98 protein-coding genes and 1 tRNA gene (1 of these 99 only partly in view) are annotated in these 103427 nt (G+C 57.2%); 62 read left to right on the forward strand and 37 right to left on the reverse strand.

The window, feature by feature from the left end; all coding sequences use genetic code 11:
- From thyA to ABL922_RS00265, 4 genes are all read left to right on the forward strand, one after another.
- Positions 1-705: the 3' portion of a thymidylate synthase gene (thyA, locus tag ABL922_RS00250; RefSeq protein WP_349022197.1), read on the forward strand. The gene continues 219 nt to the left of window position 1, outside the view; only the last 705 of its 924 coding nucleotides appear in the window; the start codon falls outside the window, past its left edge; the stop codon is at positions 703-705.
- A gap of 104 nt (positions 706-809) precedes the next feature.
- Complete coding sequence (locus tag ABL922_RS00255; protein ID WP_349022198.1) at positions 810-2093, forward strand: thiamine pyrophosphate-dependent enzyme; 1284 nt, start codon at positions 810-812, stop codon at positions 2091-2093.
- A complete protein-coding gene (locus ABL922_RS00260; RefSeq protein WP_349022289.1) occupies positions 2093-3115 on the forward strand; it encodes an alpha-ketoacid dehydrogenase subunit beta in 1023 nt (340 codons plus the stop codon). Before ABL922_RS00255 ends, ABL922_RS00260 begins: the two co-directional genes overlap by 1 nt.
- A gap of 4 nt (positions 3116-3119) precedes the next feature.
- Positions 3120-4376: a dihydrolipoamide acetyltransferase family protein gene (locus tag ABL922_RS00265; protein ID WP_349022199.1), complete on the forward strand. Its 1257-nt coding sequence runs from the start codon at positions 3120-3122 to the stop codon at positions 4374-4376.
- A gap of 3 nt (positions 4377-4379) precedes the next feature.
- Here the strand turns inward: ABL922_RS00265 and ABL922_RS00270 are convergent, their stop codons facing one another.
- The 4 genes from ABL922_RS00270 to ABL922_RS00285 form a co-directional block, all read right to left on the reverse strand.
- Positions 4380-9467 carry a hypothetical protein gene (locus ABL922_RS00270; protein WP_349022200.1) on the reverse strand — a complete coding sequence of 1696 codons (5088 nt, stop codon included), beginning with the start codon at positions 9465-9467 and terminating at the stop codon, positions 4380-4382.
- Positions 9468-9516: 49 nt separating this feature from the next.
- A complete protein-coding gene (locus ABL922_RS00275; RefSeq protein ID WP_349022201.1) occupies positions 9517-10566 on the reverse strand; it encodes a hypothetical protein in 1050 nt (349 codons plus the stop codon).
- Between the two features lie 68 nt (positions 10567-10634).
- Positions 10635-11093, reverse strand: a complete 459-nt coding sequence (locus ABL922_RS00280) for a hypothetical protein (protein ID WP_349022202.1) — start codon at positions 11091-11093, stop codon at positions 10635-10637.
- Between the two features lie 8 nt (positions 11094-11101).
- Positions 11102-12121: a hypothetical protein gene (locus tag ABL922_RS00285; RefSeq protein ID WP_349022203.1), complete on the reverse strand. Its 1020-nt coding sequence runs from the start codon at positions 12119-12121 to the stop codon at positions 11102-11104.
- Positions 12122-12386: 265 nt separating this feature from the next.
- Between ABL922_RS00285 and ABL922_RS00290 the strand changes: the two genes are divergently transcribed.
- Positions 12387-12463: transfer RNA gene (locus tag ABL922_RS00290), tRNA-Asp, on the forward strand.
- Here the strand turns inward: ABL922_RS00290 and ABL922_RS00295 are convergent.
- The 4 genes from ABL922_RS00295 to ABL922_RS00310 all read right to left on the reverse strand — a co-directional run bounded on the left by ABL922_RS00295 (position 12452) and on the right by ABL922_RS00310 (position 13980).
- Positions 12452-12682: a DUF2842 domain-containing protein gene (locus ABL922_RS00295; protein ID WP_349022204.1), complete on the reverse strand. Its 231-nt coding sequence runs from the start codon at positions 12680-12682 to the stop codon at positions 12452-12454. The two genes, ABL922_RS00290 and ABL922_RS00295, sit on opposite strands and share 12 nt — an antisense overlap.
- The gene (locus tag ABL922_RS00300) at positions 12679-13254 is read right to left on the reverse strand and encodes a 5-formyltetrahydrofolate cyclo-ligase (RefSeq protein ID WP_349022205.1); all 576 of its coding nucleotides are present in this window, start codon (positions 13252-13254) and stop codon (positions 12679-12681) included. Before ABL922_RS00300 ends, ABL922_RS00295 begins: the two co-directional genes overlap by 4 nt.
- 197 nt (positions 13255-13451) lie before the next feature.
- Positions 13452-13790, reverse strand: a complete 339-nt coding sequence (locus ABL922_RS00305) for a cell division protein ZapA (protein WP_349022206.1) — start codon at positions 13788-13790, stop codon at positions 13452-13454.
- Positions 13783-13980 (reverse strand): hypothetical protein, encoded by a 198-nt coding sequence (locus ABL922_RS00310; protein ID WP_349022207.1) that lies wholly within the window; start codon positions 13978-13980, stop codon positions 13783-13785. Before ABL922_RS00310 ends, ABL922_RS00305 begins: the two co-directional genes overlap by 8 nt.
- 204 nt (positions 13981-14184) lie before the next feature.
- Here ABL922_RS00310 and tkt point away from each other — a divergent pair, with 204 nt between their 5' ends.
- The 4 genes from tkt to ABL922_RS00330 all read left to right on the forward strand — a co-directional run bounded on the left by tkt (position 14185) and on the right by ABL922_RS00330 (position 19371).
- Positions 14185-16152, forward strand: coding sequence for a transketolase (gene tkt, locus ABL922_RS00315; RefSeq protein WP_349022208.1), 1968 nt, complete (start codon positions 14185-14187; stop codon positions 16150-16152).
- A 14-nt stretch (positions 16153-16166) separates the two neighbouring features.
- A complete protein-coding gene (gene gap / locus ABL922_RS00320; protein ID WP_349022209.1) occupies positions 16167-17174 on the forward strand; it encodes a type I glyceraldehyde-3-phosphate dehydrogenase in 1008 nt (335 codons plus the stop codon).
- A 13-nt stretch (positions 17175-17187) separates the two neighbouring features.
- Complete coding sequence (locus tag ABL922_RS00325; protein ID WP_349022210.1) at positions 17188-18387, forward strand: phosphoglycerate kinase; 1200 nt, start codon at positions 17188-17190, stop codon at positions 18385-18387.
- Between the two features lie 84 nt (positions 18388-18471).
- Positions 18472-19371, forward strand: coding sequence for a fructose bisphosphate aldolase (locus tag ABL922_RS00330; protein WP_349022211.1), 900 nt, complete (start codon positions 18472-18474; stop codon positions 19369-19371).
- 24 nt (positions 19372-19395) lie between these two features.
- Here the strand turns inward: ABL922_RS00330 and ABL922_RS00335 are convergent, their stop codons facing one another.
- On the reverse strand, positions 19396-19776 hold the full coding sequence (locus tag ABL922_RS00335; protein WP_349022212.1) for a hypothetical protein: 381 nt from the start codon (positions 19774-19776) through the stop codon (positions 19396-19398).
- A 41-nt stretch (positions 19777-19817) separates the two neighbouring features.
- On the opposite strand from ABL922_RS00335, the gene thiE reads away from it, so the two are divergent.
- The 25 genes from thiE to ABL922_RS00460 all read left to right on the forward strand — a co-directional run bounded on the left by thiE (position 19818) and on the right by ABL922_RS00460 (position 40898).
- Positions 19818-20441: a thiamine phosphate synthase gene (thiE, locus tag ABL922_RS00340; protein WP_349022213.1), complete on the forward strand. Its 624-nt coding sequence runs from the start codon at positions 19818-19820 to the stop codon at positions 20439-20441.
- A gap of 81 nt (positions 20442-20522) precedes the next feature.
- Positions 20523-21086, forward strand: a complete 564-nt coding sequence (efp, locus tag ABL922_RS00345; RefSeq protein ID WP_349022214.1) for an elongation factor P — start codon at positions 20523-20525, stop codon at positions 21084-21086.
- Positions 21086-21904, forward strand: coding sequence for an inositol monophosphatase family protein (locus ABL922_RS00350; RefSeq protein ID WP_115548512.1), 819 nt, complete (start codon positions 21086-21088; stop codon positions 21902-21904). Before efp ends, ABL922_RS00350 begins: the two co-directional genes overlap by 1 nt.
- A gap of 95 nt (positions 21905-21999) precedes the next feature.
- Positions 22000-22374: an NADH-quinone oxidoreductase subunit A gene (ndhC, locus tag ABL922_RS00355; protein WP_349022215.1), complete on the forward strand. Its 375-nt coding sequence runs from the start codon at positions 22000-22002 to the stop codon at positions 22372-22374.
- A complete protein-coding gene (locus ABL922_RS00360) occupies positions 22365-22901 on the forward strand; it encodes an NADH-quinone oxidoreductase subunit B family protein (protein WP_324336807.1) in 537 nt (178 codons plus the stop codon). Before ndhC ends, ABL922_RS00360 begins: the two co-directional genes overlap by 10 nt.
- Entirely contained in the window at positions 22898-23515 is a 618-nt protein-coding gene (locus tag ABL922_RS00365) for an NADH-quinone oxidoreductase subunit C (protein ID WP_349022216.1), read from the forward strand. The genes ABL922_RS00360 and ABL922_RS00365 overlap by 4 nt, the downstream gene beginning before the upstream one ends.
- Complete coding sequence (locus ABL922_RS00370) at positions 23512-24723, forward strand: NADH-quinone oxidoreductase subunit D (RefSeq protein WP_349022217.1); 1212 nt, start codon at positions 23512-23514, stop codon at positions 24721-24723. The genes ABL922_RS00365 and ABL922_RS00370 overlap by 4 nt, the downstream gene beginning before the upstream one ends.
- On the forward strand, positions 24720-24947 hold the full coding sequence (locus ABL922_RS00375) for a hypothetical protein (protein WP_349022218.1): 228 nt from the start codon (positions 24720-24722) through the stop codon (positions 24945-24947). Before ABL922_RS00370 ends, ABL922_RS00375 begins: the two co-directional genes overlap by 4 nt.
- A complete protein-coding gene (locus ABL922_RS00380; RefSeq protein WP_349022219.1) occupies positions 24940-25284 on the forward strand; it encodes a nuclear transport factor 2 family protein in 345 nt (114 codons plus the stop codon). Before ABL922_RS00375 ends, ABL922_RS00380 begins: the two co-directional genes overlap by 8 nt.
- Positions 25284-25949, forward strand: coding sequence for an NAD(P)H-dependent oxidoreductase subunit E (locus tag ABL922_RS00385; RefSeq protein WP_349022220.1), 666 nt, complete (start codon positions 25284-25286; stop codon positions 25947-25949). The genes ABL922_RS00380 and ABL922_RS00385 overlap by 1 nt, the downstream gene beginning before the upstream one ends.
- Complete coding sequence (locus tag ABL922_RS00390) at positions 25949-26119, forward strand: hypothetical protein (RefSeq protein WP_349022221.1); 171 nt, start codon at positions 25949-25951, stop codon at positions 26117-26119. Before ABL922_RS00385 ends, ABL922_RS00390 begins: the two co-directional genes overlap by 1 nt.
- Positions 26116-27408: an NADH-quinone oxidoreductase subunit NuoF gene (gene nuoF / locus ABL922_RS00395; RefSeq protein ID WP_349022222.1), complete on the forward strand. Its 1293-nt coding sequence runs from the start codon at positions 26116-26118 to the stop codon at positions 27406-27408. Before ABL922_RS00390 ends, nuoF begins: the two co-directional genes overlap by 4 nt.
- Positions 27405-27953, forward strand: coding sequence for a hypothetical protein (locus ABL922_RS00400; protein WP_349022223.1), 549 nt, complete (start codon positions 27405-27407; stop codon positions 27951-27953). Before nuoF ends, ABL922_RS00400 begins: the two co-directional genes overlap by 4 nt.
- Positions 27946-29946 carry an NADH-quinone oxidoreductase subunit NuoG gene (gene nuoG / locus ABL922_RS00405; protein WP_349022224.1) on the forward strand — a complete coding sequence of 667 codons (2001 nt, stop codon included), beginning with the start codon at positions 27946-27948 and terminating at the stop codon, positions 29944-29946. The genes ABL922_RS00400 and nuoG overlap by 8 nt, the downstream gene beginning before the upstream one ends.
- The gene (nuoH, locus tag ABL922_RS00410; RefSeq protein ID WP_349022225.1) at positions 29943-30989 is read left to right on the forward strand and encodes an NADH-quinone oxidoreductase subunit NuoH; all 1047 of its coding nucleotides are present in this window, start codon (positions 29943-29945) and stop codon (positions 30987-30989) included. The genes nuoG and nuoH overlap by 4 nt, the downstream gene beginning before the upstream one ends.
- Positions 30986-31474: an NADH-quinone oxidoreductase subunit NuoI gene (gene nuoI, locus ABL922_RS00415; RefSeq protein WP_349022226.1), complete on the forward strand. Its 489-nt coding sequence runs from the start codon at positions 30986-30988 to the stop codon at positions 31472-31474. Before nuoH ends, nuoI begins: the two co-directional genes overlap by 4 nt.
- Positions 31475-31486: 12 nt before the next feature.
- The gene (locus tag ABL922_RS00420) at positions 31487-32101 is read left to right on the forward strand and encodes an NADH-quinone oxidoreductase subunit J (protein WP_349022227.1); all 615 of its coding nucleotides are present in this window, start codon (positions 31487-31489) and stop codon (positions 32099-32101) included.
- On the forward strand, positions 32098-32403 hold the full coding sequence (nuoK, locus tag ABL922_RS00425; protein WP_115548499.1) for an NADH-quinone oxidoreductase subunit NuoK: 306 nt from the start codon (positions 32098-32100) through the stop codon (positions 32401-32403). The genes ABL922_RS00420 and nuoK overlap by 4 nt, the downstream gene beginning before the upstream one ends.
- Before the next feature lie 9 nt (positions 32404-32412).
- The gene (gene nuoL, locus ABL922_RS00430; protein ID WP_349022228.1) at positions 32413-34455 is read left to right on the forward strand and encodes an NADH-quinone oxidoreductase subunit L; all 2043 of its coding nucleotides are present in this window, start codon (positions 32413-32415) and stop codon (positions 34453-34455) included.
- Positions 34452-36020: an NADH-quinone oxidoreductase subunit M gene (locus ABL922_RS00435; RefSeq protein ID WP_349022229.1), complete on the forward strand. Its 1569-nt coding sequence runs from the start codon at positions 34452-34454 to the stop codon at positions 36018-36020. The genes nuoL and ABL922_RS00435 overlap by 4 nt, the downstream gene beginning before the upstream one ends.
- Positions 36020-37462 (forward strand): NADH-quinone oxidoreductase subunit NuoN, encoded by a 1443-nt coding sequence (nuoN, locus tag ABL922_RS00440; RefSeq protein WP_349022230.1) that lies wholly within the window; start codon positions 36020-36022, stop codon positions 37460-37462. The genes ABL922_RS00435 and nuoN overlap by 1 nt, the downstream gene beginning before the upstream one ends.
- A 5-nt stretch (positions 37463-37467) precedes the next feature.
- Positions 37468-38175 carry a biotin--[acetyl-CoA-carboxylase] ligase gene (locus ABL922_RS00445; protein WP_349022290.1) on the forward strand — a complete coding sequence of 236 codons (708 nt, stop codon included), beginning with the start codon at positions 37468-37470 and terminating at the stop codon, positions 38173-38175.
- A gap of 13 nt (positions 38176-38188) precedes the next feature.
- Positions 38189-38977: a type III pantothenate kinase gene (locus ABL922_RS00450; protein WP_349022231.1), complete on the forward strand. Its 789-nt coding sequence runs from the start codon at positions 38189-38191 to the stop codon at positions 38975-38977.
- Positions 38974-40617, forward strand: a complete 1644-nt coding sequence (locus ABL922_RS00455) for a ribonuclease J (protein WP_349022232.1) — start codon at positions 38974-38976, stop codon at positions 40615-40617. The genes ABL922_RS00450 and ABL922_RS00455 overlap by 4 nt, the downstream gene beginning before the upstream one ends.
- Positions 40614-40898, forward strand: coding sequence for a DUF1467 family protein (locus ABL922_RS00460; protein WP_349022233.1), 285 nt, complete (start codon positions 40614-40616; stop codon positions 40896-40898). Before ABL922_RS00455 ends, ABL922_RS00460 begins: the two co-directional genes overlap by 4 nt.
- Here ABL922_RS00460 and ABL922_RS00465 read toward each other — a convergent pair.
- Positions 40895-43189 carry a hypothetical protein gene (locus ABL922_RS00465; protein ID WP_349022234.1) on the reverse strand — a complete coding sequence of 765 codons (2295 nt, stop codon included), beginning with the start codon at positions 43187-43189 and terminating at the stop codon, positions 40895-40897. The two genes, ABL922_RS00460 and ABL922_RS00465, sit on opposite strands and share 4 nt — an antisense overlap.
- Before the next feature lie 70 nt (positions 43190-43259).
- Between ABL922_RS00465 and ABL922_RS00470 the strand changes: the two genes are divergently transcribed.
- From ABL922_RS00470 to ABL922_RS00485, 4 genes are all read left to right on the forward strand, one after another.
- Positions 43260-43565, forward strand: a complete 306-nt coding sequence (locus tag ABL922_RS00470; RefSeq protein ID WP_349022291.1) for an Hpt domain-containing protein — start codon at positions 43260-43262, stop codon at positions 43563-43565.
- A 79-nt stretch (positions 43566-43644) separates the two neighbouring features.
- Positions 43645-44853, forward strand: coding sequence for a hypothetical protein (locus ABL922_RS00475; protein ID WP_349022235.1), 1209 nt, complete (start codon positions 43645-43647; stop codon positions 44851-44853).
- Positions 44854-44967: 114 nt separating this feature from the next.
- Complete coding sequence (locus ABL922_RS00480; protein WP_349022236.1) at positions 44968-45864, forward strand: hypothetical protein; 897 nt, start codon at positions 44968-44970, stop codon at positions 45862-45864.
- A gap of 197 nt (positions 45865-46061) precedes the next feature.
- Positions 46062-47228, forward strand: a complete 1167-nt coding sequence (locus tag ABL922_RS00485; RefSeq protein WP_349022237.1) for a HAMP domain-containing sensor histidine kinase — start codon at positions 46062-46064, stop codon at positions 47226-47228.
- A 17-nt stretch (positions 47229-47245) separates the two neighbouring features.
- Here ABL922_RS00485 and ABL922_RS00490 read toward each other — a convergent pair whose 3' ends face one another.
- Positions 47246-48532, reverse strand: coding sequence for a citrate synthase (locus ABL922_RS00490; RefSeq protein WP_349022238.1), 1287 nt, complete (start codon positions 48530-48532; stop codon positions 47246-47248).
- A 279-nt stretch (positions 48533-48811) separates the two neighbouring features.
- On the opposite strand from ABL922_RS00490, the gene ABL922_RS00495 reads away from it, so the two are divergent.
- A complete protein-coding gene (locus ABL922_RS00495) occupies positions 48812-51028 on the forward strand; it encodes a ComEC/Rec2 family competence protein (protein WP_349022239.1) in 2217 nt (738 codons plus the stop codon).
- Here ABL922_RS00495 and lexA read toward each other — a convergent pair.
- The 6 genes from lexA to ABL922_RS00525 form a co-directional block, all read right to left on the reverse strand.
- On the reverse strand, positions 51022-51726 hold the full coding sequence (gene lexA, locus ABL922_RS00500) for a transcriptional repressor LexA (RefSeq protein ID WP_349022240.1): 705 nt from the start codon (positions 51724-51726) through the stop codon (positions 51022-51024). The two genes, ABL922_RS00495 and lexA, sit on opposite strands and share 7 nt — an antisense overlap.
- Before the next feature lie 89 nt (positions 51727-51815).
- Positions 51816-52994 carry a gephyrin-like molybdotransferase Glp gene (gene glp / locus ABL922_RS00505; RefSeq protein WP_349022241.1) on the reverse strand — a complete coding sequence of 393 codons (1179 nt, stop codon included), beginning with the start codon at positions 52992-52994 and terminating at the stop codon, positions 51816-51818.
- A complete protein-coding gene (gene moaC / locus ABL922_RS00510; protein WP_349022242.1) occupies positions 52991-53461 on the reverse strand; it encodes a cyclic pyranopterin monophosphate synthase MoaC in 471 nt (156 codons plus the stop codon). The genes glp and moaC overlap by 4 nt, the downstream gene beginning before the upstream one ends.
- 326 nt (positions 53462-53787) lie before the next feature.
- Complete coding sequence (locus ABL922_RS00515) at positions 53788-54483, reverse strand: hypothetical protein (RefSeq protein ID WP_349022243.1); 696 nt, start codon at positions 54481-54483, stop codon at positions 53788-53790.
- Between the two features lie 83 nt (positions 54484-54566).
- Positions 54567-55346 carry an indole-3-glycerol phosphate synthase TrpC gene (trpC, locus tag ABL922_RS00520; RefSeq protein WP_349022244.1) on the reverse strand — a complete coding sequence of 260 codons (780 nt, stop codon included), beginning with the start codon at positions 55344-55346 and terminating at the stop codon, positions 54567-54569.
- 47 nt (positions 55347-55393) lie between these two features.
- The gene (locus ABL922_RS00525) at positions 55394-55855 is read right to left on the reverse strand and encodes an Lrp/AsnC family transcriptional regulator (protein ID WP_349022245.1); all 462 of its coding nucleotides are present in this window, start codon (positions 55853-55855) and stop codon (positions 55394-55396) included.
- 143 nt (positions 55856-55998) lie between these two features.
- On the opposite strand from ABL922_RS00525, the gene ABL922_RS00530 reads away from it, so the two are divergent.
- Positions 55999-57435, forward strand: coding sequence for an amidohydrolase family protein (locus ABL922_RS00530; protein WP_349022246.1), 1437 nt, complete (start codon positions 55999-56001; stop codon positions 57433-57435).
- A 15-nt stretch (positions 57436-57450) separates the two neighbouring features.
- Here the strand turns inward: ABL922_RS00530 and trpD are convergent, their stop codons facing one another.
- The 5 genes from trpD to ABL922_RS00555 are packed head-to-tail and all read right to left on the reverse strand — an operon-like array spanning position 57451 to position 63007.
- On the reverse strand, positions 57451-58419 hold the full coding sequence (gene trpD, locus ABL922_RS00535) for an anthranilate phosphoribosyltransferase (RefSeq protein ID WP_349022247.1): 969 nt from the start codon (positions 58417-58419) through the stop codon (positions 57451-57453).
- A complete protein-coding gene (locus ABL922_RS00540) occupies positions 58416-58937 on the reverse strand; it encodes a YcxB family protein (protein ID WP_349022248.1) in 522 nt (173 codons plus the stop codon). The genes trpD and ABL922_RS00540 overlap by 4 nt, the downstream gene beginning before the upstream one ends.
- On the reverse strand, positions 58934-59530 hold the full coding sequence (locus ABL922_RS00545) for an aminodeoxychorismate/anthranilate synthase component II (RefSeq protein WP_349022249.1): 597 nt from the start codon (positions 59528-59530) through the stop codon (positions 58934-58936). The genes ABL922_RS00540 and ABL922_RS00545 overlap by 4 nt, the downstream gene beginning before the upstream one ends.
- Positions 59527-61047, reverse strand: a complete 1521-nt coding sequence (locus ABL922_RS00550; RefSeq protein ID WP_349022250.1) for a chorismate-binding protein — start codon at positions 61045-61047, stop codon at positions 59527-59529. The genes ABL922_RS00545 and ABL922_RS00550 overlap by 4 nt, the downstream gene beginning before the upstream one ends.
- Positions 61048-61063: 16 nt before the next feature.
- Entirely contained in the window at positions 61064-63007 is a 1944-nt protein-coding gene (locus ABL922_RS00555) for a SurA N-terminal domain-containing protein (RefSeq protein ID WP_349022251.1), read from the reverse strand.
- A 159-nt stretch (positions 63008-63166) separates the two neighbouring features.
- Here ABL922_RS00555 and tpiA point away from each other — a divergent pair, with 159 nt between their 5' ends.
- The 3 genes from tpiA to ABL922_RS00570 all read left to right on the forward strand — a co-directional run bounded on the left by tpiA (position 63167) and on the right by ABL922_RS00570 (position 66123).
- Entirely contained in the window at positions 63167-63907 is a 741-nt protein-coding gene (gene tpiA, locus ABL922_RS00560) for a triose-phosphate isomerase (RefSeq protein WP_349022252.1), read from the forward strand.
- An 84-nt stretch (positions 63908-63991) separates the two neighbouring features.
- Positions 63992-64372 (forward strand): preprotein translocase subunit SecG, encoded by a 381-nt coding sequence (secG, locus tag ABL922_RS00565; protein WP_349022253.1) that lies wholly within the window; start codon positions 63992-63994, stop codon positions 64370-64372.
- 116 nt (positions 64373-64488) lie between these two features.
- Complete coding sequence (locus ABL922_RS00570; RefSeq protein WP_349022254.1) at positions 64489-66123, forward strand: CTP synthase; 1635 nt, start codon at positions 64489-64491, stop codon at positions 66121-66123.
- Positions 66124-66161: 38 nt separating this feature from the next.
- On the opposite strand, the gene ABL922_RS00575 is transcribed toward ABL922_RS00570, so the two are convergent.
- Positions 66162-66641 carry an Hsp20 family protein gene (locus ABL922_RS00575; RefSeq protein WP_349022255.1) on the reverse strand — a complete coding sequence of 160 codons (480 nt, stop codon included), beginning with the start codon at positions 66639-66641 and terminating at the stop codon, positions 66162-66164.
- A gap of 428 nt (positions 66642-67069) precedes the next feature.
- Here ABL922_RS00575 and ABL922_RS00580 point away from each other — a divergent pair, with 428 nt between their 5' ends.
- The 7 genes from ABL922_RS00580 (at position 67070) to ABL922_RS00610 (ending at position 75778) form a co-directional block, all read left to right on the forward strand.
- Positions 67070-68320, forward strand: coding sequence for a lipoprotein-releasing ABC transporter permease subunit (locus tag ABL922_RS00580; protein WP_349022292.1), 1251 nt, complete (start codon positions 67070-67072; stop codon positions 68318-68320).
- Positions 68313-68987 (forward strand): ABC transporter ATP-binding protein, encoded by a 675-nt coding sequence (locus ABL922_RS00585; RefSeq protein ID WP_349022256.1) that lies wholly within the window; start codon positions 68313-68315, stop codon positions 68985-68987. The genes ABL922_RS00580 and ABL922_RS00585 overlap by 8 nt, the downstream gene beginning before the upstream one ends.
- Positions 68988-69081: 94 nt before the next feature.
- Positions 69082-69642: a hypothetical protein gene (locus tag ABL922_RS00590; protein WP_349022257.1), complete on the forward strand. Its 561-nt coding sequence runs from the start codon at positions 69082-69084 to the stop codon at positions 69640-69642.
- A gap of 15 nt (positions 69643-69657) precedes the next feature.
- On the forward strand, positions 69658-70137 hold the full coding sequence (locus ABL922_RS00595) for a glutathione peroxidase (protein WP_349022258.1): 480 nt from the start codon (positions 69658-69660) through the stop codon (positions 70135-70137).
- An 84-nt stretch (positions 70138-70221) separates the two neighbouring features.
- Entirely contained in the window at positions 70222-73707 is a 3486-nt protein-coding gene (dnaE, locus tag ABL922_RS00600; RefSeq protein ID WP_349022259.1) for a DNA polymerase III subunit alpha, read from the forward strand.
- Between the two features lie 26 nt (positions 73708-73733).
- Positions 73734-75338 carry a long-chain fatty acid--CoA ligase gene (locus ABL922_RS00605; RefSeq protein ID WP_349022260.1) on the forward strand — a complete coding sequence of 535 codons (1605 nt, stop codon included), beginning with the start codon at positions 73734-73736 and terminating at the stop codon, positions 75336-75338.
- Positions 75338-75778 (forward strand): DUF1330 domain-containing protein, encoded by a 441-nt coding sequence (locus ABL922_RS00610; protein ID WP_349022261.1) that lies wholly within the window; start codon positions 75338-75340, stop codon positions 75776-75778. The genes ABL922_RS00605 and ABL922_RS00610 overlap by 1 nt, the downstream gene beginning before the upstream one ends.
- Here ABL922_RS00610 and ABL922_RS00615 read toward each other — a convergent pair whose 3' ends face one another.
- The 4 genes from ABL922_RS00615 to ABL922_RS00630 form a co-directional block, all read right to left on the reverse strand.
- On the reverse strand, positions 75779-76867 hold the full coding sequence (locus ABL922_RS00615; protein ID WP_349022262.1) for a PA0069 family radical SAM protein: 1089 nt from the start codon (positions 76865-76867) through the stop codon (positions 75779-75781).
- Positions 76868-77157: 290 nt separating this feature from the next.
- On the reverse strand, positions 77158-77685 hold the full coding sequence (gene moaB, locus ABL922_RS00620; protein ID WP_349022263.1) for a molybdenum cofactor biosynthesis protein B: 528 nt from the start codon (positions 77683-77685) through the stop codon (positions 77158-77160).
- Entirely contained in the window at positions 77672-79453 is a 1782-nt protein-coding gene (locus tag ABL922_RS00625; protein ID WP_349022264.1) for a lytic transglycosylase domain-containing protein, read from the reverse strand. Before ABL922_RS00625 ends, moaB begins: the two co-directional genes overlap by 14 nt.
- Positions 79450-80211, reverse strand: a complete 762-nt coding sequence (locus ABL922_RS00630; protein WP_349022265.1) for a uracil-DNA glycosylase family protein — start codon at positions 80209-80211, stop codon at positions 79450-79452. Before ABL922_RS00630 ends, ABL922_RS00625 begins: the two co-directional genes overlap by 4 nt.
- A gap of 115 nt (positions 80212-80326) precedes the next feature.
- Between ABL922_RS00630 and ABL922_RS00635 the strand changes: the two genes are divergently transcribed.
- The 7 genes from ABL922_RS00635 (at position 80327) to ABL922_RS00665 (ending at position 88730) form a co-directional block, all read left to right on the forward strand.
- Entirely contained in the window at positions 80327-81973 is a 1647-nt protein-coding gene (locus ABL922_RS00635; RefSeq protein WP_349022266.1) for an electron transfer flavoprotein-ubiquinone oxidoreductase, read from the forward strand.
- Between the two features lie 28 nt (positions 81974-82001).
- Positions 82002-83564: a tetratricopeptide repeat protein gene (locus tag ABL922_RS00640; protein ID WP_349022267.1), complete on the forward strand. Its 1563-nt coding sequence runs from the start codon at positions 82002-82004 to the stop codon at positions 83562-83564.
- 4 nt (positions 83565-83568) lie between these two features.
- The gene (locus ABL922_RS00645) at positions 83569-84396 is read left to right on the forward strand and encodes a 4-(cytidine 5'-diphospho)-2-C-methyl-D-erythritol kinase (RefSeq protein WP_349022268.1); all 828 of its coding nucleotides are present in this window, start codon (positions 83569-83571) and stop codon (positions 84394-84396) included.
- Positions 84366-85121, forward strand: a complete 756-nt coding sequence (locus ABL922_RS00650; RefSeq protein ID WP_349022269.1) for an N-formylglutamate amidohydrolase — start codon at positions 84366-84368, stop codon at positions 85119-85121. Before ABL922_RS00645 ends, ABL922_RS00650 begins: the two co-directional genes overlap by 31 nt.
- 58 nt (positions 85122-85179) lie before the next feature.
- Positions 85180-87036 (forward strand): dihydroxy-acid dehydratase, encoded by a 1857-nt coding sequence (gene ilvD / locus ABL922_RS00655; protein ID WP_349022270.1) that lies wholly within the window; start codon positions 85180-85182, stop codon positions 87034-87036.
- 62 nt (positions 87037-87098) lie between these two features.
- Entirely contained in the window at positions 87099-87482 is a 384-nt protein-coding gene (locus tag ABL922_RS00660; RefSeq protein ID WP_349022271.1) for a hypothetical protein, read from the forward strand.
- A 45-nt stretch (positions 87483-87527) separates the two neighbouring features.
- Positions 87528-88730, forward strand: coding sequence for a class I SAM-dependent RNA methyltransferase (locus ABL922_RS00665; RefSeq protein ID WP_349022272.1), 1203 nt, complete (start codon positions 87528-87530; stop codon positions 88728-88730).
- Positions 88731-88738: 8 nt separating this feature from the next.
- Here ABL922_RS00665 and ABL922_RS00670 read toward each other — a convergent pair whose 3' ends face one another.
- The 6 genes from ABL922_RS00670 to ABL922_RS00695 form a co-directional block, all read right to left on the reverse strand.
- A complete protein-coding gene (locus ABL922_RS00670) occupies positions 88739-89176 on the reverse strand; it encodes an MAPEG family protein (protein WP_349022273.1) in 438 nt (145 codons plus the stop codon).
- A 22-nt stretch (positions 89177-89198) separates the two neighbouring features.
- Positions 89199-89621, reverse strand: a complete 423-nt coding sequence (locus tag ABL922_RS00675) for an MAPEG family protein (RefSeq protein WP_349022274.1) — start codon at positions 89619-89621, stop codon at positions 89199-89201.
- A gap of 68 nt (positions 89622-89689) precedes the next feature.
- Entirely contained in the window at positions 89690-90901 is a 1212-nt protein-coding gene (locus tag ABL922_RS00680; RefSeq protein ID WP_349022275.1) for a type III PLP-dependent enzyme, read from the reverse strand.
- Positions 90902-91187: 286 nt separating this feature from the next.
- Positions 91188-92342, reverse strand: a complete 1155-nt coding sequence (locus tag ABL922_RS00685; RefSeq protein ID WP_349022276.1) for a carboxynorspermidine decarboxylase — start codon at positions 92340-92342, stop codon at positions 91188-91190.
- 80 nt (positions 92343-92422) lie between these two features.
- The gene (locus tag ABL922_RS00690) at positions 92423-92779 is read right to left on the reverse strand and encodes a DUF559 domain-containing protein (protein ID WP_349022277.1); all 357 of its coding nucleotides are present in this window, start codon (positions 92777-92779) and stop codon (positions 92423-92425) included.
- A gap of 78 nt (positions 92780-92857) precedes the next feature.
- Positions 92858-94066 (reverse strand): saccharopine dehydrogenase family protein, encoded by a 1209-nt coding sequence (locus tag ABL922_RS00695; protein ID WP_349022278.1) that lies wholly within the window; start codon positions 94064-94066, stop codon positions 92858-92860.
- Between the two features lie 54 nt (positions 94067-94120).
- On the opposite strand from ABL922_RS00695, the gene ABL922_RS00700 reads away from it, so the two are divergent.
- Positions 94121-95107, forward strand: a complete 987-nt coding sequence (locus ABL922_RS00700) for a pyridoxal-phosphate dependent enzyme (protein WP_349022279.1) — start codon at positions 94121-94123, stop codon at positions 95105-95107.
- Positions 95104-95700: a GNAT family N-acetyltransferase gene (locus ABL922_RS00705; RefSeq protein ID WP_349022280.1), complete on the forward strand. Its 597-nt coding sequence runs from the start codon at positions 95104-95106 to the stop codon at positions 95698-95700. The genes ABL922_RS00700 and ABL922_RS00705 overlap by 4 nt, the downstream gene beginning before the upstream one ends.
- A gap of 3 nt (positions 95701-95703) precedes the next feature.
- Here ABL922_RS00705 and ABL922_RS00710 read toward each other — a convergent pair whose 3' ends face one another.
- The 3 genes from ABL922_RS00710 to murI form a co-directional block, all read right to left on the reverse strand.
- The gene (locus tag ABL922_RS00710) at positions 95704-96213 is read right to left on the reverse strand and encodes a DUF1993 domain-containing protein (RefSeq protein WP_349022281.1); all 510 of its coding nucleotides are present in this window, start codon (positions 96211-96213) and stop codon (positions 95704-95706) included.
- 54 nt (positions 96214-96267) lie between these two features.
- Complete coding sequence (gene hemA, locus ABL922_RS00715) at positions 96268-97488, reverse strand: 5-aminolevulinate synthase (RefSeq protein ID WP_349022282.1); 1221 nt, start codon at positions 97486-97488, stop codon at positions 96268-96270.
- A gap of 81 nt (positions 97489-97569) precedes the next feature.
- Positions 97570-98385 carry a glutamate racemase gene (murI, locus tag ABL922_RS00720; protein ID WP_349022283.1) on the reverse strand — a complete coding sequence of 272 codons (816 nt, stop codon included), beginning with the start codon at positions 98383-98385 and terminating at the stop codon, positions 97570-97572.
- A gap of 93 nt (positions 98386-98478) precedes the next feature.
- Here murI and plsY point away from each other — a divergent pair, with 93 nt between their 5' ends.
- From plsY to topA, 3 genes are all read left to right on the forward strand, one after another.
- A complete protein-coding gene (plsY, locus tag ABL922_RS00725; protein ID WP_349022284.1) occupies positions 98479-99072 on the forward strand; it encodes a glycerol-3-phosphate 1-O-acyltransferase PlsY in 594 nt (197 codons plus the stop codon).
- A 12-nt stretch (positions 99073-99084) separates the two neighbouring features.
- Positions 99085-100170, forward strand: a complete 1086-nt coding sequence (gene dprA, locus ABL922_RS00730; RefSeq protein WP_349022293.1) for a DNA-processing protein DprA — start codon at positions 99085-99087, stop codon at positions 100168-100170.
- Between the two features lie 79 nt (positions 100171-100249).
- Entirely contained in the window at positions 100250-102793 is a 2544-nt protein-coding gene (gene topA, locus ABL922_RS00735; protein WP_349022285.1) for a type I DNA topoisomerase, read from the forward strand.
- A 36-nt stretch (positions 102794-102829) separates the two neighbouring features.
- Here topA and era read toward each other — a convergent pair.
- On the reverse strand, positions 102830-103427 hold a 598-nt coding region (gene era, locus ABL922_RS00740), incomplete at its 5' end, for a GTPase Era (protein WP_349022286.1).

Here is a 103427-nt window from a genome sequence, read left to right on the forward strand (position 1 = left end):
ATCCGCAATCTATTGAAGCAAAAGGTGCGTATCTGGACCGATTGGCCGCTCGAACGTTATCGGCGTGAAACTGGAGATGCTATTTCCCAAGAGGATTTTGAGCAGCGGATCGTCGATGACATCAATTTTGCCGATTTATGGGGCGATCTTGGTCCGGTTTATGGCGCGCAATGGGTCAACTGGCCCAAATATGAGGATGCCGGGCAGGGGCTTTATCGTCGTGCTGAAAAGGGCATCAACCAGATCGAATTGCTGGTGCAGAGCCTGAAGAGTAATCCGGGATCGCGTCGGCACATTTTCGAAGGCTGGAATGTTGCCGAGCTTGACCGGATGGCGCTACCACCCTGCCACAAAACCTATCAGTTTCATGTCGCCGACGGCGTGTTGAGCGGATTGCTTTTCCAGCGGTCGTGCGATCTGGGGCTGGGTTTTGGTTTCAATGTTTTTGCGGCCTCCATGCTGATCCGCATGCTGGCGCAGCAATGCGGCTATGAGCCGGGCGAACTAATTTGGCAGGGTGGGGATGTGCATTTGTACCTGAACCATGCCGAGCTGGTCGAAGAGCAATTGTCGCGCCAGCCTGCAGGCGATCCCAAATTACACCTGCTGCGAAAACCCGACAGCATCTTCGGCTATGAGATCGAAGATTTCGAGGTGTTCGATTATCACCCGCAAGCCCATATTTCCGCGCCCGTGGCGGTATAGGTCAGCGATATTGACCTAAAAAGGAGTTTGAAATATTCTAACAAGAGCGGACAACAAACAAATGTGATTCGCGTGGAGCCCTGTGAAGGGTACGAGAGGAAGCGATGACAGGCAAAAAGTCCAATCTTGCGCCGTTGCGGCTGCATATTCCCGAGCCGAAGTTTCGTCCCGGTGACGAAGCTGATTTCAGTGATGTCGCTGTTCCGCCTGTTGATTCAATAACGCGTCCCGATGAAGCCTCTCTGCCCGCGGACATCCAGTCGCTTGCATTCGGGCTGGTGCGTGTTCTCGACGATGACCATCAGGCAAAAGGCAGTTGGAACCCAAACCTCGATGCCGATCAGTTGCGCCTGATGCTTCGAAACATGATGCTCACCCGCGCATTTGATGACCGCATGTTCCGCGCGCAGCGGCAGGGCAAGACCAGTTTTTACATGAAATCGACAGGTGAGGAAGCAACCTCGGTCGCGACTGCAATGGCGTTGGCCAGCGACGACATGTGCTTTCCTAGTTATCGTCAGCAGGGCATTTTGCTGACGCGCGGTTATCCGATCGTGCGGATGATGAACCAGATATATTCAAACAGTCAGGATCATCTGAAGGGTCGCCAACTGCCGATCATGTATTCGGCGCCTGAGTGCAGCTTTTTCACCATTTCGGGCAATCTGGCGACGCAATATCCGCAGGCCGTGGGCTGGGCGATGGCAAGCGCTTCGCGCGGAGATACTCGCATTTCCGCAGTCTGGTGCGGTGAGGGGTCGACGGCGGAAGGCGATTTCCATAGTGCCATGACCTTTGCGGCGGTCTATAACGCGCCAGTCATCCTGCAAGTGGTCAACAACCAATGGGCGATCTCTTCCTTCTCTGGCATCGCAGGTGGCGAACGCACGACCTTTGCGGCGCGCGGGTTGGGCTATGGCATTGCCTCGCTGCGGGTGGATGGCAATGATCCGTTGGCCGTCTATGCTGCGATGCGCTGGGCTGCGGACCGGGCGCGGACCAATAACGGCCCGACCTTCATCGAATATTTCACCTATCGCGCCGAAGGCCATTCAACCTCGGACGATCCGGGTGCCTATCGTGCTGCACAAGAGTTTGAAAAATGGCCGCTGGGCGATCCTGTCGAACGGCTGAAAAAACACCTCATCCTGCTTGGCGAATGGAGCGACGAGCAACATCAGGCGCAGCATGATGAACTCGCCGATCTAGTAAAGAAGACCCAGAAAGAGGCCGAGGCGAACGGCATATTGGGGCATGGTATGCACCAGCCGTTCGAGACGATGTTCGAGGATGTGTTTGAGGAAATGCCCTGGCACTTGAAAGAGCAGTGCGAACAGATGATTGCCGAGCAGCACCGCAAATTCGGCCCTGAATGGGAGCCGAAATGATGAGCGACACCAAAACCATGAACATGATCGAAGCGATCAATAGCGCGCTCGACATCATGCTTGATCGCGATCCTGATGTCGTCCTGATGGGGGAGGATATCGGCTATTTTGGCGGCGTTTTCCGCGCGACAGCGGGGCTTCAGGCCAAGCATGGCAAGACCCGCGTGTTCGATACCCCGATCAGCGAATGCGGCATTATTGGCGCTGGTGTCGGCATGGCGGCCTATGGCCTGCGTCCGGTGCCCGAAATACAGTTTGCTGACTATATCTACCCCGGCCTCGACCAGCTGGTCAGTGAAGCCGCGCGCCTGCGTTATCGGTCTGCCGGAGATTTCATCTGCCCGATGACGGTGCGATCGCCCTTTGGCGGCGGGATTTTTGGGGGGCAAACGCACAGCCAATCGCCCGAAAGCCTGTTCACCCATGTCTGTGGCATCAAAACGGTGGTTCCGTCCAACCCCTATGACGCCAAGGGCCTGTTGATTGCGGCAATCGAGGATAATGACCCGGTCATCTTCTTCGAGCCCAAGCGCATCTACAACGGGCCTTTCAGCGGCTATTACGACCGCCCGGTCGAGCCCTGGTCAAAACATGCCGCAAGCGCGGTTCCCGAAGGCTATTACCGCATCGAACTGGGCAAAGCCGGGGTTGCGCGCGAGGGTGAAGCACTGACTATCCTGACCTATGGTACGATGGTGCATGTGGTGCAGATGGTTGTGGCCGAAATGGGCATTGATGCCGACATCCTTGACTTAAGAACACTTCTGCCATTGGATGTGGAAGCAATTGAACAATCAGTAAAAAAGACCGGACGCTGCTTGGTAGTTCACGAGGCCACCCGTACCAGCGGTTTTGGTGCGGAATTGGCTGCACTCGTGCAGGAACGCTGCTTCTATCACCTCGAAGCGCCTGTTGAGCGCGTTACCGGCTTTGATACGCCCTATCCGCACAGCCTCGAATGGGCCTATTTCCCCGGCCCCGTTCGCATTGCCAGTGCCATTGAAAAGATCATGAAGGACTGACGTCATGGGTAAGTTCACATTCAAGCTGCCGGACATTGGAGAAGGCATTGCCGAGGCTGAAATCGTTGCCTGGCATGTGGCGGTAGGCGATCGGATCGAGGAAGATCAGCCGCTGGCGGACATGATGACCGACAAGGCGACCGTGGAAATGGAAAGTCCGGTAGCGGGTATCGTGACTGCGGTAGCAGGCGAGGCTGGTGACGTAATCGCCATTGGCTCGATGCTCGTAGAGATCGAAACTGAAGGTGCGGGCAATGAAGAAACCGCACCTAAACCTGTTGCTGAGGCGCCCAAAGTGGTGACAGAGCCAGTTTCGCCGCCGCCTCCAGCCGAACCAGTCAAAGCACCAGCTGAAGCCCCCAAGCCTGAGCTAGTCGCAGCACCTATTGCCATGAAGCATGAGAAAATCACGGCTTCTCCTGCGGTTAGGGCACGTGCGAAAGAGCTTGGTGTTGAGTTGAGTGACGTCAAGACGTCGGGCGGGCATGTGCGCCACGCCGATCTGGATGCTTTTCTTAGCTATGGATCGGGGCAGGGCTACCGAGCGCCAGGCGCATCGGCTAAGCGCGCCGATGAAGTGGTCAAAGTCATCGGCATGCGTCGCCGCATTGCCGAAAATATGGCAGCGTCAAAGCGCAACATCCCGCATTTCAGCTATGTCGAGGAATTTGACGTCACAGCATTGGAAGCGATGCGTGCGGATCTGAATGCCAATCGCGGCAACCGGCCCAAGCTGACCATGTTGCCCTTCTTGATCGTCGCGATCTGCAAGACATTGCCCGATTTTCCGATGATCAATGCCCGTTATGATGACGAAGCAGGCGTCGTTACGCGCTATGGCTCGGTGCATCTCGGTATGGCGACGCAAACCGACGCAGGCTTGATGGTACCGGTTATTCGTAACGCCCAAGACAAGAATGTCTGGCAGATATCAATTGAAATCAATAGACTAGCCAACGAAGCTCGCAATGGTTCTGCAAAGAGCGAAGAGCTATCCGGGTCAACTTTGACGGTTACGTCACTTGGACCGCTGGGTGGTATTGCGACCACGCCCGTCATCAACCGCCCCGAAGTGGCGATTATCGGCCCGAACAAGATCGTCGAACGCCCGGTTTTCGTAGGTGATGCGATAGAGGCACGCAAACTGATGAACCTGTCCATCAGCTGCGATCACCGTGTTGTCGATGGTTGGGATGCAGCCAGCTATGTTCAAGCGCTCAAAAAACTGGTCGAAACGCCCGTTCTGCTGTTTGCAGACTAGGGCTTACAGCCCCAGGCCCTGAAAGCTGGTCTGGTCGAACTTCAGCTTGAAGGTCAGGAAGGGGCCGCTGCGGGTGTAGCGCGCCTCTTCGAAATCACGATCTTCGAAGCCGACAAAGTTATAGCCGAGCGTTACATTGGCGTTTTTGAATGGCGTCACAGTCAGCGTCGGTCCACCCGACCAGGCGATATTCTGCCCACCGGAGCCGATACGCACCGTGCCAGAGGCACCGATATCAGCGACATCCGACAGGTCGAACTTCAGATCCGCGCCGACAACATTGCTCCAGCCCTTCACATCGTCCGCGCCAAAGCGGTCGGTGTTGTAGCGGGTGCCCCAGAAAAGCGCGTATTCGCCGCGTTCGATGAAGTTGCCATCGCGTTCGTCGATCGGGGTGTAGTTGACCGACAGGCTGTTGATGATGCGGGTCGACTTTACGTCTCCACTCACCAGCAACGGCGCGCCACCGACCGGGCCGGGAAGGCCTGCGGTTGCGTTCTTGACTGCGTCATAGCGATATTCGGTCTTGTTGAGGAACGACCACTGGCTGCCCGAGGGGCGGTTGGCCCAGCTGACTTCGGCCTGTGCCGTTGTCGTTGATGCGCCGCCGTTCTGCTTTGCCTTGAACCAGTTGAGCGCTCCACCGACAGCTTTGCCTTCGCCAATCTGGCGCAGAATAGCGGTCGTCAGGCCATAACGCTGGGTCGTGTCGCCATCACGCCATTCGGCACGACCGGTCCAGCTCCAACGTTCGCCATGATAGCTGGCACCACCGGTAACAGCGACAAAGTCTTCGGTCAGCGTGCCATCGCTGCCCAGGAATCCGCCGGAAGCAACTGGCTGCAGCGGGTTGATCACATCGCTGCGATCAAAACCGCCGATGGTCTGGTTGCCATCGAGCGTGAAGTCGACCGACCATTTGTCGTTGATCTTGAACGATTGTGCGAGGCCATAAGATGCGAAGCTGCGGGCTCCGAATTCACCAATATCCTGCTGGTTAGCGCTCGCAACGATGCGGCCGCCAGCCCAGGGGGCGATATCAAAGCCGATACGTGCCGTGCGAGCGTCGATATTCTCACCCTTGGCAATTTCATAGCTACCGACCAGCGCGATATCGTTGCGGATCGCGTACCGCGCACCGAGGCGATGGCGGGCAGGGAAGTCGATGCTTTCGTCTTCGCCGCCAAGTGCGAATTCGGTCTGTGCGTCGAGTTCGAGTTTGCTGGTAACCTTGTACGACCCGGCGATGCGCGCCAGAGTCGATTTGTTGGTTGTGCCGTCAGCCAGCGTGTCGTCGGCATGGGTGATACCGGCGCGCAGAGAAGCTTTGTCGTTCCGATATTCGAGCTCAGTAGAGCCCGCGATGCGACGAGCGCCAGTTTCGATATAATCTTCCTGATAGCCGATTGCCGAGATCGACAGTTTGTCAGTCAGACGATAGCGGCCATCGAGACCAAACTTCTCAGTTCCAACTTCGCTACGATTGGTTTGGCCGACGCCGAAGCGGGCCGACTGGCGACGATAGTAGGCCAGCAGATCGAATTTCGAACCATGATGTTCGGCTTCGAGCAGAACAGCCGAAGCGCCTCCAGCATCGGTGGTTGTGCTGCCTGCATTGGCTTTGCCATCGGTCGCGGCAAATTCGGCGCGCAGTTCGGTGTTGGTGGTCGGACGATAACGGACATCCGCGCCGACAAGATTGGTTTTGTCGGTATCGGTTTCGTCATGGATCGCGGTCGCCGCAATCTGCAGTTTCTGGTCCGGCGATTGCCATTTGACGCGGCCGCCCGCATTGTTGACACGCTTGCCAATGCCATCGACTTCATATTCGGCGATGATGAACTGCGGGTTGAGACCGCTCGAACGCGACAGGATGGGTTCACGGAAACGCAGCGTTCCGGCGAGATAGTCGATGTCATAGTCGATATGGCGCACAAGGTTTTTGCGGTCGATGATGATGTTCGACTGCAGGCGATCACGTGTTTCGATGGTGATGCGCTCGCTGTTCGCAAGGATATCGCGCGCGGCGAGGGCATAGGGGCCGGTCAGGCCGGTTCCCTGGATTTCTTCGCGGCGATAGCGATAGGGGGTGTCGGCGGCGAAGGCCTGTGCGTGCACCTCGTCGCTGCGATATTCGGCTTTGATGCCGTTGAAGCTGCGCTGATAGCGAGCCAGTTCGGGCTCATCGATGCCGGTCTGATAGTCGCCGAACAGGGCGTAGAATTGCGGACGTTCGAGCTTCAGGTACAGACGACGGATCGATGCGGCGTCGTAACGCTGCTCACTGCGGTCTGCATAAACGGTATAATAACGGCGCGGGTCGATGGTGCCGGCAAAGCGGGTGTCATCAGCCTTTTTGTCGCTGTCATAAGCCAGCGTCATCAGCCATTTTCCGCTTACACGACCTTTGGCGTAGAGCGCGATGCGACCATCGACGTTCAGTTGATCGTCTTCGCCAACCAGATCCTCAAGGCCTTCCTCAAGCTTGTTGAAGCCCAGCGTGCCGGCTGCAAAGCCAACCACGGTCCAGGGGCGGTCGCCTGGATCGAGCCAGGTTTCGATGCGTTGTGTGCGCTTCACTTCGCCATCCTGGAAGGGAAGCGTGATCGCAACGGTGCCCGAAGCTGTGGTCGGTTCGAGTTCGATATAGGCGATGCCTTCGTCGCCATGCACGCGCCAGACGGGGGCGGCACGTTCGAGGCCGGAGAGCTGCTGGGCCTGCTGCGCGTCAATTTCAACCGCAGCGCGATAAGGATCGGTGACCTGGAAATCGCCAACAGCGCCATGCGGGATCGGTTTGCCGTTACGGTCGGTCAAGCGAACGGCAATACGCGGACGAGTGACGCCATCGGCGAGAAGAACGGACTTGTCCTTCACAAATTGCGCATTGATGGGCGCATTGGCGTAATAGACATTGTGCTCGACTGTTTCGATCAGGTTGCCGTCATTGTCGGTAACCTTCGCAACCAGACGGTTGTTGCCTTCCTGAATGGCTACACCGCGCCAGATTGCTGCACGCATTTTACCGTCCGCACTCTTCTTGGTGCCGTCATAATTCAGCGGATCGACCGGCTTGCCATTGATTGACAGTTCGACTTTTTGGCGTGGGAGATGCTTGAAAGCAACGCGGATCGTTTTGACGCGCGGATTGTGGCCGGTTTCGGGGAAGAGGAAGCCGATGCCCGGCTGTTGTCCGGCAAACCAGTCGCGTTCTGCACCTGCTGCTTCCTGGTCGGTAGCTGCAACTGGGAGGGGGATAGCCTTTTGAGCGGAATTTTCACGCGGAGCGACCCGTTTTGCGCGGAAATCGGCACGTTTCAGGCTGCCTCCCCGTCCTTCGACGAAACGCGAGATGGCGTTTCCAGCGCTGCGCGTGTTCTTGGCGCAGTCAACCGGAGCCTGATCGAGCGGGAACGTTGTTGGGTCAACTTGAACCACGTGCAGGCCGGGCACAAGGCCTTCGAAATGGTAACGGCCGTCCTGATCGGTAACAGTATAGCTGCCATCCTGCAGCATCACACGGACGCCTGCGATGCCCTTCGCTTGACGTGGGTCAACCGAACAGCCGCCTTCGGTAATACGTCCGATAAGCGTAAATCGCTCTGAAATGCCGTCGCGAACGATACGGATGGCCGCGTCAACGGTTTCGCTGGCAGCACCTCGGTTATCGCGCGCAGAAGCACGATTGATTGCATCACCGGGACGGGCATCGACCCGAACTTCTGCCAAATAGGTTAAGAGACCTGAAGCGCCGCCCGAAAGTGGAGGCAGCGAGACTGAAAATTGCGACCCATCGGCAGCGGCTGTGGCAGCTACCTGCACGCCATTGTAACGCACGCTTTCGAGGCGTAACCGCATGGAATTAGGTAATATATCGGTAACCGTCACCGGCCCGCTATTTCGTGAGCGATCGGGATTTCGCACCTCGATGCGATATTGCACCACGTCGCCCGGCATTGCGGTTACCGCAGAGGTCGTTTTGCGCAATTGCAGGCTGCCTCCCGGGCGATCCATAGGAACGTCTATGCGCACCGGCGCCGGGTCACTCAATGTGATGATCCCACCGTAAGATCCCGGCGCGATTACGAACTGGCCGCCATCTGGCCGCGTTAGCAGAGCGATCTCGGCAGGGGTTGCCACCGAGGGATGAGTGTAGGGCGCCGGTGGGCCGATAACGAGGCGATAATCGCCCGGTCTGAGGAACGGAAATCGGTAGAATCCTGGCGAAAAGGCATAGGTTGCGCCGCTACCGTCGGTAACAGTGCTGCCTGCGACAATCGTGCTCGGGAATGTAGATACCCCGTCGTCACCGAAAACCTGCGCCGGAAGTCCTGTAATGGCATCGACAATCGTAACTTGGGTGCCGTTAACGGCCGTTCCGTCAGCACTATCAAAGGTCAAGCCAAAGGGATCAACCAAGATGTCGACATCAGCGCCGGCAATCGGAGTGCCATTTTGCGCGTTTCCAAGGTCGAAATGCAGCTGATCGCCCGGACGGACCGACAAAACGCAATCGCCCTGCACAGCTGCCGGCGGTGCGGCCTTGGTGTTGATTAATGCGTAGAAAGTTGAGCTGTTCGCCGCTGACTCGGTCAGCGTGATGCGCTCGCTATCGCCGCTATCGGTTACAATCTGCGCTTCAAAACTGTCGATCGCACCTGGATTTGTGTTCTGGCCCGGTGCGATGACCTTCAAGACAAGTGGTTCGCCCGCCCGAATGGCCGTTGCGGGCGTTATTGAGGCCGGATTTGTCGAATATCCGGCAAAAACGCCCTGTAGATTGACCGGTTGAAGCCCGTTTGTTCCTCGGCACATGGTTTGTGGAAGAGGAACCGAGCTAGAAGTGCCGGAATTCGTAAAATGTAAGACTTCGAGCGTGGCTGGTTGCGGATTGGATCGGTCCACAACGATATCAACACTGTTCGAGGGCCGCGATAGCGTTTGTCCGCCCGATGTCCATTCGGCCTGCGCGGTGTTGCTGATGATATTCGGCAAACTTTGCGCATGCGCGGGAAGGCAGGCGGCAGCCAAGTGGGTAGCTGCCGCCAGCGTTCCGGCGCGGAAGATAACGGATGTGGTTAACGTGCTCATAAGAAGTGAGGGCGACAGGCAGAACAGCTGCCCGCCGCCCCCTTTTTCCTCAATCGATGGTTACGCGGAAAACCAGCGTACGGGTTTGGCCCGCAGCAATGTTGGTCAGCGTGCCTGACACGATGTTACTGGCGAATGAGCCTGTTCCACCGCCTGCCGTGCAGGTATTACCACTAACGACAGTGCCGTCGGTCGCGGGCGTGAAGCTTGCATCAAAAGTAACGTCGGGAACGAGCGAAAGATCGTCCGATACGGCAACATTGGTCGCCGTCTGTGAACCCGTGTTTGCAACAACGATGCAATATTCGACGGTCGCGCCAGGCACGGCCTTCGGATTGGTTGCATCTGCACTGGTTCCCGCACCATTGAGGTTATCGCGAACGACACGGCTCAATTTGGTGACAGTCAGGCTTGCAGTGCTGACTGTGAAATCGTCCTCATCCGATTCAATGCCGTCACGGCCCGTGTCGGCAAAGATGGTTTCAACGCCATCAGTATTGGCCGTTGCGTCGGTCGCAGCGGTGATTGCCGTGTTGTTGCTATTCAGAGCGGTTGCCGAAAGCGTGACACCTGCAACCTGACCATTAGTCTGGGTCAGCGCAACGTCTCCAACAATAAAGACACGAACCGACGTGTCGGGAGCCAGATCGTTGATTGTGGTCGCTGTGTCGACGCCAAAATCATATTGGTTGTTGCCATTGCTATCGACAAAAACTTCCAGATTGCTGACATCAAAAACGTCGGTACCACCGTGGGTCGCCGTGCCACCACCCAATTGCGTCGGGTTAAGCGAGAAATCCAGAGTATCGTTCGACGTATTGCTGACAACAAATGTCGTATAGGCATTTTGCTCACCTGGCACGACCGAGGTCGTGACATTGGCATCTTCCTGCACGGTAAACAAAATTTTGCGGTCAACTTCGAACATGTTCGAATCCGTAGCCGCAGTTTGGCTGACGCCGCCTACCTGATAGGCGACGGAAACATTGTTGGTAATATCGGTGCCGACAAGGGTTCCGGCGGCATAAGCGGAACTCGCGTTCATTATGACAGCCGGAAGGGTGCTCGCGGCAACGAGGAATTTAAGCTTACTGGTCATGCTTATGCTCCTGTTACTGAGGGTTTGATTGCTTTTGCCGCAGCAATCCTTACGGTTTTCGGTGGAGGTCATCGTACAACCCCGCGAAAGACGAGCTTGCCGGCCGATCCGACCGCAAGCGTTTGATTCAAATTCCATTTGACGTGCGTGACGTCACCGGGAAGAGCCGGACGGAAGGTGCCGTCGGCTTTGCTGACTTTAAGCTGTGTCAGAAGACCCCAGTTCTTTCCGCCATCGATCGACACGATTTCTGTGCCATCGGCGGTGCCCGAAAAGGCAACCGCGCGCGGGATGGGGTTTGTGACGGTGAATTTGGATGCGGGTTGTGCGCCGACATTCTTGTAACGCACGACGAACACCAATTGATCACCAGGAAGAACCAGTTTGGGTTCCTCCAATATCGTAGCAACCGAACCGTCAGGACGCTTATGTTCGCGTTCAACAAACACGTCGCTGGCCAATTCTAGCGGCGCAGCTACCGAGGGTGCGGCAACTAGGGAAAGCAAAGCAAAAATGGTCTTTTTCATATCGATGCTCACTGTATAACTGTCTGGAAGGTGACGGTGCGGGTTTGACCGGCGGGAACGTTGCCCAATTGAACACTCACACGTGTGCCATTGAAATTGGCTGCATCGACGTCTGCTGCGTCAGTCAGGCTGGCGGCCTGTAGGGTGATGCTGCCTGCAACATAAGTTGTGCCAACAGGGACTGGATCATTGATGACCAGATTGTTCAACGTTCCGGCGCCGCTCACCGTCGCCAAAATTGTGTAAGTGATTGTGGCCCCGGGTACTGCATTCGTACCGCCAAAGGGATCTGCAACGGTTGCCGACTTCGCCAGAGCCACCGATGCAGCGTCGACACGCAGGAATCCGCTAGCCTCGCCATCCGCGCCGCTCGATCCGACCACGGCATTGCCACCACCTTCGCCAGCACCAGCGAATGTCGTTCCGGGTGCGCCCGTGCCCGTTGTCGCAGCAGCAACTAGGCTGACATTTGCGCGTTCGCCATTGGCTTGGGTCGGTGCGATATTCGTCAGGACGAATATGGTGATGCTCTGGTCGGGCGACAGCAGCGGATCATTGGTGCCCGCTACATAGACGGTATCGACGCCGGGATCGTAAACGCCGTTGTTGTTAGTATCGATGACGATCTGAGCCAGCGTGGGATCAAAATCATCACCGCTGTTCGCAACATTGGGCGTAAGTCCAAATGCTTCCGGACCATTGCCGTTGTTGGTCACCCGGTAAGTGAGCACGGCATTGGTCGCGCCCGGCGTGGTTGGTACGTCACCTGGATCGCTGCTCGCCACCGTGACGTCCAGCAGTTCGTCGACAAGGATCACCGAGGTGTTCGACTGGATGTCAATCGTGCCCGAGCCGGTGTCGTAGCTGGCAGTCGCGATATTTTCGATATTAGTACCGGCCAATGTGCCTGCAGCCCAGGCCGCTTGGCCAGGCGCAAGCAGGGCGCTTGAGAGTGCAATTGCAGACACTGCCGCAGGACGCAGAAATGCGTCGCGGAAACGTTTGCAGGACGAATTGGACTTCAACATGACGCCCTTATCGCAAAAGGGGGTCAAGAAATGGTTAAGCCAAGGTAGGGGCTGTTAATCAGATAGGATATTGATATATAATAATAATAATGACCGCAATGATGTCGAATCTTGTAAAATCAAACGGAAATGGTAAACTACACCAAAAGATTTAGAGCTGGCGAACAAGTGGGCCTATCGCGGATGCGCAAGAAAATTTCGTTTCTTCCATTCTCTCTGTTGACAGCCAGAGCGCCCGCTTCTAGGAGCGCCGTCACCGCATTAAGCGGGTGTAGCTCAGTTGGTTAGAGCGCCGGCCTGTCACGCCGGAGGTCGCGGGTTCGAGCCCCGTCACTCGCGCCATTTTCCTGTTTCCATCCAGATCAGCAATGGCCGTAAAGGCGCGATCCAGATTGTTCCCAATATCAGATACACAATTGCCTGCAGCCAGATCGGCCAGCCACCGATGACGTCAGATTGACTTCCGATAACCCACGCCAGCAGCGTGATTATTCCCAAAATAATGAACATGCCTGTGGGCTTGCGCCAGCTGGGTTTGGACGGGGGATTTGGATGGTTCATCGGCTGATCCAGCTTCTTTCGGTAAGGACGGCGTCCAAAGGCATGTCCCAAGGGTCTAAAGGCAGACTATCGGCCTGTTGAGCTGACCAAGCAATACCGACAGCGATGCTGTTGCCCAACACGCTTAATGCACGGTCGTAATGCCCGGCACCTTGGCCGAGCCGCATCAGATTGGCATCGAAGGCAACAACCGGCACGAGCACGACATCCGGTGTCACTTGCGGCGCATCTGCCGTGGGTTGCGACAATCCAAATGGCCCACTTTCAAGCGGGTCTCCTGCCTGCCATTGCAAAAATCGCATCGGCGAAAGCTTGCTGGTGACATGGGGCAAAGCGAGCGCACATCCGCGTTCGACGGCAGCGGCCAACAGCTTCGAAGGATCTGCCTCGGAGCCTATCGCAATATAGCCTGCGACGACTTTTCCGGGTTTACATAACTGTGCCAGTGGGGAGGGGAGGCAGCTGAAAGCAATTTCTGCTTCACCGCGATTCAGGCTGGCAATGAAACTGTCCCGCCTGGCTCTGAATTCGCGTCGCAGTTCGGATTTGACGTCACTCTGCTGCAATTGCAACCCTTTGAAAAACGTAGCGGAACCACCATGGGTCGTTTTCCGGAATATCCTCTGACGCCATTACGTCAGGTGGGCACCATGTGCTTCGGACCCCACTGTAACCAGAGTGGCCCGGGCAGGGATAGCTCCCTTGGATGATATTATCGCCTCAGGGATGTTCTCTTCAGCTCGTGCCGGGCAGTCCCGCCATCATCAATCTAGGCGTCCTGCGACGTCTGCTCAAGCCCGGACGCAAAAGATTCTACACGTTCTGCCAGTTTTTCGAGTGATTGCGCCATTTTCAACGCCGTTTGCTCGTCAATCGCCTTGTTGGCGGGCACCATCGCCACGCCACCATTGGCTTCGTTCAACTGATCGGCGAGCAAAAGCGCTGCAAAAAGGAGCTGACGGCTCTCATTCAGACCACCTGCGCTACCGCCTGCCTCGCGGGCTTTGCTGTCAACCATTGTGCCTAAATCGAGCAAACGTTGCTCTTCGCCATCGCGACAGGTAACGATATATTCGCGTCCGACGATATTCAGCCTGACCTCAGCCATGTGCAGAATCCTCCTGTGCCAACAACCGGTCAATTTCGGCGACAGCCTGTTCGGTTGCCGATTTCAGCGCAGAATAGCGTTGTTCGAGTTCAGGGTTTGTCGACAATGTTTGCGGCATTTTGGCCTGTTCCAGCCGTGAAACGACCCTCTCCAGCCTGCCGATTGCCTCGATCATTTGTTGTTGTGCCATGGCTTGTTCCCTGTTCTTTGCACAAACTAGCAAAATCGGCGTGATTGGCAACGCGCGATCTATTGGCAATCGCCGCAAATCTTGGTGACTTTGGCTTGACCCGTGCCGCCTCGCTCCCCAAAGGAGGCGCGAGCCGACTCGTGCAGTCATCATGAAAATCTTGAGCTGGGGCCGCTCTACAGGGCGGCAAAAGGGGTAATTTGCATGTCCGCCGATCTTCAGATGATGGCCAACGCGATCCGGGCGCTTTCGATGGATGCCGTTCAGGCGGCTAATAGCGGCCATCCGGGCATGCCGATGGGCATGGCCGATGTTGCGACCGTGCTTTACGCCAAATATCTGAAATATGATGCTTCTGCGCCGAAATGGCCCGATCGGGACCGCTTCGTGTTATCGGCAGGTCATGGATCGATGCTGGCCTATTCGACGCTGTATCTCAGCGGTTATGCCAGCCCAACCATCGAAAACATACGTAATTTCCGTCAGTTGCACAGCCCATGTGCCGGTCATCCTGAAAATATCGAGCTTGAAGGCGTCGAAAGCACCACCGGTCCGTTGGGGCAGGGGCTGGCCATGGCTGTTGGCATGGCGCTTGCCGAGAGGCATCTAAATGCGGTTTTTGGTGATGAACTGGTCGATCACCGCACTTGGACGATAGCGGGCGACGGTTGCCTGATGGAAGGTATCAACCACGAAGCCATTGGTTTGGCTGGACATCTGGGGCTTGGCCGCCTGATTGTTCTGTGGGACGATAACCGCATCACCATTGACGGCAGCACCGATCTTTCAACCAGCGAGGACATCAAGGCGCGCTATATTGCCACTGGATGGCATGTCGAAAGCTGTGACGGGCATGATTTTGCTGATATTTCAAGGGCGATAGAGGCCGCAATTGCGGACGGACGTCCGTCGCTGATTGCGTGCAAGACGTTGATTGGCAAAGGCGCCCCGAACAAGCAGGGGACGTCCGCGACGCATGGCTCGCCGCTGGGCGCCGACGAAATTGCCGCTGCCCGGGTAGAACTGGGTTGGAATTATCCGCCATTTGAGGTTCCCACCGATATCCTGGACGCATGGCGCGCCGCAGGCAGCCGTGGTGGAAATGTACAAGCGGAATGGAATAGTCGTTTATCTACAAACTCTAATGGCGCAGAGTTTATGCGCCGTATGAATGGTGATTTGCCGCAAAACAATGCGATGCCGGACTATCTGGCGTCGCTGATCGCCAACCCGGCAAAGGTGGCAACGCGCAAGGCATCGGAAATGGCGCTGGAAGCGTTGACGGCGGCTGTTCCGGAACTGGTCGGCGGTTCGGCGGACCTCACTGGATCAAACAACACAAAGACAAAGTCGACCGGCCCGCTGACGCGTGACGATTATGCGGGCCGCTACATTTATTATGGCATCCGCGAATTCGGCATGGCGGCCGCGATGAACGGTATGGCGCTGCACGGCGGGATCATTCCCTATGGCGGCACTTTTCTGGTGTTTTCGGACTATTGCCGCAACGCCATCCGGCTGTCGGCGATCCAGCAGCAACGCGTCGTCTATGTGATGACGCATGACAGCATTGGCCTGGGCGAAGACGGCCCGACCCATCAGCCGGTCGAGCATCTTGTCAGCCTGCGGGCGATGCCCAATCTGACGGTTTTCCGCCCTTGCGATACGATTGAAACCGCAGAATGCTGGGAACTGGCGCTGAAGAACCGCAAGGGCCCAGCGTTGCTCGCACTGTCGCGCCAAAACCTGCCACAGCTGCGCACGGACATCAGCGAGAATATGTCGGCCAAGGGCGGTTATCGTCTGCGTGCCGCCGCCGCACCGCGCAAGGTGGTGCTGGTCGCGACCGGGTCGGAAGTCGAACTGGCAATGACGGTTGCTGATGCACTTGAGGCCGCAGGGCAGGGCGCTGATGTCGTTTCCATGCCCAGCTGGGAGCTTTTCGACATGCAGGACGCCGCCTATCGCGCCAATACCCTGCCCGATGATGCGCTCAAGGTTTCGATCGAAGCGGGCGTTACCTTGGGCTGGCAGCGTTATACCGGCAATGATGGCCTCAACATTGGTATTGACAGTTTCGGCGCTTCGGCTCCGGCAGAAGCACTTTATGACCATTTTGGCTTCTCGGTCGATGCAATATTGAACAAAATTCAAGCTAAGTTAAAAGCTTAAAGGGAGTATTTAATATGGCTACCAAAGTTGCGATCAATGGTTTCGGCCGCATCGGCCGCCTCGTTGCGCGCGCAATCCTTGAACGGAATGACCATGATCTTGAACTGGTCGCGATCAACGATCTGGCTGATGCCAAGTCGAACGCGCTGCTGTTCAAACGCGATAGCGTGCATGGCGCATTTCCCGGCACTGTAGAGGCCGATGGAAACGACATCATCGTCAACGGCAAGCGTATCCATGTGACCGCAGAGCGCGATCCGGCAAACCTGCCGCACGGTGCGAACGGCGTCGACATCGCGCTCGAATGCACCGGTTTCTTCACCGATCGGGACAGCGCGGGCAAGCATCTGGCCGCTGGCGCCAAGCGCGTTTTGATTTCTGCTCCTGCAAAGAATGTCGATAAAACAATCGTTTATGGCGTCAACCACGGTGTCTTGACGTCAGATGACAAGATTGTCTCGAACGCCAGTTGCACCACCAACTGCCTGGCACCGCTCGCCAAGGTTGTTCACGAAACCGTCGGTATCGAGCGCGGCCTGATGACAACGGTGCACGCCTATACCAACGACCAGAAAATCCTCGATCAGATCCACGAGGATATGCGGCGCGCGCGCGCTGCGGGCATGTCGATGATCCCGACCACAACCGGTGCTGCCCGTGCCGTTGCCGAAGTGCTGCCCGAACTGAAGGGCAAGCTCGACGGTGCAGCGATCCGCGTCCCGACACCCAATGTCAGCCTTGTCGACCTGACTTTCACGCCGTCGCGCGACACAAGCGTTGAGGAAATCAACGCCGCGCTGAAGGCCGCGTCGGAAGGCGCTTTGAAGGGCGTATTGGCATATTCGGACGAACCGCTGGTTTCGATCGATTACAACCATTGCCCGGCAAGTTCGACCATCGACAGCCTCTCGACCGTTGTTATGGAAGGCAAGCTGGTTCGCGTTGTCAGCTGGTATGACAATGAATGGGGTTTCTCGAACCGCATGGTCGATACTGCTGGCGTGATGGCTGGTCTGCTCTAAGGAAGACAACGTCATGGCCTTTCGCACCCTCGACGACCTCGGCGACCTCACCGGCAAATGTGCATTGGTGCGTGTCGACCTGAACGTACCGATGGCGGAAGGCCGCGTTACCGATCTGACCCGTATGCACGCGCTTGCGCCGACCGTGAACGAACTGTCGGCCAAGGGTGCCAAGGTGCTGTTGCTAGCGCATTTTGGCCGTCCCAAGGGGCAAAAGCACAGCGAAATGTCGGTGTCGATGACGCTGGATGCGTTGCAGGAAGTTTTGGGACGCGAAATCATGTTCGTTCCTGAAATCTATGGCGATGTTGTTGCGCAATCGCTTTCGATCCTCTCGAATGGTGATGTCGCACTGCTCGAGAACAGCCGTTTCTGGGCGGGTGAGGAAAAGAACGATCCCGAACTGGCGAAGGCAATTGCCGCCAATGGCGATCTCTATGTCAACGATGCCTTTTCGGCAGCCCACCGTGCGCATGTGACCACCGAAGGTCTGGCGCATCTGCTTCCGTCATATGCCGGTCGTTCGATGGAGGCTGAACTCAAGGCTCTGGAAGCCGCATTGGGCGCGCCCGAGCATCCGGTGGCCGCGGTGGTTGGTGGAGCAAAGGTGTCTTCCAAGCTTGATGTCCTCAACAATCTGGTCACCAAAGTCGATCATTTGATCATCGGTGGCGGCATGGCCAACACCTTCCTCGCCGCGCGCGGGGTGAATGTCGGCAAGTCGCTGTGCGAGCATGATCTGGCCGATACCGCCAATGCCATTTTGGATGCGGCGGATGCTGCCGGTTGCACGGTGCATTTGCCTTATGACGTCGTTGTCGCCACAGAATTCCGCGCCAATCCGCCCGTGCGTACGGTCAATGTCCATGAAGTGGCAGAGGATGAGATGATTCTCGACGTTGGCCCCGCTGCGGTTGAGGCTTTGGCCGATGTTTTGAAGAATTGCCGCACCTTGGTCTGGAACGGCCCTATGGGTGCATTCGAAATTGAACCCTTTGACGCTGCTACGGTTTCGCTGGCTCGCACGGCTGCCGCGCTCACCAAGGAAGGTTCGCTGGTCTCGGTTGCAGGTGGCGGAGACACCGTTGCGGCATTGGCGCATGCGGGCGTGACGCAAGACTTCACCTTCATTTCGACTGCAGGCGGTGCCTTCCTTGAATGGATGGAAGGCAAGATATTGCCCGGCGTGAAAGCGCTCGAAACAACAGCCTGAATTTTACCAATAGAGCGGTTGCGACTTGCGCGATGGAACGCTAATGGCCGCCGCGACATACGTATGCACAAACAGGGAGCTCCCATGAACACCGCTGACATGAACGCCAAGATTGCCGCCGGACAGGGCTTTATTGCCGCACTCGACCAGAGTGGTGGTTCGACGCCTAAGGCGCTCAAAGGTTATGGTATCGAAGAAGGTGCGTGGAGCAATGATGAGGAAATGTTCGGCCTGATCCACGATATGCGGTCACGGATCATCCGGTCGACGGCGTTTACTGGTGACCGCGTGATTGGTGCGATCCTGTTTGAACGCACAATGGATGGCTCGGTCAACGGCAAGCCGACCCCCGCGGCGCTAGTCGAAAAAGGCGTGGTGCCCTTCATCAAGATCGACAAAGGCCTCGAAGACGAAGGATTTGGTGGGTTCGGGGGCGTGCAGATGATGAAGCCGATGCCGGAACTGGATGATCTGCTCGTACGTTCAAAGGCGCTGGGCGTGTTTGGGACCAAAGAACGTTCGGTTATTAATTCGGCCAACCGCGATGGCATTGCTGCCATCGTCGCGCAGCAGTTTGAGGTCGGGCAGCAGGTACTGTCACACGGCATGATGCCGATGATCGAGCCCGAAGTTAACATCAAGAGCGAAACCCGTGCCGATTGCGACGCGATCCTGCTCGAAGAAACACTGAAGCAGCTTGACGCGCTGGGCGCGGACCAGCAGGTGATGCTCAAGCTGTCGCTGCCGGTTGAAGCGGGCAAATTTGATGCTTTGGAGCAGCACCCCAAAGTGCTGCGCGTGGTTGCACTTTCTGGTGGCTATAAGCGCCCGGAAGCCTGTGTCGAACTCGGGAAAAACAGGGGAATCATTGCGTCTTTCAGCCGCGCGCTGCTTGAAGATTTGCGTCACCAGATGAGCGATGATGAATTTGACGCCTCGCTCGATGAAGCCATCGAAGCGATCTACAAAGCCTCGATTGCTTGATTGGCAACGCGAAGAACAGCGTTACTACAAACCACCCGCAAAGCTGAGGCTGAAGCGGTATTTGCTCGCGTCGATCTTGCCATTTTTCGGGCGGACGGGGCGGACCTCGGAAAGTGTCATCATGCCGTCAGCAACCGCCATTGGTTGGTCGCTGGCGAGCAGCAATTCTCTAGGTCCATCCGCGCGCATCCACAGCGCCTTGATCCGAACCCGTCCAGGCCAGACGCACTGCACCTCGGCAGGACAGCGGCTGTCTTCGATGACCGCGACAGGCTTTATAACTGGGCCGTCGACATAGACTGCCTGCCCGATACGGGCGTTCGACGGGTCTTGAGATTGTGCGATGGGTAAGGAGATGCAGCCCGCAAGGATCGGAAACGACAGGAGAGCGGTGAAGGTACGCATTTGCATTTACAGCGAATTGCCGACACCGCTATGAACCGAATATGACCAGACCTGCCTGCCAACTTTATCTGATTTCTCCATTGAATGTTGACGGTGACTTTCCGTCGCAACTCGAAGCGGCTTTATCTGCCGGACCTGTCGCTGCCTTTCAGTTTCGGGTGAAGGATATTGACCAGCATGAAGCCGCCCGTCTGGCGGCGCCGATGCAGGAAATCTGTGCCAGGTATGACGTCGCCTTCATCGTCAATGACAGCATAGCGCTGGCCAAACGGATCAAGGCGGATGGCGTGCATCTGGGGCAAGAGGATGGCGACCCTGCAGAAGCGCGCGAGGAACTGGGCCGCGACGCGCAGATAGGCGTCACTTGCCACAACAGCCGCCATCTGGCGATGGAGGCGGCAGAAGGCGGGGCCGACTATGTCGCGTTCGGCGCGTTTTTCCCGACGACGACTAAAGAGGTGAAGCATCACGCCGATCTGGAAACGCTCGAGATGTGGTCGCAATTTACCGAAGTGCCCTGTGTAGCTATTGGCGGGATCACACTGGATAACGCCAAAGCCGTTGTCGATGCGGGCGCTGATTTCATCGCGGTCAGTGGTGCCGTCTGGAACCATTCGGAAGGACCGGCAGCGGCGGTAAAGGCTTTCAACGCTCTTCTTGCCTAATCAGCCTCGCCCCGCTAAAGGCCGCGGCCAACGGGGTGCGCAGCGCCCCTTGCTCTTTCCAACTGTCAAGCGAGTGTTCTCATGAAAATCAGCGGCGTCGAAATTCGTCCGGGCAATATCATCGAATATGAAGGCGGCATCTGGCGTGCGGTCAAGATCCAGCATACGCAGCCCGGCAAGGGTGGCGCTTATATGCAGGTTGAACTCAAGAACCTCCGCGATGGCCGCAAGAACAATGTCCGTTTTCGTTCGGCCGAAACTGTTGAGCGCGTTCGACTTGACCAGAAAGATTTTCAATATCTGTATGCCGAAGGCGATAATCTGGTTTTCATGGATAAGGAAACCTATGATCAGGTGACCTTGCCCACCGACTTGCTGGGTGACGCAGCTGCCTTCCTTCAGGACGGCATGGATGTCGTCATGGAAATGTATGAAGATGAGGCGCTTTCTGTCGCCTTGCCCGACACAATCGAAGCTACGATTGTTGAGGCCGATGCCGTCGTCAAAGGCCAAACCGCGTCTTCCAGCTACAAGCCTGCCATTCTCGATAATGGCGTGCGCGTGATGGTGCCGCCGTTCATCAGCTCGGGCACGCGCATCGTCGTTGACGTTTACGAACGGGAATATGTGCGGAAGGCTGACTAATGCCAGCGCTATCAGGCCTGATGTCCGTCATGGAAAAAGCTGCCCGCAAGGCGGGTAGCAAGTTGCGCCGTGACTTTAGCGAAATCGAACAATTGCAAGTGTCGATGAAGGGGCCTGCCGATTTTGTAACCAAAGCGGATCAAAAGGCCGAAGACACAATCTTCCGCGAGCTTGAAAATGCGCGGCCCGACTGGGGCTTCCTTATGGAAGAAACCGGCGAGATTGCCGGAAAAGAGGGCAAGCCGCGTTTCATAGTCGATCCGCTCGATGGCACCAGCAACTTCCTCCACGGCATTCCGCATTTTGCGATTTCGATCGCGGTGCAGGATCCCAAGCCCGATGGTTCGGGCTGGGGCGATCTCTATATGGGGCTGGTCTATAACCCGATTACCGACGAAAGCTTTTGGGCTGAAAGAGGGAAGGGTGCTTTCCTAGGCCACAAGCGACTTCGCGTTTCGGCACGTCGCAAGTTGAGCGAGGCGTTGGTCGCGACCGGCGTTCCGTTCAAGGGACATGGTGATATTGAGGAATGGGGCAAAATCTACGCCGCTATCGCCCCGGAGGTTGCCGGCATCCGCCGTTTTGGTGCAGCCAGCCTCGATCTGGCCTGGCTGGCCGCTGGTCGCTATGACGGTTTCTGGGAAAGCGGATTGTCACCTTGGGATACGGCTGCAGGCTGCCTGATCGTACGTGAAGCAGGTGGTTTTGTGACCGACTATCGCGGGCGTTCACCTGCTATTGCCGATGCCCAATTGCTGGCCGGAAACGACCAGTTGCACAGCCGCTTGCACAAGCTTCTGGTCGGGGCGCTCAAATAATACAAATAACGGTGGAAAAAAGCCGTGTCCGCCCCTTGCGGCGGTGCACAATCACCCCTAAAAGCGCGCCAATTCAGGCCTGAAGCGAGTCCGTTTTGACCGATCTGTCGCAATATCTGCCGATACTCCTTTTCCTGGTCGTCGCACTGGGATTATCGAGCCTTTTCGTGTTTCTGCCAATGGCGGTTTCGCGCCTCACCGGTGCGCATCAGCCGACCGAGGCGAAGCTCGCCGAATATGAATGCGGTTTCCCCGCATTTGAGGATTCGCGCAGCCAGTTCGACGTCCGCTTCTACCTCGTCGCGATCCTGTTCATCATCTTCGACCTTGAAGCCGCTTTCCTCTTCCCCTGGGCCGTCAGCCTTGGCGATACCGGTTGGGTGGGCTGGGGCACGATGATGTTGTTCCTGTTCGAACTGGTAATCGGCTTCATCTATGCCTGGAAAGTGGGAGCGCTCGAATGGGAGTGATCGAAACAGCACCGGCAGGCGGCGTTCCTGCCGATACGGATTTTGTCAAAGACTTGTCTGAAGAGGTCAATGACAAGGGCTTTGTCGTCACCTCAACCGAGGATCTGTTCACCTGGGCGCGCACCGGCTCGCTGTGGCCGATGACCTTTGGTCTCGCTTGCTGCGCGGTCGAGATGATCCACGGCTATATGCCGCGTTATGACTTTGAGCGCTTCGGTATCGCCCCGCGCGCAAGCCCGCGTCAGTCGGATGTGATGATCGTCGCAGGCACGCTGTGCAACAAAATGGCCCCGGCGCTGCGCAAGGTTTACGATCAGATGTCGGAACCGAAATATGTGATTTCGATGGGCAGCTGCGCCAATGGTGGGGGCTATTATCATTACAGCTATAGCGTTGTGCGCGGTTGTGATCGCATCGTTCCGGTCGATATCTATGTCCCCGGTTGCCCGCCGACGGCCGAAGCGCTGCTCTATGGCATCATGCAGCTGCAACGCAAGATTCGGCGCGAAGGGACGATTGAACGATGAGCAGTCCCGCTCCCCTTATCGCCACGCCTAAAGGCACGGTCGCCGCGCTCAAAAAAGCGCTGGGCAAGGACCTGCTCTCGATCGAAGAGGCGCATGGTGAAATCGCCTGTCATGTCAAAACCGACAAGCTGGTTGGCGTGATGATGCAGTTGCGCGATACCTGCGATTATCAGCAGTTGATGGAAATCGCCGGCGTCGACTGGCCAGACCGCGACCCGCGCTTCGAAGTCGTTTACTGCCTGCTCAGCCTGACCAAGAACCATCGCATCCGCGTGCATGTGACAACCAACGAAGATGTAGCGGTTCCGTCGGTAACCGAAATCTGGCCGGTGGCGGGTTGGCTCGAACGCGAAGTGTTCGACATGTATGGCGTCACCTTTGCGGGCAATGACGATTTGCGCCGCATCCTGACTGACTATGGATTTGTCGGCCATCCGCAGCGCAAGGATTTCCCGCTGACCGGCTATGTAGAGCTGCGCTATTCGGAAGAAGAAAAGCGCGTGAAATATGAGGCTGTCGAACTGGCCCAAGATTTTCGCAGCTTTGACTTCATGTCGCCCTGGGAAGGCGCAGACTATGTGCTGCCCGGTGACGAGAAGGGAGCCGGCAAATGAGCCTCCAGAAAGATCTCGCGCCGACCACCGGCGATGAAGTCATCCAGAATTATACGATCAATTTCGGCCCGCAGCACCCCGCAGCGCACGGCGTGCTCCGCCTTGTCATGGAGCTGGACGGCGAAATCATCGAACGGCTCGACCCACATATCGGCCTGCTTCATCGCGGCACCGAAAAGCTGATCGAACATAAAACCTATTTGCAGGCCTTGCCCTATTTCGACCGGCTCGATTATGCCTCGCCATTGGCGATGGAGCATAGCTATGTGCTCGCCATCGAAAAGCTGCTCAACCTCGAAGTGCCGCTGCGCGCACAATATCTGCGCGTGCTGTTTGCCGAATTGACCCGCATATCGAACCATCTGCTCAATCTGGCGCACCATGCGCTGGACGTGGGCGCGATGACGCCGGGCCTGTGGCTCTATGAAGCGCGCGAAGATTGCATGACCTTTTTCGAACGCGCGTCGGGCGCGCGTATGCACACCGCATGGTTCCGCCCCGGCGGCGTGCATCAGGATGTGCCGCTAAAGCTGCTGACCGATATTGGCGACTGGCTCGATGATCGTTTGCCGCGCCTGTTCGAAGACGGAATGGCGCTGGTAGTCGACAACCGCATCTTCAAGCAGCGCAACGTAGATATCGCGATTGTCAGCAAGGAAGACGCGATCAAATGGGGCTTTTCGGGCCCGATGATCCGTGGCGCAGGCATCCCTTGGGATATCCGCAAGTCGCAGCCTTATGATGTCTATGCCAAGATGGAGTTCGACATCCCTGTCGGCACGCGCGGCGATTGCTATGATCGCTTCATGGTCCGTGTAGAGGAAGTGCGCCAGTCGATCCGCATCATGAAGCAATGTCTGGCCCAAATGCCCGAGGGCCCGGTGTGCAGCGACGACCGCAAAATCGTTCCGCCCAAGCGCGCCGAGATGAAGGCCTCGATGGAAGCGCTCATCCACCACTTCAAGCTCTACACCGAAGGCTTCCATGTACCCGAGGGCGCGGTCTATGTCGCGACCGAAAGCCCTAAGGGCGAATTTGGGGTTTATCTGGTGTCGGACGGCAGCAACAAACCCTATCGCTGCAAAATCCGCCCGACTGCGTTCTCGCATTTGCAGGCGATGGATTTTATGAGCCGGGGGCATATGCTGGCAGACACCACCGCGATTATCGGCGCGCTCGACATCGTGTTTGGGGAGTGTGACCGGTGAAGCGCCTTTCCAAATTTATTGCATGGCTTTCGGCGCGTTTGGGGTTCCTGGTTGTTGCGCTGGCATCGGCAAAAATTTTACAGTTCGCATTGATCAATATTTTCGACGACGAAAGGCTTTTCGATTTGCTGTCACTGTTGGCGTTAGCGATCGTAGGCAGCGCGGTCTTCTTTTTGGCACTTCGGTTGCCCCGTTTGGGTTGGATGATCGGTCGAAATGGCTGAAAAATTTACCCGCCTCGCCATCGCCGAGCAGATGATCGCGCATTACAACGCGCAGGATGCCGACGCCTATGTCGCGCTGATGTCCGATGATGCCTGTGAAGCGGGCTATCGCGGTGCCGTGTTGCGTGAGGGCAAGGAAGGCACGCGTTCCGGCTTGAAAGCGATGTTCGCCGAATATCCGGAAAACCGTGCCGAAATCCTCAAAGGCTATGAGCTGGGCGAATTTGTGGCGCTGCACGAGCGTGTGTTCCGCTCCGCCACCGCCGAGCCGTTCGAAGTTATGTCGATCTACAGTTTTGAAGGCGACAAGGTGTCGCGCGTGGAGTTTGTCCGATAATGGCCGACGCTGCCCACATTCCCGACGAAGCCGAAACCCGCGCCAAGTGGGGCGGCTTTGCCTTTACCAAGGCGACCAAAAAGACCGCCGACATGTATGTCGCGCGTTACCCCGCTGGTCGTCAGCAATCGGCGGTGATGGCGCTGCTTGATCTGGCGCAACGGCAGGTGGGTGAGGAAACAAAGACGCAGGGCTGGCTGCCCGTGCCGGTGATCGAATATGTCGCCGCCTATCTCGGCATGCCCTATATGCGCGCCTATGAGGTTGCGACCTTCTACACCATGTACAACCTCGCGCCCGTGGGCCGTTTCCATGTGCAGGTGTGCGGCACCACGCCGTGTATGTTGCGTGGGTCGGACGATGTCATGGCCGCCTGCAAAAATCGCGGACTGGTGAAGGGTGCGACCACGCCCGATGGGCTGTTCACGCTGACCGAAGTCGAATGCCTGGGCGCTTGCGCCAACGCGCCGATGGTACAGATCAACGACGATAATTTCGAAGACCTGACCTATGACAGCATGAGTGCGCTTCTGGAGGCGCTGGCCAATGACAAGCCAGTGAAGATCGGGCCGCAGATTGATCGGCAGACAAGCTGCCCCGAAGGTGGGCCGACGACGTTGAAGGAAATGGTCAAGGCCAATCATGACTATCGGGGGGATTGGTGATGGAGCAAGCCAAGACCAAAGGCCTTCCGCTGATAGGGATCATTTTCCTGCTCCTGGGGGTCTTCAAATTCATCAACGGCGATGACTGGATTGTCTGGATTATTCTCGGCGTGCTGTTTGGCGGCCTTGGCGTGTTCAGCCGGAAGCAGAAGGGTTCAGACGAGCAATGAGCCTTCAAGACAAAGATCGCATCTTCACCAACGTCCATGGCTTTCAGCCTTGGAACCTGAAGGCTGCGCAAAAGCGTGGCGATTGGGACAAGACCGCGAACCTGCTCAAGATCGGGCAGGACGAGATTATCGAGCGCATCAAGGCCTCCGGCCTGCGTGGGCGCGGCGGGGCGGGCTTCCCCACGGGGATGAAGTGGAGCTTCATGCCAAAGGCACCGACGCCCGAACGACCCAATTTCCTCGTCATCAATGCCGATGAATCCGAGCCCGGTTCGTGCAAGGACCGCGAAATTATCCGCCATGATCCGCACAAGCTGATCGAAGGCGCACTGGTCGCGGGTTTCGCGATGCGCGCGCGGGCCGCTTACATCTACATCCGCGGTGAGTTCATCTACGAAGCCAAGGTGCTCGAGGCTGCGGTGGCTGAGGCCTATGCCGCTGGCTTGATTGGCAAGAATGCCTGCAAATCGGGCTATGATTTCGACGTCTTCGTCCATCGCGGCGCAGGTGCGTACATCTGCGGCGAAGAAACCGCGATGATCGAAAGCCTTGAGGGCAAGAAGGGTCAGCCGCGCCTGAAACCGCCTTTTCCGGCGGGTGCAGGCCTTTATGGCTGCCCGACCACGGTCAACAATGTGGAATCGATCTCGGTCACGCCGACGATCTTGCGCCGTGGCCCCGAATGGTTTGCTTCGTTCGGCAATCCGAACAATCTGGGCACCAAGTTGTTCCAGATTTCGGGCCATGTGAACACGCCCTGCGTGGTTGAGGAAGCGATGAGCATTCCCTTCCGTGAACTGATTGAAAAACATGCCGGCGGCATCCGTGGCGGGTGGGACAATCTGCTCGCGGTGATCCCCGGCGGTTCGTCGGTGCCCTTGGTGCCTGCCGCGCAGATCATGGACGCGCCGATGGATTTTGACGGGCTGAAGGCGCTCGGCTCCGGCCTTGGCACGGCGGCTGTTATCGTGATGGATAAATCCACCGACATCGTCCGCGCCATTTCGCGGTTGAGCTATTTCTACAAGCATGAGTCCTGCGGCCAGTGCACGCCGTGCCGCGAAGGCACAGGCTGGATGTGGCGCGTGATGGAACGGCTGCGCGAAGGCAATGCCGATGTGTCGGAAATCGACACATTGTTCCAGGTGACCAAGCAGGTCGAAGGCCACACCATCTGCGCGCTGGGCGATGCGGCGGCTTGGCCGATCCAGGGGCTTATCCGCCATTTCCGTCCGGAAATTGAGCGCAGGATCGCCGAGCATGGCGGGATGCTGGAGGCGGCGGAATGAAAAAGATCATTCTCGCTCTCGTTATTCTGTTTGTTTCAGCACCAGCATTTGCAGGAAAGAAGGACGATGCATGGGCGCAATGTCTGTGGAAGAATGTGCCAACTACAACTGCAAACTGGCTTGTCACAAAACCCCCAGTTGAAAAGGCACGATTTGACGCGCCTGAAAGCACTGAAGAGATGCTAGTATATCGTCTTCGCGCGGCTTGTGAGCGTGAGCTTACCCCTGCCGGGAAAAAATGGCCGCCGTCTCTAAACACCAAAAAGGTGAAAATTGCTTTAGAGGCATCGAAGCCAGCCGACATATTGCCGGACACCGTTGAGCCGAAAGCTTTTCGCTGTGATTATTATTTCGAAAACGATCACGAAATGAAAACGCGTGCTCGTTTCGAATGGGGCTATGAGGAAAGCGTTGGCAGGCAAATCTGGACTACGACTGATTATGGGTTCGCGGGAGCAAACGGCGGCGCAGTATATTTGACTAAAGGTGCCGGTATAAAAAAATGCTTCATTGTGCAGTCCGACGGGAGTCTGGCCGATGCCTAAAGTCACCGTAGACGGCCTCGAAATTGAAGTCCCGGCAGGCGCGACTGTCTTGCAGGCGTGCGAGCTCGCGGGGAAGGAAATTCCGCGTTTTTGCTATCATGAGCGGCTGTCCATTGCGGGCAATTGCCGCATGTGTCTGGTCGAGGTTGCCCCCGGGCCGCCTAAGCCGCAGGCGAGCTGTGCTCTGCCCGCGACCGAGGGGCAGATCATCAAGACCGACAGCGCGATGGTCAAAAAGGCGCGCGAAGGGGTGATGGAGTTTCTGCTCATCAACCACCCGCTCGATTGCCCGATTTGCGACCAGGGTGGCGAATGCGATTTGCAGGACCAGTCGGTCGCCTATGGTCGCGGTGCATCGCGCTATGACGAGAATAAGCGTGCGGTGACCGAGAAATATATGGGCCCCATCGTCAAGACAGTGATGACCCGCTGCATCCAGTGCACCCGCTGCGTCCGTTTTGCCGAGGAAGTGGCCGGTATCGAGGAAATCGGCGCTATCGGGCGTGGTGAAAATATGCAGATCACCAGCTATCTCGAACGCGCGGTGACAAGCGAGCTTTCGGGCAATGTAGTCGACCTGTGCCCGGTCGGTGCGCTGACGAGCAAACCCTATGCCTTCAACGCGCGCCCGTGGGAGCTGAAAAAGACCCCCTCGATTGACGTGATGGACGCTGTTGGCACCAATATCCGCCTCGACAGCCGGGGCAGGGCCGTGCTGCGTGCGGTTCCGCGCATCAATGAAGATGTCAACGAAGAATGGGCGCACGACAAGACCCGCCATGCCGTGGACGGCTTGACCCATCGCCGCCTCGACAAGCCCTATGTTCGTAAGGACGGGAAGCTGGTTGCGGCAAGCTGGCAGGAAGCCTTTGAGGCGATCAAGGCCAATTGGTCTGGCGACGCAGCCGTGATCGCAGGCGATATGGTCGATTGCGAAACGATGTTCGCGGCGCGCGAACTGGCGGGTGGCGCGATGCTCGAAGGCCGCCAGACCGGCCTTGCCTATGACACTTCGTCGCTGTCTGCGGTCAATTTCAACACCACCATCGCGGGCATCGAAAATGCCGATGTGATCCTGCTGGTGGGTAGTGACCTGCGCCGCGAAGCCCCGCTGGTGAATACCCGCATCCAGAAAGCTGTTCGTAAGAAGGGCGCGAAGGTTTTTGCCATCGGCCCCGAAACCGACCTGACCTATAAGGTCGAATGGCTGGGTGACGATCTGGGCGCGCTAAGCAAGGCGCCCAAGGCACTGGCCGATGCGCTGAAGACCGCTGAACGCCCTGCGATTATCGTCGGTGGCGGTGCGCTGCGTTATGAAGGCGTGCACGGCGCGGCGCTGGCTTTTGCCAAAAAGTACAAGCTGTTCAAAGATGGCTGGAATGGCTTCAACGTCCTCCATTTCGCGGCTGCGCGCATGGGTGGTTTGATGCTCGGCTATGCCTTTGATGGCGGTATTAAGACGCTGGCAGCGAAAAAGCCGAAGCTGGCCTTCTTCCTCGGCGCGGACGAGGTCGACTACAGCCTCTTTGCTAAGACCTTCAAAGTCTATGTCGGCCATCATGGTGACAATGGCGCGGCTAACGCCGATGTCGTGCTGCCTGGTGCCGCTTATTCGGAAAAATCGGGCACCTGGGTGAACCTCGAAGGCCGCGTCCAGCGCGGCGAACGTGCGGTCTTCCCGCCGGGTGACGCGCGTGAGGATTGGGCCATATTCCGCGCACTTTCGGATGTGCTGGGCAAGCGTTTGCCGTTTGATAGCCTCGATGAGCTGCGCGCTGCGATGGCGAATGCCGTGCCTGCGCTCGGGCAGGAAGGGCTCGCCAACTATGGCTGGGTGGAACCGAAGCTGGACGCCAAGGTTTCGGGCAAAATCGCCGACTATCCGATCAAGGATTTTTACCTCACCAATAGCATTTGCCGCGCATCGCCGACGATGCAGCGTTGCTCGGCTGAACTGGTGCACGGGCAGCAATGGCTGGAGGCTGCGGAATGACCGCCTTTTTCCAAACCCTCGGCATGTCCTATGAATGGGCATGGTTCACTGCCACGCTTGCAGGCATCCTGATGATCTCGCTGCTGCTGATGCTCACCGTTGCGATGATCATCTATGCCGAACGCAAGCTATGGGCGGCCTTTGCGTTGCGCCGTGGCCCGAATGTGGTCGGCCCGTGGGGTGTGCTGCAAAGCTTTGCCGACGGTCTGAAGGTTTTTCTGCAGGAAACCATCGTCCCCAGCGCCTCTAACCGCGGCCTGTTCCTGATTGCGCCAATCATCACCTTCACCGTCGCGCTGATGGCCTGGGCGGTGATCCCGTTCAATTCGGGTGCGGTGCTGGCCAATATCAATGTCGGCCTGCTGTACATCCTCGCAATCAGTTCGCTGGGGGTTTACGGCATTATCATCGCGGGCTGGGCGTCAAACTCCAAATATCCCTTCTTCTCCGCAATCCGTGCGGCGTCGCAGATGATCAGTTATGAAGTCTCGATCGGCTTCATCCTGATCTGCGTGGTGCTGTGGGCCAAGACCTTTAACATGCTCGGCATTGTCGAGGCGCAGAAGGGGCATGTGCTGGGCTTTGTGAACGCCTTTGGCCTCAACCCGCTGCTGTTCCCGATTGCGATCATGTTCCTGATCAGCGCGATGGCCGAAACCGCGCGCGCGCCCTTTGACCTGACCGAGGCGGAAAGCGAACTCGTCGCCGGTTACCAGACCGAATATAGCTCGATGAGCTTCGCGCTCTATTGGCTCGGCGAATATGCCAACGTGCTGCTGATGTGCACGCTGAACGCGGTGCTGTTCTGGGGCGGATATTTACCGCCGGTCGATTGGGCGCCGCTTTATTATGTGCCGGGCATCATCTGGCTGTTTGCCAAGATCTGGATCTTCTTCTTCATCTTCGCCTGGGTGAAAGCCACCGTGCCGCGCTACCGCTATGACCAGCTGATGCGCTTGGGCTGGAAAGTGTTCCTGCCGATTTCATTGCTGTGGGTCTGCATTGTCTCCGGCTATCTCATGTACACAGGGCATTTCGCATGACCACCATCGCCCACCTCATCAAAAGTTTCACGCTGTGGGAATTCGTCAAGGCGCATTGGCTGACCTTGCAATATTTCTTCAAGCCCAAGGCGACAGTGAATTATCCGTTCGAGAAAAACCCGCTTTCCCCGCGTTTCCGCGGGGAGCATGCGCTGCGCCGCTATCCCAATGGCGAGGAACGCTGCATTGCGTGCAAACTGTGTGAGGCAGTGTGTCCGGCGCAGGCGATCACCATCGAGGCCGAGCCGCGCGAAGATGGTTCCAGGCGAACCACGCGCTACGACATCGACATGACCAAGTGCATCTATTGCGGTTTCTGTCAGGAAGCATGCCCCGTCGATGCCATCGTCGAAGGCCCCAATTTCGAATATGCCACCGAAACCCGTGAAGAGCTGCTGTATGACAAGGCTAAGCTTCTCTCCAATGGCGATAAATGGGAGCGCGCTATTGCCGCAAACCTTGCCGCCGATGCGCCATATCGATAGGGGGCGCGCAGCATGATCCAGGTCATTTCCTTCTATATCTTCGCAGCCATCTTGCTGGCTTCGGCAGCGATGGTGATTTTTGCCCGCAACCCGGTGCACAGCGTGCTGTGGCTGATCGTGGCCTTCTTCAACGCCGCCGGGCTGATGGTGCTGGTAGGGGCTGAATTCATCGCGATGCTGCTCGTCATCGTCTATGTTGGCGCGGTCGCGGTGCTGTTCCTGTTCGTCGTGATGATGCTCGACATCGATTTCGCCGAACTGCGCGCCGGTTTCATGAGCAACCTGCCGCTCGGCCTATTGCTCGCCATCGTGCTTGTGGTTGAATTGATCCTTGGCATCGGCGCTTTCCGGGCTGGGGCGGTCGAACTGGGCAATGCGGTCGCAGCGGCCACGCCTATTGACAAGCCCAATATTGAGGCGATGGGTGCGCTGCTCTACACCAAATATGTCTTCCTGTTTGAAACTGCCGGTCTGATCTTGCTTGTGGCAATGATCGGCGCGATCGTGCTGACCCACCGCCAGCGCAAGGGCATCTTTGTGCAGGACATCTCTCGCCAGAACCAGCGCCGCCCGCAAGATGCGGTGCGTAATGTGAACCAGCCCGTCGGGCAGGGGGTAGAGCTGTGATTGGTATCGAACATTATCTGGTCGTCAGCAGCATCCTCTTCGTAATGGGCGTGCTCGGCATCTTCCTCAACCGGAAGAATGTCATCATCATTCTGATGGCGATCGAGCTCATCCTGTTGAGCGTGAACATCAACCTTGTCGCTTTCAGCGCCTTTTTGGGCGATCTGGTGGGGCAGGTATTTGCGATGTTCGTTTTGACCGTTGCGGCGGGTGAAGCCGCCATCGGGCTTGCCATTCTCGTCATTTACTTCCGTGGTCGCGGCACGATCGCCGTTGACGATGTCAACCGGATGAAGGGGTAAGCCGGTCTTATGTCGTCCATTATAATCATCGTATTCGCGCCATTGCTCGCGGCCATAGTCGCCGGGCTGGGGCAGAATTTCATCGGCAAGACGGCGGCCAAGGTCATCACCACCGGCGGGCTATTCCTGGCCTGCGCGCTCAGCTGGCCGATCTTCCTCGGCTTCATGACCGGCAACGAAAAAGCCTATGTCGAGCCCGTGATGCAATGGGTGCAGTCTGGCGCGCTGAAGTTCGACTGGGAATTTCGCGTCGATGCGCTGACCGCCGTGATGCTGGTGGTGATCACCACCGTATCTGCGCTCGTTCACCTCTATAGCTGGAGCTATATGGAGGAAGACCCGGATCAGCCGCGCTTCTTCGCCTATCTCTCGCTCTTCACCTTCGCGATGCTGATGCTGGTGACGGCAAACAACCTCGTCCAGATGTTCTTTGGCTGGGAAGGCGTGGGCCTCGCATCCTATCTGCTGATCGGTTTCTGGTATAGGAAACCCAGTGCAAACGCTGCCGCGATCAAAGCCTTTGTCGTCAACCGTGTCGGTGACCTTGGCTTCATGCTCGGCATTTTCGGCGTATTCTGGCTGTTCGGCACAGTGTCGATACCCGATATCCTTGCCGCTGCGCCCGACAAGGCCGGGTCGAGCATTGGCTTCCTTGGCTTCCGCGTCGATACAATGAGCCTGCTCTGCGTGCTGCTGTTTATCGGTGCGATGGGCAAGTCGGCACAGCTTGGCCTGCACACCTGGCTGCCCGACGCAATGGAGGGGCCGACCCCGGTTTCTGCATTGATCCACGCGGCAACGATGGTGACCGCAGGCGTATTCATGGTCTGCCGTCTGTCGCCGCTGTTCGAAACCAGCCAGTTTGCGCTGAATGTCGTGACCATCGTAGGCGCAACCACCGCACTTTTCGCGGCTACCGTCGGTTTGGTCCAAACCGATATCAAGCGCGTGATCGCTTATTCGACCTGCTCACAGCTGGGCTATATGTTCTTCGCCGCAGGCGTGGGTGCCTATAGCGCGGCGATGTTCCACCTGTTCACGCACGCCTTCTTCAAGGCATTGCTGTTCCTCGGTGCAGGCAGCGTTATCCACGCGATGCATCACGAACAGGACATGCGTTACTATGGCGGATTACGGAAGCACATCCCGCTGACCTTCTGGGCGATGACCGCGGGCACGCTGGCCATCACCGGTGTCGGCATTGTCGGCATTGGCGGTTTTGCGGGATTCCATTCGAAGGACGCGATTATCGAAGCAGCCTATGCCTCGACCGCGCCTTGGGGTGGTTATGCCTTCTTCATCGGTGTCTTTGCAGCATTGCTGACCAGCTTCTATAGCTGGCGCTTGGTCTTCCTGACCTTCTTCGGAAAGCCGCGCTGGGCACAGTCGGAGCATATCCAGCATGCGGTGCATGACGATCATCATGGCCATGACGACCATGCGCATGACCATCATGGCGTGCATGACGATGGCACCGCCGGTTATCACCCGCACGAAAGCCCTTGGCCGATGCTGGTACCTTTGGGCGTACTGACGCTGGGTGCGATTGCTGCCGGTTATCTGTTCAAATATGATTTCATCTATGCCGAAGAAGGCGGAACGGCTTTCTGGGCCGCATCGACGCTCTATTTCAATGAGCATCTGATCCACGCGATGCACAATGTGCCGATGTGGGTGAAGCTTGCCTCGACGGTTGCGATGCTGACCGGCCTGTTAACCGCGTGGATGATGTATATCCGCAAACCGGGTTCGGCGCATGCGCTGGCCGGGCATTTCGAGCCGCTGTACAAATTCTTTCTCAACAAATGGTATTTTGACGAGCTCTACAACCTGATCTTCGTCAAGCCTGCCTTCTGGTTCGGACGCCTGTTCTGGACGGGGGGCGACATCGGTATCATCGATCGCTTCGGCCCGAACGGGTCTGCCGCCGCCGTGGGTCTGGGTAGCCGTATCGCCGTCCGCATGCAGTCGGGCTATCTCTACACATATGCGTTGGTGATGCTGCTTGGTCTCGTCGCCGCGATCAGCTGGTTTATGGTGCAAGCGCGATGAACGCCGCCGAACTCCCCATCCTTTCGATCATGCTCGCTGTGCCGATGATCGGCGCGCTGGCGTGCCTGTTTGTCCGTGCCGAAATGGCGCGCATCATTGCCCTGACGGCAACTTTGTTCAACCTGCTGTTAGGCGTCTGGCTGTGGGCCAGTTACGATCCGGCGGGTGCGCAGTGGCAGTTTGTCGAAAGCGCTCAGCTATTCGGTCCGATAGGCTGGAAACTGGGTATAGACGGTATCTCGCTGCTGCTCATCATGCTTTCGGTCTTCCTGATGCCGATCTGCATCGGCGCAAGCTGGCGGGCGGTGACCGAGCGGGTTGGCCTGTACATGGCAAGCTTCCTGCTGATGGAGACGCTGATGATCGGCGTATTCGCGGCGCAGGATTTGATGCTGTTCTACATCATGTTCGAAGCCGGCTTGATCCCGATGTATCTGATTATCGGCATCTGGGGCGGCAAGGACCGTATCTATGCGTCTTACAAATTCTTCCTCTACACGCTGCTCGGCTCGGTGTTCATGCTGCTGGCGATGCTGTGGATGATCCAGCAGGCGGGCACGGCGGATATCCCGACGCTGCTCAACCATGATTTCCCGCCTGAGGCGCAGACTATCCTCTGGCTTGCCTTCTTCGCGTCCTTCGCGGTGAAGATGCCGATGTGGCCGGTGCATACTTGGTTACCCGACGCGCACGTGCAGGCACCAACCGCAGGTTCGGTGATCCTTGCCGGCGTGCTGTTGAAAATGGGCGGCTATGGCTTCCTGCGCTTCTCGCTGCCGATGTTTCCCGAAGCATCCGCGCAGTTCATCTGGCTGATCTTTGGCCTGTCGATGGTCGCAGTAGTGTACACCAGCCTCGTTGCGCTGGTGCAGGACGATATGAAGAAGCTGATCGCTTATTCGTCGGTCGCGCATATGGCGATTGTGACGGTGGGCCTGTTCACATTCAACCAGCAGGGTATCGAAGGCGCTATCATCGTGATGCTCAGCCACGGGCTTGTCTCGGGCGCGCTCTTCCTGTGTGTTGGCGTTATCTATGATCGGCTGCATACGCGCGAGATCAGCCGTTATGGCGGCCTCAGCATCAACATGCCCAAATATGCGCTGTTCTTCATGCTGTTCACGATGGCGAGCGTTGGTTTGCCCGGAACCAGCGGCTTCGTAGGTGAATTCCTGTCGTTGGCAGGCGCCTACAAGGTTTCGACCTGGGCGACGCTGATTGCCACGACAGGTATCATCCTTGGGGCTGGTTATATGCTCTACCTCTATCGCCGCGTCGCCTTTGGTGAGCAGGTGAATGCCGATGCAGCCGCGATGCCCGATCTCGACAATCGCGAATTGTGGCTTTTGGCTCCGATTGCTGCGGCTGTGCTGTGGATGGGCGTGTACCCTGAAAGCTTCCTTGCACCGATCCGCCGCGACGTCGCAACGATCGTCGAGCGCATCGAGCGTGCCGCCCCTGCAGGCGACAGCAAGCTCAAAGAACATGACAAGACGACCGCCAAATATCGCGTACAGGCGCATGGCGGCGAATACGAGAAAAAGGCCGAGGGGGCCGCACACTAATGGACCTTTCAACCTCGCTCTATTTGGTCCGTCCGGAGCTGATCCTCAGTTTCTCGAGCCTTGCCCTTCTGCTGATTGCCGCGTGGCGACAGGAAGCCGGTCGTCTGGTCAGCGTCTTGTCTGTGGCCGCCCTTGTTGGCGCGGGTGCTTATGCTGTGCACTTTCTGTGTACCGGAACCGATGCTACAGCGTTTGAGGGCCTTTACCGCGCCGATGCCTTTGGCAGCTTCGCCAAGATTCTCATCTACTTCGCCGCGGCCATTTCGCTGATGATTGCGCCTAAGGCGCTCGAAAAAATGGGCGCGATGCGCGCCGAATATCCGGTGCTCGTCATCCTTGCCGCTGTCGGCATGGGCGTGATGGTGTCGGCAACCGACTTGCTCACGCTCTATATCGGCCTCGAGCTCAACAGTCTTGCTGCCTATGTCCTTGCCAGTTTCGCGCGCAATGATGGGCGATCGGCAGAGGCTGGCCTCAAATATTTCGTCCTCGGCGCGCTCGCTAGCGGCATATTGCTGTTCGGCATGTCGCTGCTGTATGGCTTCACCGGTTCGACCAGCTTTGAAACCATCGGCAGCGCGATGACCGGTGAGATCAGCATGGGCCTGATCTTTGGTTTGGTCTTCGTGCTTTCAGGTCTTGCTTTCAAGATAAGCGCCGCGCCGTTCCACATGTGGACGCCGGACGTGTATGAAGGTGCGCCAACCCCGGTCACCGCCTTCTTTGCAAGCGCGCCCAAGGTTGCGGCAAGCGTGCTCCTGATCCGCATCGTGGTTGAGGCATTCGGCAACCAGGTTCAGGCATGGCAACAGATCGTGATGGTGGTCGCCTTGATGTCGATCATCATCGGTGCGGTCGGCGCAATCGGACAGCAAAACCTGAAACGCCTGCTGGCCTATAGCTCGATCAACAATGTCGGTTTTCTGCTGATCGGTCTGGCCGCCGCGACAAAATGGGGTGTCGTGGCGATGTTGATCTACCTCGTTATCTATGTCGCAATGACGCTCGGCGGATTCATCTGTCTGATGCAATTGAAAGGCGGCGATGGAGAGTTGAAGGAAGGCATGGCAGACATCGCCGGGCTTTCCAAAACCCGACCTATTTTGGCGGCAACCATGGCTGTTTTCATGTTCAGCCTTGCTGGTATCCCGCCGCTTTTCGGTTTTTATGGCAAGCTGGTCGTTTTTAATGCTGCGATTGCTGCTGGCCTTTTCCCGTTGGCGATAATTGGCATCGCAGCTTCGGTGGTCGGCGCGTTCTATTACCTCAAGGTCATCAAGACGATGTATTTTGATGAGCCGGTCGGAACAATCGTTGAAAGCGACGACAAGGGGCTGAAATGGATCGGTGGCGGCCTGGCATTGGCGGTATCACCGCTGGGCTATCTCGCCATTCCGCCGCTCACTGCTATCGCCGTGCAGGCTGCCGGAGCCTTGTTCTGAGCATACTGTTCGAGCAGGTAGCACTTACCGGTTCCACCAACGCAGATCTGCTTGCGCGCGCCGTTATAGGTGCGCCAGAGGGGCTCTGGCTGCGCGCCGATCAACAGGGTGGTGGCCGGGGACGCATGGGGCGTGACTGGGTTAGCCCCGCAGGCAATCTTTATGCTAGCACGATAGCGCTGCTGTCGCCCGGTGATCCGTCGCCTTCGACATTGGCCTTTGTCGCGGGGCTTGCAGCCCATGACACAATCAAGTTGATCGCGCCGGATGTTGCAGTCCAGTTGAAATGGCCCAATGATGTAATGTCGGCCAAAGGCGAAAAACTTTGTGGTATCCTGCTTGAACGGTCTGGCGACGCAATTGTCGCCGGGTTTGGCATCAATCTGATCTGGCACCCTGCGGATATCGGACGACCTGTCAGCGATCTCCGTGCATTGGGTGCTAACCCGCCCGCGCCGCAAGCGGTTTGCGAGGTTCTGGCAGACCAGTTCGCGTCATGGTTGCGGAAATGGCGGCAACAGCCTTTGGGCAACCTGCTGCGTGCATGGGAAGCAGCGGCGCATCCCATAGGCACGGCCCTGCGCGTCAATCTGCCCGACGGCGAGCAGGTGGATGGCTTGTTTGCGGGGTTGGGTGACGATGGTGCGCTCAGCCTGCGCTTGGCGGACGGTGCAATTCGTGCCATTCACGCCGCCGATATATTCCTGATTTGATAAGGACAGGGTCATGCTTCTCGCGGTCGACAACGGCAATACCAACGTGAAATTCGCATTGGTCGATGACGCAGGCGAAATCGTGCAGCGTTGGCGGATAGCCACCGATGCGCGGCGCACGGCCGATGAATATGCCGTTTGGCTTGATCAGTTGCTGCAGATGGAGGGGCATAAGCGCAGTGACATCGACGCGGTCATCATCGCAACCGTTGTCCCACGTGCGTTGCACAACCTACAGGTACTGAGCCAAAAATATTTCGGCATTGAAGCCCTTGTCGCCGGGCGTGAACCGGTCAGCTGGGGCATTGCGCTGAAAGTCGATGAGCCGCGCGCGCTGGGTGCGGACCGCGCCGTTAATGCCATTGCCGCACAGGCACTAGAACCCAGAGTCGACAAGATTGTCATCAGCTTTGGCACGGCAACGACTTTCGATCATATAGGTACCGACGGCTCTTATCTGGGCGGCAGCATCGCCCCGGGTATAAATCTGTCACTCGATGCGCTTTATAATGCCGCCGCGATGCTGCCGCGCATCGCCATCGAACCGCCGCCGTCGCAGAGTGTCATCGGTCGCGATACGGTGGGCCAAATGCAGATTGGCATCTATTTCGGCTATGTCGGGCTAATCGAAGGCCTGCTCGGGCGAATGAAGTCGGAGATTGGCCGTCCCGTCAAAGTTATCGCAACCGGCGGGCTGGCAGCACTTTTCCAGCAGCACAGCCATCTTTTCGACAGGGTTGAACCCGATTTGACACTGCGCGGGCTTGCCAAGCTCTATGCAAACCGCGAAGGCGGGGCATGACAACTCCAAAAAATGAACTTCTGTTCCTCGCGCTTGGCGGGTCGGACGAGATCGGCATGAATGCCAACCTCTATGGCTGCCAGGGCAAATGGATCATGGTCGATCTGGGCGTAACCTTCGGCCATGAAGACTATCCAGGCATCGACCTGATCATGCCCGATCTTGAATTTATCGAAGACCGCAAGGCCGATCTGCTCGGTATCATCCTCACCCACGGGCATGAAGATCATATCGGTGCCGTGCCGTTCTTCGCAGCTGACTTGGGCGTGCCGCTCTATGCGACGCCCTTTACCGCTGCGCTGATCAAGGGCAAACTCGATGAGCAGGGCATCGCCAACGAAGTCGACCTGAACATTGTGCCGATGGAAGGGCAGATCAATCTTGGCCCGTTCGATATCCGTTTCGTTCCACTCGCGCACTCCATCCTTGAAATGAGCGCGCTGGTTATCGATACGCCCTATGGCAAGGTCTTCCACACCGGCGATTGGAAACTGGACGAAACCCCCGTGATCGGTACGCCTGCTAGTGCTGAACAACTGACGGCGATTGGCGACGAGGGCATCCTTGCGATGGTCTGCGATTCGACCAATGTCTTTAACGACAAGGCCAGCGGTAGCGAGGCTAGTGTCCATTCTGATCTGCTCAAACATGTGACCGAGGCGCGGGGAAGGGTGGTTGTGACCACCTTTGCTTCTAACTCGGCGCGTTTGCAGACGCTTGCCGATGTTGCGCGCGAAGCCGGACGAAAGCTATGCTTTGCGGGTAGGTCGCTGCACAAGATTGTCGAGGCTTCGCAAGCAACGGGTTACCTCAAAAACCTGCCCCAAATGGTCGATATGGAGGCTGTCGATGCCTTCCCGCGCAATCAGGTGATGGTGGTCGCGACCGGTGGGCAAGGGGAGGCGCGCGCTGCTTTGGCCCGTATCGCAGAGGGCAACCATCCTGTGAAGCTGGAGGAGGGTGACACTGTCATCTTCTCGTCGAAACAGATTCCCGGCAATGAAATGGCGATCGGCCATGTGATGAACCAGCTAGCGCGGCGGAACATCATCATGGTCACCGAAAAGCAGGCGCATGTGCATGTTTCCGGCCATCCGGGTCGCAGCGAACTTGCCAAGCTCTATGAATGGGTGAAGCCTGAAATACTGGTGCCCGTGCATGGCGAGCGTCGTCACATGGCCGAACAGGCTCGCTTTGCGCAGGAACAGGGCGTTCGCAAGACCATTGTCCAGTCAAACGGCGATGTTATCCGCCTCGCGCCCAAGGGCCCTCAGCAGGTCGGCAATGAACGCACTGGACGGCTTGTGCTGGATGGCGACACGATTATCGCATCTGACGGCGATACGATTACGCAACGTCGCCGCCTGTCCTGGTATGGCATCATCAACGTTGCCGTGGCGCTGGATGGCGACAATAACCTGCTGGGCGATCCGGTGATACGATTGCATGGCATTCCGATCGAAGCCGAGATTGAAGACTTCCTAGATGAAGCCAATGCCGCCGCAGAAAAAGCCGTACGTGACTGGCGCGGCGATCTCAGCGACCTACGGGAGAATCTACGTCTTGCCGTTCGCCGGGTAGCCACTAGCTGGACGGGTAAGAAACCTATTGTCGATGTGCTGATCGTGGAAACTGCATGAACTGGACGTCCATTATTGCGATTTACGCTCTTTTCTGGGTGTTGAGCGCGTTCGTTATCTTGCCAATCGGCATTCGCAGTCAGGAAGAACTCGGAATTGAAAAGATTCTCGGACAGGCAGATGGTGTACCCGGAAATTTCAGGCCGGGCCTGATCCTGTTGCGGACGACATTACTGTCGGCTGCTGCGTTTGGTCTATTCTACGCTAATTACAGCTATGGCTGGGTCGACCGGCATAGCTTTGATTTCCTGATTGCTGGTCCAGAAGCGTCCAGCGATTAGTTGCGCAACCGCTCGATCGCCTGGGCGAGCGCGACATAGAGTTTACCTACATCCGAAGACAACAGGGTAACGCCGATGGCGTTGCCATCGCGGGTACTCAGCAAGACGCGCATCATTGATTCAAAATCGTGGATATAGCGGTTCACATGCTCGCGGAATTCGGCGTCCTCATCATAATGCGCGGCAATAATCTTTGCCTCGCCACTGTCGAGGAGTCGCACCGCACGGCGCGTAAACACTCCGCGATCACCCTTCAGATAGGCGGCCCATGCGGTATCGGTCACTTCGTTAGACAGGATTTTGGCTACATCGATCGCGGCGGAGTTCAGGGATTCGGTCAGCAGTGCCATGCGACGGGCAAAACCCTCATCGTCTAGTCCGGCAAAGGAGGTATGCGCTTCGTTGACACGCTGTTCGAGATTGGCTGCCATTTCGTCCACCAGTTTGAGCTGTGAACCGATCCGTTCTTCAACGTCCGCTGCTAGTGTCAGGTTGCGGTCAAACGCATCGCGCATGGCCGAATCAAGAGCTTTCACCTGCTCGTCCACCGCAGATTCGATGGCAACACGATTGCGCTCGTTCATCTTGTCTGCGACGGTTGCCATTTCTTCATCAACAATCTTGCGGCTTGCTTCGGCCGCCTGTTTGGTCGTCTCACGCACACGCAGCAATGATGCTACAAGCTGTTCATTGGCTATGCCCGAAAGTTCTTCAAGCGCAGTGCGTGTATGCACAATCGCTGCCGACAAAATGTCCACCTGTTCATGCTGTGCAGTCAGATATTCTGCAGAGCTTTCGTTCAGGTTGGCGAGGGCATTTCGTTGGGCCGACACCAACTGTTCGAGCGATGACGCCGATTGGATCAAAGCGTTGGTCCCGCTGTCCGCCTCTGTCAAACCGCTATTGATTGACGAAAATGCGGCCTGAACTTCTGCAAACATTGCGTTGACCCGATCAAGCTGGGAAACAAGCCGCTCGGCGGTTTCGTCTGCAATGCCCTCCATGCTTGCCCGCATTTGCCCAGCTTGTTGAATCAAGGACTCGGTTTGCTCCTGAGTGTGAGCCAGTCTTCCGTCGAGCTCTTCGCCACGCTCATTGAGCGCCGATACACTAAACGCCAGCTTGGCGATGCTATCGCTCGCATCATCGCCGAATTTGGACAATTCGCTTCTGCATTCGACGATTGATTCCTTAACTCGAGCAAGCAACGCTTTGCTGGTTGAATCCTGCGCGTCGCTGACGGCCTCGAGATGCGCAATCGCTTCGCCCAAGCTGCCCAGATTGCCCTCTAGCCGCTGGTGGCTTGTGGCCATCCTGTCATCAAGCTGGTTTGCGGTATCAATCAAACGCTGCTCGGCCTCGGTGACGCCGGTTGCAAGCGCCGCGAGCATGGTTTTGGCCTGATCTTCGGACTGTTGCACGGTCTGAGAAAGATGGCTGCTTGTAGCCGAGAGTTTCTCGCCAAGAGACGCGGTGCTCTTGCTGATCTGTGTGTCGAGAGACTGAAGCGTATCATTCGCGCGCGCGGCGTCTTCGTCCATCGCCTTCAGAACGCCTATGATCGCCTGAATCTGGCTATGCGCAGTATTTCCCGCGATACCAATTTGATTTGTCGCATCCTTTGCCGCGCTGGTCACGACAGGCAAATGATTGCGAAGTTGCTCAAGATTGGTCACCGCCGCGTTGCTGGCAACCTGCAGCATTTTTGCCCGCTCATCAGAATCTGTCAATGCGGTGCTCAATTGCGTCGCAGCTTCGGTTAGCCGTTGAGACGAAAGCCTGCCGATAGATTCAAGCTCTTTTGCATTTTCGGCAAGGAATGATCGCGCTAATGCAATCTCACCATTCACATTGCGCATCCGTTCTTGCAGCGCATCACTCTCAACCCGCAACAGCGCGGCTACATCACCGAAACGTTTGGCCTCAGTCGAACTCATGCGCAACGAGAGAAGCCACAATAGGGCAATTACGGCGATCGGAGCCGACCATTGCACAATCAGCCCGCTTATCCTGTCCGGCGCGGGAAGAGACCATATTTCTGGCAAGTGCGCCCAAATGAAGAACCCCGTCCAGCCAATTGCCGCTGCCGACAGTGTAAGCATCAGCAGAATTTTGCCCCAAGGTCGCACCGGCTCAACGGCATCGAGCCATTCGCTTTCCATATATTCTTCTGATGACGGTGTTTCCGAAAGTTCGTTCTGAACTTCCATCTGCTCGTCAGCAATAATTTCGGAAGGGCCTGTTTCGCTCTGCGAGCGGCCGATTTCGACTATCTTGGATTGTGCCGTCATGGGACACATTTACCACAATTTAGGACTGTTGAAACGCAAAGTTAACCTGCCTGTGGATAAATATAGCATTATGGCAATGGACTATGGCGCATTTGACACATCTTTGAGTGCCGCGGCGGGCGATGATGCTGCGTTGGTGGCGGAATTGCGCCATGCATTCATCGACAGCGCAAAGCGGCAGATTGATTTGCTTGGCCGATCGCGTTGTGATGCGAATTGGCAATATTGCTGTTTTCGTCTGAAGGGCCTGGCCGCAAGCTTTGGTGCCACAGAGATGATGTCGTTGGCCGATGAAGCTAATGCCGGTGCCCCAGGTGATCCGGTCGTTGTACGCAAGCTGGTGAAGTTCCTCAGTCAGATCGAGCAGGGCGCCTAAATCTCCGTTCAGAACTTGCTGACGTTTCCGTCGGTCAGAATCTGCTTGGCAATTTGTCTGCGAACGGCATAGCGGTGCGATGCCCGATCCATTGCAGAATATTCCCCATATTCAATGTGCGTTGATCTGCGTTGAAGCACCGCTCGATGATGCAGGCATGCCGACAGCCTTGCCAAGAATATTTGGAAAACCCGCCATTTTTCATCAGGCAAAGCAACTGCAGCGGTTTGGCGTAAGTGACATCATCATATCCGTCGACGCTGTTCCTGCTGAATTGCCGCATCTGATCGAGCAATTGCGTGTGGACGGCAACAATGTGCGTCTGATGCGGTCAAACGGCAGCGCCGCAGATGCTGTTGGCTTCCAGCATCCGTTCCTGTTGATTTCTCCGGACATATGGGTTGACGATGTATCGCTGCAGGATGCTTTGCGCTGGAAATCGAACAGCGTTGGCATAGTTGAAGAAGAACCGGCCAATAATCGGTTCGAACGCATTGATCTGAACCGGCGCTGGTCAGGGATCGCCGCTTTGGAGGCCAATTTCCTCCAATATTCGACGTCTATGCCAGAGGGCTGGAATCTGGCGTCCTTTCTGCTGCGCCATGCTTTGCAACTGGGGGCCAAGGAAATCACGATCAGCCAGCAACGGATAACAGATGGTTCGCTGCTCAAAATTTCAAATGAATCGGAATATGAAAAAGTTGCTGCGACCATTTTGTCGGCAGGCCATGAGCTTGGAGTGCTTGAATCTGCGATTGGAGCTTTGGGCCACCGGTTGATTTCGCCCGTATCGAAGACCCCTTGGCTGCCTGCCTTGGTTAACTATGCTCCGATTGCACTATCGCTGTCCTCTGCAGGTTTGGCTTATGCGAACTTTCCGGGGTGGGCACTGGCATTGTTGATTTCGGCACTATGCCTCGACGTCTTTAGGCAGCAAATTCGATCGACAGAATATTTCAGTAAATCAAAAGATTATTTGCGAATAGCTGGCCAAGTCATTGCGCTCGCAACAGTTGCGACTACGTTGTGGCGTGGCGGGCAAACGCTTTCCGATGCGATATTTCTGACGGCTATCGGATCCGGGTTGATCTTGATGTCTCATATGGCGCCGACTTCCAGGTTGGTTCGGTTGGTATCACCTTTGACCGTCGCCATCTTGCTCATTGCGGGTTTCGCCTTTGGCGCTCTGGCGCTGGCATCCAAGGTCAGCATAGCGGCCATTCTTGCGCTGAATATCTGGAGTCTTTGGCAGCAACAGCGAACTGCCGGACAGTTAAATTCAAATTAACCCCGAAAACCCTATATCAAAGGCGTAGTTCCAGTAACATCGGATAGGAATCTGGGAGACGCTGAAAGCCCCGAGCTGCTAAACGCAGCAACCGCCTCTGCGATAGATGCGCAGATGTTGTGCGATGATCTCGCGCAGCTGCTGTTTCCGCGCGTCCAGCACACGCCCAGTGAGGCGATGCAGGCGTCGGTCAGGTTGGTTCTGCAAATGCTTGTACGCGGTATCGAATCCGGACTCGGCGTTGAACAGAACGATGCGGTCCCGCGCAGTTGGGATATTTTGTGCCGTTCCGGTTTGCTGCGCGAACCTGCGCTGCTGGAATTTGCTTTGGCACGCATTGCGGAAGAACATATTTCGCGCCGGGTGAATGAAGGCCGGCCCGACATATTCCGGCAAATCGCGGTGGAGATGCTTGACAGCAAGGATTCCTCCCTCGCTCAATCGGCCCGAAATTTGTTGGTTGCAGAAAATAGTTTGGAACTGCATACGCCCGAACGTCTGATCGACCAGATGCCTGCCGAGCTATTACACCTGCTGTTGTGGCGGGTAGTGGCAGTGTTTCAATCCGCTTCTGCCGGAGATTCTCGGGCCTATGTTGATGCCGGCAATATACTCCTTTCAAGGCATGATGAATCCCGGACTCTGAATGCAGCTGCCGCAAAACTCGTCTATTTCTTACCCGATGATAAGCGCGCCAAATTGGCCGATCCGGTCCTTGCCGGTCTCTCATTATATGCAAGCGGTTTGGCACAGGAATTCCGGATTAGCCATGATAGGATATTGCGCTTTATCGACGAAGATTCAGTCGCGCCCTTCCTGGTCCTATTGCGGGCGAGAGATTGCGATGCGGCAACGGCAATGTCGATTGTGCAGTACCTGCGCGGCCTGCGCGCCGACGATTATCGACTGCCCGAGTTGCTGGAACAGTTTGCGGTACTCAAAACAGAAGAAGCGAGGTCGGCGATTCTGCGTTGGCGGCTTGGTGCAGAAACTAATGCGAGGCATGGGTGATGCAAATTCTACCAGCGCGCCTTGCACTTCCGATAAAATGTGTTGTCGATCAGGATGGTCGGCTGATTGCTGCAGACGCAGCGATACGCAGGCTGCATATTTCGAACAGTGGGCATGAAGGGGGAATCTTGGCCGTTCCCGGCCTGCTCGATCTCGCCTTTCTATGCTTGCGGACCGGGCTGCGGTTTGAACGATCTGTGTTTGTTGCAGACAAGGATCACGACATCGAACTCTGGGTAGAGGCCGAAAAACAGAATCAGAATGTGCAACTGTCGGTCGTTGGTTGGCAGGAACGGGATTCGTCACACCCCACGTCGCAGCCGTTTAAAAGCAGTCTGATCCAAACGCCGGATCGGAAATTTCCACTATCGATGCAGATAAACCATGCCGCGGTTGTATTGCGGGCGTCTGGCACGTTGTTGGAACTGTTCGGCGATGACTTTATAGCCGCGGGGTTTGATGACCATTTTGAGCTTGTCGATCAGCAAGGCACAATTGCGGATCTATTGAAATCGCCGGACGGAATACCGGATAGGCTGAGTATCAGGCAACGTTCGACCGGAACGGAACGCGAGGCACTGGTAGATGTTGTCAAGTCCGGCGTGAACAAAGTTGTAGGTGTGCATCTGGTTTTCCTGATGCCAGAAGTGGGTGTTGCTGATCAGGATAGTTCGAAGGAAGTTACGCGACAACATAATAGCGGAATGGGGCTGGGGAGGCATTTTGCGAGTGCGGTGCGCCAGCCATTAGGCCGCATCTTGGCCAACGCCGAAACCATTGGTTCAGAACTGAATGGGCCGGTCCTCGAACAATATTCAAGCTATGCAAAAGATATCGCGTCGGCGGCGAAACATCTCTCGGAACTGGTTGGAGATCTGGAAGACCTGGACGCGATCGACAGGCCGGAGTTCAAAGTTGCTCGGGAACCAGTCGAGTTTGGCGATATAGCCCGCCGTGTTTCCGGTTTACTGGCACTCAAGGCGGCGGACCACCAGATTGCCCTAGTTCACCCTGATGAGGCGACCCAATGCGAAGTCGTTGGCGAGTTTCGTCGGGTTTTGCAGATAATGCTCAATCTTGTCGGCAACGCCATCCGCTATTCGCCCGGCGGCACGGAGATACGGATCACTATTGACCCTGCTGCTTCGTCGATTTCGGTCGAGGATGACGGGCCGGGCATCCCTGAAGAAGACCGCGAACGGGTGTTCACCAAGTTCGAACGACTGGGGCGTTCGGGAGATGGTGGCAGCGGACTTGGGCTGTTCATTTCGCGCAAACTTGCACGCGCCATGGGCGGCGACTTGATCGTTGAAGAAGGCACAGCAGGCGGAGCGCGATTTACGCTCAGCCTGCCAACCTCATAGTCCTTTCGGATTTTAACCTAGCGCTTGCCGACCGGCACGTACGGACGTGCAGTCGGGCCAGTGTACAACTGGCGCGGACGGCCGATTTTCTGGCCGGGATCGGAAATCATTTCATTCCACTGTGCGACCCAACCCACGGTACGGGCGAGGGCGAAAAGAACGGTAAACATTGTAGTCGGGAAACCGATCGCCGACAGGATGATGCCAGAATAGAAGTCGACATTCGGGAACAGCTTTTTCTCGATGAAATAGGGGTCGTTAAGCGCCATTTCCTCAAGCTGCATCGCGACTTCGAAAATGGGATCATTGACCTTGAGCGCGGTCAGCACTTCGCGCACCGTTTTTTGCATGACCGTCGCACGTGGATCGTAGTTTTTGTACACACGGTGGCCAAAGCCCATCAGGCGGAACGGATCGTTCTTGTCCTTGGCGCGCGCGATATAGTGCGGAATCTTGTCGGGCGTGCCAATTTCGCGCAGCATGTTGAGAGCCGCTTCATTGGCACCGCCATGTGCCGGGCCCCAGAGGCAGGCAATTCCAGCTGCAATGCAGGCAAAGGGATTGGCCCCCGACGAACCAGCAAGGCGCACGGTCGAGGTCGACGCATTTTGTTCATGGTCCGCATGCAGTATGAAGATGCGATCCAGCGCCTGTTCGACAGCAGGGATGACTTCATATTCTTCAGCCGGAACGCCAAAGGTCATGCGCAGGAAGTTGCCGGTGTAAGACAGCTTGTTGTCGGGATAGATAAAGGGCTGCCCGACCGAATATTTATAGGCCATCGCCGCAATGGTCGGCATCTTGGCTATCAGTCGGTGGCTGGCAATCTTGCGCTGCAACGGATCGGCAATGTCTGTCGAGTCATGATAGAATGCCGACAGTGCGCCTACGACACCGCACATGATCGCCATCGGGTGTGCGTCGCGACGGAAACCGCGATAAAAGGTCGCCAACTGCTCGTGCAACATCGTGTGGCGCGAAATGGTATAGCTGAAGTCTTCCAGTTCCTGTTTCGACGGCAATTCGCCGTTTAGCAGCAGGTAGGACACTTCCATGAAGCTCGACTCTTCCGACAGTTCCTCAATCGAATAGCCGCGGTGCAACAACACACCTTCGTCGCCATCGATATAGGTCAACTGTGATTCACAGCTGGCGGTTGAGGTAAAGCCCGGATCAAAGGTGAAGCAATCGGTCTGGGCGTACAGCTTGCGGATGTCGATGACATCCGGTCCCACCGTCCCCGATACCACTGGCAGGTCGACCTGCTGGTCACCCAAGTTGAGAGTCGCAACCTTGTTTGTCATGCGCGTTCCATTCACTCATTTGGCCGGGGAAAGCCGATTTCATTTTACTCCTGTCAAACCGCCAAATTCGGTATGTTTTTATAGTTTTGGCAGCCTCACAAAAGGCGGGAGACGAAAATACAGGCATAGCAAAACCGAGGTCGGAATATGCCCCTTGTCGCGGCTTCCTTGCGCAGTTTTGTGCGGCGCGTCAAGGGCGTCGAAAACGGCTTGTTTCTCGTTGAAACACAAGCATAACAGACTTTGTGGTGGCGCACTGGTTTCAGGGCTGGCCGCAACATGCAATTTGCTATCGATGAACCTGTATCGATCGATGTCGACCCGTCGGGCAGCAATTGTCTATCGCTCGTCGAAAACTGGCTGGAATCTGAACGGGAACGCCTACCACTTTTGATTCCTGTCGGGATCGGTTTTGGAATTTCGATCTGGCAGGTTTTCGGCGCTGAATATTGGTGGTTGATCGCCAGTGGCTGCACCGGCGCGGCATTGCTCGGACTTTCCATTGGCCCATCGTCGCGACTGAAGGGGCTAATGTTCGTTGGCGCTTTTTTGATTGGGCTGGGCTTCGGCACCATAACAATAAAATCATGGCTGTACGGCGCCGAACCTATGGAAAGGCCATGGATTGGCAAACTGCACGGGCGTGTCGAAAGTATAGAGGATGTGTCGGCACGCGATATTGTCCGTTACCGAATATATGTCGGTCAGCATCGAGAACTGCCTCTGATCATCCGGGTGAATATCGACAAGCAGCTCGCGTCGCCCGAAATCGCGCCGGGAAGCGTTATCAAATTCAAGGCGCGGTTGATGCCACCACCGGGGCCTGCCTTGCCGGGAAGTTATGATTTCGCACGGACAGCGTGGTTCAGCGGAATTGGTGCCACGGGCCGGATTTTGGGGCCGGTGCACATCGTTTCTTCGCCCCAAGTTCGGCAGGATTTCTGGAATAGCACTCGAAACGCATTGTCGACGCGGATCCAGTTGGCGATGGGAGCGGAAACCGGTCCGGTCGGCAGCGCTTTGCTGGTCGGCACCCGCGGCAGCATCGAAGAGGTCGATGCAGATGCATTGCGCAATTCGGGAATGGCGCATCTTTTGTCCGTTAGCGGGTTGCATGTCACCGCTGTCGTGGGCGGAACTTTTATATTGATTGCAAGCCTGCTGGCGTCTTGGCCTTGGCTGGCATTGCGCATGTCGGTGCCGTTAGCGTCGGCAGCCTGCGCTGCCGTTGTAGCGGTGCTGTACACGCTGTTGACTGGTGCTGAGGTGCCAACCGTTCGCGCTTGCATCGCTGCTTTGCTCATTCTCGTCGCTTTGGCGATGGGTCGCGATGCACTCTCGTTGCGCCTGCTTGCCGCTGGTGCCACTTTTGTCCTGCTATTCTGGCCTGAGGCGCTGGCCGGGCCCAGCTTTCAATTAAGTTTCGCAGCCGTTGGAACCATAATCCTTTTGCACGACAGCAAATGGATGCGACACTTTATGCAACGGCGAGAGGAGACCTTGCCGATACGGATTATGCGGCAATTTCTGGGGCTGCTGCTGACTGGGTTGGCCATCGAACTGGTGCTGGCCCCGATTGCCTTGTTTCATTTTCACAAAAGTGGGCTCTATGGCGCGCTGGCGAACATAGCGGCTATTCCCCTGACGACGTTTCTGGTGATGCCAGCGCAGTTGCTGGGCCTTTTGGCAGATGTCGTCTGGTCGGGTTTGGGGGCGCCCTTTTGGTGGGTGGCAAAGCAGGGCATAACGGCAATTTTATGGATTGCCCATTCGGTGAGTGCTGCGCCGGGGGCGGTTGCTCTGTTGCCCGAAATGCCGGTTTGGGCGTTTGGAACCGCGATACTATCAGGGCTGGGCATCGCGATATTCGGGTCACGCTGGCGATGGCTGGCGCTGGGGCCGATGGTGATTGCAACCACGGCGATGCTAAGTGCCACGCGTCCCGATATGTTGTTGACGGGCGATGGTCAGCATTTGGCGGTCGTTTATGGGGACGGACAACTGGCATTGCTACGACCAAGGGCGGGGGAATATGCCCGCTCGATCTTGGGTGAAACGGCGGCTGTTGGGGAAGTTGCGATAGCATTGGATGATATGCGCGGTGCTGTCTGCAATTCTGACGGATGCACATTTGCACTGCAAAAAGGCAGACGTGACTGGCGCATATTGGCCTTGCGTTCAGACTATATGATCCCGTCCATGGAACTGGCGGCGGCCTGTCGGCGTAGCGATATTGTCATCAGCAGCAGGTGGCTGCCCTGGAGTTGCAAACCGCGCTGGCTGAAGGCCGATGCCACATTGCTTGAAAAAACGGGCGGACTGGCATTTTATCTGGCCGATGCGAAAATAAGCAGCGTTGCGGCAGAAAATGCGCATCATCCCTGGTCAGCCTATGCGCCGCTGAGCCTGCAAGCGCGGGCTGAACGGCGCGCAAAAGAAAAAGCGGCGAGGAAAGCCCCGCCGCTTTTGAAAAATACGGATACGAAAACTCAGTGATAGCGGCGGAGTAATCCAGCTAGCCGTCCCTGAACTTCAACTTCGTTTGCGTCATAATATTGCGGGTCATAGCTACTGTTTGCCGGATCAAGGCGGATACGGCCATTTTCGCGGCGAAGATATTTGAGCGTTGCCTCTTCTCCGCGAACAAGCGCCACCACGATTTCACCATCACGTGCGGTTTGGGTTTTGCGGATCAGGGCATAGTCGCCATCGAGAATGCCTGCCTCGACCATTGAGTCGCCGGATACTTCGAGCGCATAATGTTCGCCCGAACCCAGCAATGCCACCGGTACCGAAAGCGAATTCTGGCCTTCCAAGGCTTCGATCGGAACACCGGCGGCGATCTTTCCGTGCAACGGAATCTCGATCACATCATTGGCCGCGACCGGCAAAGTCTTGGCCGGAGCAGGGCGAAGATCGGCGATATTCGCGACCTTCGCATTGACCGCCTCGTTTTGCGAGAGCGAACGGGCGCTGCCGCCGTCGGGCATCTTGACCACTTCCAGAGCGCGAGCGCGATTGGGAAGACGGCGAAGAAAACCGCGTTCTTCTAGCGCACCAATCAGCCGGTGCACACCCGACTTGCTCTTGAGGTCGAGGGCCTCTTTCATTTCCTCGAAAGAGGGCGAAACGCCGGATGTTTCGAGGCGTTCGTGGATGAACATCAGAAGCGCGTGCTGTTTGGAGGTCAACATGTTTTGTTCCTGCCTGGTTGAACAGATGTGGAACGATTAGGAAACAAAGGGGGGTGTTGTCAAGTGCCTGTCATTCAGAGACATCTGACCTATGTTAGCGCATAATAGGGCACTTCGCTGTCAGCGGGGGTGAATCCAACATTGGAAGGACGTATTATCAACGCATTAGCCTCTGAAAGTGCTCCCAGCATCGCGCTGTCATTGGCACCGACCGGCATCAATTTGCCATCGACCAGCCTAGCTCGCAGATGGTCGGTGCGCGGGCCATTGGCGGCAAGATCAACAGCAGTCGTAGCCGTGAGTCGCTGCGGCAACGGGTCACCTGCGCCAGACCGATGCGCTATCAACGGGCGCAGATAGAGCATCGCCGTAACAAATGCCGACACCGGATTACCAGGCAAGCCCAAAGCTACCGCATCGCCCAATCGCCCGGCAATCACTGGCTTTCCCGGGCGCATCGCGATTTTCCAGAAGACGATTTCGCCACCCGCAGCCTTCAGTGCAGGCACGATCAGGTCATGATCGCCCACCGAAGCTCCACCAGTCGTCACGATGATGTCATGGTCTGTCAACGCGCGGAATTGTCGAGTCAGTGCCTCCAGATCATCCTCGACAGCGGGAAATTCGCTCAATTCGACAGGCAATCCGCGCAGCATTGCCGCCAGCATCACCCCGTTTGAGGCCGGAATCTGATCCTCTGCACATGGCTCGCCAGGCGTCACCAGTTCATTGCCCGTCGAAACCAGCGCAACCTTTAGTTTGCGATGCACCAAAAGCGCACCATGTCCCGCCATTGCCACCAATGCGATATGGCGCGCGTGCAATTCAGCACCCGTAGGCACAACGACTGCGCCCATAACAAAATCGCCCCCGGCACGGCGCACATTCTGGCCAGCCTTTTGCACCGCATCGCCTGTCAGGGTGACAAGGTCCCCCTCGCGCGCAACATTTTCTTGGATGAGGACGGTGTCGGCACCTTCGGGAACCACCGCACCTGTAAAGATGCGCACCGCTTCGCCTGAAGCAACGTTGCCCTGAAATTGCCGGCCAGCCGCACTCTCGCCGATCATGGTCCAAGGCCCGGCAGCGTCGGCAAAGCGGATTGCATAGCCATCCATGGCCGACAAATCGCGCGCAGGCTGTGTGCGTAAGGCGAGCACATCCTCAGCTGCCCATCGTCCAGTTGCTTCTGCCAAAGTGACGCGTTCAGTTTCAACCGGCTCTATCAGCGCCAAAATCCGCGCCTGCGCTTCCTCGACCGAAATCATGCCGCGCGCCAATCCCCCGATTTGCCTCCGCTTTTTGAAAGCAGCCGCACGCCTGAAATCACCATCGCCTTGTCGAGCGCCTTGGCCATGTCGTAAATGGTGAGCAGCGCCACCGACGACGCCGTCATCGCTTCCATTTCGACCCCGGTCTGCCCAGTCAACCGGGCGAGTGCGGTGACGCGGATGCCGTCCTCCTCAAACTCGAAATCGACCGCAACTTTTGAAAGCGCCAGCGGGTGGCAGAGCGGGATCAACTCGCTGGTCTTCTTCGCCGCCATAATGCCGGCGATACGTGCTGTAGCGAGCACATCACCCTTTTTGACCGCGCCCTCTTTAATCGCCGCCAGCGCCTCTGCCGACATGCATATCCGCCCCTCCGCCACAGCTTCACGGAGGGTGGCATCCTTGGCGGAAATATCGACCATCGCGGCATTGCCTGCTTCGTCGAGGTGGGTGAGTTTGGTCATGGCCGTTGTAATGCCTTGGCCGGAGTGCGCTGTCGAGAGGTTGAGCCAGTTTGTTTCACGCGAAAGACGCGAGGATTATTAAAAGGGTGGCGAAAACCGATCCCGAAGGGATCCTAAAGACTACAGCATTTATGAGGGGCGCTGCGCGCCAAGCGTAAGCCGACATCTTCAAAATCTTCGCGTCCTTTGCGTGAAACAAATGACCGAACTTAATGGATAGTCTAGGTCCCAGTCAGCAAAGCCCGCATCGTCACCTCGACAACAGCTTGCCGCATCAAGCTCTCGCCGTCTTGGAGGCAGCATGTCGAGTGGTCGTATTGCGGAAGCTATTTCTGCTCGCCGAACCGTTGCTCCGCACTCTGGTCAAATTGCTGCTTCATCATGTCTTGCGTCGTGCGTGACTTGAAGACATCAGCAACCAGAGACCGCGTATAAGAATCGTTGAAATCCAGCTTTACGTCCAATTCTTTCGCCCATTCGGACGCAGCAAGATCGTTGATTATCGTTGCAAAAACCGGACGTGTTTGGAATGTATCGTTGAACATGGCATCGGCATCAGCCTGCGTCAGATCCTCATTGTTGTAATGGGCAAACATCGTATCATCCGGTACGCGCCCCAATGCCCAATTTGAGCGGTATAGCCCCGCGGCGCTGATCGCATGTTCACGCGCAAACTCGCGTTCGTCATCGGTCCAGTCATTTTCCTGCTGGCATTCGATCAGTACTTTGTCGAATTCTGCATAGGCGCTGGCAACGCGATCATCGATCATTTGCTGGGATATTTCGGGCGGTTTCTTGCCATCCTGAAGGTCCTGAAATGTCATTTCGTCCTTTGGATCTGCCTTTGCATGGACGGTCTTCAAAGCCAGGTCGAGCGTGCTGAACCGCTTCGCCTTTAACATTCCAGCCTTTTTTGAGGGGCAGTTGAGCGTCAGATGATGCTCAAATGCGCTTTTAGCAACTGCAGGAGTAGTGGCTAGCAACAGGGCCGGAAGGGCAAGATGCAGGTCAAAACGAAGCATAAACGCGCCTCTCCAGATTTAGACGTTTTCGGTTTCTAGCCGATGAAATGGGCGCATGCTTGGAAAAAAGGCACCGGCGTGCGCTAATTCCCAGTCAGCAAAGCCCGCGTCACCGCCTCGACATCATCCTGCCGCATCAGGCTTTCCCCGACGAGGAAAGTCCGCACACCGCTTTGGGCCATCCGCACGCAATCGGGATGTGAACCGATGCCGCTTTCGCACACCAGCAGCACATCGTCAGGCACCATGCCCGCCAAGCGTTCGGTGGTCGCCAAATCAACCTCGAAGGTCTTGAGGTTGCGGTTGTTGACGCCGATCAGCCGCGACTGGAGCTTTGTGAGTGCACGCTCCATTTCGGCTTCGTCATGCACCTCGACCAGAACGTCCAAGCGTTGTTCGCGCGCCGCCGTCTCGATCTCCACCATTTCGGCGTCTTCCAGCGCCGCGACGATAATCAAAATCGCATCCGCCCCGATCGCGCGCGCCTCGGCGCATTGCCAGGGATCGACCATGAAATCCTTACGGATCACCGGCAAATCGCAAGCGGCGCGCGCGGCAATCAGATAATCCTCATGTCCTTGAAAATAGGGTGCGTCAGTCAACACTGAAAGGCAGGCCGCTCCACCTGCTGCATAGGCTCGGGCATGGGCCGGCGGATCGAAATCGGCGCGGATAAGGCCTTTGGAAGGGCTGGCCTTTTTGATTTCAGCGATCAGCGCAAAACCGCTGCCCGCTTTGGCCCGCAACGCCGCCTCAAACCCGCGAACGGGGGAGGGGGTGGGCCAGTGCGAAAGGCCCTGCGGCTTGCGCGCAGCGACTTCGGAGCGCTTGGTGGCGCAGATTTCGGTGAGTTTATTGGTCATGTGGATTGGCCGCTACCTGACGCGTTGTGTTTAGGCAACGCATAGCGTCAAACTGGGACGATGCTGCTAACCTTCAAACGATCCATTGCGACGGTTGTTTTGAAACGCTTGATATTCGTATTTCCGACGAAATGCCTTTCGGTGAAGGCCTTATAATCCGTCATGTTGGGTACAAGGATAATTGCGATCAGATCGGCGTCGCCTGTTACATAATAGCATTGCTGGACAAAGGGATCACGAATTAGCCCGTCTTTGACGTTTTCGAAATCCGCTGCACTTTCGCTTTCCAGTGAAATATCGACGATGATCGTCAAAGGGTGACCAACATGATCGGGATCGACAATCGCACGAACGGCAAGAATAGTGCCATTTTCTTTCATGCGTTGCACCCGGCGAAGCGTCGCAGAAGCTGACAGGTTTACCTGATTTCCGATTTCAGCATAGCTCAGTGACGCGTCTTGCTGCATCAGCTTCAATATTGTTCGATCAAAGCGATCTAGCTGATTCATTGTGTGACGCCCCATTCGAAACGCAATAATCCTGCAACTATGACGCTCAAATAGATGAGATTTTGCGCGGGAGATACACTATTGTTGCGTCAAGCGAAGCCCTGATGTGAGGCTATGCAAGGACATGGATGAGGTTCTATCGAATGACATATCGTAAAACGACAATGTCGATGGCCAAACTGGCAATAGCATTTTCTTTGGGCCTGACTTCGGTCGTTGCCATTGCAAAGCCAGGCAAGCGCGATGAAACCCCGGCATCGGCGACCGTCATTGAGCATGTTACCATCGTACCGATGACAGAGACAGGAGGCGTAATTGCGGACGCCACAGTCGTAATTGAAAATGGCCGGATAACCTCTCTTAACGGCGTCGCTCCAAAGGGCGCAAAACGCCTGAACGGCAAGGGCAAATGGCTAATACCGGGCTTGACAGACATGCATGTGCACTTGCCGTCTGACGGACTGCCACGACCGCCTAAATATCCAACCGAAGCGCCAACGTTTTTCTTCGATACCCAAGATATTATGACGCCCTACATCGCCAACGGTGTAACGCAGTTGCTCAATCTGGATGCGGTTGCAGCGTCGGTTGGGCAGAGGAATGAAATCGCTTCGGGTAAGATTTTGGGGCCAAGCATCGCGCTTGCCGCAGTGATCAATGGTGCTGAGGGACGAGGTCGTATCGCGAATACCCCCGCTGATGGACGCCAAACCGTTCGCAACATCAAAGCCGAAGGCTATGATTTCGTCAAAGTCTATTCGGATCTGAATGTCGATACTTTTATCGCAATTGTTGAAGAGGCCAATAGACAAGGCATGAAGGTTTTGGGGCATATTCCCGAATCCTTCGAAGGCCAGCTGGAAAAGGCATTTGTTCCGGGTTTTGCGATGGTCGCGCACGCAGAAGAATTCTCAAAACAATCCGCCAACTTCACCGATGAAGATGCAAAACGCTTTGCACGCTTGGCAAAGCAGAATGGGACATGGGTTTCGCCAACACTAGTGACAATGCGCTGGATCGCCAGCGAGACTCGCTCGCTCGATGAAATGAAGGCGAACCCGAACTTGAAATACATGCACCCGTTGCTGCAAAGCAAATGGACCACCGCGAACCGGTATAACCGCAACTCGTCACCAAAGTTGATCGATTATTTTGACCGAATGGTGGAATTCCATCGCCGATTGGTCAAAGCGTTTAAGGCCGAAGGCGTGCCAATTGTAGCGGGAAGCGACGCATTGACCTCTGGCGTCGTTGGCGGGTTTTCCTTGCACGAAGAACTGGAACTTATGGTTGGGGTGGGGCTTTCCAGCGAAGAGGCGTTGGCCACAGCGACGCGGCTGCCTGCAATCTGGTTGGGCGTCGACGGCGATCGTGGCACTATTGAGGTCGGCAAGCGCGCCGATCTTGTGCTGTTAAACGCCAACCCGTTGGAGAACATTTCCAACATCAGCAAGATCGCAGGCGTTAGCGTTGACGGACGATGGCTGGATCGCGCCGCGCTAGATGCACGAATGGCGGACTTGGCCAAGCGGAACGAGGCCACCAAAGCGGATTTTGATTTTGGCAAAATCGGAAAATAGCCGCGCTGTAGTGCTTTAGAAGTTGATCCAGCACTCAAGCAACGCCTTGGCCAACCCCTTGTCGATGGCCTCGGCAGCCTCCTCGACACCGGTACGCCAGTCGTGCGCATGCCCTGCGACCATCAGTGCAGCGGCGGCGTTGAAGAGGACGGCGTCGCGATAGGCGAGGTCTTGGGCGGTGTCTGTTAGACCTGCGAGAAGGCGGCGGAGGGCTTCGGCGTTGTAATGGGCATCGCCGCCTTTCAGAGCTTCGGGCGGGTGGCGAGGGAGGCCAGCATCCTCAGGGGTTATGCGTTCGGCTGCACGGCCGAGGCGGATGAAACTGCTTGGGCCGGAAATCGACAGTTCATCGAGCGGCTCGTCGCCCGCGACCAGCATGACATCGTCATAGCCGAGAAGTTCGAGTGCACCGGCATAGACCGGCATGAAATCGGGCCGCGCAACACCAATCAACTGATGTTTGACGCCCGCCGGATTGCAGGCAGGGCCAGTGAGGTTGAATATGGTGCGCCGCCCGATTTCCCGGCGGATCGGCGCGATGCGGCCTAGCGCCGGGTGGTATTTCTGCGCGAACAGGAAGGCGATGCCAAGGTCGGCAAGTGTTGCTTCTGCGGTCGCCGCTGCACGATCAAGGTTGAGGCCAAGCGCCTCCAGCGTATCAGCCCCGCCTGCCTTGCTCGATGCCGCACGGTTGCCATGCTTGGCAACCGGCACTTCGCATGCGGCGACAACAATGGCGACTGCGGTGGAGACATTCAGACTGTGCGCCCCGTCACCGCCGGTGCCGCAAACATCGATGGCACCTTCTGGAGCGGTCACCCGGATCATGCGCGTCCGCATCGCGCGGATGGCCCCTGCAATTTCCTCGGATGTCTCATCGCGTTCGGCCATTTCGATCAGGATGGCCTTGATCTCGGCATCGGACATTTTGCCGTCGAGCATTTGCCCGAACAGGGCTTCGGATTCGGAAACCGATAGACTCATTTCGGTGGCCATTTGTTCGACACACCATTGGCGACCAAGGCATCGATCAACGACTGACGGGTGGCGGCGTCGGAAAAGGCGCGGGTGGGGATGAAATGGTAGAGATGGGTCTGGCGATACAACAGGATGACGTTTTCATCGGCGCGCCATGCTGCGAAATCGGCGATCGGTTGGGTCCAGTTCGCGGTATCACTCGCCATGCTCGCCGTTTCACTGTCCCAGCGGAAAGAGGTAGGCTCTCTCAGGTTCTTGTCATGCTTAAGCGCTTTACGCGCCATCCGCGGGATCGACCAATAGCGCGACAGGATCGGGAGCAAAACGATGACGGCAAACATCGCGCCAAAGGTGAATGTCATAGCCCCCAAATCAAAGCCTTCATCCATGGCAAAAACCAGAGACAGAAAAGCAACAACGACAATGCCCATGATCATGGCGTAGCGTTTTATGCCGCCAAGCTGATATAGGCGCTGCGCAGCAACCAGATCGTATTCCCGAACCTCGAACTGGATCTCGTTCACACCCGTTCCTTCGGCGTCATCCCCGCCAAGCGCATGAAGTTTGCGAGCATTGCATGGCCATGTTCGGTGGCGATGCTTTCGGGGTGGAATTGGACGCCGTGGATCGGCAGTTCGCGGTGGCGGAAGCCCATGACATGGCCGTCATCCGAGGTCGCATTGACGATCAGTTCGCCAGGAATATTTTCGACAATCAGCGAGTGATAGCGGGTGGCTGTGAAGGGCGAGGGGAGGCCCTCAAACAGCCCGCTGCCGTCATGGCCGACCGGGCTGGTTTTGCCATGCATCAACCCGCCGCGCACGACCTTACCGCCAAAATGCTGGCCGATGGTCTGATGGCCTAGGCAGACGCCAAGCAGCGGCTTCTTCGCCTCCGCACAGGCTGCGACCATATCGAGGCAGATGCCTGCTTCATTGGGCGTGCAGGGGCCGGGGGAGAGCAGGAAGGCCTGCGCACCGCTCGACAGCGCCTGCCCGGCGGAAATCGCATCGTTGCGCACTACCTCCACCTCGGCGCCCAGTTCCTGCAGATAATGGACCAGGTTGAAGGTGAAGCTGTCATAATTGTCGATGACGAGGATGCGATTATTGCTCATTGCCCGAACCCAGCCTCTCCGGCGACGCGCACGGCTTCGCGGGCAGCGGCCATCAGCGCGCCTGCCTTGGCTTCGCATTCGCGCTGCTCATAATCGGGGTTGCTGTCGGCAACGATGCCTGCACCTGCTTGCACATGCAGCATGCCATCCTTGACGATACCGGTGCGCAATACGATGCAGCTGTCCATATTCCCGTCCGGGCTGAAATAGCCGACCCCGCCTGCATAGGCACCGCGGGTTTCGGGCTCCAGCTCGGCGATGATCTCGCAGGCGCGGACCTTTGGCGCACCGCTGACAGTGCCAGCGGGGAAGCCGGCGAACAGCGCATCGAGCGCGTCTTTGCCCTTGGCCAGCCTGCCGACGACGTTGGAGACGATGTGCATCACATGGCTGTAAAATTCGACCATATAGCTGTCGGTCACGGTCACACTGCCGCCTTCGGTGACGCGGCCGACATCGTTGCGGCCAAGATCGAGGAGCATCAGATGCTCGGCACGCTCCTTGGGGTCGGCGAGCAGGCTATCACGGTTTTCGGCATCCTCAAGCGCGGTTTTGCCGCGCGGGCGCGTTCCTGCAATCGGGCGAATGGTAACTTCGCCGTCGCGGACGCGCACCAATATTTCGGGACTTGAACCGATGAGGGCAAAGCCGGGCATGTCGAGGAAATAGAGAAACGGCGACGGGTTGATCCGCCGCAGCGCGCGGTAAAGATCGACCGGGGGCAGGGAAAAGGGCAGCGAGAAACGCTGCGCCAGCACGACCTGGAAGATGTCTCCCGCCGCGATATAGTCCTTCGCCTTCAGCACCATCTTTTCATATTGGCCGGGAACGAGTGCGGGGGTTGGTTCGGGTAGCGGCGCAAGTTCTGCATGGGCCATGCTCGCCGGAACCGGCTGAGCCAGTTTCGCGGCTGTGGCGTCGATCCGATCATAGGCGGCTGCAATCAACCGTTCAGGGTCTCCGCCCTCGGGCCAGATCGGGGCGGCAATGTATAGTCGGTCAGCAAGCCGATCGAACACAAGCACCACAGTAGGCCGCACGAACATCATGTCGGGCACGCCTATGGGGTTTGCAGGTGGACGCGGCAGCTTTTCTACAAGACCTATGGTCTCATAACCAAAATGGCCGACAAGACAGGCAAAGGCCGCAGGGAGCCCTTCGGGCATATCGATACGGCATGCTTCGAATAGCTTGCGCAAACTGGCAAGGGCACCTTCGCCAGTGGGCGCAAAGGCCGTACGGTCGGTCTGCCAGTTGCGGTTGATCTCTGCCGCGTCGCCGTCGGCGCGGAAAACCAGATCGGGAGCAAGACCGATCAGGCTATGCCGACCGCGCACCGCGCCGCCCTCTACCGATTCCAGAATGAAATCGCCGCGCCCGGCCTCGAACAGCTTGAGCGCTGCGGAAACCGGGGTTTCGGTATCGGCGATCAGATCGCGCCACACAATCGCGGATTGGCCAGCAGCCAGTTGCGCGCGTGCAATATCGGCGAGACGGGCAGAGCTGGTGTCGTTCATACCCGTCCGTTACGCCTTACTGTGCCGCGTCCTGATTGGTCAGGCGGTTGCGGATGTCCTTGAGCGCGCTGTCATTCTTGCTGACGCCGATTTCTGCGCGCGCGGCGTTGATCAGCTGTGCGGCATATTCCTGTTGTAAAAGGCTGAGCATTTCCTGACGGCGGGCGGCGACCAGTTCAACATTCTTGCTGGCATCGCCCTTGATGACTTCATTGAGGTGCACCACGAACCAGCCCTGACTACGCCCAGCATCGAGCGTTTTTGCCGTGCCCTTTTTCATCGCGAACATCATCGCGAGCGGCGGGGGCATTTGCTGGCCTTCGCGGTTGAGGTCCATACGGCTGCCCGAAATGGCTTCAACTGCAGGCAATTTGGTACCGACTGCGGCCATCGCATCAGCAAGCGGCTTGCCGCTGAGGACAGCGCGTTGCACCTGCTCGGCAACAACCTTTGCCTTTTTAGAACCCTCTGCAAACGCCCATTGCTGAAGCACAACGTCGCGCACTCCTGCGAGCGGAGGTGGAGCGGCTTCTTCAAAGTCCGCTACCGAAACCATCGCGAATTTCTCGCCGGGCACGATTTCGATAAGCTGGGCTTCGCCATCGCTTTCCATATCGAATGCAGCGGGCAGGATGCGCTGCATTTCGGCGATGGGTTTGTAGGCAGGCGAAGCAGGGTTCTGGCCGTTGGCGAATAATTTGGGGGTGGTTTCAACCTTCAGGCCATTGGCATTCGCCATATCGCCGATCGTCGAGCCACCGGCAAATTCATCTTCGATTTCGGATGTCAGATCGGAGAGCAGTTCAGCCTTCTTTTCCGTCGCAATCGTCTTTGCGATTTCGGCGCTGACCGAAGCCAGCGGGCGAGCGGCAATTTCATTCACCGCATTCACCCTAACGACATACCAGCCAAGGCTACCACGGGTGGGGGCTGCAGTCTTTCCGGCGGCTGTTGCGAAGACAGTATCGGCCACAGCCTTGGATGCCGAGCTGGTCAGTGCCTCACGGGTCACGCCATTGCTGTTGGTCGGGCTGAGGCCCAGCTCGCTGGCGACCGCAGCAATGGACTGTCCGCCCGAAAGTTTTGCAAGCGCGGCTTTGGCGGCTGCTTCGGTCGGGAACACCAACTGGCTGATGTCGCGGGTTTGTGATGCGGCATATTTCTTGGCATTGGCCTTGTAATAGTCCGCAATTTCCTGCGTCGTTGCATCGGCCTTGGCATCGACGATAGTGGCGTCGAAGATCGCGTAGCTGATCGCGCGCTTTTCGGGGATGGTGAAGCGTGCGGAGTTGGCGCGGTAATAGGTCTGCAGCACCGCATCGCTGGGAGGTGCCGACGGTAGGAAGGCCTGCGAGGGGATCAACGCGACATTGCCTGCGCGTTTTTCGAGCAGCAGCGACGCATATGGCATTACCAGACTGGTCGGGGCAGGCGCACCTACACCCGCAACCGGCAGGATCTGCTGAGCATAGAGGTTTTGCGTGAAATCATCGCGGATCATCGCTTCGGTGAGATCAAGGCCCTGCAGGAAGGTCTGGAAGGCCTGATCGCTGAACTTGCCATCGGGTCCGGTCACATTGGGAAGCTTGCGGATCTCGGAATCGACGAGGCGCTTGCTCACCGCAATGCCATGTTCTTCGCCAAAGGCCGAAAGTGCATATCGGTTGATCAGCCGTTCGAGCGTTCCATCAAGCCCGCCACTTTCAACGAACTTTGCCATGTCGAGCGTCGGGTTGTCACGGCGTTCGGCGCGCAGGCTGTTGTCGAGCAGGTCCTGAAATTCGCCCAGGCCGATCTTCTTGCTGCCAACTTTGGCAACATGGCCCTGACCCAGCCCGCCAAAGCTGCCGGATCCGGTAACATCACCCAATGCAAAGGCAAAACCGACCAATACGACAAAGGCGAGGGCTATCATGGCACCCCAGCGTGAACCCAGAAGCTTGCGGATAAAACTGATCATGTCGGTCCTGAAAAAACTATGGCAAAGCGCAATTGGCGCCCGCTTTAGGCGGCAGTGCGCGGGCAATCAAGCGCGAAGGCCATTTGGATTTGCACCGCCGATTTGCTAGCGGGCCGAATCATATTCGTCGCCATCTCGGCCCGTTCTAAGGATTACACGATGCGCAAGCTGATCGCAGGCAATTGGAAAATGAACGGATTGTTGGCGCAACTCGACGATATCGCGGCGATAAGTGCTGCGGTTGCGGCATTCCCTTCGGTTGATACCGCTTTGTGCATTCCTGCCACGCTGATCCGCCCCGCTGCCGGTCGGTTCCCCGAGATGGCGATTGGGGGGCAGGATTGTCATATGTCGGTTTCGGGCGCGCATACCGGTTGCATCTCGGCGGAAATGCTTGCCGATGCGGGTGCCAAGCTGACCATTGTCGGCCATAGCGAACGCCGTGCTGCGCAGGGTGAAAGCGACACAGATGTGCGCGGCAAGGCGCTGGCCGCAAAAGCATCCGGCCTGTCTGCAATTGTATGTGTCGGAGAAACAGAAGCCGAACGTGATGCAGGGCACGCAGAGGCAATTGTCCTCGAACAACTTGCCGACTCGCTTCCCGACGTTGCTGCGGGTGACTGGCTGGCTGTCGCCTATGAACCGGTTTGGGCTATCGGCGCCGGACGTATCCCTTCGGTTGAAGATGTAGCGGCTATGCACGCTGCGATCCGTGGCGCTTTGGTTGCGCGGTTCGGCGACAGCGGTGCAGCCTTCCGCATCCTCTATGGCGGATCGATGAATGGCGAAAATGCTGCCAGCCTGCTTGCGATCCCAAATGTCGATGGCGGCCTGATCGGTGGTGCCAGCCTGAACGCGGAAAAATTCCTGCCGATCGTGGTCGCTGCTGCTGACGCATGAGCGATATTATTTGAAAAGACAGGCCGTCATCCCTATGTGGGCGGCATTCCGGCCATTGGCCTCACAAAATTATCGGACAATCAAATGGGTCTCTTTCATTTCCTCCTCGTCGTTTTTGCCGTTATTGCAGCTGCGCTGGTTGGCGTTATCCTGATGCAGCGTTCCGAAGGCGGCGGTCTGGGGATGGGGGGAAGCCCGTCGGGCCTGATGTCGGCGCGCGGTGCAGGCGATTTTCTGACCCGCACCACGGCGATTCTTGCGACCCTCTTCGTTGGCCTTGCCATTACAATGGCGTTCGTTTCGGCCAAGCGTGGTGCACCTTCGAGCGTCGATGAAACCCTAGAACGCGCGGCACCCGCCGCACAGCAGCAGCCTGTCGACCCAACCGCTGCTCCGGCATCTGCGCCGGCCGCTGACAAGGCCGCACCGGCAGCGCCCGCCAGCGACGTTCCGCTCGACAAATAATCACTGATTGCGGTCACTTTTGCGCAGTGCGCGCGACGGCGACCACAATTTATTTGCTTCGGCAGGCATATCGCCCCTTGCCGAATCCTATAAACTCGTCTTAGGCCTTTCCTCCCATGGCGCGGTTCATTTTCATCACCGGCGGCGTGGTCTCCTCGCTTGGCAAAGGTCTTATGGCAGCCTCACTGGCAGCCCTTTTGCAGGCGCGCGGCTACAAGGTCCGTATTCGTAAATTCGATCCCTATCTGAATGTCGATCCGGGCACGATGTCGCCCTATCAGCATGGCGAAGTCTATGTGACCGACGACGGTGCTGAAACCGACCTCGATCTCGGCCATTATGAACGCTTCACCGGCGTTTCGGCGAGGCAATCGGATAATGTAACGTCGGGTCGCATCTATCGAGACATCATCACAAAAGAACGGCGTGGCGATTATCTGGGCGCGACCGTGCAGGTCATCCCGCACGTCACCAACGAGATCAAGGCCTTCGCCCAAGCGGACGTCGATGGCCTCGATTTTGTGCTGTGCGAAATCGGTGGCACGGTGGGCGATATCGAATCGCTGCCGTTCATCGAAGCAATTCGCCAGATGCGGAACGAACTGGGGCGCGAGCAGACCGTATTCGTCCATGTCACGCTGGTGCCCTATATTGCGGCCGCAGGCGAATTGAAGACCAAACCGACCCAGCACAGCGTCAAGGAACTGACCGCGCTGGGCGTACAGCCTGACATCCTTCTCTGCCGCTGCGAACATCCGCTGCCTGAGAATGAGCAAGCGAAGATTGCGGCGTTCTGCAACGTGCGAAAGGAAGCCGTCATCCCCGCGCTCGATGCGAAATCCATCTATGCCGTGCCGCTGCAATATCATGCAGAGGGCCTCGACTATGAAGTGCTGCGTGCCTTTGGCATTACGCCGGGTGTCGCTCCCGATCTGCGGCGTTGGGAAGATATTCTCGACCGGCAGCAAAACCCCGAAGGCGAGGTTACTATCGGCGTGGTCGGCAAATATGTCGGCCTTGCAGACGCATATAAATCACTGAACGAGGCGCTGGCGCATGGCGGCTTTGCCAACCGGGTGAAGGTCAACATCAACTGGATCGACGCAGAATTGTTCGAAAAGGACGATAGCGACATCACCGCGGCGTTGGAGCCAATGCACGCGATCCTCGTGCCCGGCGGCTTTGGCGAACGCGGTTCGGAAGGCAAGATTGCCGCCGTCCGCTTTGCACGTGAACGCAAGGTGCCGTTTTTCGGCATCTGCCTTGGTATGCAGATGGCCTGCATCGAAGGCGCGCGCAATACGGCGGGCATAGCTGAAGCATCGAGTACCGAATTCGGTCCGACCAACGAACCAGTCGTCGGCATCATTACAGAATGGATGACCGAAGAAGGCTTGCAGACCCGTGAAGCGGGCGGCGACCTTGGCGGAACGATGCGGCTTGGCGCCTATGAGGCGCGGCTTGCGGGGAACAGCCATGTGTCAGGTATCTACGGTTCGTCGGTGATTTCAGAGCGTCACCGCCATCGCTATGAGGTCAACGGTGCCTATAAGGAGCCGCTGGAAAAGGGCGGTTTGATGTTCTCGGGCATGTCGCCGGACGGATTGCTACCCGAAATCGTCGAGCGGCCTGACCATCCCTGGTTCATCGGGGTGCAGTTCCACCCCGAACTCAAATCCAAACCATTTGACCCGCATCCGCTGTTCGCCAGCTTCATCGAAGCGGCGGTCGAGCAGAGCCGGTTGGTTTGAATGAATTCCCCTCCCGCAATCGGGAGGGGAGGTTTCAATTAAGCAGCCTTGCCGCCCTTTTTCTTCTCATCGCTATGTTCGATGACGGTTGGTGGCGTGCCACCGATCAGAACCTTGCGCGGTTTCAGCTCTTCGGGAACCTGACGCTCAAGCTGGATGATCAACAAACCATCGGCAAGGTCGGCGCCCTTGACGAACACATGGTCCGCCAGTTGGAAGCGGCGTTCGAAGTTGCGGTTGGCGATGCCGAGATGCAGGAAATCGCGGTTGTCATTGCCATCAACCTTTTTCTGACCGGCAACCATCAGTAGGTTTTGTTGCGCAGTGATATCGATCTCGTCGGGCTTGAAGCCGGCGACCGCGATCGTCACCAGATATTCGGTTTCAGAGGTGCGTTCGATGTTGAACGGGGGATAATTGTCGCCTTGGGTGGCGCCGCGAGTGTTTTCGAGCATGTCGAACAAGCGGTCAAAGCCAACAGTGTTGCGGCGATAGGGGGTGAAATCAAAACGGTTCATGTCAAATTCTCCTGTGAGCAATTTGTGTCTGTCGAAAGCCCGCATGCACGGCGCTTTCTGGTGGGTTGAGGGACCGTCTCCGGCTCCCTCAAGCCATAAATGGAATGTGAAGGACAAAAATCAAGGCCGCCCAATCGAAATTGGACGGCCCGATTGACGAAAATCGTCTGGATCCTACCGCCTCGCTTTTCGCAAAGTCGCGTGGGACCATATCCCCCTGAACCACGGCCATTCAGCGATGAACCTATTCAGCACCGGCAAAATGACGCAAATCGGGCTGATCGCAACGATTCTCTGGCTCGGTCGAACGCTTTTTCGCGGAGTGTGTCATCGCTGCAACAATAATGTAATAGAGGCTTTGGCTTGCGCGTACCGATGGCGCCGCCTAAAGGCTTGTCTTGCAACGCTATGCCGGAACACTGACCGACATGATCCTCAATCGATACGAACGCATGATCGCCAGGCGCTATGTGCTGCCGGGTAAAGGCGAAGGGTTCATCTTCCTCGTCGCCACGATCAGTCTGGTCGCCGTCGCGCTCGGAGTCGCCGCGCTCATCATCGTGATGAGCGTGATGAACGGCTTTCGAGCCGAACTGTTCGACAAGATTGTCGGGCTGAATGGCCATGCGGTGGTGCAGGGCTATGGCGGGCGATTGGCCGACTGGCGCGATGTGCTCAAAGATGTGCGTGCGACGCCGGGGGTTACCGAGGCCTCACCGCTGATCGAGCAACCCTTGCTTGCGACCCATGAAGGGCGTGTAGAGGCGATCTTGGCGCGCGGCATGGAGGTGCGCGATATACTCGAAAACCCGACGCTCAAGGGCAAGACGCTGGCGGGGGATATGAAGTTGCTCCGTCCGGGCAGCGAACGGGTCGCGATCGGCTCTCGCCTCGCGCAGAATTTGGGTGCGCGCTTGGGGCAGCGCTTGACCATCATCAATCCCGCTGGCCGGACGACGCCCTTTGGCACCGTTCCGCGCGAGATTTCATATGAAATAGCTGCGATCTTCGAGGTCGGCGTATATGATTATGACAAGGCGTTCGTGATCATGCCAATCGAGGATGCGCAAATCCTGATGCTGATGGGTGACCAAATCGGGATGATCGAACTCACCACCACCGATCCCGACAAGGTCAACGACATTCTTGCACCCTTGCAACCCAAAATCGCTGACAAGGCGGTGATCGTTGATTGGAAGAGCATGAATGCGTCGCTGTTTGAAGCGCTGGCGATCGAGCGGGTGGCGATGTTTATCGTGCTGTCGATTATTGTGCTGGTCGCCGTGTTCAACATATTGTCGTCGCTGATCATGCTGGTGCGCGCCAAGACCCGCGACATCGCGATACTACGGACCATGGGTGCGTCGCGGCAGTCGCTGCTCAAGATATTCGTGACAGTCGGACTGCTCATCGGTGCAGCAGGCACTGTTGCGGGCTTAATCCTCGGTTTCATCTTCCTTTTCTTCCGCCAGTCGATCGTCACGGCAATCCAGTTTTTGACCGGGCTCGAACTGTGGGATCCTTCGATCCGCTTCCTGACCGAGTTGCCCTCACGCACCGATCCGTTCGAGGTGTTGGCGATTTGCACTTTGGCACTGTTCTTCAGCTTCCTTGCAACGCTCTATCCGGCCTTCAAAGCTGCGGGAACCGATCCTGTGCAGGTGTTGCGTTATGAATAAAATCGTGGCCGAAATGCGCGATGTGCGGCGCAGCTTTACGCAGGGCGATGTGACCATCGAGGTGTTGTGCGGCGTGAATTTGTCTATCCGCGAAGGCGAATTAGTGGCGCTGCTCGGGCCTTCGGGGACGGGCAAGTCGACATTGTTGCAGGCGCTAGGGCTGCTTGAAGGCGGATTTACCGGTTCGATCCTGATCGATGGAGAGGAAATGCGCGATGCAGGTCCTGACAGGGCCACCGTGGTGCGACGGGAGAAGCTGGGCTTCGTCTATCAGTTCCACCATCTGCTGCCCGATTTCGATGCGCTGGAAAATGTCACGCTTCCGCAACTAATCGCCGGAACCGACCCGGAAGCTGCAAAGCAGCGGGCGACAGATCTGCTGACGACGCTCGGCCTCGGCGAACGGCTCGAACACCGCCCGGCTAAGCTTTCGGGCGGCGAACAGCAGCGTGTGGCGGTCGCGCGCGCGCTCGCCAACAAGCCGCGCCTCGTTCTGGCGGACGAACCCACCGGCAATCTTGACGAGAAAACCGCAGACATCGTTCTGTCCGAATTCATGGCACTGGTACGTGGGCAAGGATCGGCCGCGCTTGTCGCAACGCACAATGAACGTCTTGCTGCCAAGATGGACCGCATCGTTCGCCTGCACGAAGGTGTCTTGGGCTGAATAGACGTTTGTCGAAAGCAGCTGTGCTACAAGCGACTATGTGTTGCCATTTTGAAATGCGACCGCATTTTCAGTCTATCTGGGGAGACACAAAATGAGCCTATTTGCATCTACACTTTTGTTTGCCTTGCAATCGACATCAAGCGCTGCACCCGCCACACCGCCACCGTCGCCTTGTGCAGCGCCTGAATTCAGCCAGTTTGATTTCTGGGTGGGTGAGTGGGATGTCTATCCAAATGTTGCGGTTGATCCGAAAAATGCGTCCAAGGTACCTCTCATTGCGAATAGCCGGATCGAAAAACTCTATGCCGGCTGCGCAATCCGCGAAAACTGGATGCCGCTGAAAGGCCAGGGCGGGGGTAGCCTCAACGGCTATAATCCGGCTACCAAGCGTTGGCATCAGGCCTGGATCGGTGCAGCGCCGGGCCATGTCGATTTCGATGGCGGCTTCACGGGCGGCAAGATGGTGCTCACCGGCATGTGGGCTGGGGTCAACGGACCGGGCCAGGATGCGCTTATTCGCATGTCTTACACGCTCCAACCCGACGGCTCGGTCCGCCAGCATGGCGAACAATCAACCGACCATGGTTTGACATGGAGCACCAATTTCGATTTTATGTACAGGAAGCGCAAAGAGCCTATTCCGGCTAAATAGCGCCGGAGAATTTTGATGAACGTACATGACTTCACCGTCGACATGCCCGGCGGCGGCAAGCAGGATATGTCCAAATTCAAGGGCAAGGTGTTGCTGCTCGTAAACACCGCGTCGAAATGCGGTTTTACGCCGCAATATAAGGGGCTTGAAGCTCTAACCGAGAAATATGCCGACAAGGGTCTGGTAGTCATGGCTTTCCCCTGCAACCAGTTCGGTTCGCAGGAACCGGGGGATGAGGAGGAAATCAAGAATTTCTGCTCGCTGACCTATGATGTCACCTTTCCATTGGCGAAGAAGATCGACGTCAATGGTGACAATGCCGATCCGCTGTGGAAGCATTTGAAAGACCAACAGGCAGGCCTGCTCGGCAGCCGTGCGATCAAGTGGAATTTCACGAAGTTTCTCGTCGACCGCGATGGCAAGGTTGTGGGTCGTTATGGGCCGCAGGTGGCGCCGGGTTCGCTAGAGAAGGATATTGAAAAACTACTGGGGTGATTGCCACACAACGAGAAGCATTTGTCCACAAATTAGCCTACGCTTTCATTTGCAGAATCAGTGCGACTGCCGCACCGTGAATGCATGGCCATCGCACCCTTCGTCCCTCTGCGGGTTTTCTCCGCCTACACGATGCTCGAAGGTGCGATCGAGCCCAAGGCAATCGGCAAATATGCCAAAGGGCTGGGCTTCCCTGCTATCGCCGTGACCGACCGAAATGGCCTGTATGGAGTGATGCCATTCGAGGATGGCTGCCGTGCGGTCGGGGTGCAGCCGATAATGGGGCTGATGCTCGGCCTGCAGCGGCCACCGGAATATGCAGGCGGTCAAATGGTGCGCGATTGGTTGGCGCTCTATGCACAGGATGAGGCGGGTTACGAAAATCTTTGCCGCCTGACCTCGATGGCGCATCTGGAGCACCCCGAAGACAGCGAAGCACAGGTGACTTTTGCGCAACTCGAAGGCCGCACCGATGGCCTGATTGCTTTGACGGCTGCAGGGGAGGGCGGCGCAACGCGCCTGTTTGCCGACGGGCAACTCGATAGCGCTGCTGAATATTGCGCGCTCCTGCAGACGTTGTTTCCTGATCGGCTCTATGTGGAGCTCGCGCGGCGCGGGGATGCCACCGAAGAAGCCGCCGAAGAGGCGCTGATTGCGCTGGCTTATGAACGCGATCTGCCGCTGGTTGCCACCAACCCTGCCTGTTTTGCCGAACCCGATTTCTATCCGGCGCATGATGCAATGCTCTGCATTTCTGATGGCGAATATGTCGAGAATGAGGATCGCCGCAAAAGCAGCCCGCATGCGTGGATAAAGACCTGGCAGCAAATGTCGGAACTGTTTTCCGATGTCCCCGAAGCTTTGGCGAATACGCTTGTGGTCGCGCGGCGTTGCGGCGTAGGTGCGCCGAAGCGCAAACCGATTCTACCCAGCCTTGCGGGCAATAGGGAGGCGGAAGAGCAGCAGTTGCGCGACGATGCGCGCGAGGGCCTGATTGCCCGGCTTGAGCATGCTGGCATTAAGGAAGAGGATGCGCGCAAGCCCTATTTCGAGCGCCTCGAATTTGAATGTGACGTCATCTGTTCGATGGGCTTTCCGGGATATTTCCTGATCGTTGCCGACTTTATCAAATGGGCCAAATCGCACGATATTGCCGTGGGGCCAGGGCGTGGTTCGGGCGCGGGTTCGGTGGTCGCATGGGCATTGACCATCACCGATCTGGATCCGCTGCAGCTGGGCCTGCTGTTCGAACGCTTTCTCAACCCCGAACGCGTATCGATGCCTGACTTCGATATCGACTTCTGCGAAACACGGCGCGGAGAAGTGATCCGCTATGTGCAGGAAAAATACGGGCGCGACCAAGTCGCACAGATCATCACTTTCGGTAAGCTGAAGGCGCGCGCGGTTTTGCGCGATACCGGTCGCGTGCTGCAAATGAGCTATGGGCAGGTCGACCGGCTATGCAAGCTGGTGCCCAATCATCCGACCGACCCGTGGGATCTGGAGCGCGCGCTTGGCGGAGTTCCGGAATTGCGTGAGGAGTATCGCCGCGATGAGCAGGTCAAACGCCTGTTCGACCTAGCGATGAAGCTCGAAGGGCTGCCGCGCCACAGTTCGACCCACGCTGCGGGCGTGGTGATTGGTGATCGCCCGCTGTCTGAACTGGTGCCGCTTTATCGCGACCCGCGATCCGACGTTCCCGTGACCCAGTTCGACATGAAATTTGTCGAAGCGGCGGGTCTGGTAAAGTTTGACTTTCTGGGACTGAAGACTCTTTCGGTGCTGCAAAAAGCGACGCAGATGCTCGCTAAACGCGGAATCATCGTCGAATTTGACAAGCTGACGCTCGACGATACCGCAACTTATGAGTTGCTGCAATCAGGCGATACGGTGGGCGTGTTCCAGCTGGAATCCGAAGGCATGCGGCGCACACTGGCGGCGGTGCGCCCAACCAATTTCGGCGACATCATTGCGCTGGTCTCGCTTTATCGCCCCGGTCCGATGGACAATATTCCGATGTTCGGCCGCCGTAAAAATGGCGAGGAAGCAATCGAATATCCGCATCCGTTGCTCGAAGGCATTCTTGCCGAAACCTACGGGATTTTCGTCTATCAGGAACAGGTGATGCAGGCCGCGCAGATATTGGCCGGCTATTCGCTCGGCGGCGCAGACCTTCTACGTCGCGCGATGGGCAAGAAAATCCAGTCGGAAATGGACGAGCAGCGTGCGATTTTCGTCGCTGGCTGCTCCGAGCACAACCAGATTGTTGCCGCCAAGGCGAACGAACTGTTCGATTTGATCGATAAATTTGCGGGCTATGGCTTCAACAAATCACACGCTGCAGCCTATGCTTTGCTGTCTTACCATACGGGTTGGCTGAAGCGGCACCATCCCGAGGCGTTCTACGCCGCGTCGATGTGCTTTGACATGCACCAGACCGACAAGCTGGCAATCTTTACCGACGACATGCGCCGCATGGGCACGCACTGCCTACCGCCCTCGATCAACCACAGCGACGCCGAATATAGCGTCGAGGAATGCGAGCAGGGGCTGGCTGTGCGCTATGCCTTGGCAGGCATCAAGAATGTCGGCGAAAAGGCTATGGAATCGCTGGTGGCCGAGCGCGAAGCCAATGGCCCATTCAAGGATCTGGACGATTTCGCTAATCGCGCTGATCCAGCACAGATCAACCGCCGAAGCCTTGAAAATCTCGCCTCTGCCGGGGCCTTTGACGAGTTTGTCGGCAAACGGGCATCGGTATTCGGAGGCATCGAAACCATATTGGCCACTGCCCAGGCCGCGCGTGAGCAGCGCGAGAGCGGGCAGGGCGGACTGTTTGGTGGTGACGCAGATGCAGGCGTTGGCCAAATGCGTCTGCCCAATGCCGAGAAATGGTCGGTCGCCGAGACAATGGAGCATGAGCGTGAGGCGTTCGGTTTCTATTTCTCTGCCCACCCGATTTCGCAATTCACCCAGATGGCCGCCAGCCATGGTGCGCGCAGCTATCTTGAAACCATTGATTGTGGCCCGATCCCGGAAGGCAGCCGCAAATCTGGCGTGATGGCGGCGATGGTGCAATCGGTCAAATGGCGGGATTCACGCCGCGGCAACCGTTTTGTACAGGCCGAATTTTCGGATAGCAGCGGCCAGTTTCAGGCAAGCTGTTTTGACGAAGGCGTTTGCGCCAGCCTCGCCGAATGGGTGAAGAGTGCCGAATGCCTGTTGCTCAATGTGGAAATGGACTTGCCATCGGGTGAGGAAATTCCGCGTATCGCCATACGCAGCGCAAAGCCGCTGGCCGGGCTGGTATCGAATACGCAATTCAAGATGATGCTCGACATTGACAGCGCGGATGCTTTTCTGCGGTTGCAGGGGTTGATCTTGCCACTTGGTGGCGGACGAGGCGAGGTCGTTGCGCGCACTCGTGCTGCCAATGGCAAGACCGCAGATATCGTATTAGGACGCAAATTCAGGCTTGACGTCGAGCTGGTCGAGAAGGTCAAAGAAATAGAGGGCGTGGAGAATGTGGAGCTTGCGCCGATAAAACCGCATCTGATGAGTGTCCGCTAGCAAAGCGGCGGACAGGGGAGAGAGAAATGCTGGGTGGAATGCAGGATTGGGACCTGAGGGTCACGCATCTGATCGACTATGCCGAACGCGAACATGGCACGCGCGAGATTGTGACGCGCTGGGCCGATGGCAGCATCGAACGCACCAACTGGGCCGGTGTGGCATCGGAAGCGCGTCGGATGGCGCAGGCCTTTGTGAGCATGGGGCTGAAACCTGCTGATCGTGTCGCCACCTTTGCCATGAATCATCACCGCCATCTGGCGGCATGGTATGGCGCGATTGGCGCTGGCGGGGTGATCCACACCGTCAACGTGCGGCTGTTCGATGAAGACCTGATCTACATCATGAACCATGCCGAGGATAAGGTGCTGCTCTATGATGCGCAGTTCCAGCCTGTGATCGACCGGCTGAAGCCGCATTTGAAGACCGTTGAGCATTATATCGTCTTCGACAGCGAGCAGTATGTTGAGTGGCTTGGTGCGCAGGACGGCAATTTCGATTGGGTTTGGGGCGATGAGCGCGATCCGTGCATGCTGTGCTACACCAGCGGCACTACCGGCAACCCCAAGGGCGTACTCTACCAGCACCGTTCGACCATGCTGCACGCGATGGCGGAAGTCGCGCCGACGATTTTCAACCTGTCGATGACAGCGGCGTTGTTGCCGATCGTCCCGATGTTCCATGCCGCCAGTTGGGGGCTGCCCTTTGCGGGTGCAATGGCTGGCGTGAAGTTCGTATTTTCGACGACCAACGAAGCCACAGTGCTGCACAAGTTGATGCTGGATGAAGGCATCACCCATAGCGCGGGCGTGCCGACCGTGTGGCTCGCCATGTTCCAGCATCTTGATGCGGAAAAGGCTGCGGGCCGTCGTTATGATCTAGGAAAACTGCAATTGGTCACCATCGGCGGCACCGCAGCACCGCGGATGATGATCGAGCGATTGATGACACAGGGTGTGCGTGTTGCCCATGCCTGGGGGATGACCGAAACCTCGCCTATCGGCACGATGGGTGCGCCGATACCGGGTTGGGACGAGATGAACCTCGAAGCGCAAATCGACGTTGTGTCGAAGCAGGGCAAGATTCCCTTTGGTGTAGAGCTTCGCGTCATCGACAAAGACGGCAATGTCGCCCCACGCGACGGCACGACCGAGGGTGCGTTGCAGATCCGAGGACCGTGGGTGATCAAACGCTATTTCAAGGCCGATGCCGATGCGGTTGATGCTGAACAATGGTTCGACACCGGCGATGTCTCGGTCATCCACCCCAATGGCACGATGCAAATTACCGATCGCGTCAAGGATGTGATCAAATCGGGTGGTGAATGGATTAGCTCGGTCGAACTCGAAAATGCAGCGGTGGGCTGCCCCGGCGTTGCGCAGGCGGCGGCGATTGGCGTCTATCACCCCAAATGGGACGAACGCCCCATCATCGTCGCGGTGAAAAAGCCCGAAGCGGAAACGCTGACCGAAGACGATGTCATCAATTATCTCAAGGAGCGCATTGCCAAATGGTGGCTGCCCGACGAGGTGCATTTCGTTGAAAGTATGCCAATCACTGGTACGGGCAAAATCCAGAAGGCCGAATTGCGCAAGCTTTATAAGGATTACAAGCTGAGGTCGCTCAGCTGATGTCTGGCGAGGCGCATGTCGATCCGACGCGCGCGGCGTTTGATGCCTTTAAGGCCCTGCCACGCGATGTGCCGATCCAGATGCTCAATCTGATCCGCTATCGCGACATTGCGACATATCCCGAGGGGCATGAGAATGCGGGCAAGGGCTGGAGTGGCGAGCGCGCCTATCAGGAATATGGCAAAACCAGCGGCCCGATATTCCAGCGGGTTGGAGGCAGTGTCGTCTGGCGCGGAGCGTTCCAGACCGTGCTGACCGGCCCTGCCGACGAACATTGGGATGCCGCCTTTATCGCGCAATATCCAAATGCGGGCGCGTTTCTCGAAATGGTGACTGATCCCGGATATCGTCTTGCCGTGGTCAACAGGCAGGCGGCGGTCCAGACCAGCCGGTTGATCCGCTTTGCGCCTATGGAAGGCGATCCGGGCAGCTTTAGCTGATCAGAACAGCGCCAACTGCCCATCGCTGCGCGGCGGTATGAATAGGTCGCTGCGCAGTTGAATCTTTGACTGGTTGAGCCCCAGTTTGCGGGCTGCGATCTTGAATCGCGTGCGCATCAAATCCGCCCATGGTCCCGTTCCGCGCATCCTTTGAAAAAAGCTGGGGTCATTGTCGCGTCCTTCGCGGATTGATCGGACGATCGACATCACCTTTCCCGCCCGGTCTGGGAAATGGACCTGCAACCAATCCTGAAACAGAGGGGCGACTTCATGCGGCAAGCGCAGAGGGATCCAGCTTGCCGTCTTCGCGCCAACCTCTGCAGCGCGCTCAAGGATCGCCTCGATTTCAAGATCATTGATAGCCGGGATGATCGGAGCGACATTAACATGGGTCGGGATGCCTGCGGCAACCAAGCCCTTGATTGCAGCGAGGCGCTTCTCCGGACGAGGGGCTCTTGGTTCAAGGATGCGGTGGAGTTTAGAATCGAGCATCGTAACGGATACCGCAACCGCCACCAACCCCTTCGCCGCCATCGGCGCCAACAGGTCCAGATCGCGTAGTACCCGGTCGGACTTGGTGGTGATGGTCAGCGGATGGTTGGTTTCGGCGAGCACCCCAAGGCATTGCCGCATGATCCGCCATTCGCGCTCGATCGGCTGATAAGCATCGGTGTTGGTTCCAAAGGCGATCGGTGTCGGAACATGCCCTTTACGTCCAATCTCAGCACGTAACAGCTTTGCTGCATCGGGTTTGGCAAACAATCTACTCTCAAAATCCAACCCGGGCGACAGGTCGTGAAAAGCATGGCTGGGTCGGGCGTAGCAATAGATGCAGCCATGCTCACACCCGCGATAAGGATTGACCGACTTATCAAAGGGGATGTCGGGTGACGAGTTGCGCGCAAGAATTGTTTTGGGGTGTTCTAAAGTTACCTGGGTCTTCAGCGGCGCGATGGCACCATCGATTTCAACGCGTTCGTCCAGCCAGTCCCCGTCGGCTTCCCGCGATTTCAGGTTGAAACGGGAAGGGGAGGCATTGGCTGGCGCACCGCGCCCAGCTGCAAAATCCGGATAACAGTTTTTTGACACCCAAAAACGGTATCAGACCAATAAGAACAAAGAAAGAACAATTCTGCTTGAAGGCCAACTTTTGTCAGTCCGGAGAAACCAGCATGGTGAGCGATGAAGAGGCATATCGCAACACATATGGCCGTTTAGCGGGCTCCCCTTTGGGAAAGGATTCGCCGAAAAATGCAATTAAGCAGTCGTGTTGGTCGATCTCTGGGTTATGCCAGCAGTGAATGACTACTCCATATTCGGCGGCGTCATCATAGTTATTAAGACGGACTTTTGTGCCTGGAGCGAGGTAAGCCAAGCGTTCAGACTTCGCGCAACCGCGGCATAAGCTCGACAAAGTTGCACGGTTTGTGTCGACTGTCGAGCTGGTGGATCAATATCTTCTCCCATCCGTCGCGTACGGCGCCGTTTGAACCGGGCAGGGCGAAAATATACGTGCCGCGTGCCAGAACCGCACAGGCGCGGCTCTGGATGGTCGAGGTGCCGATGGTTTCATAGCTGAGCATACGGAACAGCTCGCCAAATCCAGGTATATCCTTGCTCTTTACGCGGTCGAGCGCCTCAGGCGTGATATCGCGACCCGTCAGGCCGGTTCCACCTGTTAGGATTACGCAATCGACATATTCGGTGTCGATAAAACCGTGCAAACGCGCAACCAGTTTCGATACATCGTCGCGCTCGATAACCCGATCCACAAGCTGGTGGCCGGCCTCCACGATATACTCAGCGAGAAGATCACCGCTGGTGTCATTTTCATAAGTTCGGGTATCCGAAACCGTGATCAACGCAATGTTGACTGGCTTGAAAGTCTTGCTGTCATCGAGCGGCAATGGAGCCTCCATTTCTGGGTGCTTTGCTCATGCGGACGGTCGCGACGCGGCCTTCCTTGGGCACCGTGGGCCAGAGATATTGGGCGAGGCCCTTCATGCTGCCGCCATTTTTCCCGCGCTGGATTTCGTACATCCAGTAATTGCGCAGAATGATCGACACATAGCCGCGGGTTTCCCAATAGGGGATCGATTCGATGAACAACAGCGGATCACCATTATCGCGGATTTCGCTGTTCCACCTAGTGACTGGGGCAGGCCCGGCATTATAGGCCGCGATCACCTTGGGCAGCAGTCCGCCGGTGGCGTTCATATCGCGTAATTTTTCGATATAGCTCTGGCCATATTCCAAGTTGACCGAAGGCCGATCCAGATCGTTGGCCGAAAGAAATGCACCACGCGCGCGCGCCATCTCTTGTGCTGTCGTCGGCTTGACCTGCATAAGACCGCGCGCACCTGCGCCGCTGATAACCGAGGTGCGGAACGCCGATTCCTGCAGCGAATGAGCATAGACCAGCGACGGATCTATGCGCCAACCGCCAATCGGTGTCCAATTCGGATAGGGATAGCGCATCATCGGATCGAGCTTTTCGCCCGACGGTCCATAATGCCCCATCCAGAGTTGCGTTGCAGGCAGGTTGAGCGCGCCCGCGACCTGCGCCAGCGCCGAATGCTGTTCGGGGTTGCCGATCTTTGCCTGATGGCGCAGCGCCTCGTCAGCCAGGCTATCCTTGCCGATTGCGGCGAGCGCGACGGCGGTGCGGACATTTTCCTGCTGGCCCAGCTGCTTCCAGTTGGTCGAATGGTAACGCATCGTCTTGCTGGCAACGGGTTCCATGCCCAGCGCTTCGCTGGCGAGAAGGCCGTAGAAAGTTTCCTGCAAGCGAGCAGCTGCTTGTAGGCGAGGCTGCACTTGCTGCGGTTGACGCGCAGCCATTGCCGCGCGGCTGCTCCAGAATAGGGCTGCGCTGCGCAATTCGTCATTATCGGCGCTGCGCGAAACCTTGTCGAAGCTGGCGAACGCCTCGCGCTGATCACCAAGGCGCCAGCTGGCAAGACCATGCACCCATTCGGACTGCGCAGCCCATGCGCCGCCTGCGACCCTAGCGGTTGCGGCCAGTCGGCGGGCGTTGGCGTCGTCATTTTCGATATAGTAAGACCAAGCGACGCGATAGCGCAGCTCGGTGAGCGCATCGCTGTCGAGCGAAAGCCCTTGTTCGTTCAACAGGGCTTCTGCACCAGCCGGATTGTCCGCCTTGATCAGTTCCTGCAATTTGGAACGCAGCGCCGATGCGCTTTGATTGCTGTCGGGCAGATCGCGCTTGGGCGCGCTCCCAAGGAAGGAAAAACGACGAGTGCCGGGACGAACAGGAAGGTCGGCGACGCCGCGCTTGATCGCCATTTTCTCAAGCTGTTCAGCCTGCGGAAGCCAGGGAGCCTCTTCGAGCAAGGCTTGCAGCTGCGACGCCTCCACCTTGGGGCTGCCAGCGGCGAGATACAATTCGGCGCGTACCATAGAGGCCATAGGTCCCTTGGGTGCGGTGTCGATCAGCTTTGCAGCCTCGGACCAATTCTTGCCGTCAATCGCCGCAAAAACCGCTGCAAATGCCTGCTTATCCTTACTGCTCGGCACAGCCCCAAGCGCATCAAGCGCATCAGGTGACACAGCTTGACGAACGCTGTCGGAGGTTCCTGCCCAAGCGGATGCCGAAGCACCCAAGGCTGCCATCGCCAACAAAGCGGTTTTTCCGAGATATATCGACTTGATCACGCCTGATCTTTCCGCACGATCCGCTGGAGATCCTTCCAAGCCTGCGCCTTTAAGACTGGACGCGCGAGAAGGGTTCGCGGATGAAAAGTTGCTACAGCGGTCAAAATGCCGCCATCTTGGTTAAAATCAGGTAAATTTGTGCGCGCCTGCATCAATTCCTGACCTAGCAAAGTCTCCGAAACGGCCGATCCCAAAAATAGCAGCTTCTCGGGCTGGGCAATCTTGATCTGGTGACGGGCGAAATCAGCCAGCAAGGGCAAGTCTGCTGGTGAAAGCGCGCCGCTAGCAGGACGGCTATGGGCGAGCGCACCCAGATAGATTTTTTCTGGAGCATATCCGCAGGCTTTGAGCATCGCCCGGAGCAATGCGCCGACCGGGCCGTTGCCCAAGTTTCCAAGGCGCAGATCCTCTTCTTCGGGAAAATCGATCAACACCATCAGTTCGGGCGCGTGGACCGCATGCGGTGCTGCACGAGCCGGACCGAAGCCGTTGCCCGGAAGCCGGGCATCGCTGGCGATTGCGCTCTGCAGCGCTTCGAAATCCGCAGGCCAGTCGGTGCGAACTGGTTGTGCCGCTTTCGGGGACGGCGCGGGGGCAGCTTGCCGGACGGGTTGCTCTGCCTTTGACGGCGGGGGTGCAGGTTCATCCAGCCAATTGGTCGTCGTTTCTTCGCACAGATAATCGACGCCGGCATCGCGCCACCATCTGTGGATCGAATCTGCTAGGGTTTTTCCCCTGTCCTGCGGTGCGACCTGCATGTTTCGCAACAGTCACCGGTTGACGCGCAGGTCAATTGCTTGGCATGGCGAATCCTGTCAGTTGAGCGATAATCAAGACGGTCCGATAAACCGGGCCGGGGAAGGACGAGCGGAGATGAGTGAACGGGAGTCGATGCCCTATGACGTGGTGATCGTCGGTGGCGGACCTGCAGGCCTTTCGGCTGCGATCCGCCTTAAACAGATCAACCCCGAAACCACGGTCTGCATCCTTGAAAAAGGCTCGGAAATCGGCGCGCATATCCTGTCTGGCGCAGTGTTCGATCCCAAGGCAATTGACGAGCTTTTGCCGGAGTGGAAAGAGCAGGGCTGCCCGATGGCAGAAGTGCCAGTCACCGAGAACCACCACTGGGTATTGTCGCGCGGCGGCCATATGGCGATCCCGCATCTGTTCACCCCCGGCTGGATGCACAACAAGGGCACTTACACCGGCTCGCTCGGCAATCTGTGCCGCTGGCTCGGCACGCAGGCCGAAAATCTGGGTGTCGAAATCTTCCCCGGTTTCCCCGCTGCTGAAATCCTCTACAATGACGATGGCTCGGTAAAGGGCGTTGCCACCGGTGATATGGGTGTGGCGCGCGATGGCAGCCACAAGCCTGACTATATGCCGGGAATGGAATTGCACGCCAAATATACCCTGTTTGCAGAGGGTGCACGCGGACATCTTACAAAGCAACTCAAGTCCAAATATGATCTGGAGCGCGATTGCCAGCCGCAGGTATATGGCATCGGCATGAAAGAATTGTGGGATATCGAGCCCGAAAAGCACGAGCCGGGCAGGGTGATCCACACACAGGGCTGGCCGCTTTCGGAAAGTGAAAGCTGGGGTGGCGGCTTTCTTTATCATCAGGCCAATGGTCAAGTAGCCTTGGGCTTCGTGGTTGCGCTCGATTACACCAACCCGCACGTTTTTCCGTTTGAGGAGTTCCAGCGCTGGAAGCAGCACCCGGAAATCCGCAAGATATTGGAAGGCGGCAAGCGCGTTTCCTATGGCGCGCGCGCGATCAACGAAGGCGGATGGCAATCGGTGCCGAAGCTCGCCTTTCCGGGCGGTGCGCTGATCGGTTGCTCTGCTGGTTTCGTCAACGTCCCGCGCATCAAGGGCAGCCATACCGCGATGAAATCGGGCATGTTGGCCGCCGAGAGCATTTCGGCCGCGTTAGCTTCGGGCCGTGAGCTTGACGAACTGGCCGATTATCAAGCCAATCTCAACGAAAGCTGGATCGCAACCGAACTCAAACTGGTCAAGAACGCCCAGCCTGCAGTCGCCAAATATGGCGAAACCTATGGCACAGTGTTCGCCGGCATCGATATGTGGATGCGCACGTTGAAGATCGGACTTCCGATTGAGATGAAGCATCACGCCGACAATGAATCGCTGGTTCGTAAGGATCTGTATCAGCCGATCAATTATCCCAAACCTGATGGCGTGATCAGCTTTGACCGGCTGTCTTCGGTGTTCCTGTCGAACACCAATCATGAGGAAGACCAGCCCTGTCACTTGCAACTCAAAGACCCCGAGGTGCCGATCACGGTCAATCTTGCGCTCTATGACGCGCCGGAAACGCGATACTGCCCGGCGGGTGTTTATGAAATCGTCGGTAAGGATGAAGGGCAACCGCGTCTTCAGATAAACGCGCAAAACTGCGTCCACTGCAAGACTTGCGACATCAAGGATCCGACGCAGAACATCAACTGGGTGACGCCCGAGGGCGGAGGTGGCCCCAATTATCCGAATATGTAAGACCTTTTCTGTTACCGCATTGCTGGCGTTGGCCGCGCCAGCCCATGCTGCGCAGGACGCGAGCGATATCTATTGGGCGGCGCAGCGGCAGGAAATTTCCGGCCGCAGCGATGAGGCGTTGAAAAGCTATGCCAAATTACTTGCGCGCAGCCCCGAAAGCGAAGCTGCCGCCAACAATCTGTTGAATGCAGCGGTGCGCGAAGGCAGCTTTGTGGATGCGCTCGCAGCAGTAAAAGCCGCGCAAAAGGCTGGACTGGCCGATAGCGATGCCCCGCTGTTGATCTTCACCGATGCGTTCCGGCGCAAAAAATGGGCCGAAGCAGAGCGTGCACTGGCCGTGCTTGAGGCTGCAGACGACTTCGCCTTCATGATGCCCATGCTCAAAGGCTGGCTGAATGTTGCGCAAGGGCGTGATTCCAACGTCTCGGGGCAGGCTTTGCTCACTTCAGGGCTGACAGCCTATTATAGCGATGATCAGATTATCTATTTTGATCTGGCCGACGGAAATATCGCGCAGGCCAAATTGCGGCTCCGCAATTTTCGCGGTTATGACGAGCCGCACGGGCGGTTCCTGGCCGGTCATGCGATGGGAGAGTTTTCCCGTAGCGCCGATGCCGAATTTGCGTCTGCCCTCGGCCGCCAGATTGGTTTGGATGTCGGTAATTATGCAACATCCCGTGTAACCGCCGAGCTTGGGCTGGCGATGCTGTTTACTCGATTGGGGTTGGCCCTGGACGAGCAGCGACAGCCGCAAAAAGGGCTCCTTTTCGCCCGCATCGCAACATGGCTCGCGCCGTCGAGCGACGCCGCAAAGCTGGGATTGGCCGAATTGATGGATCGGCAAGATCTTGATGTAAAGGCTTCGGCCTTGTTGAAAGGAATTGCCCCTAACTCGCCCTTCTGGGTTCAAGCAGTGGTCAATCAGACGCAGCTGGCAACGTCATCGGACGAAGCTGTTGCCATCGCCCGCGCCTCGTCGGAGGCGCAGCCCGCTTCGTCACAGCTCAAACTGCTCTACGCACAAACGCTCGAACTTGCAGACCGGCGCGATCTTGCAGTCACCGTCTATCGCAGTTTGCTCGATCAGGATGCAGGCGGAACCAATGGTGCGAGGCGGGCGGTGTATCTGCTTCTGCTGGCCTCCGCACTTGATGCGAATGGAGATTGGGATAGCGCCCGCAATGCATTGGAGGATGCGGCTGTCCTCGACCCCAAAAACCCGCAAATATTGAACTATCTTGGCTATTCCCTGCTCGAACGGCGGATTGATGTCGCGCGCGGATTTGATCTGGTTTCACAGGCCCACCAATTGGCACCACAGTCTGCTGCGATCACCGACTCGCTTGGGTGGGCACATTTTCTGCGTGGAGAGGTCGATAAGGCCATCCCGCTGCTCGAGAGCGCGGTGAAAGGCGCGATTGCCGATGCGGCTATCAACGAGCATCTGGGCGATGCCTATTGGTCCGCAGGTCGACGCAGTGAAGCGCGCTTTTTGTGGAAGGCCGCCGCACTGGCAGCTGAAGGCGAAGCGGTGGGACGTCTGGCGCAAAAGATAGACTTTGGCTGGACCAAAGAGACCGCCGCACCCTGATCCGATGCATTTGACCGAAACAGCCTATGCCAAGATCAACCTTGCGCTGCATGTGCGCGGGCGGCGCGAAGATGGTTATCACGAACTCGAAACGCTGTTTGCCTTTGCGGCGGATGGCGATGTGCTGACTGCCAAACCAAATGGCGACCTTACACTTTCGATCACGGGCCCGTTTGCAGATGGTCTGGAGGCTGATGAAGGCAACCTGGTGTTGCAGGCGGCGAAAGCGTTGAAAGCAGCAAGCGGAACGAGGCAGGGTGCCTCCATAAGCCTCGATAAGCGCCTGCCAATTGCGTCGGGTATCGGTGGTGGTTCTGCCGATGCTGCTGCTGCGCTGCGCCTGTTGTCAAAACTCTGGAATATAGACCTTCCCGACGAGCAATTGCTGACGATTGCCAGTGGATTAGGGGCCGACGTTCCAGCCTGCCTCCGTTCCGAAACCGTTTTTGGAAGCGGTGTCGGTGAACAGCTGACACCTTTTGAAACTGATAGCATTTCCGGAGTGCCGATATTGCTCGTCAATCCGCTCAAACCCTGCCCGACGGGTCCGGTTTTCAAGTCATGGGATGGCATCGACCGCGGCGCCCTGGACAAGCAGAATTGGCGCGACGCGCGCAATGATCTTGAGCCGCCTGCCATTGCTTTGGTTCCGGAGATTTCCGAGGTGCAAGCCATGCTGAAGGCACAAGCAGGTGCGAATCTTGTCCGCATGTCAGGATCTGGCGCAACCTGTTTTGGCCTTTTCGAGACGGAAACGGCGCGCGATGCGGCTGCTAATACGATAATGCGGCAGCAACCGGGATGGTGGCAGTTGCCGACGGTGTTGCGTTGAGTGAAGCCTTCAAAATTGTCGGCACGCCCAAGAAGGGTGGCGTCCTGATCGTCAGTGATCACGCGTCGAACCGCGTTCCCGCCGACATAAATCTCGGAATCGATCCGGTTCTTCTGAAGCAACATATCGCCATCGACATCGGCGTATCCGGCGTGGCGCACCTTATGGCGGACGAGGAGGGCTATGCCGCTTTCCTTGGTAATGTCAGCCGATTGGTCTGCGATTTCAATCGCGAGGAGCACCAGCCCGCGGCGATACCCATTGCCAGCGACGGCCATGCGATCCCCGGCAATGCGCTCGACCATGAAGGGCATGAAACCCGTCTGAACCGCTTTTTCCGGCCCTATCACAGTGCTTTGACGGAATTGCTCGAACTACATCCACCCGCGCTGATCCTTTCGCTGCACAGTTTCACGCCGCAATTGGAGAGCCATCCGGATCAGCAAAGGCCGTGGCATGTCGGCGTGTTGTATAATGAAGACGATCGCGCCGCGCGTGTCGCCATCCCGCTGCTGGAGGCCGAGGGTTTGGTTGTCGGCGACCAGCAACCCTATTCGGGAAAGCTGCTCAATGCGACGATGAACCGCCATGCAGAGGCGTATGCAAGGCCTTATCTGGGCATCGAAATTCGGCAGGACCAGATTGGCGATGTAGCGGGGCAGGCGGTATGGGCTGAACGGCTGATACGGATATGCAACGAAGTGGCGTTGAAACTGCGCGCCTAGCACTGTAAGGCGCCTGCAATCGCCGTATCGGCGAAATAATATTTCAGGAGTCTCCCAAATGCCAGCCTATCGCTCGCGCACATCAACCCACGGTCGCAACATGGCAGGCGCACGTGGCCTTTGGCGCGCTACAGGTATGAAAGACAGCGATTTTGGCAAGCCTATCGTCGCCGTCGTCAACAGCTTTACCCAGTTCGTGCCGGGACATGTCCATCTGAAGGATCTCGGCCAGATGGTCGCGCGCGAGATCGAGGCGGCAGGCGGAGTTGCCAAGGAATTCAACACCATCGCAGTCGATGATGGCATTGCAATGGGGCATGACGGCATGCTCTATTCACTGCCAAGCCGTGATCTGATCGCCGACAGCGTCGAATATATGGTCAACGCGCATTGCGCCGACGCGATGGTGTGCATTTCGAACTGCGACAAGATTACGCCCGGCATGCTAATGGCCGCTCTGCGGATCAACATCCCCGTGGTTTTTGTTTCTGGCGGACCGATGGAGGCCGGCAAGGTCATTTTGAAGGGCAAGGAAGTCGCCCTCGATCTGGTCGATGCAATGGTAGCCGCTGCTGACGAGAAATATAGCGATGAAGAGGTCGCGACGATTGAACGCTCGGCTTGCCCGACCTGTGGTTCGTGCTCGGGGATGTTTACCGCCAATTCGATGAACTGCCTTACCGAAGCTTTGGGGCTTTCGCTGCCGGGCAACGGCTCGACGTTGGCGACGCACTCGGATCGCAAGGCGCTGTTCCTGCGTGCAGGCGAACTCGCGGTCGAACTGTGCCGCCGTTATTATGAGCAAGAGGACGAAAGCGTCCTGCCGCGCAATATTGCCAGCTTCGAAGCCTTCGAAAATGCAATGAGCCTCGATATCGCGATGGGTGGATCGACCAACACCGTGCTGCACCTGCTTGCGGCGGCCTATGAAGGCGGTGTGGATTTCACTATGGCTGACATTGACCGGCTGTCGCGTAAGGTTCCGTGTCTCTCGAAAGTGGCCCCTGCAAAGAGTGACGTGCATATGGAGGATGTCCATCGGGCAGGCGGCATCATGGCGATATTGGGCCAGTTGGACAGGGCAGGGCTGTTGCACACGCACCTGCCGACCGTGCACAGCAAGACTTTGGGTGATGCGCTCAACCAATGGGATATCTCGCGCACCAACGATCCCGATGTGCAGACCTTCTTCAAGGCCGCACCCGGCGGCGTTCCGACGCAAACCGCATTCAGCCAGTCGCGCCGCTGGGACGACCTTGATCTCGACCGCGAAAATGGCGTGATCCGCTCGGCCGAACATGCCTTTTCGAAAGATGGTGGCTTGGCTGTGTTGAACGGCAATATCGCGCTCGATGGCTGCATCGTGAAGACGGCAGGCGTGGATGAAAGCATTTTGAAATTTTCGGGGCCTGCCAAGGTATATGAAAGCCAAGACGCCTCGGTGACGGCCATTCTGACCGGTCAGGTCGAGGCGGGTGACGTTGTGGTCATCCGCTATGAAGGCCCCAAAGGCGGCCCGGGGATGCAGGAAATGCTTTACCCAACCAGCTACCTGAAATCCAAGGGACTAGGTGCGGCTTGTGCTCTCCTCACCGATGGCCGCTTTTCAGGTGGCACATCAGGGCTGTCTATCGGCCATGTCTCGCCAGAAGCCGCAGAAGGTGGACTGATCGGTCTGGTTGAAAATGGCGACATTATCGAAATCGACATCCCGAGCCGCTCAATCCATCTGGCAGTCAGCGAAGACGAACTGACTCGTCGCCGCGCGGCACAGGATGCTAAAGGCTGGTATCCTGCCAAGGAACGGCCGCGCAAGGTGTCCGTCGCGTTGCAGGCCTATGCCGCGATGACGACCAGCGCAGCCCGAGGTGCGATCCGCGACGTCACGCAGCTTGTCAGTAAACCGCGCGGATAGGCCGATCAAAAAGCAGGGTTAATACGCTAGAGCTGCTGTTTTGAAGCGGTTATAGCAGCCGCATGAAGTCCGCATTCCATCTGCATTTGGTCATCCTTACAGCCAGCATCATGCTTGCAGGCTGCGGCGAGGAATCAGCCAGTCAGGCGGGCGATCGTGCCTCATCTGCGAACAGGATCGAATGTGCGCTGGCAGGGTCGAACAGTTTCGAACGTGCATGTTCGACCGAAACCATGCCCGGCGAAAAGGGCAAGATGCTCGTCGTGCGCCATCCGGATGGCGGATTTCGTCGCTTCAACATCCTGACTGATGGCCGCGGGCTGGCTCCGGCCGACGGTTTTGACGACACGGCCATAAACCTGATCGGGGGCGGGATGATCGAGGTCAGTTCGGGCGATGACAAATATCGTCTGCCAGCGGACATCAAGGCTTCGGCCCAGAAATAGCCCAGCGGGCTTGCTTAGCTTGGCCCGCACGGGCAAGGCACTGTTGTGAGCAATATTGATGAAATCATCCGCATAGCCTCGCGCGGCGATGGCGTGACCGCCGACGGTCGGCATGTGCCTTTTGCAGCGCCGGGCGATAGCTTAAATCCGGGAGGCGGGCTTGTCCACGGCCCGCACCATGTCGATCCGCCATGCCCGCATTTCCAGCTTTGCGGTGGCTGCCAGTTGCAGCATCTTGACGAAGAGGTGCTCAAGACTTTTGCTCAGGATCGCATCATTCATGCGCTATCGGCGCAGGATCTGGCGCTTCCCGCATTCATGCCGGTGCATATCTCTCCACCGCATAGCCGGCGCCGTGTTGCGGTGCGGTCTGCATGGGCGGGCAAGCAATTCCAACTGGGTTTCAGTTCGGAAAAAAGCCACCGCATCGTGGACCTGACACAATGCGACATCATGGCACCGGAACTGTTCGCTGTACTCGAACCGCTGAGAGTGTTTCTTGCACCGCGCATTGGGCCCAAGCGCAATGTCGAAATCAAGCTGGCGCTGGTCGATCAGGGGGTGGACGTCCTGATTGAACAATGGGCGCCAGACGGTTTAGAAACGCATGAAGCGCTGACGGACTTTGCGACTGCAAATAATCTTGCCCGACTTTCGACCGACGACGGCTATGGTCCGACGACCTATTGGGAACCAGAGCCAGCCACAGCCACATTGGGCGGCATTGCTGTGGCCTATCCGCCTTACGGCTTTCTACAGGCTACTCGCGATGGGGAGCAGGCATTGACTTTGGCAGTGCAGGAAATCGTCGGTGAGGCCAAGCTGGCGGCGGACTTGTTTTCCGGGCTGGGCACTTTTGCGTTCGCGGTCGTGCAAGGCCGCAAGATATTTGCGGCGGAAGCGGAGCGGGCCGCACTACTATCTATGAAAGCTGCGGCCAGCAAAGCAGGGCTTTCGCTCTTTGCCGAGCATCGTGATCTCTTCCGGCGACCATTGACGCCGCCGGAACTCAACCGATTTGCCGCGGTCATCCTCGATCCACCAAGGGCAGGGGCGCGTGAGCAGGTAGCTGAATTGGCCAAATCAGACGTGCCGACTATCGCTTATGTCAGTTGCAACCCATCCAGCTTTGCGCGCGATGCAAAAACGCTGATTGCGGGTGGCTACAGGTTGCAGCGAATCTGGCCGGTGGGGCAGTTCCGTTGGTCAACCCATGTCGAACTGGCGGGCGAATTCACCCGCCAGTAGCACTCAAATCAGTGAAACACGGCCAAGATGGCGTGCAGCACTAGCGCCATCAGCGCGAGCGACGACAAAGCGAACAACAGGAAGCGGACCGCAACCTTGTTCACCAGCGACTGCCAAAGGCTGTGCGCGATGCGCAGGCCTACATAGACCCATGCTATGGTCGCGTTGATACCATCACCTTGTCCGATCATCGCGAGAAGCAATGCCACTGCGTAGAACACGGTCGGCGCTTCGTGCAGGTGATTGTAGTTGTGCGCTTTCCACTGGATGCTGCCAGGTAGCAGACCCTCGAGTTTCGAGCCCGTCCAACCCACATCCGCGCCGGGCGCGGCATCTTTAGGCAGTTTGTTGATGGCAGGGATGCGTGTCGCGTACATCCATATCCACATCAGCATTGTCCAGCCTGCAAGTAGTGCGACTGGCTTCAGGATTTCAGCATGTTCCATAAAATCTCCTCCCTTATTATTCTTACAGCGTCGCCATCACCGCATTTACTGCCAACACAAGCAGACAGACAGTGGACAAAGCGAAGATCGAAAAACGCACCATCACCTTGTTGACCAGTGCCTGATAGACCGAGTGGATAATGCGCAGCGCTACATAAGCCCAGGCGAACTTAACCATCAACGGTGAGGCGGCCCCGGCAATGTGCAGGATGAACACGGTAGCGTAAAAGATCGTCGGCTGTTCCATCAAATGGGTGTAATTGTGCGACTTCCACGCAGCTTCACCCAGCATTGGATCGATATCCTGCCCGCGAAGCCCGGGCGCTGGCGGATCTTTACTGCCGAGTTTTGCAGCGGCACCGAAGCGGGCAAATGCGAGCCACGCAAGCATGAAAAGCGACCACGCCACCAATACAGCCGCAGGCGCAAGTATCGTCGTATCCATAAGGAAAACCCTCCCTGTTTTCGATGACAGGGAGGGTGCTTTAGTCGGTGTAAATTGTCAAATGCAACTTATTGGGCGGAGCGTTTGCCGATATGGTGGACATTGCCGAAATCATTGGCGGCGATACGCGTGTAGAGGCTCGCCATCGGCTCATCTTCGACCACAAAATCTTCGGTCTCGCCAAAGCCGTTGAACTCGGTACGCATCGCACAGCCATAGGCGCCGAGCATACCGATCTCGATAAAGTCACCGGCCTTCACGTCTGCGGGCAACAGGAAGGGGCCGGCCATATAATCCATATCGTCGCAGGTCGGGCCGTAGAAAGCGAACTCGCTTATCTCGTCGCTGCCGCTGTCGCGCATCAACTCGACCGGAAAACGCCAGCTGACATGCGCCGCATCGAACAGCGCGCCATAGGCACCGTCGTTGATATAAAGCTCATTGTCGCGGCGCTTTTCAACCTTGACCAGCAGCGAAGCATATTCAGCGCACAGCGCACGACCCGGCTCGCACCAAAGCTCGGCCGAGTAACTGATCGGCAGGTCTTCAAAGGTGCGGTGGATCGTTTCGAAATAGGCCTCCAGCGGAGGGGGCTCCATGCCGGGATAGACCGAGGGAAAGCCGCCGCCGACATCGACGATATCAACTGTGACCGACGCCTCGACAATCGCCGCGCGCACCTTCTCCATCGCCTCGGCATAGGCCAAGGGCGTCATCGCCTGGCTGCCGACGTGGAAGGCAATGCCGAGGCTGTCGGCTACCTGACGGGTTGCGACCAGCAGGTCGGCCACTTCTAAAGGTTCTGCACCAAATTTGGCGGCAAGGCTCAGCTTGGCATGGTCCGAAGACACGCGGATGCGCACGCAGAGTTCAAGGTCGGTTGCCACCACGCCATCAGTTGTGGTTGCCCGTACAATCTTTTCCAACTCTTCTTGGCTGTCGAGGCTGAAGGTGCGCACACCGTGATTGTGATAGGCCTGCGCAATCGCGCGTTCCGATTTGACCGGATGCATGAAGCACAGTTTAGCTTCAGGAAGAAATTTGTGCACGAGGCGCACTTCGCCGAGCGACGCGACATCATAATGCGTGATCCCTGCAGCCCACAGCGTTTCAAGCAACGTGGGCGACGGATTGGCCTTTACCGCATAGAGCGGCTTGCCCGGAAACTTTTCGACAAAGAAGCGGGCAGCACGCGTCGCGGCATGCGGGCGGAGGAGCGTGATCGGTTCGTCCGGGCGGAGCGCGCGGACTAGGGACGATGCGTCAGGATAGCTGTACAACTCAAGGGACCCCCAAAAAATAAACGGTAAACAACAAGGCTGCCTTGCGGTTATTGGAAGTCCCCCTGGGGCAGCGGAGGGTGCCTATATGATTCGGGGGGGGATTTGTAAAGGGGAAATGGATTCAAACACCTCTCCCAAAGGGAGAGAATAGGTAGGCTTGGCAACCTGTTGCCTAGCAGGACTTGGTGAGGGGATGTGAACTACCGAAATTCACATCCCCTCACCAACTGCGCCTAGCCGCTAAAGCGGCAAGGCTTCGTATCCTCTCCCTTTGGGAGAGGTGTCAAGAGAGGCGATCCCGAAACTCTTCCCAGCCAAATTCCCGCACACAGCGCAGATCATCGGTGTCGCCATTCCACAGCCAGATCGACGGCAAGGGCACGCCGTTGAAGGTTGTGGTCTTCACCATCGAATAATGTGCCTGATCAAGAAAGGCGAAGCGCTGGCCTACCACCGCGGGAACAGGCAGGCGGTAATCGCCGATAATGTCTCCAGCGAGGCAGCTGGGGCCGCCGAGACGTATCGCCGGGCCATCTGACCGCTCGCCGAGCATTGCGGGGCGATAGGGGGCTTCGATCACGTCAGGCATGTGGCAGGTGGCGCTGATGTCAGTGATGCCGATAGACATGCCGTTGTCAAAGACATCAAGGATTTCGCCGACAAGGATTCCTGCATCGAGCGCGATGGCCTCGCCGGGCTCCAGATAGACCTCACACCCGGTTTCTGCGCGAACGGCTTTGATGAACTCGACCAGATCGTCGCGTTGATAATCGGCACGGGTGATATGATGGCCGCCGCCGAAATTCAGCCATTTGAGTTGACCAAAATAAGACGCGATATTCGGCTTGAGGGCATCCCAAGTGCGCTTGAGCGGTTCGAAATCCTGCTCGCACAGCGTATGGAAATGGAGGCCCGACACGCCCTGAAGATGCTCAGCCTTCAACTGGCTGACCGGAAAGCCCAACCGTGAATGCGGCGAACAGGGATCATATTTCGCGACCTCACCCTCGGCATGCTCAGGATTGATACGCAGGCCGACATCGGTGCTGGCGTCCAGATAGCTTGCAAAGCGGGCATGCTGCATCGGTGAGTTGAAAATGACATGGTCGGAAATGGCAACGATCTCCGCCATGTCTGCCGCCTTATAGCCAGCGCAATAGGTCGCAATCTCACCCTTATAATGGTCCCGCGCCAGCCGCGCCTCCCAAAGCCCGCTGGTGCACACGCCATCAAGATATTCGCCCACCACATCGGCGAGCGACCACATCGAAAAGGCTTTCAGCGCCGACAGCACCTTCGCCCCAGACCGCGCCTTGACGTCGGCGAGGACAGCAAGGTTCCGCCGCACCGCAACCTCATCCACGACAAAGGCGGGGGTCGGCACGCGGTTCAGGTCAAATCGGGCAAAAGCCCCGGGATCGCCGGCTCTGGTTTCCATGATTGCTTTCTAACGATCCTCCCCATTTTTGCGAAGCACAAATGGGGAGGTGGCAGCGCGTCGCGCTGACGGAGGGGTTTCTAACGTTTACAATAGCGAACCAAACCGTCAGCTACGTCGGTTGGTGATTTGAGAACGTCGGATGCAGCGATGCGTAAGACTTCAAAACCCAATCCGGCAAGAAAGGCATCGCGATCTTGGTCTCGTTGTGGCTGATTGCCCATATCGTGGGATATACCGTCAATCTCAATGCAAACCTTTGCCTTCGCACAATAAAAATCGACGATAATCTTTTCGTCGAACGAATGTTGCCGGCGGAAGCTCACGCCGTCAGGTGACTTGCGCAACAGATTCCAAAGTAGAACTTCTGGCAAGGACATCTGCTGACGCAGCAACCTTGCTCTTGAAATGTTTCGGGATAGTTTTGTACGCGGCAAGTGGCCCCTCCGTCAGCCGCGTTGCGACTGCCACCTCCCCATTTGCGCCTGCTGCGAAAATGCGGAGGATCGAATTTGTCAGAACGACAAAGGCCCATCCAGTTCCTTCACCCGCCATGGCAGGCCATGCTGGTTGAGCATGTCCATGAAGGGATCGGGGTTGAACTGTTCCATGTTGAACACGCCATGTCCGCGCCACAGGCCTTTCACGATCAACGCAGCGCCAATCATGGCTGGAACACCGGTTGTGTAGCTGACCGCCTGATTGCCAGTCTCTTCATAGGCATCTTCATGGTCGCAGATGTTGTAGATGTAGAGCGTCTTTTCCTTGCCATCCTTGCCAACGCCGGTGGCAATGCAGCCGATATTGGTCTTGCCCTTGGTCGTCGGGCCAAGGCTGGCGGGTTCTGGCAATACGGCCTTCAAGAACTGCAACGGGATGATTTCCACGCCCTGATATTTGACCGGATCGATCCGCGTCATGCCGACATTCTGCAGCACGGTCAGGTGCTTGATATATTCATCGCCAAAGGTCATCCAGAAACGAATGCGCTTGATTTCGGGCAGGTGCGTTTTCAGGCTTTCGATTTCCTCATGGTACATGAGGTACATATTTTTGGGCCCGACGGCCTCAAAATCGAACTGTTGCTTCACTGACATGGGCGGGGTTTCGACCCAGTCGCCATTTTCCCAGTGGCGCGCGACCGCAGTCACTTCGCGGATGTTGATTTCGGGGTTGAAGTTGGTGGCGAATGCCTGGCCATGGTCGCCGCCATTGCAGTCGAGGATATCGAGAGTGTCGATGCGTTCGAAATGATGTTTCTTCAGCCAAGTGGTGAACACGCTGGTCACGCCGGGGTCAAAGCCCGATCCGAGCAGCGCCATCAGCCCGGCATCTTTGAAACGATCCTGATAAGCCCATTGCCAGTGATATTCGAACTTGGCCTCTTCCTTGGGCTCATAATTCGCGGTGTCCATATAGTGGACGCCGGCGGCGAGGCAGGCGTCCATGATCGCCAGATCCTGATAGGGCAGGGCAAGATTGACGACGAGTGCGGGCTTAATCGCTTCAATCAGCCGGGTGAGCGCGGGTACCTCTTCGGCATCAATTTCGTAGGTGTCTATGGCGACGCCGGTGCGTTCCTTCACCGATGCGGCGATCGCATCGCACTTACTTTTGGTGCGGCTCGCAAGGCTGATATGTGTGAATATATCGGCGTTCATCGCCATCTTGTGCACCGCGACCGAGCCAACACCGCCAGCGCCGATTACCAAAACCCTGCTCATCTGTTACGTCCTTCGACAAAGATTCGTTATGGCGAAGGCATATAGAGGGCTTTGATGACAGAACAAGAATTGCGCGACCCCAATCGTAAGCCAAGCCGGGAAGGTGTGCTCCGCGCGATGGCTAAAGTTGCGGAGATATTGCCACCAACGCCATTGTTGCCACTTGAGGTTGATGGACAGACTGTGTGGTGCAAGGCAGAGATGCTGCAGCCCATCGGTGCCTTCAAGATTCGCGGCGCATGGCACCGGATTTCGGACCTGACAGAGGAGGAGCGTAAACGTGGCGTGGTCGGTGTTTCCAGCGGCAACCATGCGCAAGGCGTCGCTTGGGCGGCGAAGCGGCTTGGAATCTCGGCAACTATCGTCATGCCTGAAAACGCGCCTAAGGCCAAAATTGAAGCCACACGTGCATTGGGGGCTAAGGTCGTTCTTTATAAACGACCGGGTGAAGATCGCGATGCGATTGCCGCAGAATTGATTGCGCAGACCGGCGGAACCTTGGTTCATGCCTTCGGCGATCCCTGGGTGATCGAGGGGCAGGGGACACTGGGGCTGGAGGCCGAGGCGCAATTGACGGAACGCGGCATTGGTGGCCCGATACATATCATCGCCTGTTGCGGCGGTGGCGGGCTATCGGGCGGGCTGGCGCTGGCTTGCCCTGAAGCGACGTTGTCGATCGCCGAACCCGAAGGTTGGGATGATGTCATTCGCTCGCTGGCGACAGGAGAGATTGTTCCTGTAATAGACCAGCATCATCCAACGCCATGTGACGCGCTGCAGACACCCCGCACCTATCCGATCAACTTTGACATTCTAAAGAATCGGGTTGCAAGCAGCGCGGTCGTTACCCCGGCGGAGATTGCGGCAGCGATGCGGGTTGTGTTTGAACGACTGCACCTCGTGGTCGAACCGGGGGGCGCAGCAGCTTTGGCGGCGGTGCTTGCGGGTAAGGTTGTTCCCGTCGCGACGCCAGTGATCACGCTATCAGGCGGCAATGTCGACAGGGAAACATTTGTTCGCATGATCGGAGCCGCAGCATGATCGACAGGACAATCTTGCCAGCATCGTCTGCACAACATCAGGCGGTGATCGATACGCTATCGGACGCTTTTATGACTGATCCGGCGCTAAGCTTTATCGTTCCTGATGAGGCAGCGCGCGCCAAAATGCTGCCTAAGCTTTTTGCGCTTCTGGTTCCCGATGATGCGAATGCGGGTACAGTCATGCGGTCAGGCAATGATGAGGCGGCAGCACTGTGGCGTTATCCCGGAATGGCCAAGGACGCGGGCGGAACCAGCTTCGCCCTGATGTGGAACATGCTCCGGATATTCGGTTTCTCCATCGCCAGAGCCAGCACAGTGGCCGATGCCCTTGCAGCGCATCTACCCGACGGTCGATATCACTATCTGCACTTTGTGGGCGTGAAACGCACGCATCAAGGGAAGGGCTGGGGCGGCGCGATTATCCGCGAAGGTCTTGCGCGAGCTGATGCCGATAACTTGCCAACATGGCTTGAAACCGCGACGCCCGAAAATGTCCCGCTCTACCAGCGATTGGGCTTCGTCACGCAGGTCGAATGGGACATCCCCAAGGGAGGCCCGCATTTCTGGGGAATGATGCGGGCGCCAGGTTGATTTTCAGGCAGGGCGCTTCGCGTGCCGTGCCATATAGCCGACATAGTCAGCCTTGCCGAGCGGAATGCCTGCTTTGCGCAGGATCGAGTAAGCTGCCATCAGATGGAAATAGAATTGGGGTAAGGACCAGTCGCGGACATATTCGGCGGCGGTCATCTCAAATGCCATGCCATTGGGCAGATCGAATGATACCGGTGTATCGTCCGCGACAAATGCTTCTGGTCGGGCGTTTTTGATCAAGTCGCGCGTTTCGGCGATATGCGAGCGCGCTGCTGTGATTGTCGCATGATCGCTGTCCTGAGTAGGCAACGTCGAGCCTGTCAGGCGGTTCAGTGTGTTCACGACCTGATGTGTGGTAAAGCGCACCTGCGTCGCCAATGGATACATGTCGTCTGACAGCTTCTCGCTTATCAGCGCTACGCCGCGCGGATCGGATTCAGCCTTCGCCAGCATATGATCGAACGTGCCGAGCATCTGCTCAAACGAGGTCAGCGTAAAGTTGGCGAGGTTCATACACATTCTCCAAGTTGCAATATGCAACTTATCTAGGAGCGATATGTGAAGTGGTCAAGCAGCCTGCGAGACTTTCAATTCCATCCGGCTCCAGATTTCGACCAGTGCATCAGTCAACGTCCGCATCATATTCTCATCGTGCTGCGGGCCTGGTGTGAAGCGCAGCCGTTCAGTACCGCGCGGGACGGTAGGATAGTTGATCGGCTGCACATAGGCGCCATATTCGGCGAGCAGGATATCGGCGATCTTCTTGGCCTTGACCGGATCACCTACCATGAGAGGTACGATGTGCGTTTCGCTCAACATTACCGGCAAGCCGGCATCAGCAAACATGGTTTTCAGCATCGCGGCATTAGCCTGTTGGGCTTCGCGCTCTTCGCTGGATTCTTTCAAATGTTTCACAGCTGCAAGGACGCCAGCAACCAGTACCGGTGACAAGGAGGTGGTAAAGATGAAGCCCGGCGCATAGCTCCGGATCACGTCGACGATCTTTTGGTCCGCCGCGATATAGCCGCCCATTACGCCAAAGGCCTTGCCAAGGGTGCCTTCGATGATCGTTACCCGGTCGGCCACTGCCTCGCGATCAGTGATGCCTCCACCGCGTGGGCCGTACATGCCAACTGCATGCACTTCGTCGCAATAGGTCAGGGCATTATATGTGTCTGCCAGATCACAAATGGCTGCAATCGGAGCAACGTCGCCGTCCATCGAATAGACACTCTCGAAGGCAATCAGTTTTGGTGCTTCAGGATCATCCGCAGCCAGCAATTCTTCCAGATGCGCCAGATCATTGTGCCGCCACACGCGCTTTTCGCACCCTGCATTGCGGATACCGGCAATCATCGAGGCATGGTTCAATTCATCCGAATAGATGATGCAGCCCGGCAGGATTTTGGCGAGCGTGGATAGAGTCGCATCGTTCGAAACATAGCCTGATGTGAAAACCAGCGCGCCATCCTTGCCATGCAAATCGGCCAGTTCTGATTCGAGTTCGACGTGATAATGGGTGTTGCCACCAATATTGCGCGTGCCACCCGAACCGGCCCCGACATCGTGCAGGGCCTCTTCCATCGCACCAATAACCTTGGGATGCTGCCCCATGCAAAGATAGTCGTTCGAGCACCAGACGGTGATGTCTTTCGGCCCATTATGACCCGCAAAGCAGCGCGCATTGGGGAATTTCCCCTTGTTGCGCAAAATGTCGATAAACACGCGATACCGACCTTCTTCATGAAGCCGATCGATAGCCTTGTTGAAAATTTCATCGTAGTTCATGGCAAGCCGAGCCCTGTTTGTTGCCGCCCAATAATGTGGGTTTAGTTGGAAATCCAGCGCGAACTATTCGCAAAAATCCGATTAGAGTGACATGATCTGGGTCAAATTATAGCGCGAAAGCGCGGGGCGATAGGGCTCGATCTGCTCGATGGGCCCGGTGGAGATGAAGATTCCGTCGACAGGTTGCTCGGGCCATGGCTGATCATCGGTCAAATAGGAAACCCGCCGCGCGATCCCCTCGGAGCCATCAACAAATCCAAGACTGGCATCCAGCCCTGCTTCAGCAGCGGCCTTTGACAGTTCATCCCGCACTAACGGAAAGTGGGTGCAGCCTAAGATGATGCGGTCGATCCGTTTGCCATTTGGCTGGTTGGCAAGGCCCGCAATCGCCGTGGCAAATATTGCAGGGTCCGGCATTTCGCCGCGCAATTTGGCTTCAGCGGCGGCCACAAGGTCTGGAGCCGCGTAGCGCAACAGCGTTTTACCTCCGGCATGTTCAGTCTCAAGCTTGTCGACATAGGCTTGCCGGATGGTGGCCTTGGTCCCAAGCAGGCCGATAACGCCGCTGTGTGTCTGTTCGGCTGCTGGTTTGATCGCAGGAACGGTGCCGACAATTGGCACGCCCAATACCGCCCTGGCATGTGTCAACGCGATGGTTGATGCTGTGTTGCAGGCGATGACGACCAGTCTGGGGCGGTAGCGTTCGGATAAGCGGCCAAGGAAAGCGCAAACGCGGGTGGCCACCTCTATCTCGCTTTTCTCACCATAAGGGAGCCCGGCATAATCCGCCGAATAGACGATTGGTGCCTGTGGTAAGGCTCTGCGGATTTTCGCCAGAACCGACAAGCCGCCTATGCCGGAATCGAAAACCAGTATCGGGGCATCGGGCGCGATCATGCCGCGGAGATAGACGCGGACCCGTGCAGAGGCAACCGGCCTTGAGTGTATCACCAGATGGAGATAACCATCGGGCGACAGAGGGAGTCGGATATGCCAACAGGCTGGATGGAAATCGGTAGTGCGGCCTTGCTGGGCTATTTGCTGGGGTCGATACCCTTTGGCTTGCTACTCGCCAAATTTGGCGGTGCAGGCGACATAAGGGAAATCGGCTCGGGCAATATAGGGGCGACCAATGTGTTGCGCACCGGGCGCAAGGGACTGGCCGCGCTTACGCTTCTCCTGGATCTGCTAAAAGGTGTGGCGGCCGTTTTGCTGGCGCGGCAATTGGTGCCCGGATGTGAAGTGATCGCTGCCGTAGCCGCCTTTTTTGGGCATCTCTATCCTGTGTGGCTGGGCTTCAAGGGTGGAAAGGGGGTCGCGACCTATGCGGGCATCTTGTTCGGCTTGCACTGGCCTTTAGGCTTGATTTACGGCGTGGCGTGGATCGGTGTGCTGCTGATTTCCCGCATTTCATCGCTTGGCGGACTTGTTGCAGCAGCTGTCGCGCCGCTGGCCGCTGCATTTCTGGGGCTCATCGATATTGTCATTCCACTGGTCGCCTGCAGCCTGATTATCTTCTGGAAACATCGCGAGAATGTTCAGCGGCTGATGGCGGGAACGGAACCGCGCATCGGGCAGAAATAATCCGCAATGACTATTGGCGACAGCGACGTCTTTGATCGGCTGCGGCTGATCCGTTCGCCCAATGTGGGACCTATCAGCTATCGCCATCTGGTGGCGCGGTTTGGGTCAGCGGGAAAGGCGCTCGAAGCGCTGCCCGATATGGCGGCCCGGGTTGGGGGGCGCAAATTTGCAGCAGCGCCGTCTGAAACAATTCACAGGGAAATTGAACAACTCGCTTCACTTGGAGGGCAGTATCTTTTCATAGACGATTTGGCTTACCCGGCTCTGCTCGGCGAGCTTGAAAATGCCCCGCCGGTTTTGACATATCGCGGCAACGTCGCACTTGCCAGCCAGACCAACGTAGCGATGGTCGGTGCGCGCAATGCCTCTGCTGCGGGTTGTCGGATGGCGCGCAATATCTCTCAAGAGTTGGGGCAGCGCGGCATTGTCGTCACGTCTGGCTTAGCTCGCGGGATCGATGCGGCGGCGCATCAAGGAGCGCTCTCGACCGGCACGATAGCGGTGATCGCGGGCGGTATCGACATCATCTATCCGCCGGAACATGCCGAATTGCAGGAACGGATTGCTTTCGAAGGCTTGCTGATTGCCGAAATGCCGCCCGGAACCGAGCCAAGGGCGCGCCACTTCCCCTATCGCAATCGCATCATCGCCGGCCTGTCGGCGGGAACCGTCGTGGTTGAAGCGATCCCCAAATCGGGGTCGTTGATCACTGCAAGACTGGCAGGTGAGGCGGGCAGGGAAGTGATGGCCATTCCCGGTTCTCCGCTTGATCCAAGGTCGCGGGGCTGCAACCAGCTCATCCGCGAAGGTGCGACGCTCGTGCAGGATGCAAGCGAGATTACCGAACTGATCGCGCCGCTCGATCAGCGCGTGCGATCGAAGCCGTCGGCTCAGCCAAAATTTGATTTCATTGCCGAAGCGGGGGACGGCGAACGCAATGCCATTTTCGAATTGCTCAGTCCCAATTTTGCGGCAGTTGACGAACTGGTGCGCCTGTCAGGCATGCCATCGGCGCAGGTGCAGATGGTGCTGCTTGAACTTGAACTGGCCGGCCGCCTTGAACGTGGGGCGGGGGCAAGGGTGCGACTGACCGCCTGATTTTTGTCGCTTGACGACCCTGAAATCACCCCGCCAATCTATGCGCGTACGTGAGAGTGTGAGAAAAGATCATAAATCCATGAAGTTAGTCGTTGTCGAATCACCCGCCAAAGCCAAGACCATCGAGAAATATCTGGGGGCCGGATATAAGGTTCTGGCATCCTATGGCCATGTGCGCGATCTGCCGCCCAAAGACGGCTCGGTCGATCCCGATAATGGCTTCGCCATGTTGTGGGATAATTATCCCGACAAGGCCAAGCAGCTGAAAGCCATCGCCGATGAGGCGAAGAAGGCGGATGGCCTGATCCTGGCGACTGACCCTGACCGCGAAGGAGAGGCGATCAGCTGGCATGTGCAGGAGGTGCTGGCGAACAAGAAAGCACTTCCCAAAAATGTGTCGCGCGTCACTTTCAACGCGATCACCAAACAGGCGGTTACCGAAGCGATGGCGCATCCGCGCGAGCTCGATCATGACTTGATCGACGCCTATCGCGCCCGCCGTGCGCTTGACTATCTGGTGGGCTTCACACTGTCGCCGGTGTTGTGGCGCAAGCTTCCCGGTGCAAAATCTGCAGGGCGTGTGCAATCGGTGGCGCTACGTCTGATAGTTGAGCGCGACCGTGAGATTGAGGCGTTCAGGCCCCAAGAATATTGGTCGGTCACCGCCAAGATGGAGCATAAGGGGCAAGGTTTCGACGCCCGTCTTGTTCGCTTTCAGGGCGAAAAGCTCGACAAGATGGCATTGGGCAAGGAAGGCAGTGCCGAGGAAGCCCGCACCGCAGTTGAAGCCGGACATTTCAGCGTCGACAGTGTCGAAACCAAGCCGGTTACGCGCAATCCACAGCCGCCTTTCACGACATCGACCCTGCAACAGGAAGCGGCGCGCAAGCTTGGCTTTTCGGCCAGCCACACGATGCGGATCGCGCAGAATCTCTACGAAGATGGCGCGATCACCTATATGCGTACCGACGGCGTGCAGATGGATCATAGCGCGATTTCTGCAGCGCGCGGTGCAATCGCCAATCGCTATGATGGAGGCTATCTGCCTGACAAACCTCGCGCCTATCAAACCAAAGCCAAAAATGCACAGGAAGCGCACGAAGCGATCCGCCCCACCGATTTCGGAAAGGACAAGGTGGGATCTGGGGACCATGCAAAGCTCTATGATCTGATCTACAAGCGCGCACTTGCCAGCCAGATGGCCTCGGCACGGATGGAGCGGACGACCGTCGATATGCTTGACGGCACCGGCCAGATCGGGCTGCGCGCGACCGGGCAAGTCGTGAAGTTCCCCGGATTCTTGGCGCTTTATGAAGAAGGAATCGACGACAAGGACGACGAAAACGGTGCCTTGCTGCCTGCCATGGACAAGGGTGATGTGCCCGCGAAAAAGGCAGTCGAAAAGACCCAGCATTTCACCCAGCCCCCGCCACGCTATTCAGAGGCAAGCCTCGTCAAGCGGTTGGAAGAATTGGGGATCGGTCGCCCGTCGACCTACGCCTCTACCATTCAGGTGCTCAAAGACAGACTTTACGTTCGTGTCGAGAAAAACCGTTTCTTTGCAGAAGAATCAGGGCGACTTCTAACAGCATTTCTTGAACGATTTTTCGAACAATATGTGGCCTATGATTTCACGGCAGGGCTGGAAGATCAGCTCGATGAAATCAGTGCAGGTGATGCCAATTGGCAGCATGTGCTCGAGGCCTTTTGGCGCGATTTCAAACCGAAAACAGCCGAAGTGATGGAGCAGAAGCCTTCGGACATCACCGCTGAACTCGATAAATTCCTGGCACCCTATCTGTTCCCCGAGCGCGAAGACGGGACTGACCCGCGTATTTGCCCCAAATGCGGCACTGGAAAGCTCGCGCTTCGGGGAGGTCGTTTCGGGGCCTTTGTCGCCTGTTCAAACTATCCGGAATGCAAATTCACCCGCAAATTCGCGCAGCCCGGCGGCGCTGACGGCATGACGTCAGATGGACCTGAAGTGCTTGGAAAACATCCGGAAACTGACGAAGAAATCAGTCGCAAGTCCGGGCGCTTCGGCCCCTATGTCGAAATGGGAGAGGGCAAGGAAGCCGCGCGCGCTTCTATTCCCAAAGATATTCCGTCCGAAGATTTCGGGCTCGAATGGGCTGTCAAACTGCTGTCGCTGCCTCGCACCATCGGCCCGCATCCCGAAAGCGGCGAACCAGTCACCGCGAGCATCGGACGCTACGGCCCCTATCTCGCGCATCAGGGTAAATATGCCCGCCTGCAGTCAACCGCCGACGTCTTTGAAACTGGCATGAATGCGGCTGTCGTCAAACTCGCCGAAGCAGCCAATGGTGCTGGCCGATCGCGCAATGGCGGTTCGCGTGAGCCTTTGAAGATATTGGGTGCCCACCCGCGCACCGAAGCCGAGATCAAGCTGATGGAAGGCCGCTACGGCAATTATGTCACCGACGGCACAACCAATGCGACGTTGCCGAAGACGGTAGCGCCTGATGAACTGACACTGGAAGAAGCGGCTCAGTTGATCGACGAGCGCGCAGCCAAGGGGCCGGCAAAGGGTAAGGCGAAGAGCAAAGCTCCCGCCAAAAAAGCACCTGCCAAAAAGGCAGCACCGAAGAAGAAAGCCAAGTAATCCGCATGCAGCCCAGGCCTTCGCCGGGCGGCGCTGCTACTCGACCCAATCCAACCCCATGTCGCGGTACACAGAGCGATCTTCGTCCCACCCGGCCTTCACCTTGATGTGAAGGTAGAGGTGGACGGGGACGCCCATCAGGTCGGATATCTCCTTGCGCGCAGCGGCACCTATGGCCTTGATCCGGCTACCGCCCTTGCCGAGGACAATCGCGCGCTGGCTTTCGCGTTCGACGAAGATCTGCTGGTAAATCTCGACGCTGCCGTCGGGCCGCTCCGAATATTTCTCGGTTTCGACCGTGCTCGCATAAGGCAATTCATCGTGCAACTGCAGGTATAGCTGCTCGCGCGTGATTTCCGCTGCTGCCAAACGTTCGGAGGCATCGGAAACCTGGTCTTCGGGGAAATGCCATTCGCTTTCGGGCATGGCCTCGCCAATGGCTGTCTTCAGTTCAGCTAGGCCATCCGCCGTCGCTGCACTGATGTAGTAGATTTGTTCGAAAGCACATAAATTCAGCAGTTTCTCGGTCAAAGCCAGCAGCTTTTCCTTTGCCGCGATATCGACCTTGTTGAGGATCAGCCATTTGCGCTCGGGCCGGTTGACGAGCCCCTCGATGATCTTCTCAACCTTGGGC

It is taken from the genome of Sphingorhabdus sp. (assembly GCF_040079335.1).
GTDB lineage: Bacteria > Pseudomonadota > Alphaproteobacteria > Sphingomonadales > Sphingomonadaceae > Sphingorhabdus_B.

Bases quoted from the DNA above. Each gene is read 5' to 3' on its own strand.
- ABL922_RS00335 (WP_349022212.1), bottom strand. From the start codon at position 19,776: ATGCGTACCTTCACCGCTCTCCTGTCGTTTCCGATCCTTGCGGGCTGC.
- ABL922_RS00305 (WP_349022206.1), bottom strand. From the start codon at position 13,790: ATGGCTGAGGTCAGGCTGAATATCGTCGGACGCGAATATATCGTTACC.
- ABL922_RS00475 (WP_349022235.1), top strand. From the start codon at position 43,645: ATGCCCGATCCATTGCAGAATATTCCCCATATTCAATGTGCGTTGATC.
- nuoN (WP_349022230.1), top strand. From the start codon at position 36,020: ATGGACCTTTCAACCTCGCTCTATTTGGTCCGTCCGGAGCTGATCCTC.
- ABL922_RS00310 (WP_349022207.1), bottom strand. From the start codon at position 13,980: ATGGCACAACAACAAATGATCGAGGCAATCGGCAGGCTGGAGAGGGTC.
- ABL922_RS00350 (WP_115548512.1), top strand. From the start codon at position 21,086: ATGCCAGCGCTATCAGGCCTGATGTCCGTCATGGAAAAAGCTGCCCGC.
- ABL922_RS00470 (WP_349022291.1), top strand. From the start codon at position 43,260: ATGGCAATGGACTATGGCGCATTTGACACATCTTTGAGTGCCGCGGCG.
- ABL922_RS00265 (WP_349022199.1), top strand. From the start codon at position 3,120: ATGGGTAAGTTCACATTCAAGCTGCCGGACATTGGAGAAGGCATTGCC.
- ilvD (WP_349022270.1), top strand. From the start codon at position 85,180: ATGCCAGCCTATCGCTCGCGCACATCAACCCACGGTCGCAACATGGCA.
- efp (WP_349022214.1), top strand. From the start codon at position 20,523: ATGAAAATCAGCGGCGTCGAAATTCGTCCGGGCAATATCATCGAATAT.
- ABL922_RS00660 (WP_349022271.1), top strand. From the start codon at position 87,099: ATGAAGTCCGCATTCCATCTGCATTTGGTCATCCTTACAGCCAGCATC.
- nuoH (WP_349022225.1), top strand. From the start codon at position 29,943: ATGACCGCCTTTTTCCAAACCCTCGGCATGTCCTATGAATGGGCATGG.
- ABL922_RS00450 (WP_349022231.1), top strand. From the start codon at position 38,189: ATGCTTCTCGCGGTCGACAACGGCAATACCAACGTGAAATTCGCATTG.
- ABL922_RS00270 (WP_349022200.1), bottom strand. From the start codon at position 9,467: ATGAGCACGTTAACCACATCCGTTATCTTCCGCGCCGGAACGCTGGCG.
- nuoI (WP_349022226.1), top strand. From the start codon at position 30,986: ATGACCACCATCGCCCACCTCATCAAAAGTTTCACGCTGTGGGAATTC.
- ABL922_RS00650 (WP_349022269.1), top strand. From the start codon at position 84,366: ATGGTGGCAGTTGCCGACGGTGTTGCGTTGAGTGAAGCCTTCAAAATT.
- ABL922_RS00590 (WP_349022257.1), top strand. From the start codon at position 69,082: ATGAGCCTATTTGCATCTACACTTTTGTTTGCCTTGCAATCGACATCA.
- ABL922_RS00630 (WP_349022265.1), bottom strand. From the start codon at position 80,211: ATGCAGGTCGCACCGCAGGACAGGGGAAAAACCCTAGCAGATTCGATC.
- ABL922_RS00280 (WP_349022202.1), bottom strand. From the start codon at position 11,093: ATGAAAAAGACCATTTTTGCTTTGCTTTCCCTAGTTGCCGCACCCTCG.
- murI (WP_349022283.1), bottom strand. From the start codon at position 98,385: ATGATCGCGCCCGATGCCCCGATACTGGTTTTCGATTCCGGCATAGGC.
- gap (WP_349022209.1), top strand. From the start codon at position 16,167: ATGGCTACCAAAGTTGCGATCAATGGTTTCGGCCGCATCGGCCGCCTC.
- ABL922_RS00480 (WP_349022236.1), top strand. From the start codon at position 44,968: ATGTTGTGCGATGATCTCGCGCAGCTGCTGTTTCCGCGCGTCCAGCAC.
- ABL922_RS00530 (WP_349022246.1), top strand. From the start codon at position 55,999: ATGACATATCGTAAAACGACAATGTCGATGGCCAAACTGGCAATAGCA.
- ABL922_RS00380 (WP_349022219.1), top strand. From the start codon at position 24,940: ATGGCTGAAAAATTTACCCGCCTCGCCATCGCCGAGCAGATGATCGCG.
- ABL922_RS00550 (WP_349022250.1), bottom strand. From the start codon at position 61,047: ATGAACGACACCAGCTCTGCCCGTCTCGCCGATATTGCACGCGCGCAA.
- ABL922_RS00670 (WP_349022273.1), bottom strand. From the start codon at position 89,176: ATGGAACATGCTGAAATCCTGAAGCCAGTCGCACTACTTGCAGGCTGG.
- ABL922_RS00275 (WP_349022201.1), bottom strand. From the start codon at position 10,566: ATGACCAGTAAGCTTAAATTCCTCGTTGCCGCGAGCACCCTTCCGGCT.
- ABL922_RS00695 (WP_349022278.1), bottom strand. From the start codon at position 94,066: ATGAGCAGGGTTTTGGTAATCGGCGCTGGCGGTGTTGGCTCGGTCGCG.
- ABL922_RS00495 (WP_349022239.1), top strand. From the start codon at position 48,812: ATGCAATTTGCTATCGATGAACCTGTATCGATCGATGTCGACCCGTCG.
- ABL922_RS00555 (WP_349022251.1), bottom strand. From the start codon at position 63,007: ATGATCAGTTTTATCCGCAAGCTTCTGGGTTCACGCTGGGGTGCCATG.
- ABL922_RS00645 (WP_349022268.1), top strand. From the start codon at position 83,569: ATGCATTTGACCGAAACAGCCTATGCCAAGATCAACCTTGCGCTGCAT.
- ABL922_RS00460 (WP_349022233.1), top strand. From the start codon at position 40,614: ATGAACTGGACGTCCATTATTGCGATTTACGCTCTTTTCTGGGTGTTG.
- ABL922_RS00675 (WP_349022274.1), bottom strand. From the start codon at position 89,621: ATGGATACGACGATACTTGCGCCTGCGGCTGTATTGGTGGCGTGGTCG.
- dnaE (WP_349022259.1), top strand. From the start codon at position 70,222: ATGGCCATCGCACCCTTCGTCCCTCTGCGGGTTTTCTCCGCCTACACG.
- ABL922_RS00570 (WP_349022254.1), top strand. From the start codon at position 64,489: ATGGCGCGGTTCATTTTCATCACCGGCGGCGTGGTCTCCTCGCTTGGC.
- ABL922_RS00435 (WP_349022229.1), top strand. From the start codon at position 34,452: ATGAACGCCGCCGAACTCCCCATCCTTTCGATCATGCTCGCTGTGCCG.
- ABL922_RS00595 (WP_349022258.1), top strand. From the start codon at position 69,658: ATGAACGTACATGACTTCACCGTCGACATGCCCGGCGGCGGCAAGCAG.
- ABL922_RS00585 (WP_349022256.1), top strand. From the start codon at position 68,313: ATGAATAAAATCGTGGCCGAAATGCGCGATGTGCGGCGCAGCTTTACG.
- ABL922_RS00370 (WP_349022217.1), top strand. From the start codon at position 23,512: ATGAGCCTCCAGAAAGATCTCGCGCCGACCACCGGCGATGAAGTCATC.
- ABL922_RS00685 (WP_349022276.1), bottom strand. From the start codon at position 92,342: ATGGAAACCAGAGCCGGCGATCCCGGGGCTTTTGCCCGATTTGACCTG.
- nuoG (WP_349022224.1), top strand. From the start codon at position 27,946: ATGCCTAAAGTCACCGTAGACGGCCTCGAAATTGAAGTCCCGGCAGGC.
- ABL922_RS00575 (WP_349022255.1), bottom strand. From the start codon at position 66,641: ATGAACCGTTTTGATTTCACCCCCTATCGCCGCAACACTGTTGGCTTT.
- ABL922_RS00255 (WP_349022198.1), top strand. From the start codon at position 810: ATGACAGGCAAAAAGTCCAATCTTGCGCCGTTGCGGCTGCATATTCCC.
- ABL922_RS00515 (WP_349022243.1), bottom strand. From the start codon at position 54,483: ATGCTTCGTTTTGACCTGCATCTTGCCCTTCCGGCCCTGTTGCTAGCC.
- nuoF (WP_349022222.1), top strand. From the start codon at position 26,116: ATGAGCCTTCAAGACAAAGATCGCATCTTCACCAACGTCCATGGCTTT.
- ABL922_RS00490 (WP_349022238.1), bottom strand. From the start codon at position 48,532: ATGACAAACAAGGTTGCGACTCTCAACTTGGGTGACCAGCAGGTCGAC.
- moaC (WP_349022242.1), bottom strand. From the start codon at position 53,461: ATGACCAAACTCACCCACCTCGACGAAGCAGGCAATGCCGCGATGGTC.
- ABL922_RS00525 (WP_349022245.1), bottom strand. From the start codon at position 55,855: ATGAATCAGCTAGATCGCTTTGATCGAACAATATTGAAGCTGATGCAG.
- ABL922_RS00360 (WP_324336807.1), top strand. From the start codon at position 22,365: ATGGGAGTGATCGAAACAGCACCGGCAGGCGGCGTTCCTGCCGATACG.
- ABL922_RS00610 (WP_349022261.1), top strand. From the start codon at position 75,338: ATGTCTGGCGAGGCGCATGTCGATCCGACGCGCGCGGCGTTTGATGCC.
- ABL922_RS00260 (WP_349022289.1), top strand. From the start codon at position 2,093: ATGAGCGACACCAAAACCATGAACATGATCGAAGCGATCAATAGCGCG.
- ABL922_RS00710 (WP_349022281.1), bottom strand. From the start codon at position 96,213: ATGAACCTCGCCAACTTTACGCTGACCTCGTTTGAGCAGATGCTCGGC.
- ABL922_RS00295 (WP_349022204.1), bottom strand. From the start codon at position 12,682: ATGAACCATCCAAATCCCCCGTCCAAACCCAGCTGGCGCAAGCCCACA.
- ABL922_RS00285 (WP_349022203.1), bottom strand. From the start codon at position 12,121: ATGTTGAAGTCCAATTCGTCCTGCAAACGTTTCCGCGACGCATTTCTG.
- topA (WP_349022285.1), top strand. From the start codon at position 100,250: ATGAAGTTAGTCGTTGTCGAATCACCCGCCAAAGCCAAGACCATCGAG.
- trpD (WP_349022247.1), bottom strand. From the start codon at position 58,419: ATGAGTCTATCGGTTTCCGAATCCGAAGCCCTGTTCGGGCAAATGCTC.
- ABL922_RS00455 (WP_349022232.1), top strand. From the start codon at position 38,974: ATGACAACTCCAAAAAATGAACTTCTGTTCCTCGCGCTTGGCGGGTCG.
- ABL922_RS00325 (WP_349022210.1), top strand. From the start codon at position 17,188: ATGGCCTTTCGCACCCTCGACGACCTCGGCGACCTCACCGGCAAATGT.
- ABL922_RS00635 (WP_349022266.1), top strand. From the start codon at position 80,327: ATGAGTGAACGGGAGTCGATGCCCTATGACGTGGTGATCGTCGGTGGC.
- tpiA (WP_349022252.1), top strand. From the start codon at position 63,167: ATGCGCAAGCTGATCGCAGGCAATTGGAAAATGAACGGATTGTTGGCG.
- glp (WP_349022241.1), bottom strand. From the start codon at position 52,994: ATGATTTCGGTCGAGGAAGCGCAGGCGCGGATTTTGGCGCTGATAGAG.
- tkt (WP_349022208.1), top strand. From the start codon at position 14,185: ATGTCCGCCGATCTTCAGATGATGGCCAACGCGATCCGGGCGCTTTCG.
- ABL922_RS00385 (WP_349022220.1), top strand. From the start codon at position 25,284: ATGGCCGACGCTGCCCACATTCCCGACGAAGCCGAAACCCGCGCCAAG.
- ABL922_RS00705 (WP_349022280.1), top strand. From the start codon at position 95,104: ATGATCGACAGGACAATCTTGCCAGCATCGTCTGCACAACATCAGGCG.
- ABL922_RS00390 (WP_349022221.1), top strand. From the start codon at position 25,949: ATGGAGCAAGCCAAGACCAAAGGCCTTCCGCTGATAGGGATCATTTTC.
- ABL922_RS00605 (WP_349022260.1), top strand. From the start codon at position 73,734: ATGCTGGGTGGAATGCAGGATTGGGACCTGAGGGTCACGCATCTGATC.
- ABL922_RS00545 (WP_349022249.1), bottom strand. From the start codon at position 59,530: ATGAGCAATAATCGCATCCTCGTCATCGACAATTATGACAGCTTCACC.
- ABL922_RS00420 (WP_349022227.1), top strand. From the start codon at position 31,487: ATGATCCAGGTCATTTCCTTCTATATCTTCGCAGCCATCTTGCTGGCT.
- trpC (WP_349022244.1), bottom strand. From the start codon at position 55,346: ATGACCAATAAACTCACCGAAATCTGCGCCACCAAGCGCTCCGAAGTC.
- hemA (WP_349022282.1), bottom strand. From the start codon at position 97,488: ATGAACTACGATGAAATTTTCAACAAGGCTATCGATCGGCTTCATGAA.
- ABL922_RS00465 (WP_349022234.1), bottom strand. From the start codon at position 43,189: ATGACGGCACAATCCAAGATAGTCGAAATCGGCCGCTCGCAGAGCGAA.
- ABL922_RS00330 (WP_349022211.1), top strand. From the start codon at position 18,472: ATGAACACCGCTGACATGAACGCCAAGATTGCCGCCGGACAGGGCTTT.
- ABL922_RS00700 (WP_349022279.1), top strand. From the start codon at position 94,121: ATGACAGAACAAGAATTGCGCGACCCCAATCGTAAGCCAAGCCGGGAA.
- ABL922_RS00580 (WP_349022292.1), top strand. From the start codon at position 67,070: ATGATCCTCAATCGATACGAACGCATGATCGCCAGGCGCTATGTGCTG.
- thiE (WP_349022213.1), top strand. From the start codon at position 19,818: ATGACCAGACCTGCCTGCCAACTTTATCTGATTTCTCCATTGAATGTT.
- ABL922_RS00400 (WP_349022223.1), top strand. From the start codon at position 27,405: ATGAAAAAGATCATTCTCGCTCTCGTTATTCTGTTTGTTTCAGCACCA.
- secG (WP_349022253.1), top strand. From the start codon at position 63,992: ATGGGTCTCTTTCATTTCCTCCTCGTCGTTTTTGCCGTTATTGCAGCT.
- lexA (WP_349022240.1), bottom strand. From the start codon at position 51,726: ATGTTGACCTCCAAACAGCACGCGCTTCTGATGTTCATCCACGAACGC.
- ABL922_RS00365 (WP_349022216.1), top strand. From the start codon at position 22,898: ATGAGCAGTCCCGCTCCCCTTATCGCCACGCCTAAAGGCACGGTCGCC.
- nuoL (WP_349022228.1), top strand. From the start codon at position 32,413: ATGTCGTCCATTATAATCATCGTATTCGCGCCATTGCTCGCGGCCATA.
- plsY (WP_349022284.1), top strand. From the start codon at position 98,479: ATGCCAACAGGCTGGATGGAAATCGGTAGTGCGGCCTTGCTGGGCTAT.